Here is a 115,343-nt window from a genome sequence, read left to right as displayed (position 1 = left end):
GATCGATATGGAGGGTGTCCTGAACACGGTCAAGGGCGGCAGCACGGTCCCGGCGAAGTTCGAAATCTTTGCCGGTGACACCGAACTCACCGATCCTGCTCTGGCATCCTTCGCCATGAAGCCGATCCAGTGCTCGCTGCTCAGCCCACAGGATGCCATCGAGACGGTCACTACAGGGAGCACCTCTCTCCGCTATGACGCCACCGCAGGCCAGTTTGTGTACAACTGGAAGACGCCGACGGGGACAGGCAACTGCTACCGGCTCGTAATGACGGCGGACGACGGCAGCTCAATCAGCGCCAGCTTCAAGCTGAAGTAGCGCCAACAGCGGCGGCGCCCAACGACGTTCGCCGTAGAGAAGTGGCCCGGTCGATCAGACCGGGCCACTTCTCTGTCCGACGGGGTCAGCCCAGTGCCTTTAGAACTTCCTTGGCCACGTCCTCGCTGGACTGCGGGTTCTGGCCCGTGATGAGGTTGCCGTCCCGGACCACGTTGGAGCTCCAGGCCGCCGCGTTCTCAATCAGCGCGCCCTTTGCCTTCAGCGCGTCCTCCACCAGCCACGGTGTGTTTTCGCCGGTGCCGCCGCCCAGTTCCTCCTCATTCGTGAAGACCGTGAGGCGACGTCCGGCGAAAACAAATTTGCCGTCGTCGTCCGTTGCGCTGAGCAGCCCGGCGGGACCATGACAGAACGGCGCAATGATTTTGCCGTCCCTGTCCGCCGCCACCAGCAGCCGGCCCAGGTCCGCGTCCTTGTACAGGTCGGCCATGGGGCCGTGGCCGCCGGGCATCACCACGGCGTCGTAGGCGGAGATGTCGACGCCGGCGAGCACCAGCGGGTGCGAGAGCTCGGCGTCGATGGCTGCCAGATAGTCCCGGAATCCTTTTGCCCGTTCCTCGCCGCCCGCCGACTCCGCAGCCAGGCTGACCTGGTCCACCGTGGGCCGGACGCCGCCCGGGGTCGCAATATGTACGGTGTGTCCGGCGCCGATCAGCGTCTGGTGGGCCACCACGAGTTCCTCCGCCCAGTAACCGGTGGGGTGCTCGCTGCCGTCCTTCATGGTGAGCGAATCTGCTGCTGAAACAACCATCAAAATGTTTGCCATAGTGCTGCTCCTGTTCGTTGTCCTGCGGGGCCTACTCGCCGGCAGCTTCGAGCTCGGCGTAGGTATCGTCGTCGAGCGTGACGCCCGCGGCGGCCAGGTTTTCCTCAAGGTGCTTCACCGAGCCGGTGCCTGGAATCGGCATCATCACGGGGGAGCGGCGCAGCAGCCAAGCCAGCGCGACCTGCGACGTGGTGGCGCCGAGGCGCTTCGCGGCCTCGTCCAACGGACCGCCCGGCAGCGCAAGCTCGCCCGCCGAAATCGGCGCCCACGGGATGAACCCAATCCCGTTCTCCTCCGAATACCGCAGCACATCCTCCGAGCTCCGGTCCGTCAGGTTGTAGCGGTTCTGCACCGTCGAAACGGTGAAATACTTACCGGCCGCCTCAAGTTCAGCAACACTGACCTGCGAAAGGCCCAGCGCCCGCACCTTGCCCTCGTCCTGGAGTTCGCGGAGCACCCCGAACTGCTCCTCGGCGTCCACCTTGGGGTCGATCCGGTGCAGCTGCAGCAGGTCCAGGCTGTCAACCTTCAGCTTCCGCAGGCTCAGTTCGGTCTGCTGGCGGAGGTATTCCGGCCGGCCCACGGGAATCCACCGGTTGGGCCCCGTGCGGGTGAACCCCACCTTCGTGGCGATCTTCAGCCCGTCCTTGTACGGGTGCAGGGCCTCGGCGAGGATCTCCTCGCTGATGTTCGGGCCGTAGGAGTCTGCGGTATCGATGAAGTCCACGCCGAGTTCGACGGCGCGTCGCACCACGGCCACCGCGGCTGCGCGGTCCGCGGGCTCGCCCCAGACGCCGTCGCCCACAATGCGCATCGCACCAAAGCCGAGCCGGTGCACGGTTCCCAGGTCCTTCACATCGATCGTTGCGGACAGTTCCAACTGGTTCGTTGTTTCAAGGCTCATAGGGGCGGCAACATCATCAGTCTGCTGAGTATTCCGGAAGTCACAGAAATAAGCCGGCCTCCGCCGTCGTTATGCCTTCCGTGCCCGCCGCGACTGGGCCGGCACATCCTACAAAACGTTCTGAAAGGCCGGCACTCACCGTGACTCTTCCCCTCTCCATCCTTGACCTGGCAACCATCGGCAAGGGCCAGACGGCGGCGGAGAGCTTCGCGGGCAGCGTGGCCATGGCGCAAAGCGCCGAGAAACTGGGCTACCGGCGGGTCTGGTACGCCGAGCACCACAACATGTCCTCCATCGCCTCCTCGGCGACCAGCGTGCTGATCGCCCACGTTGCCGCGCACACCGAGAGCATCCGGCTCGGTGCCGGCGGCGTGATGCTGCCCAACCACTCGCCGCTGACCATCGCCGAGCAGTTCGGCACCCTGGAGACCCTGCACCCGGGCCGGATCGACCTCGGCCTGGGCCGTGCACCGGGCAGCGACCAGAACACCATGCGTGCCCTGCGGCGGGACCCCATGTCCGCGGACAGCTTCCCCCAGGACGTCCTGGAGCTGCAGGGCTACCTCACCGGCCCCACCCGGATCCAGGGCGTTGAAGCCACCCCGGGCAAGGGAACCAACGTGCCGCTGTACATCCTGGGATCCTCGCTGTTCGGCGCGCGGCTGGCCGCCCAGTTGGGATTGCCGTACGCATTCGCCTCCCACTTTGCCCCCAACGCCCTGCAGGATGCCGTGGCCATCTACCGCCGGGAGTTCAAGCCCTCGGCGCAGCTGGACGCGCCGCACGTGATCGCCGGCGTGAACGTGATCGCTGCCGATTCCGCCTCCGAGGCGCAGGCCATGATGCAGGCCACCAAGCGTGCCCGCGTGTCCCTGTTCTTCGGCGGCGGCCGCGAGTTCACCGACGACGAAGCGGACATGATCCTCGACTCCCCGCAGGGCCAGCACGTCTCGCAGATGATGACCTACTCCGCGGTGGGCACGCCCGACGTCGTCCTCGATTACCTGGACGGCTTCGGCAAGCACGCCGATGCCGACGAACTCATCGTGGCGCACCAAAGCACCGGCACCGAGGCGCGGCTGAGGTCTGTGGAACTCCTGGCCCAGGCCGCCGGGCTGGCGAGGGTCTAGGCGCCGGGCGCCCTATGGCCGGGGCAGCTCATTGGCCGTCACGCCCCGCGCCCTATTAGGAAAGCGCGACGGCGGGTTCCCCGGGTTCGCGCGGCGGGTTCCCCGGTTTCGCGCGGCGGGCACCGCCGTCGTGGTCCTAGAGAATGCCCCGCGTGACAGCGGCGCGGGCTGAGGCAAGCCCGGTGCCCATTTCCGGGACTTTTACACATACGCAATGAAGGGGACTTTCGGGGGTAACCGCCGGGGCTGAGGATGGGAACTGCCCCCCTTGGGATCGCTGGGATTCCAGGGAGGGGCACCAACCGGGAGTCCGCAGGCAATCCAGCGGCTGAATTCCCGGCCTGGTCCTGCCTAAGGGGTCCGCGGATGCCGACGCATTTGAACCAAAGCGTGGCGGATTCGGCGCTGCTCACCCGTTCCCTCCCGTTGGAGATGCTCCGTGCGTTCGTCCCGTCGGATGCGGCGGACAGCGGGCTGACGCCTGCCCTCCTCGCGGAGCTCAAAGTCCTGGCGCGCGTTCCCGGGCTGCTGGTGGCCTGCAATTACGGCGGCACCCTGTGCGATGCCGAGGGCATCTCCACGGAGATCCTCCCGCTCGGGAGCGCGGCCATCGCCCTGCGCGCCCTTGCGGCCCTGCCCAACACCCATGCGGCGATCATTTCGGGGCGTTCGCTCCGTGATCTTGCGGCGGTATCGCGCCTTCCGGTGGAGGTTCATCTCATTGGCTCGCACGGCGCGGAATCGGACATGGGCTTTGCGCACGCCCAGACCCTGGCCACGGAATCCGTCCTGCAGAAAGCCAATGCCGCGCTCAATGAGGCCGTGGGTTTCCAAGAAGGCATCTGGATAGAGCGCAAACCCGTGGCCGTTTCTGTCCACACCCGGTCCGCACCGCCGGACGTCGTGGAGTCCGTGATGGAGACCGCACGGGAGATTGCCCGCGTGCACGGCCTGTTCTTCATTGAGGACGGCTCGGTGCTGGACCTGTCCGTGGTGGAACCGTCCAAAGCCGAGGCGCTGGAGAGCCTCCGGTCCCGGCTCGGAGCCAGCGCCGCCATGTTCGCCGGGGACGCCTACAGTGACGAACTGGCCATCGCCACGCTGCGCGGGCCGGACCTGGGCCTGCGGGTGGGGCCGGGGGAGACCGCCGCAGCGCACCGCGTCCGCGACCCGGAATCCTTCGCCCGGGTCCTGGCCCTCCTCTTCGAACTGCGCCGGGCCTGGCTTTTCGGCGAGGACGCCGTGGGCCTTGAACGGCACACGATGATCGGGAACGGATCCTCCACCGCGCTGCTGACACCCGATGCGAAGATCTGCTGGATGAGCCACCCGCTGCCGGATTCCGGTTCATTGTTTGCCCACATCCTGGGCGGAGACGCGGCCGGGCACTTCTCCGTGGAGCCGGTCAAGGCCTCGCAGGTGCTGGGGCAGCGGTATGTGGACAGCACCATGATTGTCGAAACCCGGTGGGCGGGCGTCACGGTCACGGACTACCTCGAGCCCGCCCCGGACGGCATCACCAGCCTGGTCAGGGTGCTCTCCGGCAACGGCGCCGCCAGGATCACCTTCGCCCCCCGGCCGGACTACGCCAACGCCCCGTTCAGCATGGAGGCCCGCGGCGGTGAACTGCACGTTGTGGGCACCTCGGAACCGATCATCCTGTTCGCCCCCGGAGTCACCTTCAGCATCACCTCGGACGGACGCCACGCCACGGCTACAGCATCCGTGAACCTGCAGGACGGTCCCGTGGTGCTCAACCTGCGCTGCGGCGATACCGAACCGCAGCCGGCGGACCCGGAAGGCGAGACGGAACGGCGGGCCGGAGTGGCGCTGCACGCCCGCCAATGGGTGCAGAAACTTGCCCTGCCGTCCGTCAAGCCCTCCCTGGTGCGGCGGTCAGCCCTGGTGCTGCGCGCCCTGGTGCACGAGCCCACGGGCGCCGTGCTCGCGGCCCCCACCACGTCGCTGCCCGAGGGAATCGGCGGGACAAGGAACTGGGACTACCGGTACTGCTGGCTGCGGGACGGGTCCATGACGGTCAACGCGCTGGTGGACCTCGGTTCCACGGCAGAGGCCGCCGGATTCCTCGACTGGCTGGGACGGATCCTCGAACACGCGCCCGGCCCCGAATGGCTGCACCCCCTGTACTCGGTGACCGGCGCGCCGCTCTCAACGGAAGCCGTCGTCGACAGCCTTCCCGGCTACGCCGGCTCGCGCCCCGTCAGGATCGGCAACGCCGCGGACCACCAGGTCCAGCTGGACGTCTTCGGGCCCGTTGCTGAGCTGATCAATGCCCTGAGTGACCGGGAAGGCGCGCTCGCCGATGACCACTGGGAGCTGATGGTCCAGATGGCCTCAGCCGTCCTGGCACGCTGGCACGAACCTGACCACGGCATTTGGGAAGCCCGGCGCGCAGCCCGACACCACGTCTACTCCAAGGTGATGTGCTGGGTGACCCTCGACCGCGCCCTGCGGACAGCGGACCGCCACGGCCGCGAGCCGGACCCGGCCTGGGCACCAACCGCGGCCACCATCCGTGAAGAAGTGCTGCGCGAAGGCTGGGATGAGCCGGCGAACTCCTACACCGTGGCGTACGACAGCCCGGACCTTGATGCTGCCGTCCTGCACATTGGCCTCTCCGGCCTGCTGGATGTTGCGGACCAGCGCTTCCTGGACACCGTCACTGCCGTGGAGCGGGAGCTGCGGGTGGGACCCACTGTTTTCCGGTACCGGTACGACGACGGTCTGCCGGGCCTGGAGGGCGGGTTCCACATCTGCACCACCTGGCTGATTGAAGCCTATGTGGCCGTGGGCCGGATCGATGAGGCCTGGGACCTGTTTGACCAGTTGGTGAACCTCTTCGGGCCCACCGGGCTGCTGCCCGAGGAGTACGACCCCGGCACGGAGACCCATCTGGGGAACCATCCGCAGGCATACTCGCACCTGGGCTTCATCCGGTGCGCCCGGCTCCTGGACGAACACCAGGGCAGAAGATAGCCGGTGTCCGTTATGGGTACCTAGAGTGGAGCTAACAGGGACCCAAACCGAAACGAGACTAATGACGACCGCCCGCGCCCAGGGAGTGGGCTTCCGTTCTGAACGGGGCCCGATTCTCATTGCCCTGATGCTGTCCACCGGACTGGTGGCCATCGATTCCACGATCGTGGCCACCGCCGTGCCGTCGATCGTCCGGGACGTGGGCGGGTTCGAGTCGTTCCCCTGGCTTTTTTCGGCATACCTGCTGGCCCAGGCCGTCTCGGTGCCCATCTACGGGAAGCTGTCCGACATGGTGGGCCGCAAACCGATCATCCTGGCGGGCATCGGGCTGTTCCTGCTCGGGTCCGTCCTCTGCGGCGTTGCCTGGAGCATGCCCACACTGATCGCATTCCGCGCTTTGCAGGGACTCGGTGCGGGAGCGGTGCTGCCCGTGTCCATCACCATAGCCGGGGACATTTATTCACTGGAGGAGCGCGCCAAGGTCCAAGGCTACCTGGCCAGCGTGTGGGCTGTCTCCTCGGTGGTGGGCCCGAGCCTTGGCGGCATCTTCTCCGCACTGGGGATCTGGCGCGGCATCTTCCTGGTCAATATTCCGCTCTGCCTGTTGGCCGCGTGGATGCTGCTCCGGACCCTGCACGAGAACGTGGAACGCGCCAAGCACCGGGTGGATTATGCCGGCGCGGCCCTGCTGGCGGGTTCACTTGGCCTGCTGATCCTTGGCGCCCTCCAGGGTGGCCAGGGGTGGGAGTGGAATTCGCCCATCAGCATTGGCATCTTCGTGGCGGGCGGGATACTGCTGGCCGTGTTCCTGGTGGTGGAGCGGCGGGCCGCGGAGCCGGTCCTGCCGTCGTGGGTGGTGTCGCGGCGGCTGCTTGGCACCACCGCGCTGGTGTCCTTCGGAGTCGGGGCAGTGATGATTGGCCTGACCTCCTACGTGCCCACGTTCCTGGAAGGGGCGCTGAGAAGCTCACCCCTCATTGCCGGCCTGGCGCTCGCAGCACTCACTCTCGGCTGGCCCATCAGTGCCTCGCAGGCGGGCCGGTTCTACCTGCGGATCGGGTTCAAGGCCACCGCGTTGATCGGTATCTCCATTACCGTGGCGGGCCTGCTGGTCCTGGCACTCACGGCAGCCACTCCCAACGTGGTGCTGGTGGCAAGCAGCTGCTTCGTGGTGGGACTCGGGTTGGGGCTGGTGGCCACTCCCACCCTGATCTCTGCGCAGTCCAGCGTTTCCTGGAACGAGCGAGGCGTGGTTACCAGCACCAACATGTTCGCCAGGTCCATCGGGAGCGCACTGGGCGTGGCCGTCTTCGGCGCCGTAGCCAACGCGGTTTACGCAAACACACCCGGGGAAGGTGATGCTCCTGCCGTGGTGGCCGCTTCCGGCGCGGTCTTCCTGGCGGCGCTGGTGGGCGGCATCCTCACGGTGGCGGCGGTTCTGGCGATGCCCGCGGTGAAGGCGGGCGAGGCGGTGAAGGCGGGCGAGGCGGGTGAGGCGGGTGAGGCCGGCGACGCGAGCGAGGCCGGCCGGACCAACGCGCCGCCGGACTCCGACGCGGAAAGCAGCCGCAGCAGCGCTGACACGTAGCGGGAGGTGACATTTGGCGGGTATCCCCAGAGGGGGTATCTCCGGGAGACGGGTACCTCCGGCAGGCGGATTCAGCGGGAAGCACGGAAGATGTCCGGCGCCGGCCGGGTCCCTGTGGCGAGGTCTGCAAGGATCCGGCCCACCACGGGGGTGAACTTGAATCCGTGCCCGGAGAATCCGGCGCCGATCACCACGGGGCCAATCCGGTCCAGGATGAAGTCCTCATCCGGGGTGGTGGTGTAGGTGCAGCTGATGGCCTCGAACGAGTCGGCGTCCACGCCCGGCAGCCAGGTCCGCGCGTAGTCCTGCAGGGCGGCGAGCTGCCCGGGTTCAGGCTGGAAGGAGCGCCGGTCCGGGTCAACCAGGGGGCCCACGCCGTGCCAGCCGGCCTTGATGCCCTCGCCCGGGGTCTGCATCCCGTAGACGGGGGAGTACCAGTTCCTGTATTCCGCACTGGTCCCCGGCATGTGGTTGAACCCGGGCCATACGGCACCGGCATCAGCCACCCGGAAGTGCGCCGGCTGCTCCTGGGTGACCCGCAGCTTCGGAATCCGGAGTCCTGCGCCGCGGGCACCGAGGAGTTTTTCTGTCCAGCCGCCGGCCGTGACCACAACCTGGGCGGCGGTGACCACCTCGGTGCCTGCGCCGGACTCGAAAGCCAGCCGGACGCCGTCGTCCATCACCTTCAGTTCAGCCACTTTGGTGTGGTGCCGGATTTCCGCGCCCCGGGCTGCCGCGAGCCGCTGGAAGGCGGGCAGTGCCGCTTCGGGGTTGAGCTGGCCGCCGTCGGGCATGTGCAATGCCTGCTGGTCGAAACGAATGCCGCGCCAGCGCTCGCCTGCCTCGGCAGGGGACAGGAACTCGGCGCGGATGCCGGCCTGGTCCAGCGCCGCGGCGACGTCCGGAAGCCGTGGGTCGGGGCCGTGGTTGACGATGCCCGTGCGGGCGAGCAGCGTTTCGCCGCTTTCCTGCTCCAGTTCGTCCCACAGGGCCAGCCCCTCTGCCAGCATGGCCACGTATTCCGGACGGTGGTAACCCGGGTTCAGGTTGCGGGTGGCGCCGTGCGAGGCGCCGATCTTATGCCCCGGCCCGAACTGTTCCACCAGCGTCACCTGGCGTCCGCGGCGGGCCAGCGCCCAGGCGGCGGCCGACCCCATGGCGCCGCCGCCGACCACCACGGTGTCCAGCGTCTTTTCCATCAATCTCCCATCACGTCAGCAGCAGCGCTACGCCAATCATCGCTGGAACGGCCACAACGGTAGTAATCAGTACCGTGTCCTTGGCCACGGTGAGGCCGGTCTTGTAGCGGCTGGCGGCCACAAAGACGTTCTGGGCGGTGGGCAACGAAGACGTGACCACCACGGCGAACAGGGCATGGCCTTCCATGCCCAGCGCGAAACGCGCGAAGAGATACGCCAGCGCCGGCTGGACGGCCAGCTTGAACCCGGTCGCCAGCAGAGTGTCCAGGCGCCGGCCGGCCGCGGCCTGCAGCGGGCGGGTGCCGTTCAGGCTCATGCCGAAGGCGATCAGCATGGCCGGAATCGCGGCTCCGCCGATCAGGTGGATGGGCTCCATCACCAGCGGCGGAACCTGCCAGCCGGTCCCGGCCACCACCAGCCCCAGCGCGGAGCCCACAATCATGGGGTTGCGCAGGATCATCACCACAAAACCCACGGGCGTGGTGCGGTGCGCACTGGTGCTTGAGTCCAGGATCATCAGGAACAGCGGCGTAAAGAAGGCCAGCTGGAAGATCAGCAGCGGCGCCACATAGCTGGCGTCGCCCAGAACATATACCGCTATGGGAATACCCAGGTTGGCAGAGTTGGCGAGCGAGGCCGCCATGGAGGACATCAGGGATTCAGGCAGGGAACGTTTTAGCCACAGTTTGGCGATGGTGAAGAAGATGCCGGCTGTGGCGATGGCCGCTACCGCTGTCACAAGCAGGGGTGCGGCGAAAACCTCGGCAAGGCGGGCCTTTCCCAGCGTTTCGAAGAGCAGCGCGGGGCTGGCCACGAAGAAGGTGAGGGAGCTGAGGACCTGGCGTGCATTGTCACCCAGGATTTTCTGCCGGCCCACGAACCAGCCCACCAGGATGATGCACCACACCACAAAGAAGCCGGCCAGTACGCCTAGCAAGGAGTCACCGGCACGGAATCCAGCAGGACACAGTGGCAGCGGGTACCGGGGCGCACGCTCCGGTTAGAGGGTGGCGTTGTTAAGCGCGAAAGGGGGACGCATCATCCCGGGAGTGAAGCCCTCGGCGGGGTCGTTGCCCAGCTGGATCACGCGATTGTTTTCGTCCACGTGGACCACCCGCGGCTCATAGGCTTTAGCCTCTTCGGTGGTCATCTGGGCGTAGGTAATCAGGATGACAAGATCGTTCTCGTGCATGAGGTGCGCCGCTGCGCCGTTGATGCCGATGACGCCGGAACCGCGTTCGCCGGCGATGGTGTAGGTCTCAAGCCGTGCACCGTTGGTGATGTCCACAATGGACACGAGCTCGCCGGGTAGGATATCGGCGGCCTCGAGCAGGTCCAGGTCCACCGTGACGGAACCTACGTAGTGCAGGTCGGCGTGCGTGACGGTGGCCCGGTGGATTTTGGACTTGAAGATTGTTCGATTCATAACGGCATCAGTCTAGCGCCGGGGACCTGCCGGCGCAGTGACGCAGGGTACAGTGACGCGGGGATGCCCCTGCGCAGTCACAGGAGCCAGTCGTGACGCAGGGCCGACCGCAGTCCCCGCCTTTTGGAGGACACGTACGACGGCGGCCGGTCACCCGCCGTCGTTCCTTGCCACCGCGACGGCTGCTGCAGCCAGCGTCTCCCTCGCGGCCAGGATGGCCGGGCGCTGTGCGCTGGAGCGCCGGACCGAGGTAAAGACGGTGCGGTGCGGCTTGCCCGGCAGCTCCAGCAGCTGGGCCGTGGTGCCGCGGCCGGTCCACACGAGGTCCGGCATCAGGGCCACTGCATTGCCCGATTCGATCAGCCGGATCTGGGCCTGCAGGTCCGCGGTTTCAAAGCGCACGTCGGGCTCGAAACCGGCACTGCGGCACGCCTGCTCCGCCCAGTGGCGGGACGCAGCGCCCCGTGGCTCCATGACCCATGCGAGTCCCGCGGTGTCCTCGAGCGAACGGATGGCAGTTCCGCTGTCGGACGCCGGCGGAACCGCCAGGCGGATGGCATCGGTGGTCAGCCGGACCCGGTCCAGTTCGGGGTAACGCGGGGCCGCGTGGCCGGGATACTGTTCGGCGATAACCAAGTCGAAATCCCGCGCCCAGGTCTCGTGCAGCGCCGTTTCCGGCTCGCGCTGGATCATTTCGATGCGGACCTCGGGATAGGCCTTCGTCATCCTCGTCAGGGTGTCGGGCATCAGGGCCAGGGCCGCTGACTGGAACACTGCGATCCGGACGGTCCCCGTAACGGTGGTCAGGGAAGCGGCAAGGTCAGCCTCCGCCTGCTCCATGGTTTCCAGCAGGCTCGCCGTGTGCGCCACGAGCACTTCGGCCTGCGGCGTGAGCTGAACCCGCCGGCCGGTTTTCCGGAGCAGTTCCACGCCCACTTCCTTCTCGAGCAGGGCAAGCTGCTGCGATACCGACGACGGGCTGTACTGCAGTGCCTCGGCCACCTCCGCGAGCGTCCCCCGGATACTTAGTTCCCGGAGCAGGCGGAGCCGGCGGACATCAAGCATGAGGAAATCCTTACCGAAACTAACGAATATAGGTTAGAAGTAGTCACTTTATCTAACGCAAGCCCGCTTGCATACTGTTGGGACCGAGTTACCCCCGTCACAAGCGATTCTTCGCGCGCCGTGCCGGGGTCGCACCCCAACAGGAGTTCCTGATGAGCACTAGAGATATGAGCCAGTCGATCATGCGGCGCAAGCCCATTGACGACATTGAAGAAGAGAACAAACACAGTGGCCTCTTTAAGTCACTCGGGCTTTGGCAGCTTACGGCGATCGGCGTAGGCGGCATTATCGGCGTCGGCATCTTCTCCCTCGCGGGGCTGGTGGCCGCCGGCAGCGAGAGCACGCCCGGGGTGGGGCCCGCGGTGCTGATCTCGTTCCTGATCGCCGGCCTTGCATCCGCCGCGGCGGCGCTTTCGTACGCAGAGTTCGCGGGCATGATTCCCCGCGCCGGCTCCGCCTACACCTACGGGTATGTTGCACTCGGCGAGGTGATCGGCTGGTTCATCGGCTGGGACCTGCTGCTGGAATACATTGCCATCGTGGCCGTAGTGGCCATCGGCATCTCGGGCTACTTTGACGCCTTCCTCTCCGGAATCGGCATCCACATGCCGGTGTGGATGACGTCCACCCCCGATGAAGGCAAGGGCGGAATCGTCAACATTCCGGCCATCGTGGTCTGCCTGATCGTGACCTGGATCCTGTCGCGCGGAACCAAGGCCTTCGGCCGCTTCGAACTGGTGGCCGTGGCCATCAAGGTAGTCCTGATCCTTTTCATCATCGGGCTGGGTATCTTCTACATCGACACCAACAACTACAACCCGTTCATGCCGTCCGGCTTCGGCCCGGTTCTTGCCGGTTCAGCCACCGTGTTCTTCGCGGTGTTCGGTTACGACGCCATGAGTACAGCGGCCGAGGAAGCCACCGACGGCAAGAAGCACATGCCCAAGGCCATCATCCTGTCCTTGATCATCGCCATGCTGCTCTACGTTGCAGCCACCCTGGTCCTCACGGGCATGCAGAACTACAAGGACATTGACCCGAAGGCCGGGTTTGCCTCCGCCTTCACCGGTGTTGGCCTGCCGGTGATCGCCACCATCATTTCCGTCTTTGCCGTGCTGTCCATCCTGACCGTTATGCTGACGTTCCTGCTCGGGGTTACGCGCGTCTGGTTCTCCATGAGCCGGGACGGGCTCCTGCCCGGCTGGTTCGCCAAGACGGACCGCCATGGCACCCCGCAGCGGGTCACCTGGATTGGCGGCATTGCCTCAGCCCTCCTGGCCGGCGTCTTCCCGATCAAGGCCGTGGCTGACCTCACCAACATCGGTATCCTGGCCGCCTTCGTCGTGGTCTGCCTGTCCGTCATCATCTTCCGCTACAAGAGGCCCGATGCACCGCGCGCCTTCCGCCTGCCGCTGATGCCGCTGGTTCCGGCATTCGGCGTCCTGGCCTCTGCGTTCCTGATGTTCCAGCTGCACTGGGAGACCTGGCTGCGCTTCGGTATCTGGCTCGTTATTGGCCTGGCCATCTACTTCTTCTATGGCAAGAAAAACTCGCTGATGAACCCCAACAGTCCGCGGCACCAGGAGATCGTGGAGATGCACCGGCCCGTCGGCTGACCCGCCGCCCCCCTGACCCCCCGTTGCCCTATCACTTTTGGTTGACTTCACCCCGCGTTTGGCAGCCAAAAAGTGATAGGGCAATGGCTGACCCGCCGCCCCCCTGGCCCCCCGTTGCCCTATCACTTTTGGTTGACTTCACCCCGCGTTTGGCAGCCAAAAAGTGATAGGGCAATGCTGTTTTAAGCGGGGCAGGGAGGGTTCATGAATGATTGGTTTTTCTAATCTGTATTGCTTAGAAAAGATCGCTTTATCTTATGTGATTGCAGGCTCATACTGATGGATAAGACCTCCTCGAACCACAGGAAAGAACGAGAAAAAGTCATGACCCACATTGCAATGGAGCCGGCAGTTGCCACCGGTATCGCGCCGCGGACCGTCGACGTTGATGTGCCACAGGCGAAGGCCCTGGCCACCGAAGCCGTAGCGCTGGTCCGCCACTGGCTGACCGAGGCGTCCAAGGTCCCCGTGGACGCCTCCGCACAGCAGCTTGCAGGGGTGCTGAAGGATCCCAACGGCCTGGAGTTCACGGTTGGTTTCGTGGACGGCGTGGTCCGCCCGGAGGACCTGAACGTCGCCGCCCGCAACCTGGCAGCCCTCGCGCCCAAGGTCCCCGCGTTCCTGCCCTGGTACATGCGCCGCGCCGTCCAGCTCGGCGGCACCATGGCCCCTGTCCTTCCGCAGGTTGTCATCCCGGTGGCCCGCAAGGTCCTGCGCGAGATGGTGGGCCACCTGATCGTGGACGCCACCGATGCAAAGCTGGGCCCGGCGATCGCCAAGATCCGCAAGGACGGCATCAAACTCAACGTCAACCTCCTCGGCGAAGCGGTCCTCGGCGGGCACGAGGCCTCGCGTCGGCTCGAAGGCACCCACACCCTGCTGGCGCGCCCCGACGTTGACTACGTCTCCATCAAGGTCTCCTCCACCGTCGCCCCGCACTCGGCCTGGGCTTTCGACGAAGCCGTGGAACACGTGGTTGAGAAACTCACGCCGCTCTTCCAGCGCGCGGCCTCCTTCGCCACCGCTGGAAGCAGCACCGGCGGGAAGGCCAAGTTCATCAACCTGGACATGGAGGAGTACAAGGACCTGGACATGACCATCGCGGTCTTCACCAGGATCCTGGACAAGCCCGAGTTCAAGAACCTCGAGGCCGGCATCGTGCTCCAGGCCTACCTGCCGGACGCACTCTCGGCAATGATCCGCCTGCAGGACTGGGCCGCGGAACGCCGTGCCAACGGCGGCGCCGCCATCAAGGTCCGCGTGGTCAAGGGCGCCAACCTGCCCATGGAGCAGGTGGAAGCCTCCCTGCACGACTGGCCGCTGGCCACCTGGGGCAGCAAGCAGGACTCGGACACCAGCTACAAGAGCGTCATCAACTACTCGTTGCACCCCGAGCGGATCAAGAACGTCCGCATCGGCGTCGCCGGGCACAACCTCTTCGACATCGCCTTCGCCTGGCTCCTGGCCAAGCAGCGCGGCATCGCGGATACCGCACAACAGAGCATCGAATTCGAAATGCTGCTGGGCATGGCCCAGGGCCAGGCCGAAGCCGTCAAGAGGGACGTCGGCTCCCTGCTGCTCTACACCCCGGTGGTGCACCCGGCCGAGTTCGACGTCGCCATCGCGTACCTGATCCGCCGCCTCGAAGAAGGCGCCAGCCAGGACAACTTTATGTCCGCAGTGTTTGAGCTCAGTGAAAACGAAGTCCTGTTCGAGCGCGAGAAACAGCGCTTCCTCGCCTCGCTCGCAGCGCTGGACAACACGGTTCCGCCGGCCAACCGGCAGCAGAACCGCAACCTGCCCCCGGTTCCGATGCCGCACGAGGGCTTCGAAAACACCCCGGACACGGACCCGTCCCTCCCCGCCAACCGCGACTGGGGCCGCGCCATCCTTGAGCGAGTCCCGTCCTCCACCCTTGGGAACGCCTCCGTGGCAGCCGCTTCCATCAAGGACGAGGCCACCCTCAACATGGTCATCGAAACCGCCGTGGAGAAGGGCAAAGCCTGGGGCGCACTGTCCGGTGCGGAGCGCGCCGAGATCCTGCACCGCGCCGGCGACGTCCTGGAGGCCCGCCGCGCGGACCTGCTCGAGGTCATGGCCAGCGAGACCGGCAAGACCATCGACCAGGGCGACCCCGAGGTCAGCGAGGCAGTGGACTTTGCCCACTACTACGCCGAGTCCGCCCGGAAGCTGGACACGGTCGACGGCGCCACGTTCGTCCCTGCCGGGCTCACCGTGGTCACGCCGCCCTGGAACTTCCCGGTCGCCATCCCGGCAGGATCCACCCTCGCGGCACTCGCCGCAGGTTCCGCCGTCGTCATCAAGCCCGCCAAGCAGGCCGCCCGCAGCGGTGCCGTGATGGTGGAAGCCCTTTGGGAGGCCGGTGTGCCCCGCGATGTGCTGACCATGGTGCAGTTGGGCGAACGCGAACTCGGCAAGCAGCTGATCTCCCACCCCGCCGTGGACCGCGTGATCCTCACCGGCGGCTACGAAACCGCCGAGCTGTTCCGGTCCTTCCGGCAGGACCTGCCGCTCCTGGCCGAAACCAGCGGCAAGAACGCCATCATCGTCACCCCCAGCGCCGACCTGGACCTGGCAGCCAAGGACGTTGCCTACTCCGCGTTCGGCCACGCAGGGCAGAAGTGCTCCGCCGCCTCCCTGGTGATCCTGGTGGGCTCTGTGGCCAAGTCCACGCGGTTCCACAACCAGCTGATCGACGCCGTCACCTCCTTGAAGGTGGGCTACCCCGAGGACCCCACCAGCCAGATGGGCCCGATCATCGAGCCCGCCAACGGCAAACTCCTCAACGCCCTGACCACCCTTGGCCAGGGCGAAAACTGGGCCGTTGAACCGAAGAAGCTGGACAGCACCGGCAGGCTCTGGAGCCCGGGCGTGCGGTACGGCGTCAAGCGCGGTTCCTACTTCCACCTGACCGAGTTCTTCGGCCCGGTGCTCGGCGTGATGACCGCTGACACGCTCGAAGAGGCCATCGCCATCCAGAACCAGATCGAGTACGGACTCACTGCGGGCCTGCACTCCCTGAACTCGGCGGAGCTCGGGATCTGGCTGGATTCCATCCAGGCCGGAAACCTGTACGTGAACCGCGGCATTACCGGCGCCATTGTGCAGCGCCAGCCGTTCGGTGGCTGGAAGAAGTCAGCCGTTGGCGCCGGCACCAAGGCAGGCGGGCCCAATTACCTGGCCGGCCTGGGCGACTGGGCCGCGGACGTCAGCACTGCCGGCGCTCCTGTAACCCACCCCGGCGTCCGCCGGATCATCAACGCCGCCGGCGCGGCCCTGGAACCTGCCGAACTTGAGTCGGTCCAGCGGGCCCTGGCCTCCGACGCACGGGCCTGGGCCGAGGAATTCGGTACTGCCAGGGACATCTCCGGCCTCAGCGCCGAGCGCAACATCTTCCGCTACCGGAGCCTGCCGGTCACCGTCCGGCTTTCCGAAGGTGCGCCGCTGGCGCACCTCGTCCGGACTGTGGCAGCCGGGGTCCTGGCGGGTTCGGCACTGACGGTGTCCTCCGCCGTCGAACTTCCAGCGCAGCTGCGCCCGGTGCTTACCGCGCTGGACGTTGAGGTGACGGTGGAGTCCGACGCCGAGTGGCTGGCTTCTGCCGAGCGCCTCGCTGCGGCGGGGAAGCTGTCCGGGGCGCGGATCCGCCTCATCGGCGGTGACGCTGCGGCACTGGCGAAGTCCACGGGCGGGCGTCCCGACCTTGCCGTCTACGCCCACCCGATCACGGAGGCCGGACGCATTGAGCTGCTGCCGTTCCTGCATGAGCAGGCTGTCAGCATCACCGCCCACCGGTTCGGCACACCAAACCACCTCTCGGACGCGCTGATCTAGTTCAGCGCTTAGGGCATAAAGAAAGGTCCGGTGGTTGAGCTTGTCGAAACCTGGGTTTCGAGAAGTTCAACCACCGGACCTCGCCACATGCCGTCAGCCCAAGTACCACCCCGGGGGTGTCCAGGTCACGGGAACGCTGTGGGCGGAAAACTGTTCGCAACGCGTGCAGGTGTAGGCAACTTCGCCCAAAGTGGCGACGCTGCCGTCCCGCCGGTACGTCGGCGGGATGTAGGACTCGAGGTAGACAAATTCGTCGGTGCGGCATGTGTCGCAGGTAGGCTTGCCTACGTATCCGGTGTCCGTGGTGGCGATGCCCGCGCCAAGTGTTGAACTGCGGGTGGCCGGCCGCGCCGTGTTGTGCGGGCGCACATGGGCGGAGCTGAGATGGGTGTTCTTGGCTGTCGTCATTGGCTGCCTGTCCCGAGCAGTGAAACCTGGCAGGCAGGAGCACGCTCGTGTTAATGAACTGGCCAGCTGCTTGACCATGGGAAAACCAGCATAGGTTATGCCACCTTCACTGATCAATGGAAAATGAGCACAGGGCAGCGCTGGGAGGGTATTTGGTGCTGCAACTACGGGCTGCACAGAAAGGTGCGCAGCGCCGCCATCCAAAGTCCGGGCCCGCCGGGTGGGGGCCGTGTGATGCTTGTTGCAGGTCTACCCGGAGGGCGACCGGGCTAAACAGCAAGGACGTCCTTTTCTCATCCTGGGAAAACATTCCTTCTTGGCCATAAACCACCGGGGTCGACTGCCTGCCGTTCTCCCAAACGCCAGCGCGGGGGCAACGGCGCAGGCCAAGGGCGAAAGGATTCCCCAAGCTGCATATTCTTCGCAACGCTGCCGCCGCCAGCGCCACTCCCGAGCAGCACGAGCCTGGACACCAGGTCCGGATGCTCCGCCGCAATCCCTGGCGGCACCCCTGTTCCTAGCCCGGACGGTTGATGGTCCTTCCCACAATGGATTGCGTCAGGGCGTCGATCACCTCGGAGTTGGCCAGCGGGTTCCGGATCAGCGTGAAATCAACGTCGCCCACCGCCGGAAGATCGAAACGGCGCGTGATGATCTTCAGGTCCTCGGGCACCAGGGACGACGGCATAACGGCGACTCCGATTCCGGCGCGGACCGCGGCAAGCACGCCGCTGATCTGGCGGGTGGTGCAGGTGATGCGCCACGTCCTGCCGTGGGACTCCAAAGCGTCGATGGCGAGTTTTCGGCTCAAGCTGGGCGAGGGATAGGCGATCAGCGGGACCGGCGCGCCAGGCTCGAGCACAGTCTGTTCCTGCCCCACCCAGGAGAATGAGTCATGCTGCACCACGGTGCCGTCCTTGGCCCCTGCCACCCACTTCACAAACACAAGGTCCAGCTGGCCTGCGTTGAGTTTCCGGTAGAGCTGGTCACTCTGGCCCACCGTCAGTTCCAGGTTAATCTGCGGATAAATCTGCCTGAATTCACGAAGGATCCGCGGCAGGCCGGTAATGGCAAGATCATCCGCCGTACCGAAGCGCAGCCTGCCCCGCATCGCCGACCCGGAGAAGTACCTGGCAGCAGCGTCATGCGCGGCCAGTATGTTGCGGGCAAACCCTGCCATCGCATCGCCGTTGTCTGTAAGCCGGACGTCCCGTGTGTCCCTGGTGATAAGCACCCGCTTGGCCGCCGTCTCCAGCTTGCGGACGTGCTGGCTTACGGTGGGTTGGGCCAGGCCCAACCGGTCAGCTGCCTTGGTGAAGCTGAGGGTTTCGGCCACTGCCAGGAAGGAGCGCAGCTGGGCTGGTTCGAACACTAAGGACTCCAGTGGCATGAGTGCGGAGGTCATTTGGCATTGCAGTTTGCAATACGAGTTATAGGGACAATACGTCTCCATAATCCTGTGTCCCAGCCTAGCGTTAACGACATCCCGGACCGACCGCAATTTGAGGACACACCTGTGGCACCCCCACCACCGTCATCGGCAACCGTCACCCAACCCGTCATCGACTCAGCCGGCTCCGCCCAGCCGGGCCACCAGACCCAGCCCCTCGCCGTCGTCCCTGAACGCCTTCCGTGGAAGCACACGTTCATCTCGCTGAAGGTCCCCAATTTCAGGATCTTCGCGATCGGACACTTCATCGCCGTTATCGCCATCTGGATGCAACGTATTGCCCAGGACTGGATGGTCCTGGAGCTTTCCGGATCAGTGACCGCCGTGGGCATCACCGTGGCCCTGCAGTTCCTCCCCTCGCTCCTGCTCGGACCGTGGGGCGGCATGATTGCGGACCGGTTTGCCAAGCGGAAGATCCTCATCCTGTGCCAGAGCTTGGCTGCGCTCCTGGCCGCGGCCCTCGCCATCCTTGCGCTGACAGGCGCCGTGGAGGTGTGGCACGTCTACGTCATTGCGCTGGTCCTTGGCCTGGTTACCGTGCTGGACCAGCCGGCGCGGCAGGTGTTCGTCAACGAACTGGTGGGCCCGAAGTACCTGCGTAACGCCATCAGCGTCAACTCCACTACCTTCCAGCTGGGAGGCCTGATCGGACCTGCCCTGGCCGGATGGCTGCTTACGGCGGTTGGGGCAGGGTGGGCCTTCGCGGGCAACGCCTTTGCCTGCTGCTCCACCGTGGCCATGCTCCTGATCCTGCGGAAGGACCAGTTGTTCGTCAGCGCCCCTGCGCCCAAGAGCAAAGGCATGCTGCGCGAAGGCCTGAGCTACGCCCTCAGCAAGCCCACCATCTACTGGCCATGGCTGATGGCAGGGTTCATTGCGGTCTTCGCGATGAGCCTGCCCGTGGTGCTGGCCGCCTTTGCCGACCACGTCTTCGACGTTGGAGCGGGAGGCTACGGGCTGCTGAACGCCCTCGTTGCGCTCGGGGCCTTCGCCGGAGCGGTGGCATCCACGCGGCGGCGGCAGCTGAGGCTCCGCTCCGTAGTGTTCTGTGCCGGCATGTACGGCTTGATGCTCTGCCTCGCCGCCGTCGCGCCCTCCATGCCGGTGTTCGGCGGCGTGATGGTGCTGTCCGGATTCTGGTGCCTGATGTTCCTGACCGGCTCCAACCAGCTGGTCCAGGTGAGCTCGAACATGAGGATCCGGGGCCGGGTCATGAGCCTGTACATCATGGTGCTGATCGGCGGCCAGGCCATCGGCGGGCCGATGCTCGGCTGGCTTTCCGAGCACGTCAGTCCCCACGCGGCCCTGCTGGTGGCCGGGGGCGTCCCGGCGCTCGCCGCGGTGACGGTCGCCGTCATTCTGGCGCGAAAGGGCTCGTTGCTGCTGCGGGTCAGCCTCAAGGATCGCCGCCGCCCCGTGAGCATCGTCAGCAGGGCAAAGACAACCTAGCCGGGCTACCGGATTTCGTGCGGGTACGCGTCTTCCCGTTTCTGGAACTCGAGGACGTCCTTGTTGCGGACCACACCGTCGCGAATCTCGATGGCCCGGGCGATGGTGTCGTTCCCTGCCCAGGCTTCCGGCCCATCAATGACGGTGGCCAGGAACGGGAGCAGGGCCTGGCTGATCTCCCACGTGGAGGAGTTCCAGAGATACGACGGGCTGTGGTCCACCGCGTAGTAGTTGATGTGGTCACCGACGGTGAACATTGGATCAGCGAACGTGGTGGACCTGGCCCAGCTGAAACCCATTCCTTCGTCGCAGGAAACGTCCACGATCAGGCTTCCGGGTCTGAAGGCAGCGAGATCGTCCGTCTGCAGATAAGTCAGCGGATTATTGGGGTCCTGCAGGGTGCAGTTGACTACGATGTCGCTCTCGGCCAGGAACGGCGCCAGCGGCACCCGGCCCCGCTCGGTGATGACCTGGCTGAGGAAGGGCGCTTCGTCGTCGTGATCAAACTGGACGATATTGACCGAATGAATGGGGGCGCCGACGGCGGCAACTCCGCGGTTGGTCAGTACTTGGACGTCGTGGACACCGTGGGCGTTCAAGGCGGTCACGGCACCGCGGGCTGTTGCACCGAAACCGATCACAACGGCGCTGAGGCGCCGTCCGTAGTCGCCGGTGGAACCCGTCAGGGCCAAAGCGTGCAGCACCGAGCAATACCCGGCCAATTCGTTGTTCTTGTGGAAGACGTGCAGGCCAAAACCGCCATCACTGGCCCAGTGGTTCATGGCTTCGAACGCGATCAGCGTCAGCTTTTTGTCGATGGCCAGTTGGGTGATGGCCCGGTCTTGGACGCAATGCGGCCAGCCCCAGAGCACCTGGCCATCCTGCAGCTCAGACAGATCCTCCGGCTGCGGCTTCGGCAGAAGTACGACGTCGGCGTCCGCCAGCAGTTCTCCGCGGCTCGCCATCCTGCCCACCAGGGTGGAAAGGTGCGTATCGGATACGCCGAAGCGCTCGCCGTAGCCTTGCTCGAGGATGATGTGCCGGCGAACCTCGGGCGCGATGCGCTCAAAATGGAGCGGGTGGATGGGGAGCCTGCGCTCGTCCCGCTTACGGGTGGAAGCCAGGACGCCCAGGGTCAGTTTGCTCTTGAGGCCGGTCACTTCTTCTTGGCGGCCTTGCTGGACGTGGTGTCCAGAGAGTTGGCCGGCGCGGAAGCGGCCTTCTTGTCGGCACGCTTTTCCTTGATGGATTTGCCGGACTTTTTGGATGCTGCTTGACGCGGGGACTTGTCAGCCATGATTGCTCCTGTAGCGGAACCGAAGAGGTTCCTGACCTCTGACCATACACGCCGGTACCTAATGACCCAGGGGTGCCGTCCCACCGGCCCGGCGGTGCATCCGACATGGGGATGCCCGGGGAAAGCAGCCCGGGCGGAAAGTGGAGCGGCTGACGGGAATCGAACCCGCGTATCGAGCTTGGGAAGCTAGCGCTCTACCATTGAGCTACAGCCGCAATGCCCCGTTTCAGGGGCAGAACATAGCTTAGCGCACATGTGATGGCGGGCCGTCCAAGGGGCGGGTAAGCGCGCCGTGTCCGGTCACCGTGGCGTCATCCAGTAACTCTTCAATAACGTCCCCGGCCCTGGCTAGGCAGGGGTGAGGAGCGCTGGCTAACCTGATCCGGTAGCTGCGGTGCCGGGGGGTGCAGCTATGCGGCAGGCCGACGTCAACCACGAAAGATCCTGATGGCATTCGCAGAGCATGAGGTCCTCATCCGGCGTGACGCCATGGCTGTGTACCTGTATCTGCTCGACGCCACCAACCTTCCGCTTTGGCACGACGGCGTTCGCAGGGTCAAGCTGCTCGATGGATCCGAGGGCACCAAAGGCGCCGTTTACCGGCAGATGGTGGCGGGGCGGTCCGGGCTTAGCATCCCGGCGGACCTCGAAATCACCAGCGCCAGGCCCGGAGCCGAAATCCAGTTCCGCGTCACGTCCGGTCCTGCCATCCGGGCTGGCGGCTATTACCTGAGCACCGAAACGGCGGGGACCAGGGTCCGCGTTGCCCTTGAAGCCGAGCCGGAACGGCCGCTGGGATTCTTGAACAGCCTGCGATTCCTGAACAGGCTTGGCTTCCTGAACAGCATGATCCAGCGCAGCCTTGGCGCCGAGGTGGCCCAGCTGGACCGCCTGAAAGACGTCCTGGAACTCCAGCCGGCCATCTAGCCGCCTAGTGCGCCAGCCGCTGACCCGTCCAAGGGCCGGGAATGTTCGACGGCGACGCGAGGCTTCCCGAGGTCAGGTCCCAATACTGCACCACGTCGTTTGTCCGGCGCAGGGCAACCCCAGTGGAATTCAGTCCCGTGACGTCTTTGAGCGCCCGGATCCCGGTGACGTCGCCCCAGCCTGTGGCGACGGTGGGCCTGGTCTCGGCCCGCAGCGCGGTGGTGCCCCAGCCTCGGTGAAGCTGGACCGAGCCGTCGGCGCGGAGCACCAGCAGGTCCTGGAATCCGTCGGCGTCGTAATCCACCATGGACAACTTACGCGCGGCACCGATGGCACCTACCGGCGTTCGCTCGGACAGGTCGCCCGTGCCCTTGTTCGGGTACAGGTAGAGGTTCCCGGCGGCGTCGAGGGCAAGAATCTGGGGAAGCCTGTTGTTGGCGCACCAGCCGCCCACGGCGAGGGTCAGCGTGTCCCATCCTCCGCTCCCCAGGGTGACGGACGCCTGGAAGCCGCCGGAGGCAATGCCGCGGTGCAGGGTCAGCGTCCCGCTGGACCACTGCGTCAGGAGATCCAAGGCACCGTCACGGTCCCAGTCCGTGGTGAAAACCTCCTTTGCGCCCGCGAAGCCTGATCCGATGATCTTTGCTGCGGCGAAGGTGCGCATGCCGGTGGCTGCGCGGGCCAGAAGCTGCCCGGTTGAATCAACGCTCACCAAGTCCCCCGGCCCCTTGATGGCGGCGGCGGAAAGATCCAGTGTGGGCGGCATGTGACGCGCGGGGGCATCGCACATGCTCGGGGCCGGCGGCGGGAAAGCGCCGCCGGATCCACCGCCAGGAGAGCTGACGGTGCCGGCGGGAAGGGTGGTGTAGCCGAAGAAGTTCACCACGCCCCAGACCTGGTAGGTGGAGTTGGTGTAGGAGATTCCGGCTCCCATGACGTTGAAGCGCGGATCGAGCAGCAAGGCGTTATGGCCGGTCGACGACTTCCACCATTCCACCAGTTGGGCGGCGTCCCGGTCGGTACGGATGGCAATGACTTCGCCGGCGCCGTTGTTGGGATTCATGGCGCGGGGGTCGGTCCAGAAGCTGGCTCGGTGCTCAATCACCTCGCGTGAGGCAATACTGTCCGACCATTCCTGCGCCAGTCCCGCCACCGTGGGGTGGTACTTCACCGGGTTCAGGCCCTTGGACACCCGGTATTCGTTGATCCTGTTGAACACGGTGAGAATTGCTCCCGCGTTGCTGTCCGGGACCAGGGCCTCCGGTGCGGCCAACGCGGCAGACTCGGGAGCCGCAAGCCGGGTGGGTGAGGGCGCGGCCAGTTCTGCATCCGGTGCCCAAAGCGGCGGGATCCAGGGAACTTCAGGGGTGGGGGCAGGCGCCGTTGTGGTGGGCGCCGGTGCCGGCAGCGCCTCGGCCGAGGCGGCGGCAGTGGGGGCCTGCCCGGCAGCTTGCTGCACCTCGGCCGGCGTCGTCGTCAGTTCACCTGCCGCAGTGGACGGCGAAGCCGGCCTGATGTCCGGATCCACGGCCGGGGTGAGCCGGGACAGGGCCGACATGTTGGCCCGGGCGGCGCCGCCGTCGTCCACCGTCACCGGACCCAAAGTGACGCTGCGTGGACTTGCGGCGGCAGACTGGCTCTCCGGCAGCGGTGCGGGAAGGACTCCCACGGAAGAGGAAACCAGCGCCAAAGAAGAGAGCATGCCAATAATCGCGGGCACCACTAGTTTCTTCACAACATCCCCAGCTCTGTTGGGCCATCCGGGAGACCTTCCGGCGCCTTAATCACTGAGGCCACATTAGCCCCACTGGATGACAGCAACAACGAAAGAATGTGGCTGTGGATAACCGATACGGTAATTTGGGACGGTGCTGATCTCTGACCGCGATATTCGTGCCGAAATTGACTCCCAGCGGATCGTTCTTGAACCGTTCGATCCGGCGATGGTCCAGCCGTCGTCCGTGGATGTGCGGATCGATAAGTTCTTCCGCCTGTTCGACAACCACAAGTACGCGCACATCGATCCCGCCGAAGAACAGCCGGAACTCACACGGCTGGTGGAGGTGGAACAGAATGAACCCTTCATCCTGCACCCGGGCGAGTTCGTCCTCGGTTCAACCTATGAGACGGTCACCCTGCCTGATGACATTGCGGCACGGCTGGAAGGCAAGTCCTCGCTGGGGCGGCTTGGCCTGCTGACGCACTCCACTGCGGGGTTCATCGACCCCGGCTTCTCGGGCCACGTGACCCTGGAACTTTCCAACATGGCCACGCTGCCCATCAAGCTGTGGCCGGGCATGAAAATCGGCCAGCTCTGCTTCTTCCGCCTGTCCTCGGCAGCCGCCTACCCCTACGGCCAGGGCGATTACGGCAACCGCTACCAGGGCCAGCGGGGACCCACCGCCAGCCGCAGCCACCTGAACTTCCACCGCACGGCTATCTAGTACCGCACCGCTGCCTAGGCTTTCGCAGCCACACCCACAGGCCGCAGCAACGGCTTGACCAGCGGTTCCACGTAACGGGCGGCGAGCGGACCAATGACGGCCATCAGCAGCACATAGGCAGTGGCCAACGCGGCGAGCTCGTCAGTGACCGCGCCGGACGCCACCGCGAGTCCGGCGATCACTATCGAGAATTCGCCGCGGGCAATCAGCGCCGCCCCCGCACGGAAACGGCCGGGCCGTGCAATACCGGCACGCTTCCCGGCCCAGACGCCGGTGAGCATTTTGGTGACCGCGGTGACGACGGCCAGTACAAGCGCCCAGCCCAGAACCGGCGGAATGGACGTGGGATCGGTGTTCAGGCCAAATGCCACAAAGAAAATGGCGGCAAACAGATCCCTGAGCGGCTCCAGAATTCGGGTTGCGTTGTGGGCCGTGGCGCCCGAGATGGCGATCCCCAGCATAAACGCCCCCACCGCCGCGGACACCTGCATGGCGGATGCGAAGCCGGCCACGAGCAGCGCGGCGCCCAGGACGTTCAGAAGGAAGACTTCCGAGTTTTCGCTGTGCACAGCCTTGGAGACGCGGTGTCCGTGCCGCAAAGCAACCATCAGCACCACGCTGACCACCGCCAAGGCGATGCCCACTGCGGTCAGGCCGCCGAGGAAACTCACTCCTGCCAGCGTGGCCGTGAGGATGGGCAGGTAGACGGCCATGGCCAGGTCTTCAAACACCAGGATGGACAGCACAACGGGCGTCTCGCGGTTACCCAGCCGGCCCAGGTCAGTGATGACCTTGGCCGCGATCCCCGATGAGGATATGTAGGTGACACCGCCCATCACCATGGCCCCCACGCCGCCCCATCCAAGCATCAGGGCAAGGGCGGCACCCGGGAGGAAGTTCAGGACCAGGTCCAGGACACCGGCCTGCCAGGAGCGGCGCAGCCCGGTGAAAAGCTCGGCGGCCGTATATTCCAGCCCGAGCATAAGCAGCAGCAGGATAACGCCGATTTCCCCCGAGAGGTGTGCAAACTCCTGCATACCTTCGAGCTTGACGATCCCGCCGGCTCCGAAGGCCAGCCCGCCTAACAGGTACAGCGGGATGGGCGACATTCCGATCCGTCCGGCCAGCCTGGCCAAAAGGCCGAGGCAGAACACAACGGCCCCCAGCTCGATGAGGGTCAGGGCCAGCGGGTCCATGGCATTTATCCGTTACGAAGGATATCGGCCGCCGAGTCGAGGCCTTCCTGCGTGCCTACAGCAACAAGCAGATCACCGGTGTGAAGTACGACGTCGGGTCCCGGTGAAGGGAGCACCTCGCCTTCGCGCATGATCGCCACGATGGAAACGCCGCAGCGGGTGCGGATGCACGCCTTCCCCATGGGCTGGTTCTGGAACGGGGAGCCCGGAGCGATGGAAAACTGCCGCGTGACGATGCCGGGAACATCCTTGTGTTCCTCCGTCAGCTTCATGGCCAGGTGCTGCCCGCCGAGCAGGTTGCCGAGCGTTGCTGCCTCTTCCGCAGTCAAGGGGATCGACGCCTGGCAGGTATCGGGATCATCCCAGGTGGAAACGATGAGTTCCGTCTGGCCTTCCCGCAGCTCCACGACGCCGATCCGGCGGCCGGACGCTGTCATAAAGTCCTTCCGCCGGCCAAGGCCGGGAAGGTTCGTCTCATCCACGTTCATAATTCCAGCCTAGTCTGCCGCGGCCTGCTTAGGGGTGGGTGCCGGACCTTCTGTGCCTGGAAGGCTGGTGTGCGTTCAGGCGGCGGGAACTACGGCGATGGGTGCCTTGTCCGGTGACTTCACCGGCAGCAGGACCAGGAGCCCGGCGAGGAGCACCACCATGATCCCGAGGATGCCCCAGCGCTGAGCCTGGCCCGGTGCCACCAGCGGCGTGGCCAGGGTGATGCAGAGGGTGAACAGGGCAGGTGCCAGGAAACTCACGGCGCGGCCTGTGGTGGCATAGAGGCCGAAGAGCTCGCCGGATTCGCCGTCCGGAGCGAGGCGGGCAAGATAGGCGCGGGACGAGGACTGTGCCGGCCCGACGAACAGGCACAGGAAGAGCCCGAACACCCAGAAGGTGGTTGATCCCTGCCATTCCATGCCGAAGAAGGAATATTGGCCATTGCCGAGCACCAAAATGACGGTTCCGGCGATCAGGAGCCCAATCAGGGACGCGATGATCACTGCCTTGGGCCCCGCCTTGTCATCGAGGAAGCCGCCGATGATGGCACCGACAGCGGCCACCACATTCCCGAAGATTGCGAAGAAGATGACCTGGGAGAGCTCAAAGCCGAAGGTCCCTGCGGCAATGATGCCGCCGAATGTAAACACTGCTGCCAGTCCGTCACGGAAGACGGCGCTTGCCAGCAGGAAGTAGATGGTGTGCGGGCTCGTGGCGTAGATCGCCTTGATCCGCCGGATCAGCAGCCCATAGCTCGCCACCATCCCCAGCCGTTGGGCTTGGGGCGTTTTGGGCAGTTCGGGAACAGCGAACAGCACCGGCAGGGCAAAGAGGAAGAACCACAGGGCGGAGAATACAGCGACAAGCCGGATGTTCAAGCTGTCCTGGGTGGAGGCCCCGAACCATTCCAGGCTGGGCTGGACGAACAACTGAAGGACGATCAGCAGCGCAACAATGCCGCCAAGGTAGCCCGCTCCCCAGCCCAGCCCGCTGACCTTTCCGATGTTCCGGGACGTGGAGATCTGGGCCAGCATCGCGTTGTAGTTCACGCCGGCGAACTCGAAGAACACGTTGCCCAGGGCGATAAGGGATACCCCCAGGAGGAGGAACTCGGGCCGGGGGAGCACAAAGAAGCACAGGGCAGTAAGGATGGCGACGGCGCCGGTGTTCACTCCCAGCCAGAGCTTGCGCCGGCCGCCGGCGTCCGAGCGCTGGCCGGTCACCGGGGCCAGTAACGCGATAGCGAAACCGGCGATGGCAAGCGCGCCGCCAAGGACCGCCGAGGCCTGGTCTTCGCCGCCGAACGCGTTTGAGGTCAGATACACGGTAAAGACAAACGTGGTCATCACGGCGTTGAAGGCCGCCGAACCCCAGTCCCAGGAGGCCCAGGCCAGGACGCGGCCCTTGCTGGTGGCCTGGTTCCCCGTTTCAAGTTCCGAGGAAGGCTGCGTTGCCCCCGGAGCGCTGGCGCTGTTCATACGATGCATCGTATCCGCCCATGGCGAACAGGCGGCGTACCAGGAGCCGATGGCACCGGAAAGGCGGGCGCAGGATACAGCAGGGACGGAAGGAGCGGCTGCCGGGCCTTGGTAAACTGGCCCCTCCCGGACCTAACGAATGAACCGCCTGCTCCAACTTTTGACAATCGAATCCCTGACGAACGCGGAGATACCAGTGATCACAGTCCTTGCCGTGCACTTTACGGTGGCTGTGCTGGCGCCGTTCTTCTTCAGGGCATGGGGCCGGAACGCTTTCTACGCACTGGCAGCTGTTCCCGCGGCGTCCTTCGCCTGGCTGCTGTTCCAGCACGCTCCCGTTTACGGGGGCGAGGGCGGGGTGGCCGAAGTGGTGCCGTGGATCCCGAACCTGCAGCTGGAGTTCGCTTTCCGGATGGATGCCCTTGCCTGGGTGATGTCCCTCCTGGTGCTGGGCATCGGCTCGCTGGTGCTGGTGTATTGCGCGCGGTACTTCAAGGAAAAGGACGAGGACCTCGGCGGCTTTGGTGCCCAGCTCCTGGCCTTCGCCGGTGCGATGTTCGGCCTGGTGGTGGCTGACAGCCTGCTGCTGCTGTTCGTCTTCTGGGAACTCACCACCATCCTGTCCTACCTCCTGATCGGCTTCGCCCGGACCAGGCTGGCAGCCCGGCGGTCGGCGCTGCAGGCGCTGATGGTCACCACCGCGGGCGGCCTTGCCATGCTGGTGGGCCTCATCATGCTGGGGCAGGCCGCCGGCTCCTACCGGATCTCGGCCATCCTCCGGCAGGCTCCGGACCTGGTGAACGGGACGTCGGCGGCCATGGTGAGTGCCGCCGTCGTCCTGATCCTGGTGGGCGCCATCACCAAATCCGCGCTGGTCCCCTTCCACTTCTGGCTTCCCGGAGCCATGGCAGCGCCCACACCCGTGAGCGCCTACCTGCACGCCGCAGCGATGGTCAAGGCGGGCATCTATCTCGTGGCACGGCTGGCCCCGGGCTTCGCCGACACGCCCTTCTGGCAGCCGGTGGTGCTCGGCCTGGGGCTGGCCACCATGCTGGTGGGCGGCTACCGCGCGCTGCGCCAGGCCGACATTAAGCTCATCCTCGCCTACGGCACGGTCAGCCAGCTCGGTTTCCTCACCATGGTGGTGGGGCTCGGCACTCCCGATGCAGCCCTCGCCGGCCTGGCGATGCTGCTGGCCCATGGCCTGTTCAAAGCCACCCTGTTCCTGGTGGTGGGCATCATCGACCACCAGTCTGGCACCCGGGATGTCACCAAGCTCTCGGGGGTCTTCCGGTCCTCCCGCGCCCTGGGCATCGTGGCGGCCATCGGCGCCGCCTCCATGGCCGGTGTTCCACTCCTGGGCGGGTTCGTGGCCAAGGAATCGGTGCTCGAGGCGTTCGTCCATCACGCCACCAGCCCTGCTGCGGGCTCCTGGGGAATGGTGGTCCTCGCGGGGCTGGTCCTGGGATCCATCCTCACCTTCGCGTACAGCGCCCGCTTTATGTGGGGGGCTTTCGCCACCAAGCCGGGCGTAGACCCCACACCCTTCAAGGCCATCAGGCCCTCATTCCTGGCAGCGCCCGCCATCCTCAGCCTCCTGACCGTCGCGTACGGCCTCTGGCCGGTCACCGTCGACGCGTGGATCCAGCCGTATGCCGCGCTGTTTGCTTCCACGGCGCCCGACGCCGGCACTGCGGCTGAGCAGGCCGGCCACCTCGCGCTGTGGCATGGCTTCACCCCAGCGCTGGGACTGACGGCACTGACCTTTGCCCTGGGCCTGGCAATGTACTTCGGCCGCAACGCAGTGGCACGGGCGCAGTCGCTGGTGCCGCCATGGGTGGACGGGGACAAGGCCTACCAGCTGACCATCGGTGCGCTGGATGACGTAGCCGTGTGGATCACCGGCCGCACCCAGCGCGGTTCGCTGTACTACTACCTTGCCGTCATCCTCAGCGTCGCCTTTGTGCTGCCGCTCTCCGCCATCCTGCTCGCGGGCAAGCCGTTGCCGGAGGGGATTTACCTGATGGATCCAGGCTCCCCGCTCCAGCTGGTGGTGGGCGCAGGCATCGTGATCGGTGCCCTTGCTGCCGTCAGGGCAAACAAACGGTTCCTGGCCGTCCTCATGGTTTCGGTCACCGGCTACGGCATCGCCCTGATGTTTGCGCTGCAGGGCGCCCCGGACCTGGCCCTGACCCAAATGCTGGTGGAGACCATCATCCTGGTGGCCTTCGTCCTGGCGATGCGCAGCCTGCCTCCCGAGCTCCGGGACCGCACCGGCGGCAAATACCGCCTGGTGCGTGTGATCATCGGCCTGGGCTTCGGCGTCACCATGGTCTTCGCCGGGATCCACGCCATGGGTGCGCGGATCGCGACGCCGGTGTCCCTGGAATTCCCGCGCCTCGCCTACGAGGGTGGCGGCGGATTGAACATCGTCAACGTGACCCTCGTGGACATCCGGGCCTGGGACACGTTCGGCGAAATCAGCGTCCTGGCCCTGGCAGCCACCGGCGTGGCGAGCCTGATCTTCGTCCGCGGCCGCGGCGACCGGATCAGGAACTCCGCCACCGTCGCCGAGGGCACCGTAGGCCGCCTCAGGGGAATCGATCCCGGCACACGGGACGCCGCCGCGCTCGCGGTCAGCCGGAAGTTCGCCGCCTCAGCCAGGGACGCGTGGATCGTTGCAGGGCGCACCCTGGCCCCGGAACGCCGCTCCATCATCTTCGAAGTGGTCACCCGGCTGGTTTTCCACTCCATGATCATCTTCTCGCTATACCTCCTGCTCGCGGGCCACAACCTGCCCGGCGGCGGTTTTGCCGGCGGCCTCACGGCAGGGCTTGCCCTGACCATCCGGTACCTGGCCGGCGGGCGGTTCGAACTCCGCGAAGCCACGCCTGTCAGTGCGGGTGCGCTGCTGGGGATCGGGCTGGCAGTGGCCGCCGCCTCCGGGGTGGTGCCGTTGCTTTTGGGCGGCCAGGTGTTCCAGACCGCGATTATCGAACTGTGGCTGCCGGTGTTCGGCGACATCAAGTTCGTCACCTCGACCATCTTCGACATCGGCGTGTACATCGTGGTGGTGGGCCTGGTGCTGGACGTCCTGCGGAGCCTCGGAGCCGAGATCGACGAGCACTTTGAACTGCGCTCCTCGGATCCCGCCCAGCACTTGGGCGGCGACGAACAGGACCTGGCCGGCGACGAATCAGTTGCCTATGCGGCCACGAACGTCAGGGAGTCCGACGGCGTCCCGGCAGAGACAAGCGCAAGGGGCCAAGCATGAGCATCAACCTGACCCTCCTGATCGTGATGGGCGCGCTCTACGCCTGCGGGATCTACCTGATCCTGGAACGCAGCCTGACACGCGTGCTGCTGGGGCTGATGCTCCTCGCCAACGCCACCAACCTGCTGATCCTGGCCACCGGCGGATACGCCGGCCTGGCACCCCTGTATTCAAAGGAGACGGCGGCCGAGGATTACAACGATCCCCTTCCGCAGGCGCTGATCCTGACGTCGATCGTCATCTCGTTTGCCGTGACGGCCTTTATGCTCGGCATCATTTACCGCACCTGGGTGCTGGCACGCCAGGATGAGATCCAGGACGACGTGGAAGACCTCCGGGTGGCGGAAACGCCAAGCTTCGACGCCGAGGACGACGCCGAGATCCCCGCCGAGACCTCCGAGTTCGCGGCGGCAACGGTCATCGTCGGCGGCCGCGAGATGCCCGCCGAAGACGCAGCGGCAGAAGAAAAACCCGGCTCCATGAATGTGGCCCCCGGACCGGAAGGAGGCGGAAAGTGAGCATCGCAAGCTTTGCCCCGCTCGCCGTCGTACTTCCCATCCTGGGCGCCGCCCTGACCTTCCTGCTGATCCGGCACTCACGCGCCCAGCGCGCCGTCAGCATTGCGCTGCTGTCCCTCACGCTCCTGCTCGAATGCTTCCTGCTGGCCTCTGTCTGGGACGGTGGGACGGCTGCCGTGACCATCGGCGGCTGGCTCCCGCCGTGGGGCATCGTGATGGTGGTGGACCAGTTCTCCTCCCTGATGCTGGTGGTTTCGTCCGCTGTGAGCCTTGCCGTGCTGGTCTATGCCACCGGGCAGGGCATGGCCGACGGCGACCAGGACGCGCCGGTTTCGATCTTCCACCCGACGTACCTGATCCTGGTGGCCGGGGTCTCCAACGCGTTCCTCTCGGGCGACCTCTTCAACCTCTACGTGGGCTTCGAGATCCTGTTGACGGCAAGCTATGTGCTGATGACGCTGGGCGGGACCGGGCCGCGGATCCGTGCGGGGGTGACCTATGTGGTGGTGTCCGTGGTGTCATCGGTGCTGTTCCTGATCTCCATTGCGATGGTGTACGGGGCTACGGGAACCGTCAACATGGCGGACCTCGCCATCAAGCTCGGCGAGCTGGACCAGGGAACCAAAACCCTCCTGCACGTGATGCTGCTGGTGGCGTTCGGCATCAAGGCGGCTGTTTTCCCGCTGTCCTTCTGGCTGCCTGACTCCTACCCCACGGCGCCTGCGCCGGTCACCGCCGTGTTCGCGGGCCTGCTGACCAAGGTGGGCGTCTACGCGATGGTGCGGACCGAGACCCTGCTCTTCCCCGGAGATACGCTGAACACCCCCCTCATGGTGGCCGCGCTGCTGACCATGGTGGTGGGAATCCTGGGTGCGCTGGCCCAGAATGACATCAAACGTCTGCTCTCGTTCACACTGGTCAGCCACATCGGCTACATGGTGTTCGGCCTGGCGATGTCCTCCGCCGCCGGACTGGGGGCGGCGGTCTTCTACGTGGCCCACCACATCACCATCCAGACCAGCCTGTTCCTGGTGACGGGCCTGATTGAGCGCCGCGGGGGCAGTTCGTCCGTGGACCGCCTGGGCGGGCTCGCCAAACTCTCGCCCCTGCTGGCGCTGCTCTTCTTTGTCCCCGCCATGAACCTGGCCGGAATCCCGCCGTTCTCCGGGTTCCTGGGGAAAGTGGGACTGATGCAGGCGGGCATCGAGCTGGGCACGCCGCTGGCCTACGCCCTGGTGATCGGCGGCGTGGTCACCAGCCTCCTGACGCTGCTGGCCGTTGCCAGGGTGTGGAACCGCGCCTTCTGGCGCAGGCCCGCGGATGCCGAGCACCCGGATCCCGTGCTCCTGGCCGCGCCGGCGATGAGGGTTGCCGGGCCGGGGGCCAAGCTCAACACCGTGACGCTCCTGCCGCGCACCATGGTGGGCTCCACGCTGGGACTGGTGGTTCTCGGCGTCGCGCTGACGGTCTTCGCGGGCCCGCTGTTCGCGGTGTCCGACCAGGCGGCCCAGGACATGCTCAACAGGTCTTCCTACATCCAGGCGGTCCTGGGCGAGGACACGCTGGTCCCCATGATTCTTACGGCCGGAGGCGGGAAATGAGCCGGCGCCGTATTTCATTGCGCCAGGAACTCCCGCTCCTGGTATGGCTGGTGATCGTCTGGGGTGCCCTGTGGCAGGACTTCAGCCCGGGAAACCTCCTGTTCGGCGCCTTGCTGGCCGTGGCAGTAGCCAGGCTGTTCTACCTCCCACCGGTTGAGCTGAGCGGCCGCTTCAACATCCTCTACGCTATTCCCTTCGCCCTGATGTTCCTGGCGAAGGTAGCCAATGCCAGTGCCCAGGTCCTGTACCTGGCGGTGATGCGCGGGCCCAGGGTGAAAAACGCCGTGGTGGCCGTGACGCTGCGGAGTCACCAGGACCTGCTGGTGACCGCCACGGGGCACGTCATCTCCCTGATTCCGGGCTCGCTGGTGGTGGAGGTGGACAGGTCAACCTCCACCTTGTACCTGCACGCCCTGAACATCAGTTCCGTGCAGGACGTGGAGAACCTGCGCAATGAAGTCCGCTCCATTGAAGCCGGGCTGATCCGGATCATGGGCACCCGGGAAGAACTCGAAACCGTCCGGACGGAGGCAGCCGCATGATGCAGACCGTCCTGGTTCTTACGGCCGTCATCTTCTCGCTTGCCGCCGCTGGCGCGATCATCAGGATCGCCCGCGGCCCGTCACTGCTGGACCGGGTGCTCGCCGCCGACGTCCTGCTCGCCATCCTTGGCGGCGCACTGTGCGTGGACATGGCCGTGAACCGGCACCTGAACAACCTGATGCTGGTGGTGGCCATCTCCATCATCGGCTTCATCGGGTCCGTCACCGTTGCCAGGTTCGTGGCAGACCGAAGGGAGCAGCCGAATGAGTCCTGACGCTACTGGCCTGGATTACTGGATCGACCTGCTGTCGGCGGTGTTTATGGTGGTGGGGGCCGTGCTGTCGCTGGGCGCCGCGATCGGCCTGCTCCGTTTCCCGGACCTCTTGAGCCGCATGCACGCCGCCACCAAGCCGCAGGTGCTGGGGCTGTTCCTGCTGCTGGCAGCGATCGGGCTGCAGATGCGCACCTGGTGGGTGTGGCCGGTGCTGGCGGTCGCCTGGATTTTCCAGCTGCTGACGGTGCCCGTATCCGCACACATGGTGGGCCGGGCCGGCTACCGCACCAAGCACCTGCACCGCGAGCTGCTGACGGCGGACGAGCTGGAGGCGGTAGTGCAGAAAGCCGCCGCCAAAACCGCCCGCGAGGACGGTTCCGGCGACGGCTCGTTGAACTAGAGGGCCCTAACGCGTCAGACGATGTCCTGGCTCTTGGCGAACCGGGTGATGGCGCGCTGGGTGCCGCGGTTGGCCAGGACCTGGATGATGGTGCTGACGGAGGCCGAGATCAGAGCAAACGTCAGCGCCGACTGCAGGCTGGTGGGGATGTCCTCGTCCTTGCCGCTGGGCGGCTTCCGGCCGGTGGTCTTTTCCCAGATGGTGTTGACCAGCTTGGTCCCGACGAAGCCGGCGCCGAGGCTCACACCGGTGCCGAGCAGCTTGATGAAGAGGTTCATTCTTGGTACTCCTTGCGGGCGGAAAACGGGCTGACTTCAGCCTAGCGGCATCGTGGCGGGAGCCGGTGTGGCAGGGCGTCGGTTCGCTGTGGGCGTTGTGCACTTGGTGGACGGGCGCTGTTCATTCCACCGGCGGTTCCGTCCGGAACTTGATCATCTTGTGCGTTCCGTCGCAGTAGGGTTTGATGGCTGACGCGCCGCAGCGGCACAGTGCCACGGTTTGGCGCTCGCGGGGGACCGGGGCGCCGGACGGTGTCACGATTTCGAAGTCGCCCCGGACAATCAGCGGGCCGTCGGGGCACGCCACGATCGAGCTTTCGGCGGGTTCCTGGTTCATGGCTGCTCCTTGTTTACTGCTGCTTTGTGCATAGCTGCGATCTTCATTACTGCCCTCTTCATAACTGCCCTCTTCATAGCGGCTCTGGGTCTGGCTTGCCGGCCGCTGTTTTGAGCGTCGCGCTGCACTGCGTCGAGCTTGCCCTGGTGCCGGCGCCGGAGTTCGGCGGCAGAGTGGGCTGCAATCTTGAGGCGCGTCCCGGCGTAGGGCACGCCGCCGCCCAATCGGAACGCCAGTGCGATCCAGATGCAGGCAGCCCGCTCCAGGGTCCAGAGCGGGGCGAACCATACGGCGCGGAAGGGGAAAACCGCGGTCCCTGAGTGCCGCCGTCGTCCCATCTCGGCGACGAGGACCGGCGCCGCCCCCAGGGCCAGGAAGACGGCCGGTCGCCGGCCGGCGGGAAGGCGGGCAGCGCAGGCAATCACCGGCAGCAGGGCAAGTTCGGCGGCGAGGCGCCGGGGCTGGGCGAAGTCGTCGTAGGCCTGGCGCGTCCGCTGCTTGAGGAAGTGCCGTGACTTCGGCGGCCTGCGGGCCACGAACAGATCCGGCACGATCTTTTCGCGGCCGCCGGCTGCCGTGACGGTCCGGATCAGCTCAAGGTTTTCGAAGAGCACCGGATCGTAGCCGCCGGTAGCGAGCAGTGCGCTGCGGCGAACGGCCAGGGTACCGGGGAAGTCAGCGGACCAGGCCCGGTTGATCAGGCTCCGCGACGTGTCCCACCAGGCATGCCAGGGCAGCGGGTCGAAGTAATTCTGCGGCCGCACTATGTCGGCCGAGCTGAGGTGATGGACGACGGCGGCGAGAGACTCGCGCGTGTAGCGCACGTCGTCGTCGGCTATCACCAGCAGTTCCGCTGAGGAGGCGCGCACGCCCGTCATGACGCCGGCCACCTTGCCATTGCTGCCGGCCCTGCTGCCATTGCTGCCGTGGGCGCTGCTGCCTGCGGGCTCGGGGCGGATGTGGCGGACACCCGGCGGGAAAGCAGCCCGGTGCCGCTCGAACAGCTCAGGGGCGGAGCCGTCCACCACGGTGACGGCGATCCATTCAAGAAGACGCTCGAGGTAGGCGGCCAGGTCCTGCAGCTCCGAATCCAGTTCCGACTCCTCGGTCCGGCGCAGTGGCAGGATGTACTCCGCGGACGGCCCCACACGCGGCGTATTCATGCTGCCGCCGGTACTGCCGCCCTCAGCGAGGTCATCCCGTTCTCCCAACAGGCCAGGAGGTGGGTGGAAAGCCTGCCGTCGACGGCCATTACCGCCGTCGCTCCAAACAGGACGTCCGCGAACAGCCCGGGCTCGGCCTCCACCAGGCCGCCTGCCAGGTCGCGCCCGGCGATCTGCTCGTGCACAGCGTCGGCTTCGACATGTTCGTCAAAGTAGTGGGTTACGTCAGCGTCGAAACCGTGCCGCCGGAAGCCGTTGCCGTACAGCCGGTTCGGCTGGGAGGAGGTCATCTCGTAGATGGCCAGGTGCCCGGTAATCGCCCCGCGGAGCCGGCGGTTCAATCCGAAGAGGGACATCATGTTTACTGCGGCGAGGGAAACGGCGGGAACAGCGTCGACGTAAGCGCCGTAACGGTGGTCCATGCCCAGTCCCCGCAGGGTACGGGCAAACAGGGCGCTGTGCATGCGTTCGGGGCGTCCGCCGCCGTACTCGTCGGCCTGGATCTCCACGAGGGCAGCCTTGGGCCTGCCGGTGAGGCGGGGAATGGCCCAGGTGTGCGGATCGGCTTCCTTGAGCTGGTAGATGGACTTGTGGATCAGGAACTCCTTGAGCTGGTCCAGCGTCGCCTTCTTGGCCACAAAGCGGGAGACGCTGGGCCCGGTGTCGGTGGCAGCGAGGCCGAAGAGGATGTCCGCCACTGCATCGCTGGTCAGCTCCGGAGCGGGCGGCAGGGTCACGCCCTCGGCAGCGGAGGCTGCGGCAGACCGGAGCGCCACCTCAAACGGCCCCTCAACCAGGCGGCGGACCTGGATCAGCCCGGGTTCCCACTCCCACTCATCGCTCACGCCTTCCAGCCCGGAGTAGTGCAGCTCGTAGAGGCAGAAAAGGGCCAGCTGGACGTCGTCGTCCCCGATGATGTCACCGGATGCCGCCGCTTGCCGGGTGACCAGCAGGCGCAGTTCCTCGACGGCGGAGGCTCCCTCGTCGCTGCCGGGCATGTAGGCGAGGGCCTCAAACAGGGTACTGGTGAGGGGACCTCGAGGCTTCGGGATCTTCATGATGCTCCTTTGGGCGGTGGGCGTTGCTGCCGGTGCTGCGTCTTCGACAGCCGGCTTCGGTTGCGTGCTCAGGTCTCGTTGCCCGCGTCCGGGTCGCGGGAGGGGGTGACGGGGACGGTTTTTGGCGACAACAGGATGGCCAGGGCGATCATGGCAAGGCCCAATGCCAGGTGCAGCCAGTTGTCCGCATTGTTCTCGGGAAGGAAGTTCGCCGGCAGGTCGTCACCTATCAACAGGCCGTAGAGCCACAGGAACAGATAGGCCACGCCCCCATATATGAGGAAGTTCCTCCCCTGCCGGTGGGTCCTGGCCATCACCAGGCCCGCGATACCGAAGACAAGGTGCACGGCGTTGTGCAGTACCGAGACCTGGAAGATGCCGAACAGCTCTGCTCCAGAGCCAGGTCCGGCGAAGCCGAGGGAACCGTAGTTGGCGGTAATGCCCGGAATGAAGCCCACAATTCCCAGCAGCAGGAAAAGGGCGCCCGCGGCGCGGGTGGCCTTCTGCAGGCCGGTCCTCGCTGCGGTGGTGCGGGTGCTGACCGCCATAACCTGTACTCCTCAAAAGCCGGGAACAATATAGTAAGCATGATTACTAATAAAAGCTAAGCGCGCTTCCTACCCGTTTTTGATGAGCGGCTTGAGCATAGGGCGCTTTATCAGCCAGCGATCCGGGCGCCTTGGCAGCCAGCGCGGCGGCGCTTTCGCAGCGGCGTCGCCAGCGCTCACCCCTCCGGACCGTTCCACGTATAAGGGTTCGAGTGGTTCCCGCCGTGCCTGCCCTGCTCAAACCCCTGCTGCCAGGCCTTCCCGACGGCGGCCACAAGCTCGGCGAGCAGGGGATAGTAGGGGTGGTCCGGGCCGATGAAGATCATCTCGTCCTCGGCTTTGTCCACCGCCGCCCGCACCAGGTTTTCCTCCACGGGACCGCTCAAGGTGCCCTCCTCGCCAAAAACCCGGCGTCAGCTCAGGCCGAATGCCAGCCCAAGCCCGCCGCCAGTCCAAACCGTTGCCAACGAAGGCCGTGTTAATCCAGGCCCCGCGTCAGTCCGCGCCCATGGAGCCAAGGACATCGCGCAGGGCCTGCACCACCAGGTTGTGGTCCTGCACCTGGGGCAGCCCTGAAACAGTCACGGTGGCTACCGCACCCACCCCTGTGACATAGACCGGAAAGGAGCCCCCGTGGGCTGCGTACAGACGCTGGTCGAACCAGCCCTGGTCCTCGATCCTCCCGCCGTGGAGCCGTCCGCGGAGCCCTACCAGCAAGGACGGCACCTCGTACCGGGCGGCGGTGCGCTGTTTGGCCCGGATCCAGTGCTCGTTGTCCGGGGTGGCGCCAGGCAGGGCGACATGGAACAGGACCTGTTCACCCTTGGTGATGTCGATGGCAATGGGGAACTGGTCCTCCTTGCCCAGTTCCACCAGCAGCAGCCCCAGGTTCAGCGCATCGTCCATGGAGAAACGGGGAAACTGGAGCTCCCGGATTTCACCCTCGATCCGGGCGATGAGCCCTTGCATGGAGCCCTCCAGCTGGGTGTCATCCGAGTCGGGATCGAACTCGGTCATATCCGGCGAATTGGCAGTCATGGCCCACAATCTACCCCTCCTCGGGTGTAAACTGGACCACGCCCAGCAGGGCTACTTATTTACCTACAGAATCATTCAACGACAGGGGAGCGCCGCCGTCGGGCATTTCTGGCCATGCCAGGATCCGCAGGTGGGCGCTGAGAGTGCGGACAGCCGCAGACCCTCGAACCTGATCCGGTTAGTACCGGCGCAAGGGAGTCGAGTTCTCGAAGTGTGTCCGGCCGCGGCAGCAGTGCCGGTCGCGTCCACTTTCCCCTCCTGTTCCTCAGGAGGATCACATGGCAACAACAGCAGTAAAGAAGAACACCAGCAAGTCCTGGCGCGTCGTGGACATCGTGGTGGCGGCCTTGATCGCCATCGCCGGCGGCGTCATCTTCTGGGCCTGGTCCCAAGGGGCTGCCGCAGTCTCGGCCCCCATGAACGCCGTCTACCCGCCCCTGACCGGCCTGATCGCCGGCGGCTGGATGATTCCGGCGGTCCTGGGCATGCTCATCGTCCGCAAACCGGGCGCCGCGCTGTTCTGCGAGACCGTCGCCGCTACCGGTGAACTGCTGATGGGGTCGCAGTACGGCGCCTCCGTGCTTTTCTCCGGCTTTGTCCAGGGCCTGGGTGCAGAGATCATTTTCGCCATCTTCGTCTACAAGAAGTTCAACCTGCCGGTATCCCTGCTGGCCGGTGCCGGTGCGGGCCTGTTCTGCGGCCTGAACGACTCCTTCGCGCCGTGGGGCTGGAATATCGCCTACTCGGGCGGGGACAAGCTGGCGTACATCATCTTCACGGCCATCTCGGGCGCCATCATTGCCGGTGCGCTGTCCTGGATCGCCACGCGCGGCCTGGCGAAGACCGGAGTCCTGAGCTCCTTCGCTTCGCGGAAGGCAGCAACGGAGCCCGTCTTCTCCTGATGACCGCTACCTCCCATCACGGGGCATCGATTGCGGCGCGTGCGGCTGCCATCAGCGCCCGCGGCTGGGGCTGGCGGCATGCCGGCCGGGCCAAGCCCGCAGTACGTGCCCTTGACCTGGACATCCAGCCGGGGGAGCGCGTGCTCCTCCTCGGTCCGTCCGGGGCGGGCAAGTCCACCCTCCTGCATGCTTTGGCGGGGGTCCTGGGCGATGTGAATGACGACGGCGGCGAGGCGGGCGATTCCGACGAGTCCGGTTCGTTGCTGGTTGACGGAGCCTACCCACGTGAGCAGCGGGGCCGCGCCGGCCTGATGCAGCAGGACCCGGAGACGCAGGTGGTGCTTTCCCGGGTGGGTGACGACGTCGCCTTCGGTGCGGAGAACCTTGCTGTGCCCCGGGATGACATCTGGGCCCGCGTGCACGAGGCGCTGGCCGACGTCGGCCTGTCCCACCTGCCGCTGGACCACCCGACGTCGGCCCTGTCCGGCGGGCAGAAACAGCGGCTCGCGCTCGCGGGCATCCTTGCCATGCGGCCCGGGCTGATCCTCCTCGACGAGCCGACCGCGAACCTGGACCCCGCGGGGGTGATTGAGGTCCGCGATGCGGTGGCGCGTTGCCTGGAGAAGACCGGGGCGACCCTGGTGGTGGTGGAGCACCGGGTGTCCGTATGGAAGGACCTGGTGGACCGGATTGTGGTGCTGCAGCCCGGTACGTCCACCGATTCAGCCGTGCTTCTGGACGGCCCGCCGGACCGCGTGCTCAATGAGGCCCGGAGCATGCTGATTACTGCTGGAGTATGGGTGCCCGGGTATGTTCCGGAAACCCGGCGCCGGCGGGAGCCCGCTCCAGGGACCGGCGATCTCCTGCTCGCCGCCGAGGAACTGGCGGTCTCGCGGGAGCGGGCCCGCCGCAAGGGATTCCGGAAGCTGCCGCCGGAACCGGTGCAGCAGGACATCTCGGCGCAGGTCCGGGCAGGGCAGGCGCTGGCCGTCACGGGGCCCAACGGCGCAGGAAAGTCCACTTTCGCCTTGACCCTTGCCGGGCTGCTTGAGCCTGTTGCCGGCAAGGTCTCCGCCACCCTGGCCCTCAGCCGGGGTGCCGGTATTGATCCTTACCAGTGGAAGGCGGAGCAGCTGATCGAGCGTGTGGGCACCGTTTTCCAGGAGCCCGAGCACCAGTTCGTCACGGGGAAAGTGCTGGACGAACTTCGGTTTGGCCCGCGGCATCTTGGCCACGGGATGGAGCGCGTGGATGAGCTGCTGGAGCGGCTGCGGCTGACGGAGCTCGTTGATGCCAACCCGTATACGCTCTCGGGCGGCGAGAAACGGCGGCTTTCCGTGGCTACGGTCCTGGCCGCGCATCCGCAGGTCCTGGTCCTGGACGAGCCCACGTTCGGCCAGGATGCCAACACCTGGGCTGAGCTGGCCTCGTTCCTGTCCGAGTTGCTGGAGGCCGGCACCGCGGTGGTTTCGGTGACTCATGATGCCGAGTTCACGGCAGCCCTGGGCGGGACGGAACTGCGATTGGCCGCGGCGCAGGCGGTGGCATCATGAGGCAGGAGCTGAACCTGCAGGGAAACCGTGCCCTGCTGACCCGGGCCAATCCGCTGAGCAAGTTCGCTGCCGTCTTCCTGGTGACCGCTGTGCTGGCGCTCTCCATCGACTGGGTATCCGCCTCAGTGGCGCTCGCTGGTGAACTCCTGCTGTTTCCGCTGGCCGGTCTCACCCTCACGCTGCTGTGGCAGCGGGGGTGGCCGCTGATCATCGCCGCAGCCGTGGGCGGCTGGAGCACCTCCATCCTGGCGCCGGACAGCGGAAAGACGCTGCTCGACGTCGGCATCTGGACCATGAGCGAAGGCTCGCTGGAGCGGGGGGCGGGGTTTATGCTGCGGGGGCTGGCAATTGCGCTGCCGGCGGTGCTGCTGATGAGCTGCACCGACCCCACCGACTTGGCCGACGCGCTGGCACAAAAGGCACGGCTTCCGCACCGGTTCGTGCTGGGTACCTTGGCGGCCATGCGCCTGGTGGGGCTGTTGGCTGAAGAGTGGCAGACCATCGGCATGGCCCGGCGTGCCCGCGGGGTGGGCTCGCGGGGCAGCGCCCTGCAGCGGATCAAGGCGACGCTTGGGCAGAGTTTCGGCCTGCTGGTTCAGGCCATCCGGCGCGCGTCGCGGCTGGCGGTGACCATGGAGGCGCGCGGCTTCGGCGGGGGAACCCGGACCTGGGCGCGCGAGTCTAAGTACAGCAGGTTGGATGTGTGGGTGCTGGGCGGCGGCGTGCTGATGGCCGGTGCTGCCTTTGCTGCCGCGCTGTTGGCAGGCACCTGGAACATGGTGTGGCTGGGCAGTTGACCGGGGGCTTCGCCCGCCTTTCTCTCTGGTAGTGCAGCGTATGGGGCTTTTCTATCGCATGTAGTGGGTAAACATATGCCTGTTATGGCTCCCGAGGGGGAACGTGCCCCGGTCAATAACTCATTTATGATATATTTCCTGCATGACGCAAGAGACCGCGGAACATGTTGCCGCCATGCTTCGGGATGCCCGGAGCGAGAAGGGCTGGACCCAAGGCCAGCTGGCCTCGGAGCTGGGCACCAGCCAGAGTGCCATTGCCCGGATGGAGCAGGGCAAGCAGAACCTGAGCCTGAAGATGATCCAGCGCCTGGAGACAATCTTCGGCCGAAGCATTGTCAACGTGGGTAAACCCCAAATGACGCACCTCCGCGTAGAGGGCGGGCGGACCCTGTCCGGGGCTGTAGATGTCAACAGCAGCAAGAATGCCGGTGTCGCGCTGCTGTGCGCCAGCCTCATCAACCGCGGCACCACCATTCTTCGCCGTCTTGCCCGCATCGAGGAAGTCAACCGCATCGTCGAAGTGCTCACCAGCATCGGCGTGGAATGCACCTGGCTTAATGACACCGACCTTCAACTCCGCCGGCCGGACGTCCTGGACCTTGAAGCCATGGACGTGGAAGCCGCCCGCCGCACCCGCAGCGTCATTATGCTGCTGGGGCCACTTATGGATGAGTCCTCGGAATTCCGCCTTCCGTACGCGGGCGGTTGTGACTTGGGTACCCGTACAGTGGAGCCGCACATGCAGGCGTTGCGCCAGTTCGGTCTCAGTGTGGAAGCAACCCAGGGCTTCTACATCGTGCAGGCACCTTCTGCCGATACCCGCGACCGTTCCTTTGTCCTGAGTGAGCGCGGTGATACCGTCACCGAGAACGCCATCATGGCAGCGGCGCACCGGGAGGGGACAACCGTGATCCGCAACGCCAGCCCCAACTACATGGTGCAGGACCTGTGCTTCTACCTGCAGATGCTCGGCGTAAGCATTGACGGCGTTGGCACCACCACGTTGAAGATCACCGGCCGTTCCATGATCAATGCCGAGATCGAGTACTTCCCGTCCGAGGACCCCATCGAGGCCATGAGCCTCATCACCGCGGGTATCGTCACCAATTCCGAGGTGACCATCCGCCGGGTGCCTATCGAGTTCATGGAGATCGAGCTGGCCACGCTGGAGCAGATGGGCCAGCAACTGGAGATCTCGGGCGAGTACATGGCCCGCAACGGCCGGACCCGGCTGGTGGACGTCACCACCAAACCGTCCGAACTGCATGCCCCCGAGGACAAGATCCACCCCATGCCGTTCCCGGGCCTGAACATCGATAACCTGCCGTTCTTTGCCGTGATCGCAGCGAACGCGGGCGGGCAGACCATGATCCACGACTGGGTCTACGAAAACCGGGCCATCTACCTGACCGAGCTCAACCGGTTGGGGGCGCAGGTTCAGTTGCTCGACCCACACCGCATCTACGTCAACGGGCCCACCAAGTGGCGTGCTGCAGAGGTTGGATGCCCACCGGCTCTCCGCCCTGCGGCCTGCCTGCTGCTGGCGATGCTTGCAGCAAGGGGCGTGTCCGAACTGCGGAACATTTACGTCATCGAGCGTGGTTACGAGGACCTGGCAGAGCGGCTTAACACCATCGGGGCCAAGGTGGAGTACTTCCAGGACTGACCATCCACGCTTCGTCATGAAGTGTTGAAGGCCGTCAAAAGGCCCTGCCCTGTCGCAGAATGTGAGTATGCGTACATTCGGCGTCGAGGAAGAACTCCTGATCGTTGATCCGGAGAGCGGTGAACCGCTGGCCCTGGCTGATGCCCTGCTGTCCGGCCGCCGGATGGCCGCCGACGACGCTCCTGACCGCCCACGTGTTCTGGAAAGCCAGGACACAAGCGTTTTAGACGACGACGAGACGGGGCTCAGTGCCGAACTCAAGCTGGAGCAGATAGAGACCCAGACGCGGCCATGCCTGGAGTACGGAGAGTTGCTGGAGCAGATCCGGGCCGGGCGCGCGCTCGCGGATAAGGCTGCCAGGATCAACAACGCCCGGGTGGCCGCGCTGGCCACCTCACCCCTCGGTTTGTCCAGCCACACCACTCCTGATCCCCGTTATGCCAAGATGCTGGAGCGGTTCGGCCTGACTGCGCAGGAGCAGTTGACGTGCGGTTTCCACGTACACACCTATATCGAGTCGCACGACGAAGGTGTGGCAGTGCTGGACCGGATCCGCGACAAGCTTGCTGTCCTGACTGCCCTAAGCGCCAATTCACCCTTCTGGAACGGTATGCAGACCGGCTTCGAGAGCTACCGCACGCAGGCGTGGAACCGTTGGCCGACTGCCGGACCTTCCGGAATCTACGGGAACTACTCTGCCTACCGAAGGCTGGTTGCCCGGCTCCTGGACAGCGGCGTGATGCTGGATGAAGGGATGCTTTACTTCGACGCCCGCTTGTCACGGAACCATCCCACTGTTGAGGTCAGGGTGGCAGACGTCTGCCTCCGCGCTGAGGACGCCGCCCTTATTGCTGTCCTGGTACGGGCGCTTGTAGAGACGGCCAGTCGCGAGTGGCGCGACGGCGTGGATCCCGCTCCCGTTCCCACAGTACTTTTGCGGATGGCTTCCTGGCAGGCGAGCAGCGCAGGACTTGGCGGGGAACTGCTCGACTTTGGGACTTTCCAGCCGGCACCTGCCGTGGACGTGGTGCGCTCCCTTGTGGACTACCTTGCCCCGGTATTGCAGGAGCAGGGCGAACTTGCCCTGGCCCGGCAAGGGGTGGAAGACGTTATTGCGCGCGGAACAGGGGCAGCTGAACAGCGGCGCGTCCGGGACAGGGCCTTGGCAGCCTCGGAACCTGATGACCTTGGTTTCAGTGCTGTCGTCAGGCATGCGGTGGATGTCACCATGCGGGGCGCGTTGAATCTTTCCACGGTCGATGAGGCCCCGGAACTGCTGCGGGTCAGGCAGTCCTAGAGACTGAAGAGGCTTAGGGGACGGACCTCAGGGGACCGGGAGGGATTCGCTGAGCCAGAGGTGCCAGTCGGGACCGCTGCACGAGGGCAAGCTCAAAGGCGGCAGCCTGACGGATAGCTCGGCTGGCGGTGGCGGCCAACCCTGCGTCGTGTGCCCTTGGCATGGCAGTACTTTCTCGCTGCGGTCGGGCAAGGTGCAGGCCGGGTCGGGCACTTCCAGGCAGCCGTTGTTCGAAACCCGGGTCACCGGCGGGCTCGTGGAAGTGAACCTTCCCGGCGCTGACTGAGTGTTTTGGCCGCTGTTGCCTCAGCCGGTTATCAATTCCATAAGGGCGTGTTCGAATGGGCTTTTTTCGGCGGCCAGAAGCCCTGCCGTTTCGGCGGCCAGGCGCTTGGGCGTTTCAGCGTCCAGGAACTTGGTTCCGCCCGTGGGTAGGAGTCCGGGTGGCCATTGTGGTGGTTCCGGGTCGGGTTGTTCGGGTTTGTAGTGGCGTCCGGTGGGTGAGGTCCAGGCGGGTGGTTCGTTGTGGGTGGCTGATGTGGGGGTCCAGGAGCTGTTGTGTTTCAGGCGGTGGTGTTTGGGGCAGAGCTGGGCGAGGTTGCTGATTCCGGTGGTTCCGCCGTGGTGCCAGGCGGTGAGGTGGTCGGTGTCGTTGTCGGGGGAGTGGTTGTTGCAGCCGGGGAAGGTGCATTTTCCGTCCCGGAGCTGCAGTGCTTTTTTCATCGCTTTGGTGAGCCGGTAGTTGGTGCGGCCGATTTCCAGTGGTGCCCCGTCCCGGGGGTCGACGAGCACCCGGTAGAAGGAGCTGGCGCCGTCGGCGACGAGTTTGCGGGCCATGGAGGCGGGGATGGGTCCGTGGCCGTCGAGGACGGCGGGTTCGTCGGTGAGGCCGAGGAGTGCGAACACCGGAACCGTGACGAGGACTTGGGCGTTCGGGACTGGGACGCTTGCGATATCCGTGTAAGCGCTGCGGTCGGCGGTTTCCTCGTGCCCGGCGGCGGTGGTGGTCGTTTCATTGGTGTCGGCCGCGGCCAGGGAGGCCCGTCCGATCGGGCCATCGGAGCCGTCTTCGGTGGTTTCTGTGTTGGCTTCGCCCGTGATGTTTTGTCGTGGGCTGGTTTCCGGGGCGGGGCTGAGGGCTGGTCCTGCGGTGAGGAGCAGGTGGGCGGCGATGTCGGGGCGTAATTGTGTTATTGACCGTGGTTCGTCGGGGCCTTGGAGGCCGCGGGCGAGGGCGGTGGTGCGGTTCCAGATGGCGGATGCGGTGTGCGCGGGCAGGTAGAGCGAGACCCGCGCCATGCCGTCACGGTCCGGGGTGTATTCCATCTGCCGGTCCGCGGCGCTTTTGGTGTGGCGTTTTTCGAGGGTTTCGGGGTGGTGGCGTTCGCGCCAGCCGCGGACTTTGGCCCGGAAGCGTCCGGGGATGAGGTCACCCGCGGCCGCTCCGCGGGCGGGGTTGGGTGCGTCCGGGTCCAGGAAGTGGGCGGCCAGCGCGATTGCGCCGGCGGGGCCGAGGCCTTCGGTTTCGTCGGTGATGATTTTGGCGTGCTGCAAGGAGATGGTCCCGGTGGACAGGGCGTCCAGGGCCAGGGGGATGGAGCAGAGTTGGCGGGACTGGGTGACGAGTGCCCCGGCGGCGGGGGAGCTGATGGTCAGGACGCCGGCGATTTCCTCGATGGCGGACATTTCGGCGTAGGTCCGCTCGTGCACTGGCGCTTCCGGCGGGGTCATCGCGTGCTGGATCTCGACGGCATCGACGGCGTCCCGGGCCTTGACCGCGGCGAGCTGGGCTTCGAGCTGCTTCACGACCGCCATCCGGTCCAGCCGGATCTCATACTGCCGCTGCAGCACATCCACAACAGCGCCGGCACTGGCACCGGTAGCCAGGGCAGCATCCTCAAAAAACAGCGCGTCCAAGCCCGCGACGGAGGTGTGAATTCCTTCCATCACCCGTGCTGTGCCCGTCCCGATTCCCATAGAAACATCTTCTAACGGGGGTCTGACATTTTCAGGGGCAGTAAACCGGGCGTGACTTGGAAAACCTTCAAAACCTTTTTGGCCCCTTTAGCCGCTTTATATGTAGGGCCCGAAAGTGCCATACTCGGCGCGTGACGCCCTCGTATTCCTTCAAAGCCGAATTGTGGCTGTATCCCGGCGAGGCCGGTTGGCACTTCCTGACCCTGCCGGCAGAGATCGCGGACGATGTACGCGCTCAAACTGCCGGTGCCAGCAAGGCCTTCGGCTCGATCAAAGTCATGGCAAAGGTCGCGGGGCACTCCTGGCAGACTTCGCTCTTCCGTGACACCAAGAGCGGCTCATACCTCCTGCCCGTCAAAAAGGACATCAGGGATAAAGCGCGGATCAGTGAAGGCGACGAGGTGGCCGTCCAACTCTTCGTACAGGACCTCTGAGACCACGGCAACGGCTGCCGGACTTCCGGTACAGTCGCGGAGATCCAGCGAGGGGGCCGGGGCCATTTGTGTAGCTTGCGTCAGATCCAGCGAAGGAGCAGCAAGCGGCATATGGCCGCGGTGCTGGAGCGGAACCGGGACCTCGTGCCAGCCGGCGCTAAATCTGCTTGAGCGCCTGTTCCAGGTCGCCAATCAGGTCGTCCACGTCCTCGAGCCCCACGGACAGCCGCACCACACCATCGCTGAGACCGATGGCAGCGCGGCCCTCAGGTCCCATTGCCCGGTGCGTGGTGGTGGCAGGGTGGGTGATCAGGGACTTGGAATCCCCGAGGTTGTTCGAGATGTCGATGATCCGCAAGGCGTCCAGCAGTGCAAAGGCGGCTTCCTTGCCTGAGCGGCCACCCGTCGTCGCCAGTTCAAGGGTGAGCACCGTTCCGCCGGCCTTCATCTGCTTTGCGGCCAGTTCGTATTGCGGGTGCGACTTCAGCAGCGGGTACTTCACCCAGCTCACCGCCGGCTGCCGCTCCAGCCATTCCGCGATCCTCAGCGCGGAGGCGGAGGAGTGATTGACGCGCAAGGCCATGGTCTCGAGGCCCTTGGTGAGGACCCACGCGTTGAAGGGGGATAGGGAGGGGCCCGTGTGCCGCATGAGCTGCTTTACCGGGCCCTCGATGAATTCCTTGGTGCCCAGGATGGCGCCGCCCAGGACCCTGCCCTGGCCGTCGATGTGTTTGGTGCCGGAGTAGACAATGACGTCGGCGCCCAACTGGCCGCAGCGTTGCAGCAGGGGAGTGGCAAAGACATTGTCGACGACGACCGTGGCACCTGCGGCGTGGGCGAGTTCGCTCACCGCCGCAATGTCCACGATCTCCTGCATGGGATTTGACGGCGACTCGAAGAACACGGCGGTGGCGGGCTGGGACAGGGCCTCGCGCCACTGGTCCAGATCAGGGCCGTCCACGAACACAGTCTCCACGCCCCACCGCGGCAGGATCTCGTTGAGGATCACGAAGCAGGAGCCAAAGAGCGAGCGGGCTGCAACCACCCGGTCGCCTGCAGCCAGCAGGGCACCCAGGGCGGTGAAAACCGCGGACATGCCGGACGCCGTCGCAAAGCACGCCTCGGTGCCCTCGAGGAGGCGGAGCCGCTCCTGGAATGTGGCCACCGAGGGGTTGCCGTAGCGGGAGTAGACGAAGCGTTCGTCCTCGCCGGTGAAGGCCCGTTCGGCAGCGGCGGCGGATTCGTACACGAAGCCCGAGTTCAGGAACATCGCCTCGCTGGTTTCCTGGAAGTTGGTGCGGTCCAGTCCGCCGCGGACGGCCTGGGTATCGGGGCTCCAGCCCGCGGCGTCTTCGTTGAAGGTCACTTAGTTCTTTCCCAGGTTGGTAGGCAGGCCGCGGTTTTTCCAGCCGTTGACGGTGCGTTCGCCGTAACGGTCCGGCTCGCCTTCGAAGCCTTCCAGGACGTTGTAGGAGGTGAATCCTGCCTGCGTGGCGGCGATGGCGGCGGCGATGGAACGCTGGCCGGAGCGGCACAGGAAGACCAGTTCAGTTGCAGGATTCTCGGGGGCCTGCAGGCTCAAGTCCTTGATGAAATCGGGGTTGGGGATGCCGCCGGGGAAGGTCCACTGAATGAACAGCGGATCATTGTCAGTGGCCTTGGTGTCGGGGATGCCGATGTGGGCCCATTCGCCCTCGGTGCGCACGTCCACGAGGATGGCGCCCTGCTGCAGCTTGTCCCAGGCTTCCTGGGGGGTGAGGTCCCCTGCGTAGCTCATGCGTGGCCCTCGCCGTCGAATTCGAGGTCCTCGCTGGCCCCTTCCAGGTCATCAACAGCGGTGGCGACGGCGGCATCGGCGGACGCGATGGCAGCCGGCAGGACTACGGCCTGGGCCACAATGACGCTGCTGCCGTTGAAGGTTGCTGCCGGGCTGCCGTGCAGCACATAGCCCTCGGCCAAGGCGGCCGAGATCCGCTCGCAGAACGCGCGGTCATCCGCCCCGCTGATGAGGCGGTAGGACAGTTTCTCTTCAGGGGCAGGTGCGTCGGACACGACGGATCTCCTTCTCTCACGCTTGCAACTCGAATCGGTCGATATGCCGAGTATTCACCTGAGGCACCCCGCCGCGGAAGGAGGGTTGCCGACCGGCCAGTCAGGGCTTGGCGCCGGTACTCATTACTCCCCAGAAACGTAACACTTGGCGCGCGGGGCCGCACCGCCGCCGTCGTCATGTTGCGTAACTGAAGCGCCGTGAGGCAGCTTGGGGGGGCGTTACCGCGTGAATCCTGGAACGTTCGACGGCGGGAGTCGCCACGGGCGGCGAACGCGCCTGGCCTCCGCCGCTGCTATCCGCCGGTTTCTTAGGGGCCCCATCAGCGCGCCAGCACCCGCCGCACTGGAGAGCCAGCCCGGTTCGTCTTCCGCGTCATCCCCACTTGAGGAGCACCTTGGGGGCAAGTAGCGGAAACGCGAAAGGCGTGAACGCTGCCCGCCGGGGGCAGCTGTTCACGCCTTTCCATGTTCCCGCTCTTAGACCAGGCCGGGGTAGCTTGTAAGGATGTAGTCGGCGGCTGCCGGACCCTTCATGCGCAAGCCGTTGTGGCCTGCCGGCATACGGTGTTTCATGGCTGCCCAGAAGACGGACTCTTGGCCGGGCGTCTGCTGGTTGATGAAGCACCAGCTGGTATACAGGCCGTAAAGCCCGTCATCGTCGAGGCTGTGATCGTAGGCCTTATCCAAGTGGGTGGCTTCTTGGAGGAAAGTGTCGAACTGCGAATGTGCCATGACGGCGTCCCTTCGCTACGTGCGTGGTGCCGCCGTTCGGCTACAGCAGCGGGAACCTCAAAGCCCTGCACAAGGCAATGGAGTGTTGATCGAGTCTTTGGGAATCGAAACGTTCAAGGCGGCGCTAACACCTTGTCTACGCTGTAGACTTTACTCGTAGACTACAAATACAGCAAGCGTCTGGAATTACCTTCGGACACCCCTTGCTGCCGGCTCACGAACGGTAAAACACATGTCCCCGCCGAAGACTCCAGACACCGAAGGCCGCGGCCGGAAGGCCCGGCTCAGCCGCGAGCTGGTGCTGGCCAAAGCGCTCGAACTGGTGGACGCTGAAGGGCTGGATGCCTTGACAATGCGCCGCTTGGGCCAGGAGCTGGGCCGTGACCCCATGAGCCTCTACCGCTATGCGGAGAACCGGGCTGCCTTGCTTGACGGAGTGTCCGAGCTGGTCCTCAACCAGCTCGCCATCCATCCAGAGGACCCGGACTGGAAAGAGCAGCTCCGGGGCATCGCGCACAACTTGCGACTGCTCGCGCTCCAGCACCCCAATGTGGTGCCGCTGCTGGTGACAAGGCCGCTCTCCACACCGCTGGGCCTGCGTCCCCTGGGCACACTGCGTCCCCTGGAGCAGATCCTCTCCCTGCTGATCGGGGCAGGGTTTACTGCCGCAGATGCGCTGCACGTCTACCGCGCCTACTACGGTTTCCTCTATGGCCACATCCTGAACGAACTGCAGGAATACGTGGTGGATCCGGAAGAAAACGAAGCGCTGCTGCGGCTCGGCCTGCACCGGCTGCCAGCCAAGGAGTTCCCCCGGCTGAGGGCACTGGCGCCAAACCTCGCTGAGTACGAGGGTTCCGCCGAACTCGACCAGGGACTCACCATCCTGCTGTCCGGGCTTGAAGCGCAACTCTCAAAGCATCCGGCCGCCTAGCATCCGGGGAGGCACCGGCAACTACTCGAAAGAAGAGCGCCGGCGGTCCGTGGTGCGGGTGTTCCAGATGTCAGGTTTGTTCACCTTGAAGCGGCGCCCCGTGAGGGCCCGGGCTGTCAACCTGATGTAGTGGGCTTTCTCGCCCGGCTGCCACGGCTCCAGCCCCAGGCTGTCCACGGCGTCCTTGTCAGCCTGGTCCTCAATGATGCCCGTGTCCCCGCGCACCACCACGCTCCATGCCTCTTCGGTGTGGGGGTCGTAGCCGTCGATCTCAAGGGCGGCCGGCCGTTCCGCCTTGGCACTCCACAGCTTGGTGACGCCGGAGGTCCGGAACACGATGCTCCGGCGGTGCACCACATAGTTGACCGGGAAAATCTCGGGGTGTCCGTCCACTGTCAGGCCGAGCCGGCCGAGGGTGTCACGTTCGAGGAGTTCCCAGCATTCATCAAACGACAATTTCCCGATCGGTTCCGCGTCAGAAGTCATGAACCATACCCTACGGCCAAGTTTCGTCCGGTGACTATGCCTTGCTTGCCGGATTCACGGCCCGCGTCACTGGAATCGGCGCGGGCGGTGGAGCCGCAGTCCCAGAGCGCTTCGAGCATTCCGCCGGCAGAGCCTAGCCGCGCAGGCCTAAAGCCTTCCGATGTCCGGCGGTTACTGAATGCCGGCGAACAGCTCGTTCAGTTCGGCACTCAGCTCTTTTTGCACAGACGGCGGGCCGATTTCCTTGCCGTCAATACGGTTTACCGGCGCAAGCATCCGGACACTCGAAATCAGCCATACGGCGTCGGCGTCCAGCAAATCCTGGGGTTCAAGCGGGCCGTAGCCCAGTTCCCAGCCGGCCGCTTTGGCGGCGGCGAACAACGCGCCCTGGGACGTGCCGGGGAGGATGCCGCTGTCCAGCTGCGGCGTGACGAGGCGCTTAACGGACGTGCCGTCGTCGGACGTTTCCACGTGCGCCAGGAGAACCGTGGAGGTGGGGCCCTCAAGGACGCGGCCGTCCGAAGAGATGAAGATGGCGTCGTCGGCACCCTGCTTGCGGGCATGACGCAGGGCGGCCATGTTGACGGCGTAGGAGAGCGTCTTTGCCCCGAGCAGCAGCCAGGGGGCGCGCTCGGCCACATCGCTGTCATAGCCGCGGTCAAGGAGGATGACGTCGATGCCCGTCTCACGCTGGCGTCGCAACGCCGCGCCGGCAGGGGACACCTGGACCCAGGACGTGGGCGCCGGCGCGCCCTCCACGCCGCGCGTCACCACCAGCTTCACCACCAGTTCATCGTTGGGCGCGGGTACAGGCGGATGCTGGGTGCGGTGTTCGGACAGGGCGGTGCCGATAGCGCGGCGCCACTCCTCCCCGCCGGGAATGACCAAATCCAGTGCCTTAGCGGAACCCGCAAGCCGGTCCAGGTGTGCCTGGATCTTCCGGACAGTCCCACCCACAGCGAGCATGGTCTCAAAGATTCCGTCGCCCCGGGTGGCGCCCTGGTCCGTCACCAGCAACTGGGGCTTGGACGCATCGGCAAGCCGGCCATCAGGGAAGGCGGGATCGAGGAATACGAGAACCACGTTTGCTGGAGAGCTCATGGGTCCAGCTTAGTGCGGCGCCGCGGATAAGCTGGGCGGAGTGCCCTGGCCGGAACCCGTCCGCCGGGAGCCCGTCTTCCGGGGGTTATTCAACGTGTTGTGGCCATTTTCGCTTGCCGGCACCGCGCCCACGTGGGTGGTGGTGCTGCTGGCCGTCGCCGACCTGGCGATCAGGGTGCTCGCCGTGGGCATCATCCCCGGCAACCGCCGGCCCACTACCGCGATGGCCTGGCTGCTGGGCATATTCTTTGTTCCGTTCGTCGGCATCATCCTGTTCCTGCTGTTCGGCAACTTCAAGCTGTCCAGCCGCCGGCGGCAGCAGCAGCAACAGGTGAATGAAAGGGTGCGGGCGGGTATTTCCTCGCTGGCCGACGTCGAGAGTGACTACCCTGGCCCGGAATGGGTGCGGTCAGCGGCGGAACTGAACCGGCGGCTGGGTTCGCTGCCCATGGTGGACGGCAACTCAGTGGACCTCATCCCGGGGTACCCGGACTCGATCCTTGAGATGACCAAGGCCGTGCGGAAGGCGAAGAAGTTCGTCAATGCCGAGTTCTACATCATGAGCACGGACCACATTACCGATGACCTGATGACCGCCCTGGAGGAAGCTGCGGAGCGCGGGGTGGAAGTCCGGGTGCTGTTTGACCACATCGGCACCCTCCGCGTGAAGGGCTACCGGAACCTGCTCAAACGGCTCCGGGCCGGCAAGATCCAGTGGAAACGTATGCTCCCGCTGCTGCCCATCCATGGCCAGTGGCGCCGGCCGGACCTGCGCAACCACCGCAAGATCATGGTGATCGACGGCGAAATCGCCTTCACCGGCTCGCAGAACCTGATCGAGCCCTCCTACAACAACCCCCGCCACCGGAAGGCCGGCCGCGAATGGGTGGAGCTGATGGCCTGCCTGCGCGGACCCATCGTCACCACCCTGAACGTCGTTTTCGCCACCGACTGGCTGAGCGAGACCGACGAATCCCTGGAACACCAGCTGCAGCTCCCGTCCAACCCGCACCCCGGCAACGTGACGGCCCAGGTGGTGCCCAGCGGCCCCGGCTTCATCACTGAAAACAACCTGCGGCTCTTCAACACCCTCATTTACTCGGCCCAGCACCGGATCTCCATCTGCAGCCCCTATTTCGTGCCGGACGATTCCCTGCTCTATGCCATCACTACTGCCGCGCAGCGGGGCGTGGACGTGGAGCTGTTCGTCTCGGAGAAGGGCGATCAGCTCCTGGTCCACCACGCCCAGAGCTCTTACTACGAGGCCCTGCTGGAGGCCGGCGTCCGGATCTACCTCTACAAAGCTCCTTTTGTGCTCCACGCCAAGCACTTCACCATCGACGACGAGGTTGCGGTGCTTGGCTCCAGCAACATGGACATGCGCTCGTTTTCGCTCAACCTTGAAGTGTCCGTGATGCTGCTCGGCGAAGACATCGTCGCCAAGATGCGCGCGGTGGAAGACACCTACCGGGATATTTCGCATGAGCTGAAGCTGGCCGACTGGCTCGGGCGGCCGCTGCGCAGGCGGTACGTGGACAACGTGGCCAGGCTGACGGCGACGGTGCAGTAGAAACGCAAAGTGTCAGGCGTCGGGGAACTCCACGCCCAGCGTCGAGAGGACCCCGAAAGCCTTGGTGCGGATTTCCTCGTACTCCTCGTCCGGTACTGAATCGGCCGTGATGGCGCCGCCGACGCCGAGGGTCAGTTCCGCGGTTCCGTCGCCGCCGGCGTTGATCACCAGGGTCCTGATGGCGACGGCGAGGTCCGTGGCACCATTCAAGGAGAAGTAGCCGATTGCGCCGGAATAGAGCCCGCGTCCGTCGCCTTCCAGCCGGTCCAGGATGGCCATGGTGCTGATCTTGGGCGCGCCGGTCATGGAGCCGGCCGGGAAACAGGCGGCCACCGCCTCCGCCCGGGACGTCCCGCGCTGCAGCTGGGCGTCGATGGTGCTCACCATCTGGTGGACGGTGGCGTAGCTTTCGATCGCACAGAGCCGGCTGACGGTCACCGAGCCGGGGATGGCGAAGTGGCTGAGGTCGTTCCGCAGCAAATCCACGATCATGATGTTCTCCGCTCGGTCCTTCAGCGACGTCTCAAGGTCGGTGCGCAGTGCGGCGTCTTCACCCGGATCGGAGGCACGGCCACGGGTCCCCTTGATGGGTTCGGCGCGCATGCCGCCGTCGGATGCTATTTTCAGGAAGCGCTCGGGCGAGGTGCTGGCTACGGCGAGGCCGCCAAACCGAAGATAGCTGGCAAAGGGTGCCGGGTTTTTCCGGCGCAGGGCCAGGTATGTCTGCCAGGGGTCCAGCGCGGCTGCCGGAATCCGGGCCGACAGCGTGGTAGTCAGGCAGACCTCGTACGTGTTTCCCTCGGCTATTTCGCGTTGGGCGGCGGTAATTTTTTGCCGGTAGGCCGCGCCCGAATCGCGGCTTGTGAAGGTGGGCGCGCCCGCAAGTACGACGCCGTTGCTGCCGCCGGCCTGGGCGCCATGGCCTGCCTGGGCGGCGGAACCGGCGGCTGATTCGACGGCGGTGCGGGCATTTTCCAGCCATTCATCGGCATCTGCGGCGTCGAAGGCCAGGAGCCAGGCCGTGCCTTCGGCATTATCCAGGACCACAGCCCTGTCTGCGAAGATCAGGGCCGCGTCAGGCGTGGGGGCAGAATGGTCTGTTCCGCCGGTTTCCCGTTTGAGCTCATAGCCAAGGCAGCCGAGCCAGCCCAGCGTGAATTCGCCGGGATAGCCTTCCGGGCTGCTCACAGCCGCGTCGCCCCACACGGTGTCCAGCCAGCGGAAGAAGGGGCCTGCCACCACCGCAGAGGCGCATCCCGCCTGGATCCTGCTGCGGCCGGAACGGTGCGTCACGGACCGGCCCAACAGCCCTGCGTCGTCGGCCATGATGCTGAAGCGGCTGCGCTCAATGGCTGCAGATCCTGCCTGGTCCTCCCGGGCGAGGGCAGCAGGGCCGGCGTTGGAAGATCCCGCGTTGGAAGAGCTCCCGTTGGAAGAGCTCCCGTTGGAAGAGCCGGCATTGGAGGAGTCCAGCCAGACGGCGTTGGCCGATGCGCCATAGAGGGAACTGAACAAGGCCGCTGCGTCGGGCCGGCGGTCAAGGCGCTCGGCCCGGAGGCTGAGGGCTCGGCGGGCCGAGAGTTCAGGGGACAGCGCAGGGGCCAGTGCGGGAAGGTGCGGCAGGAGCTGCAGCACGTCCGCAGGGGCAGATCCGTCAGCCAGGTTCAGCACGCGCACGTCAGCGTGCTGCGGGACGTCGTCGCCGTGCAGCCATTCCTCTTCCTGCGCCGCCCACTGGTCCCAGTAGGGTTCGTAGGTTCCGCCGTCGCGGTCCAGGGCCCGGGTCCGGCGGATGTCTTCCGGGGAGTCGGCCCAGACGACGGCGCTGAGCAGCGGCCTGGCCGCGGCGGCAGCGGCCCCCACTCCCTCAACGATGACAATCTCGGCGGGCAGGGTGACGCGGGATCCGCCGTCGTAATGGTTTTCCCAGTCCCAGCTGGTCCAGGTGGCCGCGTCGCCGCGGCTCAGGGGTTCCAGGACCGTGGCCACGTAGCGGTCGATGCCCGCCATCAAACCGTTCCACCCAGGGTAGATGTCCTCAAGGTGGAACAGCGAGACCTTGTGGTGGGCGCGCAACCGTGCCGCCAGCTCGACGGCGAGGGTGGTTTTGCCTGCGCCTGAGCGCCCGTCGACGGCGATGATGACGGGGGCTGGGCTCATGGATTAGAGCGTACCGTTATCCCTGCCGGGCTTTCATCTCTGCAAGCCGGGTTGGCCCTGCTGGGGCAGGTAATGCTCGTGACTCATGCCTGCCGCTGGAGCTGGGCGTTTTTCAGCACGGCACCTTTGATGTAATCCACCAGTCCGGGCAGGGCCGCGTGGACTTCGTGCCAGACGGTATCGAAGTCGGCTTGACCGCCGTACCATGGGTCCTCGATGCCTTGGTCCAGCAGGTCCTTGTCCGCCAGCCGCGGATCGAAGCTGCGCAGCATGCGGATCTTGTCCCGCGACTCCTGATCCGGGGCGGACTCGCTTAACCAGGCGTAGTGGTCAATGTCCAGGGCCAGGATCAGGTCGCGTTCGCGGAACCACGCGTGCTGCCACTGGCGGGCGATGTGCCGGTCCGAGATGAGATGCGTTGCGCCTAAGCGTCGTGCCGCGCGCGGGTCTATCGGCCGGCCTGCCTCGTAGCCGGTTGTACCCGCGGAATCCACGGTCACGAGTCCGTCCAGCCCTTCGCGTTCCAGCGCGGCGGCGAGCATCAGCTCAGCCATGGGGGACCGGCAGATGTTTCCGGTACAGACGGCGATAATGCGATATGGGCTCGACGCTGAGTTCATGTACTAAGCATGCGTGCTAATGGGCACTGTTGGCTAGCGGCAGGTTCACAAAGGTTGACTGTTTTGTAAAGATGGTTTGTTTTTCCGTCACATACCCGTGTGGCGTGCAAGCCGGGAGGCTAGTGGAGGAAGGCCAGCAGGATGCCCACCGCAACAAAAAGCACGCCGAATGACCGGTTGAGGACCAGCTGTCCCCGCGCGTTGCGGGTGAACCGCTCAAAGGACCTGGCGGCGGCCGCGAAGAAGAACCACATCACCAGGATGTCGATGGTGACGATCGTTGCCGTCAGGACGATGTACTGGGCGAGGAGGGGACGCTCTGGCCGGATGAACTGGGGCATAAAGGCAAGGAAGAAGATGATTGCCTTCGGGTTCAGCAGGTTTACCCAGAACCCGCGCCGGAAGATGGACCAGGCGGACTCATTTCTCAGGCCGGCAATTTTCTCCTGCTCAAGGTCCGGCTTGCTGAGGAACTGCCTGACGCCCAGATACACCAGGTAAGCCGCCCCTGAGTAGCGGATGACGTTGAAGGCGATCGGCGAGCTGGCCACCAGGACCCCCACTCCAAGGGCAACGATCACCACGTGGATCACCAGTGCTGCCTGCTGGCCGAGAATCCCCCACATGGAGCGCCGGAACCCGGCGTTCAGGGAATTGCTCATGGTGTTGATGGCCCCTGCACCGGGGGTGAAGCTGATCAGGACGCCGGCGCCGGCCAGGGCGAGCCAAAGGGAAAATTGCACCAGCCAAGTTTAGTGCCGCATTCACCAGAGGGTTGCCACGGGCCCGAAAGCCTCCAGGTCCTCATCTGCGGTAACGAGGGTAAGCCCCTCCACCATGGCCTGCGCGGCGAGTATGCGGTCGAAGGGCTCCTTATGGTCCCAGTCCAGTTGTCCTGCCGCCAGGGTGCGAGGCGACGAGACCGCGAGTTCAGAAGCGTAAAGGTGGGAAAACATGGGTATCGAGGAGGACTCGCATCATTCCGCGGCCCCCATCTCCTCGTCGCTCCAAGGCTCGTAGAACTCGTCAGGAATGTGCAGGGGACCCAGGAAGCCCAGCTCCCGTCATGTGCCCGACCATATTCCCGGACAGCAGCCCCTGGCAGCCCGCAGGGTTGTTATGTGGATATCGGCGATGTCGCTTTAGATGGCCTAAGCCCGCGCTATTACCTCCCCGTTGGGAATCAGGAACCAGCCGTCGTCCGTGGATCCCCAGCGGTGCCAGCCGGCGGAGATCCTGGCCAAGTCCGCGGGATTGGCGAAATCGTACTCCAGCGCCTGCTCGGCGAACGCCGAATGGAGCACACGCTCGCCCCAGACGCGCGCCTGCCAGCGGCGCTGCTGGCCCGTCGCATAGAGCCAGTTGCTGCTGGTGGGCGCGACGTCCGTAAATCCCGCTGACTGTGCCCAGCTCACCAGCCGCCGCCCGGCGTCGGGCTCTGCTCCGTTCCTCCGTGCGATGCGCTGGTAAAGCTCCATCCACTCATCCAGCTCCGGGATGGCTGGGTACCAGCTCATGCCGTGGAAGTCGGCGTCGCGAACGGCTACGATCCCGCCGGGCTTTGCCACCCTTCGCATTTCCCGCAACGCCTCAACGGGGTCGGTCAGGTGTTGAAGCACCTGGTGGGCATGCACGACGTCGAACGACTCGTTCTCGAAGGGAAGGTCGTAAATGTTGCCGGCAATGAATTCAGCGTTCGCCACCTCGCGCTCGACGGCGAGGGCCTTGGCCTGGGCAATGATGTCCGGCGAGCGGTCCAGGCCGATGACTTTGCCGGGGCTCACCAGCGCGGCGAAATCGCACGTGATGCTGCCCGGGCCGCAGCCGACGTCGAGCAAGTCTGTTCCGGGCGTCAGGTGCGGCAGGACAAATGCGGCCGAATTCTCGGCGGTCCTGGCGGCATGGGCGCGGACCACCGACTCGTGGTGGCCGTGCGTGTAAACGTCGTCTTCAGGCTGCTGCGCACTCATAAGCAAACGCTACCCCCAACAGGGTGGCATTTAACGTCCCGAAAAGGTGGGGGCGTTAAGTGCCAGTCAGTTGGGCGCTAATCCGTAGGTGGTTCTTCCCGCGCCGCCACCGTGGCTTCCACCATCGCCGTCATGAAGCGGGTGACTGTTTCCAGTTCTTGGGGGGAGAATTTGGCCATTGCGCTGCCCATTTGGCGTGCGAGTGGAGCGAAGATGGCGCCGCCTTCTTCGAATGCCTTCGGCGTCATTCGAAGGTGGACCTGCCGGCGGTCGGCGCTGTCCCGCTCCCGCACTACGTGTCCTGAACTGTCCAGCCTGTCAATCAGGGCGGTGGTGGCAGGAGAGCTGAGGTTCAGTTCCTTCCGCAGCAGCCCGGGAGTGACGGAGCTACCGTTTGCGGTGTGGCGCATGATGACGGCCAGCGCATTGAGGTCCGTCCGGTGCATGTCCTTCCGGCCGCCGGCCGTATCCACATAGCGGTTCGCTTCGAGCGTGAACTCCTGAAGGAGCCGTATCAGCGGGTGCGGGCCCCCGCCTTGGGGAGGCGCGCCCTGCGAAGGGTCCCCACCTTTCCGGGCGCCCACGCCCCGGAAAGGCTCGGGCGCGGCGGGGGTGGTGTTGCCTGCCACGTCCACCTCCAGATTCTTGCCGCACAGCTCTTTCGCCAGGCCGCTCCAGCGCCGGGCCGTCCTGACGGATATTACTTCAGCCGCGGGTACCCCTTTGTATTGGGCGGGCAGAAGAAAAAGCTAGGCCAGCACTTATCTCCATGGCAGAGATACTCTAGGATGGAACCAATCCTACTCCCGTCGCTGTCCGGAAGGCATCATGAAACCCCATTCCCCCGCGAAGGAGCGCGTCCCCTTCTGGCTGCGCTGGCTCGTCCCCGTCATCCTCGTGCTGGCCTGGCTGGCGCTCGCCGGCGTTGGCGGGCCCACCTTCGGGCGCCTGGACGAGGTCTCTTCAAATGACCAGGCGTCATTCCTGCCGGCTGGTGCCGAAGCCACTGCCGCCCAGGACTGGCAGGCGAAGTTCCGGGATTCGGACGAGGTGCCCGGCGTTATCGTCCTGGAAGGCGGCGAAGCCCTGGACCCGGCCCGGCTGGGCGGGTTCGCCGAGCTCCGGACGGAACTGGAAGGGCTTCAGCTGGGCGGCACGGTGATTGGGCCCATCCCGTCTGCAGACGGGATGGCGGTGCAGTTCATCGTCCCGATCGACGCTTCCAAAGAGGTGAAGGAGGTTGTCCGGGAGTTGCGGGATACGGTCGCCAGATCGGCTCCGGAGGGCATGAGAACCTACGTCACCGGTCCTGCGGGGCTCGCGGCTGACCTCACGGCAGCGTTTGCCGGCATCGATGGCATCCTCCTGCTGGTGGCCCTGGGGGCCGTGTTCGTGATCCTGCTGGTTGTCTACCGCTCCCTCCTGCTGCCCATCGTGGTGCTGCTGACCTCTGTCTTCGCCCTGTGCGCGGCCATCCTGCTGGTGTTCGGCATGGCCAAAGCCGGGTGGATCCAGCTCAACGGGCAGAGCCAGGGCATCTTGTCCATCCTGGTTATCGGTGCCGCCACGGATTACGCCCTGCTGTTTGTGGCGAGGTTCCGTGAGGCGCTGACCCACACCACCAACCGCACCGCCGGCGTGCTGACAGCCTGGAAGGCCTCCTTCGAGCCCATCCTGGCATCCGGCGCCACCGTGATCATCGCCCTCCTGTGCCTGCTGTTCTCGGACCTGAATTCCAACAAAGCCCTGGGTCCCGTGGCTGCGGCCGGAATCCTTTGCTCGCTGTTCGCCGCCCTGACCCTGCTTCCCGCACTGATGGCACTCCTGGGCCGGGCTGCATTCTGGCCGTTCCGGCCCAAGCTCGTCCCTGCGGACCAGCGTGAGCCGGAGTTGGTGACCGGACTCGAGGGCCAGAAGGGCTTGTGGCGTGCCACGGGCTCCCTCGTTTCCCGGCGGCCCCGGACTGTCTGGGTGGCTTCCGTCCTGCTGCTCGTGGTTGCAGCAAGCGGCCTCCTGCAGCTGAAGGCAAACGGCGTCCCCCAGACGGACGTCATCCTCACCGCATCCAACGCTGTGGACGGCCAGGACGCGCTGGCACGCCATTTCGACGCCGGCAGCGGCAGCCCCGCCGTCGTGGTTGCCGACCAGGGGAAGGCACAGGAAGTGCTGGACAGGGTGAAGGCGGCCGACGGCGTCGGCGAGGCTTATCTGCTGGCCCGGGGATCCGTGCCGATCACCGGAGTCCCCGGTGCTCCCAGCGCCCCCGACGTCCGTGACGGAAAGGTGCTGATCAACGCGACATTGAACAACGCTGCGGATTCGCTGGCGGCCGGGGAGACGGTAAAAGCCCTTCGGGCGAAGGTGAAAGCCGTGGACCCGGGGGCGCTGGTAGGCGGCGTGACCGCGACGGCGTTGGATACCAACACCACCGCACAGCGCGACCTGGTGATCATCATCCCGGTGGTCCTCGTGGTGATCCTCTTTATCCTGATGCTGCTGCTGCGTTCCATCGTGGCCCCGGTGCTTCTGGTTCTCTCGGTGGTGCTGTCCTACGGGGCGGCCATGGGCGTCTCCGCCTTCGTTTTCAACAACATCCTGGGTTTCCCGGGCGCAGATGCCACGGTTCCACTGTTCGGTTTTGTGTTCCTGGTGGCGCTCGGCGTTGACTACAACATCTTCCTCATGAGCCGGGTCCGCGAGGAATCCCTGAAACACGGCACCCGGCCCGGCATTCTTCGCGGGCTTGGCGTGACCGGCGGCGTGATTACGTCCGCCGGCGTGGTCCTGGCCGCCACGTTCGCCGCACTCGGGGTCATTCCGATTATGTTCCTGGTGCAGCTCGCGTTCATCGTGGCCTTCGGGGTGCTGCTGGACACCATCCTGGTGCGCTCGCTGCTGGTTCCCGCACTGGCCTACCACATCGGTCCGCGCATCTGGTGGCCGGGCAAACCGGGACGGCCGCAGGCTGATGCGGAAGGTTCCGGAGCCCCCGCGCCCGAGGTGGAAGAGGTCCGCAGCCGCTAGCTCTGGTTCTGCTGCCGCCACCATGCCACCGTGGCTGCTGCTGCCTCGTCCAAAGGGGTAGGACTGATGCCCAGGGTTGCTTCGGTGAGCGAGGAGTCCATAACAAATGGCTTCTCAAACTGGTAAAGCATCTCGGCCAGCTCGCGGGCATCGGTGGAAAAGATTCCGACAGCGCGGACTGCCCAACCCGGCAGCACCCGCACCTTCGGGGCTGGTTTACCCGCGGCCCGGGCCATGCTGTTGGCGAGTTCCTGCTGGGTGAGGGCCGGCCCGGTGGGGGCGTGCCACACCTTGTTCCATGCCGACGGCGTTTCTGCCGCGGCAATCATGGCCGCCGCGAGGTCCGGAACGAAGGTAAAGGAGTGCGGCTGGGTGGCGCTGCCCAGGACGTTGAGGTTTTTGCCGGCCAGGATTGCCGGAACCATCCGTTCGCCTGCGTGCGCCATCCGGACTTGAGGGCCGTAGAAGTCACCGGCCACCACGCTGACCGTCGATACCTTGGCTGCCGCCCGCGCCTGCAGGAGTGCCGTCCGCACTCCGCGCTTGCCGCCCGTGGCTGCCCTCGGGCTGCTTTCCGTCATAACGCGGCTGGGCTCGCTGTACGAGTAGAGGCTTTCGGGAAATACGACGACGGCGCCCGCCTCCTCCGCTGCCTCCAGCACCGCCCGCTCCGCGGCAGGCAGTTCGGCCTCCCATGTTGCGGCCCTGTAGGCGGAGCCATGGATGCAGTGGAAGACTGCGCTTGCGCCGGTCAACACCTTCCGCAGCTGGGAGGGGTCCTTCGCATCGCCCGCAACGCGCTCCACCAGCGGGTGCGCGGGTCCGCTGCCCGAACGGGTAAGAATGCGCACCTGGTGGCCCCTGCCGGCCAGCTGCTCGGCGACGGTCCAGCCCACGGGCCCTGCTCCGGTCACCACGTATGTTTTTGACACTCGTCCTCCTGGTCCGCCGTAGAGAGAGCGGTGCTCTCACAAACAGCATGGGGCGCGACAGCAGCGAAGTCAAGAGCGGCGCTCTCTATTGCTTTCACTGCTCTCCCGGTGTGGCATGCTGAAGCTGTGACTGAACTGGAAAAGGAACCAAGGGCGGCAGTCGCAGAACTGCCCGCAAGCCGGAATCCGCGGTCCCTGCAGCCAAGGACGCCCCGGGAGCGGGCCCGGGCCCGGACTGTTGCCGACATCATCCGGCTGGGCCGGCAGCACCTTGCCGTCCACGGTGCCGCCGCACTTTCGCTTCGCGCCGTCGCCCGGGACCTGGGTGTGGTGTCATCCGCGGTCTACAGGTACGTGGAAAACCGCGACGAGTTGTTGACGCTGCTGCTGATCGATGCCTTCGGCGAACTCGGCGACGAAGTGGATGCTGCCGTCGCTGCTGTTCCAGAAGTTGACCATGTGGGCCGGTTTTGCGCGCTGGGCCGGGCCGTCCGGGCGTGGGCGATGCGTGAGCCCGCCAGTTACGCCCTCCTTTTCGGCAGTCCCGTTCCCGGGTATGAAGCCCCTGCGGAGCGCACTACCGGGCCAGGTACCCGCGTTATCGTCACGCTGGTCGGGCTCCTCGACGCCGCGGCGCGCGCCGGCAGGCTAAAGGTCGGGGAGCCGGGCGTGGGGGACATTCCTGCGGCGCTTGGCGCGGACCTCTCCGCCATCCGCTCGCAGTTCAACCTGGACATGTCCGAGCGGATGGTGGCGCGCGGCGTCCTGGTGTGGAGCGCTCTGTTTGGAGCGGTGAGCTTCGAGGTCTTCAACCAGTACGGGCCGGACACCTTCTCGGCCCCGGATGAGCTTTTTGACTATCACCTCCGCGTTCTGGCAGGCGTGGCGGGGTTGCTGTCCCAAGAGGGCTGAGGGCGGGCAGCGGCCCCTGTTGGCGGAAGTTTGCGCTGGTTAGACTGCAAGTGCGCCCGCGTGGACGCGGAACTCAAAGGAGAGATGCACCATGACTGAGAACCCGGAAATCCCCGGCGAGGAGGCCCGCAGGGGAAGTACTGCCCCCGGACTGGAGGGCGAGGGCGGGCAGTATGTGGACGGCGATTACGGTGATGCCGGAACGGCGGGGGAGCCCGCTGAGAACCTTGAGGATGGCGAATACCCGGACGGCGACTACGGCGAGGCCGGCACCACAGGCTCGGCCCGCGCAGCGGACGGCATCCGCGAGCGGCTTACGGACGGGCAGGTGAACACCACGGCGGAGGAGCGCGGTCCCCTGCACGGCCACAGCGGCACCGAAAGGTAGCGCTGGCGGGAAATTTTTCACGAAAAAAAGCCCGGCGAAGCGGTTCTCCAAGAGCGAAACGGAGGGCCGCCGTCGGCCGTTAAGCCCGGAACTGCAAGGAAAAGCCAGTGTCTCCATCTGCTTCACAGCCAAAGTTGAGCGTACTCCACTCAACTTTGGATTGACATCGCCGGCGCCCTGAGTAGAGTTGAGTGCAGAACGCTCAATCATCAGGGCGCCAGCAGTTTCCAAGGAAAGAAGGAAGCAACACATGTCACGTGCAGTAGGTATCGACCTCGGAACCACCAACTCCGTCGTCTCCGTTCTCGAAGGTGGCGAGCCCACCGTTATTGCCAACGCCGAGGGTGGCCGCACCACGCCGTCGGTGGTTGCATTCTCCAAGTCCGGCGAGGTGCTGGTTGGCGAAATCGCCAAGCGCCAGGCCGTCAACAACATTGACCGCACCATCGCGTCGGTCAAGCGCCACATGGGTACGGACTGGACCGTCAACATTGACGACAAGAAGTACACGGCGCAGGAAATCTCCGCCCGTATCCTCATGAAGCTCAAGAACGACGCCGAGTCGTACCTGGGCGAGAAGGTCACCGACGCCGTCGTCACCGTGCCCGCGTACTTCAATGACGCCCAGCGCCAGGCTACGAAGGAAGCCGGCGAAATCGCTGGCCTCAACGTCCTGCGCATCGTCAACGAGCCCACTGCGGCAGCCCTGGCGTACGGCCTGGACAAGGGCAAGGAAGACGAACTCATCCTCGTCTTCGACCTCGGCGGCGGAACGTTCGACGTTTCCCTGCTTGAAGTCGGCAAGGATGAGGACAACTTCTCCACCATCCAGGTCCGCTCCACCGCCGGCGACAACCACCTCGGCGGCGACGACTGGGACCAGCGCGTCGTTGACTACCTGCTCAAGCAGCTCAAGGTCAAGGGCATCGACCTGTCCAAGGACAAGATCGCCCTGCAGCGCCTTCGCGAGGCTTCGGAGCAGGCCAAGAAGGAGCTTTCCTCCTCCACCAGCACCAACGTGTCCCTCCAGTACCTGTCCGTTACCCCCGACGGTCCGGTCCACCTGGATGAGCAGCTGACCCGCGCCAAGTTCCAGGACCTCACCAAGGACCTGCTCGACCGCACCAAGAAGCCGTTCCAGGACGTCATCAAGGAAGCCGGCATCAAGCTTTCCGAGATCGACCACATCGTCCTCGTCGGCGGTTCCACCCGTATGCCCGCAGTTTACGAACTGGTCAAGGAACTGGCCGGCGGCAAGGAGCCCAACAAGGGCGTTAACCCGGATGAGGTGGTTGCCGTTGGCGCCGCACTCCAGGCCGGCGTGCTGAAGGGTGAGCGCAAGGACGTCCTCCTGATCGACGTCACCCCGCTCTCCCTTGGCATCGAAACAAAGGGCGGCGTGATGACGCACCTGATCGAGCGCAACACCGCCATCCCCACCAAGCGGTCCGAGACCTTCACCACTGCGGACGACAACCAGCCGTCCGTGGCCATCCAGGTGTTCCAGGGCGAGCGCGAGTTCACCCGGGACAACAAGCCGCTGGGCACGTTCGAGCTGACCGGCATTGCTCCGGCTCCGCGCGGCGTTCCGCAGGTTGAGGTCACCTTCGACATCGACGCCAACGGCATCGTCCACGTCTCCGCGAAGGACAAGGGCACCGGCAAGGAACAGTCCATGACCATCACCGGCGGCACCGCGCTCTCCAAGGAAGACATCGACCGCATGGTCCGTGACGCCGAGGAGCACGCAGCCGAGGACAAGGCCCGCCGCGAGGCAACCGACACCCGCAACTCCGCCGAGCAGCTCGCCTACTCGGTGGACAAGCTGATCGCCGACAACGCCGACAAGCTGCCGCAAGAGGTCAAGACCGAGGTCCAGGCCGACGTCGACGACCTGAAGAAGGCCCTCGAAGGCACGGACGACGCCGCGGTGAAGGCAGCCTTCGAGAAGCTGCAGGCTTCCCAGGGCAAGCTGGGCGAGGCCATCTACGCCCAGGCCGGTTCACCTGACGGCGCAACCGGTTCTGCAGGTGCTGAAGGCGCCGCTGGCGGTGCCGCGGCTGGTGACAAGGCTGGCGACGAAGACATCGTTGACGCCGAGATCATCGACGAAGACGAAGCGAAGAAGTAACCATGCCGCATCACGGTAACGAGGAAGAGCACAACACGTCACCCCGTGAAGAGCAGCGCCAGGAGCAGCAGGGCAACGGCCACCAGGAACCGGTCATCCGGGACAACCGCAAGGTTGACCCGGTGACCGGCCAGGCCCGGCACCCCGAGGGCGGTCACGCTGAAGACGGCAGCACCGCCCCGGGCGCCGGTCCCGGTTCCGAGGATTCCGACGGCGACGCACTGGCCCAGGCTGCTGAGATCCTCAACGGCATGGAAGTGCCGGCTGAGGAATCCGTTGCCCAGGGGGTTGCGGCAGGGACAAGCAGCGCTGAGGCGGCCGAGCTGAAGAACGACCTCCTCCGCCTGCAGGCCGAGTACGTCAACTACCGCAAGCGCGTTGAACGCGATCGGGCCGTGGCAGGGGAGATGGCCGTCATCGGCGTCCTGAACTCGCTGCTGCCGGTCCTGGACGATATCGACGCAGCCCGCCAGCACGGCGACCTCACGGACGGTCCGTTCGCCGCGATCGCCACCAAGCTGGAGAATGCGCTGAAGACCTACGGCCTGGTACGCATCGATGAGACCGGTGTGGAGTTCGACCCCACCATCCACGAGGCCCTCATCCAGCAGCCCGGCCAGGACATCGAAGTTGACACCGTCAGCCAGGTGCTCCGCTCCGGCTACAAGTCAGCCGAACGTGTCCTCCGCGCAGCCCAGGTGATTGTGGCCGTCCCGGCGTAGTCACCTACAGCCTCCGCGGATGAGGGGGCCCCGCCCCTACGCGTGGCGGCTTTTGTCCTACGGACCAAGCCGCCACGCTCCGGCAGGCCCGATGCCACTCCCGGGCCCCCTCATCCGCTCCGGCTGAGCGGTAATGTCGCCTTAACGCTTTTGTACTTTGAAAGGAAACGCCATTGGCTAGCCAGGATTGGGTGGACAAGGATTTTTACAAGATCCTTGGTGTTGCCAAGGACGCTTCCGACGCCGACATCAAGAAGGCCTACCGGAAGCTTGCGCGGCAGCACCACCCTGATACGAATGCGGGGAACACTGCTTCCGAGAAGAAGTTCAAGGACATCTCCGAGGCCTACTCAGTGCTCTCCGATCCCGAAGAGCGCCAGCAGTATGACGCGATCCGTGCCATGGGAAGCGGCGCGCGTTTTGCTCCCGGCGGGGCCGGTGCCGGCAGTGCCGGGTTCGAGGACATGTTCGGCGGCCTGTTCACCGGCAACACCGGGCGGCACGCGGGCGGGTTCAACCCGTCCAGCGGCGGCATTCCACCCGAGTTCGCCGACCTGTTCGGCGGCGGCTTTGGGCAAACGGGCTTCCAGCGCGCCCCGCAAAAGGGCGCGGACCGCACAGCGTCCACCAGTATTTCGTTCGCCGGGTCCATCCGCGGCACCGCCATCGGACTGCGCGAGCCGAGCGGTGAGGTCATCGATGTCCGCATCCCTGCCGGCATCAAGGACGGCCAGAAGGTCCGCGTGCGCGGCAAGGGCCAGCCCGGTGCTGCCGGAAGCGGCGACCTGGTGGTGACCGTCTCGGTGCAGCCACACCAGTTCTACACGCGCGACGGCGACAACCTCCGCATCCACGTACCGGTCACCTTCCCGGAAGCTGCTTTGGGCGCCGACGTCGAAGTGCCCACTATCGAGGGCGAAAAGGTGCGTGTCCGCGTGCCGGCCGGGACGCCGTCGGGCCGTACGCTGCGGGTAAAGGGCAAAGGCGTGAAGACGTCCAAGGGGACCGGCGACCTGCTGGTGACCATCGACGTCGCCGTTCCCAAGAACCTGAACAAGGAAGCCGAAGCCGCGGTCAAGGCGTTTGCCGAAGCCACCTCCGGAGCCGACGTCCGAGAGGGCCTGGCCGCCAAGGCCCGGCTTTAGCAGCGGGTGAGCCGTGGACATCAACTCCGACCAGCCGATCTTTGTGATCTCGGTGGCGGCTGAACTGGCGGACATGCACCCCCAGACGCTGCGGCAATATGACCGGCTGGGCATCGTTTCCCCCAGCCGTGCGCCCGGCAAGTCCCGCCGCTACTCGCAACGGGACGTGAACATGCTGCGCGAGGTGCAGCGGCTGTCCCAGGAAGGCGTCTCGCTCGAAGGCATCAAGCGGATCCTGGAACTCGAAAACCAGGTGGCCGCCCTGCAGCGCCGGGTTTCGGAACTCGCCGAGGAACTCAGCCGGCGCCCGCAGCCGTTCGATTCCCGGATCTTCGCGGCGGGCGCGGCAGGCGACGTGGTGAGCCTGGTCCGCGGCCAGCGCCCCCGGCCGCGGTCGCAGGCTGTGGTGCTGTGGCGGCCACGGGCCATTGGGCAATAGGTGCCGGCTTAAGCGGGCCGGCCGAAATTAGAGTACCTACTACTCGTGACGGTCCCGCCCCCGGAAACTTAAATGGAACCACTGCTGGATCAGCAGCAGTGGTTCCAAGTTTCTGGGGGTTTTGATGTTTGATGCTCAAAGCAAGGCCCGGCCGTGAGCCCGGGCATGGAGGCGGTGGCCGCGTTCAGCGGCTCCATTCCCGGCCAGATCCTGCTGGCGCTCGGCCAGACGGTGGTGGTGGTCTGTGTGTGCTTCGACATGGTGCGCGCCCTGTCCGTGCCCCGGTCCCACCGGCGCTACGTTGCCAGCACGGTTTTCCGGACCCTCGCCATTCCGTCCATCATCGCCAACGGGCTGACCGTCCTGATTGCCCTGGTGCTGGCGTCCTGGATTGATGTGGTGATGGGCATGTTCGTGCTGATGGCCATCATCTTCCGCCTGCACCACGACAAGGACGAGGACAACTGGTGGAAGGGCAAGGGCAAGAAGCTCGCCCGGTGGGCCCGCAGCCAGCTCTCCGGCCGGACCGTCGCCGCCCCTGCAATGGGGTAGCCCCGTAATTGGCGGGGGCAGCGACGCCGGGGTGTGGTGCTTATCCGCTAATGACCTGCGGTACGCCGAGGGCTTTGCGTCCTTCGACGCCGAACTCAAGGCCGTAACCGGACTGCTTGGCGCCGCCGAACGGGACCCGCGGGTCCACAGCCCCGTGCTTGTTGATCCAGACGGTGCCGGCCTGGAGTCGCGCTGCCACTTCGCGGGCGGCGGGGAGGTTCGCGGACCAGACTGAGGCGCCAAGTCCGACGTCGAGCGCGTTCGCCTTCTCCACGGCCTCGTCCACGGTGCTGTAGCGGATGATGGGCAGGGCGGGACCGAACTGTTCCTCAGCCACAAGCGGGTTGTCGTCGTCGATATCCGCCACCAGGGTGGTGGGGTAGAAGTAGCCGGGCCGGGCGGTATCGGGGTTTCCGCCGAGCAGGATACGCGCGCCTGATTCCTTGGCGGCGTCCACCAGGTTGGCGACGATGCTGTACTGGGCTTTGTTCTGCAGCGGGCCCAGGACGTTGTTCTCGTCGAGGCCGTTGCCCATGGGCATGGCCGCGGCGACCTTGGTGAGTTCTTCGCAGACGGCATCGTAGATGTCATCGTGGACGTAGAGGCGCTTCAGGGCCGCGCAGGTCTGGCCGGTGTTGATGAAGGCGCCCCAGAAAAGCCCTTCGGCGATCGCCTTGGGGTCGGCGTCGGGCAGGACGATGCCGGCGTCGTTCCCGCCCAACTCGAGGGTGAGCCGCTTGACGGTGTCCGCGGAGGACCGGATGATGGCCTTGCCCGTGGCGGTGGAGCCCGTAAACATGACCTTTCCGACCGCCGGGTGTTCGGCGAGGCGGGCGCCTACGTCCCGGCCCCCGGAAACCACGGACAGCAGGCCTTCGGGCAGTTCTTCGTTGATAACTGATACCAGCGCCAGGACGCTCAGCGGCGTGTATTCAGACGGCTTGACCACTACCGCGTTTCCCATCCGAAGTGCGGGAGCGATCTGCCAGATGGTGATCATCATGGGCCAGTTCCAGGGGCCGATGGCACCCACGACGCCGATGGGCTTGTAGTGCAGTTCGGCGTACGTTTCGCCGTCGTCCACGAGTGTTTCCGGCTCCAGCGGGGTAGTGGCCGCGGTGCGCAGCCAGGCGGCGCATGCCCCGACTTCAAAGCGGGCGTTGGGGCCATTGAGGGGTTTGCCCTGCTCACGGGAGAGCAGGCGGGCGAGCTCCTCGGCGGAGCGTTCGACGGCGTCGGCTGCTTTGAGCAGGGCGGCCGACCTGCCCTCGTGGCCCAAGGCAGCCCAGGCCGGCTGCGTTGCCTGGGCGGCGGCAACGGCCTGTTCCAGGTATTCAAGGGTGTGGATGGGCGCCTCGCCAACAGTTTCGCCGGTGGCCGGGTCGGGGATGGTCCGGGTAGGGCCGGACGTGGGGGTTATCGACGCAAGAAGCGCATCATAGGTTTCCAAGAGATACTCCACTCCGAGTAGCAAACGCGCGAGCCGGATGACCGGCGGGTTGCTCCCAGTCTGCGTTACCTGCCGGCCGGTTCTCTTGTCTTTTCGCGCAGGACCCTTGACGTTGAGGGAACGCCGATTGCGGTGGCTACCCGCTGCGGCAGCTGAGGGGCTTTCGTGTGCCCGGCTCCCTGGTCAGGAAACTACGAGTGCGGGATCCTGAGGCAGAAGTCGCGGATCTCCGTATTGAATGCTTCCGGGTTTTCCAGATTGCTGACGTGCCCGGCTTCACGAATGACAGAAAGCCGTGCACCGGCGATGCCCTCATGCAACTGGTGCGCAACAGTAATGGGCGATCTTCCGTCCGATTCTCCCCACAGCAGCAGGGTGGGAACGGCTATTGTCGGCAGGATCTCACGGGTGTCCACGGCGGATGCCTTAGCCATCAGACGGAAGCCTGAGGGATGGAAGCCGCGCATGATGCCCGCCAGTTCCTCGAGGGCTTGCCGGCCAGGGGAGCGGCTGAACATCGATGGAAGGTACTTTGCCACAAAGTCGTCCGGCGGCAGCGAGGCATCACGAAGGCAAGCGTCAAGGCGCTGTTGGGGAAGCGGATCGCGAAGGGAGCCTTTCCAGCCGGCATATGTGTCGGCCAGGACCAGCGACTCCACGAACGACGGGTGGCGACGGTAGAACTCCTGCGCGAGGATTCCTCCCCAGGAAAGGCCAAGAATGTGTGCTCGCATGAGCCCGGCAGCACGGAGGCAGCCGGCAAGGCAATCTGCCCAATCCCCGAGTCCAAAGGGGCCGGGAGGATCGGAGGAGCGGCCTGCGCCGGGAGCATCCCAGGCAAACACCGTGAAGTCATCGGAGAGTTCTTCCAGTTGTGGCCGCCACATCCGTGAATCCAGGGAAAAGCCATGCAGCAGCACCAACGCCGGGCCCTTACCGGTCCGTTCGTAGGCAATCGAAAGACCGCTTACTTCTGTCCGATACACCGTTGCAACCTACCTCAGTGTGAGCACCAGCCGGGGTGCGGCCGCGCTGCCGGCCTCCTTGGAGCTGAGGAGCAGGCCGTCGCTGCTGCTGGTGTCCAGGCCAAGTGAGAGCTGTTGGCCGAGCTCGGCGGCCAGGCCAGTGACCGTCAGCGGAACGCTGTAGCTGGTGTTGGTGGCTGTCGGGCCGAGCGTGCCGATGCTGGTGCCGGCCGCCGGGCGGTTGTTGTACGTGATCCCGCCCTCGGTCCAGCTGTCATCGGCAACCAGCTTGACGTTCTGCTTACCCGTCGACCCATTCTCGGCGCTACCCAGCTGCAACGTGGCGCTCTCCAGCGTCCTGCCCGCATACGCCGACAGGTCGAACTTCAGGTACGTGACCTGCACGGGGCTGTTGTCCACCCATAACGCGGTACTCGTGCCATAGTTCGTCCCCGTGGCTCCGCTCGACACATAGCTGTCGGCGATGGCCGTGAGCGTGACGGTCTCCGACGTGCTGCCGGCCGCGGAAGCCGTGGTGAAGGTCCAGGTCCTGTCCGACGCTATCGCGTTACCGGCAACATCTTTGACGCCGCCGGAGCCGCCCCTGATTGTCGCTGTGTACGTGGTGCCCGGCGCCAGATCCGTACTGGGGTCCAGCGTCGCAACTTTGTCCGTGCTGTTGTACGTCACCGTGGCCGTCACCGTGGCCGTCACCGTGGCCGGCACCGTCGTCGTCCCCGCCGTCAACGTAAACGTGTTCGACGTGACCGTCGACTGATCCATTTCCTCCGAGAACGAGCCCGTCACGTTCGCCGTCACCGCCACCCCGGTGGCAGCGGCAGCCGGAGCCGTAGCCGTCAGGGTCGGAGCGGTCGTATCACTACTGCCACCACCGCTGCTGGGGTCGTAAAAGTGCCAGTACCTGCTCGTGGCATTCACATCGGAGAGCACCAGCAGGCCGCTGTTGGCAGTGCCCCGCGCCGCACTGTTGAGATTCTGCTTCGTCGACGCGACGTTGTGGACATACTGGTCCGCGTCCACGATACGAACCGTCTTCGCGGTGGTGAAGTTGATGTTGTCCAGCGGCGTGGATTTCTCGTAGACCGCACCCCCCGAACTGGTGCAAACACCGGCGTTCGTCGTGCCACCCGGTTTCGGATAGGTAGCGAACGTCCGCAGCATCCGGGTGCTCTCGTCAATCAGGACGATCACCCGGTTCGGGCACTCCGACACAGCCGCGATCGGGTATGCGGACCACGTCGTTCCACTGAACGCCAACAGCTGGACCAGCGGCTGGGACGCCGACGTGAAGGACGTCTTGACTGCGGCGAAAACCTGGCCACCCGAGGAGTCCAGCCACTTCAAGTTCATATGGTCATCACTGCTGCGCAGTCCTGACACCGCCGCCACAGGAGCGGTCCAGTCGGTATTCAGCGCTCCATCGACGTGGTAGCTCCAGTACATGCCGTCCGTGGAGTCACCAACCTGTCGGCTCCACATCACACCCATCTTGCCGGGTCCGAACGCGATGACAGCCGACGTGTCGTCCCCGGACACGTTGCTTAACGACGCTGGATGAGCGAATGGGGTCCCCCAGGTCTTGCCGTCCGTGGCAGTGACGTTCAGGTAGATTTGGTTCCCCTGCTGCCAGGTGGCCCACACCCGGCCAGTGGAGTCCTTATCGATGGTCAGGGCCTCAACGCGGTAGTTGTTGATGTTTGTGGAAGTCAGCAGCGAGTACGTCTTCTTAACCGGGTCGTAGCTGTAACGCCGCATCGTCGTCGGGAAGTTCGGCTCAGCCGGCAGGCCATCATTGACGAACCGGTAGCTCGCCACATACAACGTCGTCCCGTCCCACAACACGTCATGATGCGTGTTCGCCCTCGGTTCCGTCAGCACACCCGTATCTACCCACGTTCCGGCGCTGAACCGGAAGATATGGAAATCCGAGCTGGCCGTGTCCCACAGGTTCCCCCACCAGGCCCCGTCGTTGAACCACAACGAACTCGTGGCCCGCTTCGTACCCGTCGGCGTTCCCGTCCCCGAATGCGACGGGCCCTCGACTCCAACGTCACCCTCAGCAGCAGACGACGCAACCGGCACGGCCAGGACACCACCGAGCGCAAGCAGCAGTACTGTCAGCAGTGCATAAAGCCGCAGATCCCGCGACCCGCGCAGACGAAGACCAGCCGGGAAACCACCTCCCCGCCTTGTGAAAAGCCAGGAAGTCCTGCGACCTCTGAACGAAGTTGGGGCCTGGGTGGAAATAGACAAATGCCTCACCGCTTCATTGGTGCGTAGAGAACCGTGGCCAGCCGGGAACGCGTAAAAGATGGCTCTGCCCGTAAACATAGGGTCGGACGGCCGGGCAAGCACGAGTACTCAGTACTTGCTTTTATCTGGCCGTCTACAGGGGCATTGGTTTTGACGGGCTGAACCGCCGGGTTGGTTTCGACGGGCTCAATCACCACCCGGGCTAGTAGCCGGCGGGCGTTTCGCCGTCAGATGGCTTGATGTATTGCGCGGCGAGGGCTTCGGACCCCCTGGCCAGGAGGGCGACGTCGGCCCCGACGAGGATGAACGCCGCGCCGGAGGCCAGATAGCCGCGGGCGGTGTCCGGGTTGAAGGCGTTCACGCCCGCGGGTTTCCCGGCTGCTTTTGCGGCGGCGAGGCAGTGTTCGACGGCGGCACGCACCTCAGGGTGTTCCTGCTGGCCCAGCAGGCCCATGGAGGCGGCAAGATCGGAAGGTCCCAGGAAGATGGCATCGACGCCGTCGACCTTAAGGATGTCTGCCACGGCGTCCACGGCCGCCGTCGATTCGATCTGGACGGTGACGCTGATGGTCGCACCGGCGCGGGCCAGGTAGTCCGGGACCCGGTTCCAGCGGGCGGCGCGGGCCAGCGCCGAACCAACCCCGCGGACACCCTGCGGCGGGTAGCGGGTGGCGGCCACCGCGGCCTCGGCCTCCGTGACGGAGTTGACCATGGGGATCAGGAGGTTCTGGACGCCCAGGTCCAGGTACTGCTTGATCACCACGGTGTCGTTCACGGGCGGCCGGACCATGGTGTGGACGGGGTAGCCGTGGATGGCCTGGAGTTGGGCGAGGATGGATTCGAGGCCGTTGGGGCTGTGCTCCGCGTCCACCAGGAGCCAGTCCAGGCCGGATCCGGCGCAGAGTTCTGCGATGAGTGGGCTGCCGGAGCACACCCACATCCCCGCCAGCGGACGGCCTGCTTTGTGTTTTTGTACAGCTAAGGCATCCCGGAAAGTGTCCTCTATTCGAAGCGGCATGTGACACTCCCCAGGGGTCCGTAGTCGGCGTGGACGGTGTCGCCCTTGTAGACCCAGAGCGGGCGGGTGAAGGAGCCGGCGAGGATGATGTCACCGGCCTTCAGCGAATCACCGTGGGCGGCGATTTTGTTGGCCAGCCAGTGGACACCGTTGGCCGGGTGGTCCAGCACCCCGGCGGCCACCCCGGTTTCTTCAACGGTCTGGTTCTTGTACAGGATGGCGGAGACCCAGCGGAGGTCCACGGCGTCGGGCTTTACCGGACGGCCGCCCACCACCATGGCGCCCATGGCGGCGTTGTCGGAGATGGTGTCCACGATGGTCCGGCCCTCCATCTCGATCCGGGAGTCGAGGATTTCGAGGGCCGGGACCACGTAGTCGGTGGCTTTCAGGACGTCGAAGATGGTGACACCGGGTCCTTTGAGCCCGTCCTTCAGGACGAAGGCGAGTTCCACCTCGACCCGGGGGTGGGTGTACTGGTCCCATTCCACGGAGCAGCCGGTATCCAGGACCATGTCGTCAAATATGGCGCCGTAGTCGGGTTCGGTGATGCCTGTGGCGTCCTGCATTGCCTTGGACGTGAGGCCGATCTTGCGCCCCACCAGGGCCCGGCCGGCCTCCTCGTTCCGCCGCCGCCACAGCTGCTGCACCGCATAGGAATCCTCCACCGTCATGTGCGGGTAACGGGCCGTCAGGCGCGGGACCGGGGTCCGGCTCCGGCCGGCTTCGAGCAGTTCATCGGCAATGGCCTCAATGGTCTTGGCATCCAGCATGGCTACAGCTGCGCCCCCAGCTTGAAGCCCGTCCGGTCCCCATCGGACGAAGCGTCTTTGCGGGTGTAGGAGAAGCCGTCGGCGCCCACGGTGACTGCCATTTCGCTCTTTTCCTCACGCACGATCACGGGCTGCGGGTTGCCGTCCAGGTCCAGGACCAGGGAGGCTTCGGTGTACCAGGACGGGACCACGGGGTTGCCCCACCAGTCGCGGCGCTGGTTGTCGTGGACGTCCCAGGTGATGGTGGGGTTGTCCGGGTCGCCGGTGTAGTAGTCCTGGGTGTAGATCTCGATGCGGTGGCCGTCCGGGTCCAGGATGTAGAGGTAGAACGCGTTCGATACGCCGTGCCGGCCCGGGCCGCGTTCGATCCGGTCGCTGATCCGCAGGGCGCCCATCTTGTCGCAGATCTGGATGATGTTGTGCTTCTCGTGGGTGGCGAACGCGACGTGGTGCATGCGGGGACCGTTGCCGCCGGTGAGGGCGGTGTCGTGGACCGTCTGCTTGCGGTGCATCCAGGCGGCGTACGTGACGCCGTCGGAATCCTTGATGTCTTCGGAGACGCGGAAGCCGAGGTCCTCCAGGTAGGCCCGGCCGCGGGGCACGTCCGGGGTGACCTGGTTGAAGTGGTCCAAGCGGACCAGTTCGCCGGCGGAGTAGAGGTCGTAGCGCTGGGTAAGGCGCTCCACGTGCTCCACGTCGTAGAAGAACTCGTAGGGGAAGCCCAGCGGGTCCTCCACCCGGACGGAGTCGCCAACGCCCTTGGTGAAGCCGCCGACGCGGCGTTCGGTCCGGCAGCCAAGTTCCTTGTAATAGGCCTCGGCGGCGTCCACCTCGGCGGGGGACTTCACCCGGTAGGCGAAGGCGGCGACGGCGGCGATGGGTCCCTTGCGCAGCACCAGGTTGTGGTGGATGAACTCTTCCAGGGACCGCAGGTAGATGGTGTTCTCGTCTTCTTCGGTGACGTGCAGGCCCAGGACGTCGACGTAGAACTCGCGGGATTTGGCGAGGTCGGTGACCACGATGTCCATGTAGGCGCAGCGGACGATGTCCGGTGCCGGAACGGTGGGGGTGGGAACGAAGTTGGTCATAGTGTGCTCTCTTCCTTGAAAGGGTTTTTGGGAAGTACGACGACGGCTGGCGGCCCGGGTGCCTGGACTTAGCCCTCGTTGGCGGCGGAGGCTTCGATGCTGCCGAACTTGGGCGTGTGGACCGAGCCGAGGGTGATGTGCACGGCCTGCTGGTCGGTGTAGAAGTCGATCGAGCGGTAGCCGCCCTCGTGGCCCAGGCCGGAGGCTTTGACGCCGCCGAACGGGGTGCGCAGGTCGCGGACGTTGTGGCTGTTCAGCCACACCATGCCGGCTTCGACGTTCTGGGAGAAGTTGTGCGCGCGGGTCAGGTTCTGGGTCCAGATGTAGGCAGCCAGCCCGTACTTCGTGTTGTTCGCCAGGGCGAGGGCCTCGTCGTCGTTCTCGAACGGGGTGATGGCCACAACGGGACCGAAGATTTCCTCCTGGAAGATCCGCGCCTCCGGGGCGACGTCGGCGAACACCGTGGGTGCGATGTAGTTGCCTGCGGGCAGGTGCTCGGGCCGTCCGCCGCCGGCGAGGAGGCGGCCTTCGGACTTCCCGATCTCCACGTAGGAGGCCACCTTGTCGTAGTGCTCCGGGTGGACCAAGGCGCCCACCTGGGTTTTGGGATCGTGCGGGTCACCCACCACGATGTTCTTCGCCCGCGCGGCGTATTTCTCGCAGAACTCGTCGTAAACCGCGCGCTCAACGAGGATGCGGGAGCCGGCGGTGCAGCGTTCGCCGTTGAGGGAGAAGACCCCGAACAGGGCCGAGTCGATCGCGGCGTCCAGGTCGGCGTCGGCGAACACAACGCAGGGGGACTTGCCGCCGAGCTCCATGGACAGGCCCTTGAGGTTGGCAGCAGCGTTGCGGAAGATCGTCTGCCCGGTGGTGGTTTCACCGGTGAAGGAGATCAGCGGGACGTCCGGGTGCTTGACCAGTGCGTCGCCGGCTTCCTCGCCCAGGCCATTGACCAGGTTGAACACTCCATCGGGCAGGCCCGCGTCCTGGAAGATGGCGGCCCAGAGCGAGGCGGACAGCGGGGTGAACTCGGCGGGCTTGAGGACCACGGTGTTGCCGGTGGCCAGGGCCGGGGCGAGCTTCCAGGACTCCAGCATGAACGGGGTGTTCCACGGCGTGATCAGGCCGGCGACGCCGATGGGCTTGCGGTTCACGTAGTTGATCTGCGAACCAGGGACCTTCATGGCGTCGTCGAACTGGGCCACGATCAGGTCCGCGAAGAAGCGGAAGTTCTCGGCCGCGCGGAGGGCCTGGCCCTTGGCCTGGGTGATCGGCAGGCCGGTGTCGAAGGTTTCGAGTTCGGCGAGCCGGGCTTCCTGGGCCTCGACGGCGTCGGCAATTTTGTTCAGGACGCGGGCGCGCTCGCGGGGCTTCATCTTCGGCCACGGGCCGTTAACGAATGCCTCGCGTGCGGCGGCGACAGCGAGGTCGATGTCTTCCTTTTGGCCTGCCGCAGCGGTGGCGTAATTCCGGTTGGACACAGGGTCCAGGACATCGAAGGTCTTGCCGCCCACGGAGTCGACGAACTGGCCGTTGATGTAATGCTGGATGTGGGTGGGCAGGTCCTGGGGCACGTAATGGGTGCTGGTTTCGGATGCAGTGAACGTCATTGTTGTTTCCTTACTGTCTTCTGAGAGCAACGCGGGGTCACTTTTGGCCCTTCGGAGGCCTGATATTGGGCGTTTACTGACCCCGCGTTGCGTTCGGATGCGGCTGTGCCTGGGCGAGGTAGGCGTCCAGGGTGGCGGAGCGGTGGAGCCGGGCGGCTTTTTCGATGGCTTCAGCGTCGGCGCCGGATTCGATGAGCTTCAGGAGTGCCTCGTGCTCGTCCACCGAATCGTGTGCCCGGCCGGGCACAAAGCGGAAGGTGGAGGACCGGAGGGATGCGAGCCGGTTCCAGCCGCGGTGCACGAGGTCCAGGATGTGCGGATTGGGGCAGTGCTCAAACAGGACGCTGTGGAAGTCCTGGTTCAGCGCCGTAAACCTGACGGGGTCGAAGTGCTGCAGGCACTCGCGCATCTCGGCATTCACTGCCCGGGCCCGGGCAATCGCTGCCGGGTCGATCAAGGGAGCAGACAAAGCTGTGGCAGCGCCCTCCACGATGCTGAGGGTCTGCATGGTGTAGAGGTACTCGGTGGGATCAATCCCTGCCACGGTGGCGCCCACGTTGCGTTCGAACGTCACCAGGCCCTCGGCCTCCAGCCTGCGGATGGCTTCACGGACCGGAACCACGCTGAAGCCCAGGTCCTTGGCGATGCTGCCCAGGACCAGCCGGTAGCCCGGGGTGTAACTCCCTTCAATGATCCGCGCCTTGACGGCCTGGTACGCCTGTTCGGACTTGCTGCCGGCAGGGGCCGCGGGGAGGCTGGCCACTGTCTCAGTCATTCCCGTGGCCTGCTTCTGGATTCATGATGCCTGCTTTCCATTCCTCGTACCGTGCCTGCCATTCGGCATTCATGGGATACAGGCCGTCCACGCTGTTGCCCTGCTTGACCATCTGGAAGATGAAGGTCTCTTCCTGTTCCTGCTGGATGCAGTCGTCCACCAGTTCTTCGGCGATGGCCGGCGGGATGACCAGGATGCCGTCAGAATCCGCCACGATGATGTCTCCGGGCTGCACGGTGGCGCCGCCGCAGGCGATGGTGATGTCCGTGTCCCAGGGGATGTGCCGGCGGCCCAGCACTGCGGGGTGCGGGTTGGCGAAGTAGGTGGGCATGTCCAGCCCGGCCACGGCGGAGAAATCGCGGACGCCGCCGTCGGTGATGATGGCTGCGGCGCCGCGGACCTGGGCGCGCAGGGCAAGAATGTCGCCTACCGTCCCGGTGCCCTTTTCACCGCGGGCTTCCATGACCAGGACTTCGCCCTCATTGACGGAATCGATGGCGCGCTTCTGCGCATTGAACCCGCCGCCGTGGGTCTTGAAGAGGTCCTCCCGGTTGGGGACATAGCGCAGGGTCCGGGCCAGGCCCACCACCCGGCGGTCCGTGCGGGTGGCCTGCAGCCCGTCGATGCTGACGTTATTAAGGCCGCGCTTGCGCAGCTGGGAGGACAGGGTGGCCGTGGCCACGCTCTCAAGTTTGGCTTTCAGCTCAGGTGCGAGGGAAGGCGCGACGGCGGCGGTCGCCTTAGCATTATCTACGGCGGGTAGGCCGGCGGCTTCGCGCGAACCCCACGCTTCCTCCCGCTGCAGGTCATCAACCTGGGGTCCGGCACCAAAGTCAGCGAACGGCGTCGTGCCTTCCTCCACTGTGGTGACCAAACGGCCGGTGGTGAGGTCCGCGGCTGAGACCTCCACTTCGAGCACATCCCCGGGCTTGGCCACGGACGCACCGGCAGGGGTGCCGGTAAGGATGATGTCCCCTTCCTCGAGGGTGAGCAGCTGGGACAGGTCCGCCACAAGCCGGGAGAACGGGAAGAGCAGGTCCTGGGTGGTGTCGTCCTGGACGAGTTGTCCGTTGTGCCAGGTGCGGATGCGCAGTTGGGCGGGGTCGACGGCGTCTGCCGGAATGAGTGCCGGGCCCACGGGAGTGAAGCCGTCGCCGCCCTTGGACCTGAGGTTGGAGCCCTTGTCCGCCCAGCGCAGGTCGTACACGCCCAGGTCATTGCTGGCGGTAACGGCGGCGACGTGGCTCCACGCGTCCTCGATGCCGACGCGGCGGGCGGCCTTGCCAATGATGAGCGCGATCTCGCCCTCGTAGCCGAGCAGCTCGCAGCCGGCCGGTCGTTCAACGCGGCTTCCGCTGAGGGCCAGCGAGCTGGAAGGCTTGAGGAAGTAGGACGGCTGTGCGGGAGTGCGCCCTCGCTGGGCAGCCCGGCTGGGGTAGTTGATATGCACCGCGATCACCTTGCGTGCCGCTTCGAGGATGTTCCCGTTGACCTGCTCCAAAGCATCTCCTAGCGAAGTACGAAATCGTATACGATCACCTTGACCCCTCGGCTGGCGCTTGTCAAGCCCTTCGGGTGCTGGCGTTTTTGGCGCTCTTGTCGTCCCTGTCACACTTGGCGTACAGTGTTGCTCCAACAGCAGGTTTTCTCATATGGAAACCTGAATTCGAGTATCGAACACAGCCTTCTGGCCGAAGAGCCACACAACGAAGTGAGGAATCCCGTGCAGTTTCACCACCACGGTTATGTATCCGGAGACCCGCGGGTAAAGCCGGCAGCGGGCGTAGGCCTCGACCGGCCCGAGGAACTCCCGGACGAAGTGGACGTCCTGATCGTCGGCACCGGGCCGGCGGGAATGCTCGCCGCGGCGCAGCTTTCAATGTTCCCGAATGTCACTACGCGGATTATCGAGCGCCGTCCCGGACGGCTCGCCATCGGCCAGGCCGACGGCATCCAGGCGCGCAGCGTCGAAACCTTCCAGGCCTTCGGGTTTGCGGAGCGGATCATCGCCGAGGCCTACCGCATCACTGAGATGGCGTTCTGGAAGCCGGACCCCGCCAACCATGCGAACATCATCCGGGCCGCCCGCACGCCTGACGACCCCACCGGCATCAGCGAGTTCCCGCACCTCATCGTGAACCAGGCCCGCGTCCTGGACTACTTCGCCGAATTCGCCGCCAACTCGCCCACCCGCCTGGAGCCCGACTACGGCTACGAGTTCCAGTCCCTCAGCGTCGGGGATGGCGGCGAATATCCCGTCATGGTGACACTCCTGCACACTTCCGGGCCGAAGGAGGGCCAGGAACGCCTGGTGCGGGCCAAATATGTCGTGGGTGCCGACGGCGCGCGGAGCAAAGTGCGCACAGCGATTGGCTGCACCCTCGCCGGGGACCAGGCCAACCACGCCTGGGGCGTCATGGACACCTTGGCCGTCACCGACTTCCCCGATATCCGCACCAAGTGCGCCATCCAGGCTGAAAAAGGCAGCATCCTGCTGATCCCGCGCGAAGGCGGACACCTGTTCCGCATGTACGTGGACCTGGGGGTGGTGGACCCGGCCACCCACCATGCCGTGCGGAACACCACCATCGAGCAAATCATCCACAAGGCCAACGAGATCCTCCACCCCTACACCCTCGACGTCCGCAACGTGGCGTGGCACAGCGTGTACGAAGTGGGGCACAGGCTTACGGACCGGTTCGACGACGTCCTGCCGGAGGAGCTCGGTACGCGAACCCCGCGGGTATTTATCACCGGCGACGCCTGCCATACGCACAGCGCAAAAGCCGGCCAGGGTATGAACGTCTCCCTGCAGGACGGCTTCAACATCGCCTGGAAGCTGGGGCACGTGCTTGAGGGCCGCAGCCCCGAGGCCCTGCTGTCCACCTACTCGGCAGAGCGGCAGGTGGTGGCCAAGAACCTCATCGACTTCGACAAGGAATGGTCCACCATGATGGCCAAGAAGCCCGAGGAGTTCGAAAACCCCTCGGACCTCGAGGACTTCTACGTGCGCACGGCGGAGTTCCCGGCCGGCTTCATGACCGAGTACGCGCCGTCCATGCTGGTGGCCCCCGCCAAGCACCAGGACCTGGCCACCGGCTTCCCGGTGGGCAAGCGCTTCAAATCGGCACCGGTGGTGAGGGTGGGCGATACCAATCCGCTGCACCTCGGCCACCACGCCACAGCGGACGGGCGGTGGCGCATCTACGTCTTCGCAGACCCGGCGCCGGCCGGTGCGCACTCAGGCGTGGCGGACTTCGCCGGGTGGATCGCCAACTCGCCGGACTCGCCGCTGGCCGCAACGCCGTCGGACGCTGATCCTGACGCCTGGTTCGACGTGAAGGTGATTTACCAGCAGCCGCACACCGCCGTGGACATCGGAAAGGTTCCCGCCGTCTTCAAGCCACAGGTTGGCCCGTTCAAGCTGAATGACTACGAGAAGGTGTACGCCACCGATCCCGGTGCGGACATCTTCGAACTCCGCGGCCTGGACCGCGCCGGCGTTGTGGTGGTGGTGCGCCCGGACCAGTACGTGGCGAACGTCCTGCCGCTCACCGCGACGGCCGAGCTTGGGGAGTTCTTTGCTGCCCTGCTGAAGCCGCGCCGGGCCTCGGGTCAGCCGTTGACGGTCTGAGCAGTCCTGTACTCCGCGGCTGCGTAGACGCCGAGGATCCGCACCTCGGTGGTGAAGAAGTCGAGTTCCTCGAGGGCCAGTTTCAGGGGCAGGTCCTCGGGGTGGCCTTCGACGTCGGCCATAAACATGGTGGCGGCGAATTCGTTGCCCACCATGTAGCTTTCCAGGCGGGTCATGTTCACGCCGTTCGTCGCGAAGCCGCCCAGCGCTTTGTACAGGGCGGACGGGACGTTGCGGACGCGGAACACAAAGCTGGTGACCGCCGGTCCGGGCAGCTCGTCCCGGGCCGGCAGCGCCGTTTCCCGGGCCAGGACCACAAAACGGGTGGTGTTGGAAGGATCGTCCTCAACCCGGGAGGCCAGCACTTCCAGGCCGTAAATCTGCGCCGCCAGCGGGGGAGCAAGGGAGAGCTTGCGCGGATCGTTCCACTCGCTGACCTCGCGCGCCGAACCGGCGGTGTCGCCGGCGATGACGGGCTTGAGGCCGTGCTCGCGGATCAGCTTCCGGCACTGGCCCAGGGCGTGGATGTGGCTGTGGACCTCGGTGGCGTCCTCGATGGTGCTGCCCGGGATGCCCAGCAGGTCGAAGTGGATGGGCAGGAAGAACTCGCCCACGATCTGCAGGTTGGACTGGGGCAGCAGGATATGGATGTCCGCCACCCGCCCGGCAATGGAATTCTCGATGGGGATCATGGCCAGGTCCGCCTCGCCGCTGGACACGAGTTCGAACGCGTCCTCAAAGCTGGCGCAGGGCACACTTTCCATGTCCGGGAACATCTGCTTGCACGCGATATTGGAGTTGGCGCCGGGCTCACCCTGGTACGCAATCTTGGAGGCCATGAACCGTATCGTTTCACGCCCCGTGCCCGCCGGCCCAACTGGGTAGCGCTAACGTCGCGAAACGGGGCGATTTCAGGACGTTAACTGCGACCCAGTTGCGAAAGGAACATCAGGTGGAGGTGACGCGCAGCCAGACGTATTGGCGCGGCAGGAGCATGACGCCCTCGTCCAGCTGCAGCTCGGCTTCGGAGAGAAGGTCGACGGCGGTAGCTGAGTAGCCGGAAAAGGTTTCGGCCGGCAGGGCCTGGGGCCGGTCGCTGAAGTTGGCCAGTGCCAGGACGGAGCCGTTCCCGCCGGGGCGCTGGTAGGCCAGCACGCCGGGGTTGTGGGTGGCGAAGTCCACCAGCTTTGTTCCCGCCAGTTCCGGAGTGCCGGCCCGGACCTCGATCATTCGTTTCAGCCCCGCGTAGACAGCGCCTTCGGGAGTGGAAGGATCGTGGCGTCGGGCGTACTGGTCCACCGGGTAGTGCGGCCGGTGGACCCAGCGGCTGTCCGCCCCGTGCCCCGGCTCGGACGCGTAGCCGTAGTCATTGACCTGCCCCACTTCGTCGCCCAAGTACAAGAGGGGGATGCCGCCGGTGCTGAAAGCAACCGAGTGGGCCAGGAGGATCCGCTCCACCGCCTCAGCCGGGTCAACCTCCATGCCGCACAGGGACGCCGTCGTGCCTGAGATCCGGCAATCACCCGTCTTGGGATTGTCCTGGAAGGGCACCCCGCGGGCGAAGCTGCCCGGGAAGCGGTTGACGTAGAAGGAGTTCAGGAAACGGCGGTGGTCAAAGGCGTTGATCCCCAGTTCTGCCGCGTCCTCGTCGGCGAAGGTCCAGCCGATGTCGTCGTGGCTGCGGACGTAGTTCACCCAGGACGTGCCCTCCGGGATGTTGTGCCGGCGCTCCAGTGCTTGGGCCAGGAGCGAGACATCCCGGGTGGCCAACGATTCCCAGATCAGGGCCATCTGCAGCGGGTTGTAGGAGATCTGGCACTCGGCCGGGTCGATGTAAAGGGCCACCTCGTCCGGATGCACGATGGCCTCGGACTTGAACAGCAGCGACGGCGCCGCGATCCGGCACACCGCGTTGAAGGCCTGCAGCAGGATGTGTGCCTCGGGAAGGTTTTCGCAGGGGGTGCCCAGCTGTTTCCAGATAAAGGCGACGGCGTCCATGCGCAGGATGTCCACGCCCTGGTTGGCCAGGAACAGCATTTCGCCGGCCATGGCACGGAAAACGTCCGGGTTGGCGTAGTTCAGGTCCCATTGGTACGTGTGGAAGGTGGCCCAGACCCAGCGGCCGTCCTCCATTTGGATAAAGGACCCGGGGTGGTTCTCGGGAAAGATTTCCCGCACGTTCTGCTCAAAAGCGTCAGGCATGGTGCGGTCCGGGAAGATCCAGTAGTAGTCGCTGTACTCGGGATCCCCCGCAGCAGCACGCCGGGCCCACTCATGCTCGTCGGACGTGTGGTTGAAGATAAAGTCCACCACCAGGCTGATGCCGTGGCCGCGGAACTCTGCGGCAAGGTCGCGGAGCTGTTCCATGGTGCCCAGCTTCGGATTGACTTGGCGGTAGCTGGAGACCGCGTAGCCGCCGTCGGAGTGCGGTTCGGGTGCCAGGAACAGCGGCATGAGGTGCAGGTAGGTCAGGCCCAATTCCTTGAAGTACGGGATTCGGGTGCGGAGTCCTTCCAGGCTTTCGGCGTTCCTGTCCACGTAGCAGACGCCGCCCAGCATGTTGTTGGCCAGGAACCAGCTGCTGTTCGCTTCGCGCTCCGCGTCGAGGGCTTTCAACTCCGCCGGGCGTTCCTGCCAGGAGCGCGCGCTTTGCAGGACCAGTGCCGTGAACTGGTCCAGCCAGTCCTTGCGGGAACCGTACAGCGAGTGGAACAGGCGGAGGAGCTCGGGGAAGTGCCGGTCGAACCGCCGCTGAAAGTCCGTCCCTGCGTCGATGTCCGCTCTGGCAATGGCCTCGACGACGTGCTGCCGCGCCAACTCGTCCACACTGGCGAATTCCTGCATAAAAGGGCCCCTTCCGGCCGGCGGATACGGCAATGACTGGTTACGGCAGTATGCCACGGGCGAGTGACGCGGCGCCGCCGTGGAGTGAGTGGCGGGCACGTCCCGCTCTAGTCCGGTGTTGCGCTCAAGTACAACAACTGATCACTGCGCGACAAAACCCTTCAGCCTGTCCGCTGCCATGCTGAATTCAACGGGTGCAGGACGGATGAAACCGCACCCTTCCCCCCAGCGCTCATGACCGTTAAGAAGGATCCAATGAGTATTTCGAATTCCGAGTCCCGGACTGCCGATACAAGGCCTGCGAAAGAGCAATCCACTGCCCTCCGCGCCGGCAGCATCGGCGTTATGGGAATCCTGTTCTTTGTTCTGTCCGCCCAGGCGCCCCTGACGGGAATCGCCGGTGCTTCCCCCTTGGCTGCCGCGCTCGGCAACGGTGCCGGCGCCCCGGGCGCCTACCTGATTGTCGGCGTCGTTATTGTCATTTTCGCCGTAGGATTTGTGGCCATGAGCCGCAGGATCCAGGCGAACGGCGCGTTTTACGCCTACGTCACGACGGCCTTCGGCAGGAAAGCGGGGGCCGGTGCGGCCTGGCTGGCACTGCTGGCGTACAGCACCGTGCAGGCGGCGATGTACGGGCTCTACGGCGCGGCGTTCTCCGGGCTGCTGGCTTCAATTGGAGTCAGCGTCCCCTGGTGGTTGCTGGCCCTGGCAACAATGGCTGGAGTGCAGGTGCTGGGCTCCCTCAACATCGAACTCGGCGCCAAGGTCCTGGCCCTCCTGGTGGGGCTCGAAGTGGCCATCCTGCTGATGTTTGGCTTCACGGTACTCTTTAGCGGCGGCGGTCCCGAGGGGATCAGCATTGCGGCGTCCTTCTCCCCGGAAGCCATCGCTGCCGGTGCCCCCGGCGTGGCCATTATGTTCGCTGTGGCCTCCATGTTCGGCTTCGAATCCACCGCCATCTATTCGGCCGAAGCCAAGGACGCCCACCGCACCGTAGCGCGGGCCACCTACCTGTCAGTGGCCGTGATCGCCGTGTTCTTCTCCTTCATCTCCTGGATGCTGGTGAGCTACTACGGCCCCAGCCAGGTCATGGACGCCGCCGGCGCAGCCCTGGAATCGGGCGACTCCACCAGCTTTGTGCTGGCTCCCATGGTGGAACTGTTCGGCCCGTGGGCGGGCACCGCCACGGGCATCCTGCTGGTGACGTCCCTGCTGGCCGGCATCATCGCCTTCCACAACGGCATCAACCGGTACCTTCACTCGCTGGCACTGCAAGGCTCCATGCCCGCCGTCCTTGCCAGGACCAACCGCCACCGCGCACCCGCTGCAGCTGCCCGGATCCAGACCGCCACCGCCATCGTGCTGGTGGTTCCGTTCGCGCTGCTCGCGCTGGATCCCGTCCTGACCCTGTTTTCCTGGTTCAGCGGACTGGCTGTTGCTGCACTCCTGGTGCTGTACATCCTCTGCTCGGTAGCCGTGGTGGGATTCTTCCGGCGCGAACGGGTGGAAGGCCAGCTCTGGCAAACCCTCCTGGCCCCCGCCCTGGCTACGCTGCTGCTGGCGTGGGTGCTGTCACTGGTGGTCAGCAATTTCACCGCCCTGATTGGCGGCAGCGCAGAAACCGCCGCGGCCCTGCTGGTGGCTGTCCCGGTGATGTTCGCCGCCGGTGTCCTGGTGGAATCACGGATTGAACGGCGGCGGAAGGCCAGCAGCCTCGGGCACGCGGGCTAACGGGCAGATTCCTCGCCCGCTGAGGCAAGGGAGTGGCGGACGGCCCGGCCTGGTGCACCTGCATCCGTCCGGGCTGTTTCCCATGCAGCCAGGGTCTGGCGGGCAAGGATGCCGGCGAGGACGAACAGTCCTGCCAGTAAGGCGGCTGCAGCGGCGGCAACCAACGGGCTGCGCGGCCACAGCCCTGCCAGCCCCAGGAAAGCAGGGACGGTGGCGGTGACCTGGCTGGTGAGCACCAGCGCCCAGCCGGTGAACAGGTCCACCCGGGCCAGGCCCAGTGCCATCGAGACAAAAAACAACCCCCACAGCGCCGACCAGCCCAGCCAGAGAACGGCCAGCAGGGGATCTTCATGAAGCCACGCCGCCGCGAGGAGCAGCCCAACAAAGGCCACCATGCCGCAGAACCACCCGAGCCCCTTCGAACCCAGGTCCAGCAGAAAGTCCAGGCCTACGTAGAGATATGTCAGGCCGAACAGGAACATGCCGGAGGCTGTCAGCGGTCCGCCCGCAGACGGGCCCGGGGACAGGACGACGCCGAGCACCAGTTGGAGGATTCCCACCGCCAGGCTCAGCACGGCTGCGTCGCGGCGCGGCAGGTGTCCCAGTGTGGCTAGGCCGTTAATCAACAGCGCAGCGCCGGAAAGGAGGAGGCAGACATACGGCATCAGCACGTCCCGCTGCCGGAAGATCCATCCTTCGGCGCTTTCATAGAGTGGAATATTCTTGTCACAATACGGAGACTAGCCGAAGCGTCGGTGGGCCACCTAACAGCGGGCGGTCATAATCGGAAAGCTGAAGCGCTACTCAGAGCAGTACGGCGCGACCGGCGACTATGCCCTCGGCGTGAGCACCGGCGGGGTTGTCAAAGGTTGCCGACGCCATGCTGGCGCAGGGGCTGATCTCGCCCGGCATACTAAGCTGGCGCCACCCGCCGTCGTACGTTGACCCCCGGCAATACCTCCCCTTGCGGCGGGGTCAGGCCTGGCGGCGCCAGTCGGTGGGGGACATGCCGAAAGCGTCGCGGAAGGTGCGGCTGAAGTGGGCCGCATCAAGGAATCCCCAGCGGGCAGCCACCGCACTGACGGACTTCCCGGCGTGCAGCGGATCCCGCAGGTCACGGCGTGAGCCGTCAAGGCGCTGGCTCCGGATCCAGCTGGCGACCGTGGTGCCGGACTCGTGGAAGACGTTGTGCAGGTGCCTGGTGGAGATGAAGTGCGCTGCCGCGATGCTCGCCGGGCACAGCAGCGGATCGGACAGGTTGGCCTCGATGTATTCGCGGATGGACGCGGCCAGCAGGGCCTGCGGCTTCATCCGGTCCGGGGCGATGTCCATTTCCGCGTGCAGCATGGTGGACACCAGGTCCAGGGCGTTGGTGGCCAGCCGGGAACCGCTGGGACCGGTCAGGACGTCAAGGTTTTCGGTGAGCTGGCGGATGAACTGTCCCACGATCCCGCTCAGGCCCGTGCTGCCGGCCATCCGTACGGCGGAGAGCTGGCCAACGTAATCCGTGGGCAGCGTGAGGGCGTCGCACGGAAACATCACCACCATCATCCGGGCCTGTTCCTCGAACGCCAGGGTGTAGGGGCGGTTGGTGTCATAGATGGCAAGATCGCCGGGCTGGAGCAGCGCCTCACGGTTGTCCTGGATCAGGAGGCCCGTGCCCTCGAGCTGGAGGTTGAGTTTAAAGTAACGCTCGCCGGCCCGGGCAATGAGCGCGGGCGTTCGATGGACCTCGTGGGACGTGGCGGTAACTTCCACGATGGACATCCGGTCCAGTACCCGCGAGCGCAGCTGTCCGCGGAAGCCGTCCACGTCAGACGTGCGGGCGCTTAGCGGCACAAAGGACTCGGCCACGAGGTGCTTCCAGTGGTCAAAGGTCCGGGCAACACTGGTGGTGAGGTTTTGGCTGGCGGGCGAGGCTGGTGCTTGCATGGATGTTCCTGACGACGGGCGGGCCATCTGACATTCCCCCGAGGCTGTGTCCTGCAACACAGTCCAATCAGGGTAGCGCCAGCCCTGTTCTTTTTTCAACAGTTGGCGAAAAAAGAAGTGCGGCCGCTATTTGTTCTTGCCCCGGGCGGCCACCGCCCAGCGGTCCACCAGCTTCCCCTGGCTCACCACCGCCACGTCATCCACGAGATTGATGGCAAGGCAGACGTGGTTGGGGATGACCCGAAGCCGCGCACCAATCGGCGGCGGCGGCCCGCCGTCGTGCCACTCCACTGTGGCGTGGTGCTCGGACAGTGCCGTGATTCTCGCGCCGGGGTGGTCCATAAGACGCCCGAGTCCGCTGGCCCACGCCGGCCGGTCGCTGCCCAGGATCTTGCTTCCGGCATCGAGGATGAACCGCGCCGGGGTGCCCGGAACGGAGGTGTGGCGGCTGACCACGGTGGCCGCAACCGTCAACGCGATGTCTTCAAGTGCGCAACGGCCCAACTCCAGCTGTTGGGCATCACCAAAGACGTAGACGCCGGGACGCACCTCGGTGGCAACAGGGCCCTCGGCGAGGAGCGCCGTCGGGGTGGATCCCCCGCTTCGCACAGCCGCCTCGAAGCCCGCCGCCCCGAGCGCCTCCGCTGCCTGCTTCAGGGCATTCTGCTCTTGGGCCGCCGCTTCTGCCGGCATCCCGGGGGCATAGCTGTGGCCGGGGAAGGTGAAGGCCCCTGCCACCTTGAGGCCGGCGCGGGATGCTGCCTGGGCAACGGCTGCTGCCGCTTCCGGTTGGACGCCGCTGCGGTGGTGGCCGCTGTCGATCTCCACCAGCACGCTGACCTCCCCGGCAGCATTGCCGAGGCCTGCGCCCAGCGCGGAAGCACCGGCTGCCGAATCCACACCTACTGAAATTTTCGCTCGTGCCGTCAGCTGCCGGAGCCGCTCCGCCTTGTGCGGCGAAACCCAGAGGGGGTAGGCAATGAAGAGGTCCTGGACCCCTGAAGCGGCGAACACTTCCGCCTCGCCGACAGTGGCCACGCTCAGCCCGACAGCCCCGGCTGCTAGTTGCCGTTCGGCGATCTCAGGGATTTTGTGGGTCTTGGCGTGGGGGCGCAGGGCAAGCCCTTTGGCCCTCACAGCCTGGGCCATCCGGGTGATGTTCCGGCCCAGGATGTCAATGTCCACGAGTACTTCGGGAGTGTCGATGTCAGCAGGAATGGTCACGGCTGCGCTCTCAGCCTTCAATGGTCCGCCGGCTGGCCCAGCAGGGTGAGGTAGCCCTCAAGCTGGCGGTCGTGACCGAAGTCCGTGCGTCCGGCCGGAGCGAGGGCGGCTTCGATCTGGGCGCCGAGCAGCATGTTCAGGAGCTGGCCTGCCAGGGCATTGTCACCAACGGCGGTACTCACGTCGCCGGCGGCCCGCGCCTCTTGGAGGTAGCGGCGGATGGCGGTGAGCCACGCGTCCATGGACTGCTGGTGGATCACGGCCTTTTGGGGATCGTTGACGGCTTTCTGCCAGAAGGGGATCACGATCCGCGCCTCGTTGACGCGCTCCTCATCGAGGGGCAGCACCTCAAGGCAAAAGGCCCGCAGCGCTGCCAGGCCGGTTTGACCCGCGGTGACCTCGGCAATCCGCTGGTTGGTCCGGTTGAACACATGGCTGAAGGCGAATTCCAGCAAGGTGTCCTTGGTGGGGAAGTAGGGCTTCAGGGCGCCGTTGGCGAAGCCGGCCTCCATGGCGATTTCGCGCATCGTGGCGCCTTCAAGGCCATTGCGTGCAATGATCCGCCACGTCGCATCCACCAGTTCCAGGCGCCGCTCATCATGGTCAACAATCTTTGGCACCGCTGCTGCTCCCCGGAAATATTTTCGTTCAAACCCTTGTGAGCCATCTTACGTACAGCTTATTCTCTACATCTATAGAAAATAAACCGGCCGACCTATCAGCGGTCCGATCAAAGGTTCCCCATGACGCTTGCACCCGTTGACACGGCATCATCATTCGGCCTCGCTACGGCCCCGGAGATCCTCGAGATCCGGTCCATTCTGCAGTCGGCGGGCCTCCTTGGCCCGCAGCACCGCATCGCGTACCTCGGACTGTTGGATCCGGTCCGGCGAACGGCGGCCGCGACCAACGAAGGCAACCACCAGCCGGAGGAACGGCGCTTCCGGATCTTTATCCACGACGTCTCGGGGGGTGCGCCAAGCGACGTCATCGTCTCGCTGACGCACCAACAGGTGGAATCCGCCGTCGTGCTCGATACCGCCGTGAACGGTGAACTTCCCGTCCTCGAGGAGGAGTTCGAACTGGTGGAGGCGCTGCTGGCCACCGACAAGCGCTGGCTGGACGCCATTGCTGCCCGGAACCTTGAGGTCGCCAACGTCCGTGTGGCTCCGCTCTCCGCCGGGGTTTTTGAGTACACGGAGGAGAAGGGGCGCCGGATCCTCCGGGGCCTGGCTTTCGTCCAGGACTTCCCCGAGGACAGTGCGTGGGCGCACCCCGTGGACGGGCTGGTGGCGTACGTGGACGTGGTCAACAAGGAAGTCATGCAGGTCATCGACCTCGGGGTTATGCCCATCCCGGCCGAGCACGGCAACTACACCGATCCGGAACTGACCGGCCCGCTCCGCACCACCCAGAAGCCCATCAGCATCACCCAGCCCGAAGGTCCCAGCTTCACCGTCACCGGTGGAAACCATGTGGAGTGGGAAAAGTGGAGCGTGGACGTGGGCTTCGACGTCCGGGAGGGAGTGGTCCTGCACAACCTCGGCTTCCGCGATGGGGACCGGGTGCGGCCCATCATCCACCGCGCGTCCATCGCCGAAATGGTGGTCCCGTACGGCGACCCGTCGCCCATCCGGTCCTGGCAGAACTACTTCGACACCGGCGAATACCTGGTGGGCCAGTACGCCAACTCCCTGGAACTCGGCTGCGACTGCCTGGGTGACATCACCTACCTCAGCCCCGTCATCTCCGACGCCTTCGGCAACCCGCGCGAGATCCGCAACGGCATCTGCATGCACGAGGAGGACTGGGGCATCCTCTCCAAGCACTCGGACCTCTGGACCGGGATCAACTACACCCGCCGGAACCGCCGCCTGGTGATTTCCTTCTTCACCACCATCGGAAACTACGACTATGGCTTCTACTGGTACCTGTACCTGGACGGCACCATCGAGTTCGAGGCCAAGGCCACCGGCGTGGTCTTCACCTCGGCATTCCCGGAGGGCGGCTCGGACAACATCTCCCAACTGGCCCCCGGCCTCGGCGCACCCTTCCACCAGCACCTCTTCAGCGCGCGGCTGGACATGGCCATCGACGGGTTCACCAACCGGGTGGAAGAGGAGGACGTGGTCCGCCAGGCCCTGGGGCCGGGCAACGAACGCGGCAACGCCTTCTCACGAAAGAGGACGGTCCTGGCCCGCGAATCGGAGGGTGTCCGGGAAGCTGACGCCCGTGCCGGTCGTACCTGGATCATCTCCAACCCGGAATCCCACAACCGGCTGGGCGAGCCGGTGGGCTACAAGCTCCACTCGGAAAACCAGCCCACGCTGCTGGCCAGCCCGGATTCCTCCATCGCCAAGCGCGCCGCCTTCGCCACCAAGGACCTCTGGGTGACCCGCTACGCGGAGAACGAGCGGTACCCCACGGGGGACTTCGTCAACCAGCACGCCGGAGGCGCAGGCCTGCCCGCCTACGTGGCGCAGGACCGGGAGCTCGACGGCCAGGACATCGTGGTGTGGCACACCTTCGGACTCACCCACTTCCCGAGGGTGGAAGACTGGCCCATCATGCCCGTGGACACCGTGGGCTTCAAGCTCCGCCCCGAGGGGTTCTTTGACCGCAGCCCCGTGCTGGATGTGCCCGCCAACCCGAACCGGCAGGCTTCCTCCTGCCACACCGAGGGAGCCACCGGTGGCTCCTGCCACTAGCCCCGCCCGCGGAATGATGGAAAGGCCGACGGCGGCAGGACGGGTCCGCGCCCGCGGTCCCGTCCTGCATCCCCGGGCATGCGCCGTGGTCACCGCTGCTTCCTGCGCCACGCACCTGTGGCTGGCAGCTGCTGGCCACCATGGGGCCTGGCTGGGCCTCCTCATGATTGCCCTGGCCGCCGTCTGCGTGCCGTGCACGGTCCATATCTGGCGCCACAGCCGCATCGGAGCGCTGCATCAAGTGACTCTTGTGGCGCTGGCCATGGTCGCGCTGCACACCACGCTGCTGCTCAGCGCGGGAGGCGCCGGGCACACGCATGGTGGAGGGCCGGCGTCGTACACTGCCCAGGCCGCAGACGCCGGCCAGCTGCTGCTGGTCATCGGGCTGGAACTGACGACGGCGTTGCTCGCCGCCACGCTGGTGGCGCGGCTGCGCCGGGGAAACCGCAGCCGCGCAGCCCGTCCCGGCGTATAGCCGCGCTACTTCTCGTCCGGCCCCAGGTCAGGGCCGGAGACGAACCGTACATCCCGGGTGGAGCTGCCCTGCAGTTCAAGAATGGCCAGTTCGTTGACGCCTTCGCGGATCAGCGGGCCCGGCACGTAGAGCGTTCGTTGGGGGCCGCGGCTCCAGTAGCGGCCGAGATTGAAGCCATTGATGAAGGCATTGCCCTTGGTCCAGCCGTCCAGGCGCAGGTGCCGGTCGCCGGGGCCCGCCGCGGTAAAGGAGGCGAACGACACGGACGGGCCGGCTACGCCTCCGCTACCGGAGAACTCCGCTGCCATGCTGCGCAGCGGTGCCAGGTCGCCCAGGCTGAGGGGCCGCATGTCCCAGCCTTCCAGTTCTTCACCGTCAAGGGTGGCCGGGCCCATGAGTCCCTTCGCCTCGCCGATCCTGGGCCCGTAGTTGACCCGGCCCTGGTCCTCCACCAGTATCTGCAGGTGCCCGCCCCGGGGGAGGGCGAGGGAGCGTTCGCCCAGCTCGCGGCTCAGAATGCCCACGGGAAGGCTGTCCAGGAAGAACTGGGCTCGATCACGGATCCCGCCAAAAGCCAGGATGCCGCCGTGGGCCACGTGCCGTTCGTAGAGGTGGAACCCGCGGTACTCGCCCGCGGCTTCGCTGACGGGAACGGGCCCGGCGGACTGCAACGGTGTGCCCAGCATGTCCGCGGCCTGCAGGAGGGGCACCGTGGAGGCAACCGCAACAACCGACTCCGGTACCTCGGCGCGGCGGGCCGGAACCTCCTCCGGCACGGGGAAGTGTTTGGCGATGACATCCCGGAAAGCGAAGTATTTATCGGTGGGGAAGCCGTCCTCGCTGAGCGGTGCGTCGTAGTCGTAGGACGTGATGGTGGGCTCGTAGATGCCCTTGTCGTTGGCGCCATTGGTGAACCCGAAGTTGGTGCCGCCGTGAAACATGTAGATGTTGACGGACGCTCCGGCGGTCAGCAGGGCCTCAAGCTCCGCTGCGGACGCGGCGGCGTCGGTTCTGTGGTGGTGGGTGCCCCAGTTGTCGAACCAGCCGTTCCAGAATTCCGCGCACATGAGGGGTCCGGAGGGCTGCCGTTCGTGCAGGAATGCCAGGCGCTCGGAAGCGCGGGAGCCGAACGTGCCCGTCTTGTGCAGTTCGGGCAATGACCCGTCCTCGATCATGGTGCCGAACGGCTGGTCGCAGGTGAACAGGGGGACCTCCACGCCGGCACGTTTTGCCACGTCCACCAGGTGCTGCAGGTAGGCCTTGTCCGCACCGTAGGCGCCGTACTCATTTTCGATCTGGAACAGGATGATGGGGCCGCCCCGGGTGATCTGGCGCTCGACGACGATGGGCAGCAGGCTTTCCATGAAGGAGTCGACGGCGGCAAGGTAGCCGGCTTCGCTGCTGCGCACGCCCACCGTGGGATCGCTGAATAGCCAGGCGGGCAGTCCGCCGTTGTCCCATTCGGCGCAAATGTAGGGCCCAGGCCTGACGATGGCCTGCATTCCTTCGGCTGCCACAAGGTCAAGGAAGCGGCCCAGGTCAAGGCCGCCGTCGGTACTGAATGTTCCGGGGGCGGGGGAATGTTCGTTCCACGCTACGTACGTTTCGATGGTGTTCAGCCCCATCAGGCGTGCCTTGTGGATCCGGTCTGCCCACTGGTCCGGGTGGACCCGGAAGTAGTGGATGGCGCCGGAGAGAATACGGAAGGGCTCCCCGTCCAGCAGGAAGTCATGGTCGCCGATCGCGAAGGTGCTCAAGAAAATTCCTCAGGGATTCTTCGGGTTTTTGCCCAGCGCGGCGTGGAAGGCGTAGGCGGCGTTGCTCCACACCACAAACAGCAGCGGCGCCGGTGCCAGGGCCACCCCCAGGACCGGCTGAAGCAGCGCTGCCGAGGCGACGATGCCGAGCAACACCAGCATGGCCAGGCTCAAGTACCAGCGCTGGACGCTGAGGTACAGGGCCGCCTTCAGCAGGCCTTTCAGCCCCGCCTCGGGCAGGAGTACGACGCCGGCGATCGCCATCACGGCGACGGTCACCGTCACCGCAACAGCCACCACAATCAAAGGAACCAGTACTGCCCCCGCAGGCAGCGCCTGGACTATCACCAGGTCGACGCCGAGGAACAGGAGCACGGCCACTGCAGCCAGCCCCAGCGGGGCTGCCCGCCGGAAGCTCCGCCGGTAACCGCGAAGGAACGCGGCCACTGGCTTTACGGAAGTGCCGTCGTCGTTCAATGCCTTGAAGGCGGCGAACAGGCCGGCGAGCGACGGCGGAACCGTCACGGACAGTGCCAGGAAGAACGGCCACGCCGCGATGGGATCCGCCACCAGCGCGAGGCACAGCACCAGCGGCGCGTTGGCCAGGGCCAGCAGGACGTTCCCGGCCAGGAAGGTGTAGATGAACCCGAAGATGCTCCCGAAGGCCTCGAATCCCGGGCTGGGAATCCGTCCCGCCAGGCCGCGCCGCTTCGGCTGTGCCACCGAACTCATCCCTTCATCCCGCTCGTGGCGATGCCCTGGATGAAGTAGCGCTGGCCCAGCAGGAAGATGATGAGGATGGGGATCACGGAGATCACGGAGCCGGTCATGATCATGGCGTACTCGGCGTCGAACTGGCCTACAAAGGAGCGAAGGCCCAACTGGACGGTCCACAGGCGGTTGGACGTGAGGTAGATGAACGGGCCCATGTAGTCATTCCAGGTGTTCACAAACGTCAGCAGCGCCAGGCTGGCCAGGGCCGGCTTGGACAGCGGCAGGATCACCCGCGCCCAGATGCCGTATTCGCTGAGCCCGTCGATGCGGGCAGCTTCACACAGTTCGTCCGGGATGGTCATGTAATACTGGCGCATCAGGAACACACCGAACGCGCCGAACGCCTGCAGCAGGATGAGGGCGTTGAAGCTGTTGGTCAGGCCCAGGTTCTGCATCATGATGTACTGCGGCACCATGTACGCCTGCCACGGCACGGCGATGGTGCCGATGTAGGCCAGGAACAGGACGTCGCGCCCCGGGAAGCGGACCTTCGAGAAGCCGTAGGCCGCGAGTGAGCCGGTGAGGACCTGCAGGCAGGTGATGATGACGGCCAGGTAGAGCGAGTTCTGCAGGTATCCCATCATGGGAATGCGGGTCCAGATGTCCGTGTAGTTGCTCCACACGAACTCGGAGGGGATCCACTGGATGGGGACCGTGAGGACCTGGTTGTTCTCCTTCAGCGACGAGGAAACCATCCAGATGAACGGCACCATCAGCGCCAGCACCAGGACGGCCAGCACGGCGTAAACCACCACGTCGGTGGTGCGGGCCTTCCGTTCCCGGGGGAGCGTTTGCGCTGCGAGCTGCGGCGGTCTTCCGCAGTAATTGCCCCGCCCCTCAACGGCAGGTCGTCTTTGAAAGCAGTGGCTTTGAGGTCTTCGGCCATGTTGGTCATCAGCGTTCCCTCCGCTGTTGGATCTTGAACTGCAGGACGGTGACCGTCAGGACGATGAGGAACAGCACCAGCGAGATGGCGGACGAGTAGCCAAACTTCCCTTCGCCAATACCCTCCTGGTAAATCAGCTGGGACAGCACCGTGGTCGAACGGCCCGGGCCGCCGTTGGTCATAACCACGATGAGGTCGAAGACCTTGAAGCTGGAGACCGTCAACATCACCACCACGAAGAACGTGGTGGGCCGCAGGGACGGGATGGTCACGTTCCAGAAGCGCTGCCAGGCGCTTGCGCCGTCCACTTCGGCTGCTTCGTAGAGTTCGGTGGGGATGGCCTGCAGGCCGGCCAGGTACAGGACCATGTAGTAGCCCATGTCCCGCCAGACGCTGGTGATGATGACGGCCGGAAGTGCCCAGTCGGAGCTGGAGGTCCAGCCGGGGGCTTCGGCGATGCCGATCGAATGCAGGAACTGGTTGATGGGTCCGCTGTCCGGGCTGAAGAGCATGTTCCAGACGACGGCGACGGCCACCAGCGAGGTGATGTACGGGAAGAAGATAGCCACCCGGAAGAAGCCGATGCCCTTGAGCTTGCGGTTCAGCAGCATGGCCAGGAGCAGGGCCAGTGCCATGGTGAGGGGGACATGGCCCACCGCGTAAAGCACCGTGTTGCGCAGCGCCACCCAGAAGGTGTCGCTAGCCAGCATGCGCTGGAAGTTGGCCAGCCCCACCCACTTGGGAGCGCTGAACGAGGTCCATTCCATGAAGGAAAGGGCAAGGGCGGCCAGGACCGGAATAAGGGTGAAGGCCAGGAAGCCCAGGAAGTTCGGCAGGATGAACGTCCAGCCAATCAGGGTGTTTCGCCTGGCCTGCTTCCTGTTGCCGCGGCTGTGTACCGGGGCAGGGGCCTGGGGGATGATTTCTGTAGTCATGATGACCGCTCCCGGGGCCGGAAGCGTTCCTCCATTTCAGGATCAGGAGAGTTCAGGTTCCGGATTCGGTGCCGCGCCCTGGGACGCAGCACCGGAACCGGGGAGTGTTACTGGCCCGGCTACTTGCCGAGGACTTCGCTCGTGACGCGCTTGCCCATCTCGGCGATGCCGTCGGCCACGGAGCGCTCGCCGACCATGATGAGGTCGTGCTCCTGGTTGAGGACCTTGTCCGTGGCAGCGGACTTATCGCTCACCGGCATTTCGAGGGCGGTTTCGTCGGGGGTGAAGGCCTTCTTGGACAGTTCATCGGAGGGCAGGCCATCCAGCTTGAAGTATTCGGCGGTGACGGACTCGTTCTGGAGCGCAGGGACAACACCGATCTTGGAGATGGCCTTGGCGCCCTCCTCGCCGGCGGCCCATTCGATGAACTTCTTGGCTTCATCGGAGTGCGCGGCGTTCTTGTTCACCGCGAAGGCGGTGGGGGAGCCGAACGTGGTGACCTTGCCGTCCGCGTCCTTCTGCGGCAGGGGTGCCAGGCCCCAGTTGACGTTGGTTTTGCCGTCCTTCTTGGCCTGCAGGATGCCCGCGATGTACCAGGTGCCCATGGGCATCATGGCGGCCTGGCCGGATTCGAACATGGTGCGGTAGCTGGTCTTCTGGCTCTTGGCCGTGCCGAAGTCGAGGGTTGCGCCGCTCTTCTGCAAATCCAGGGCGGTGTTGTACTGGTCCTCGAAGAAGTTGTATTCGCCGCTGTTCTGGTCGGCGTCGTTCTGCGCGGCGGCGATGGCCTGGACCACGGAGCGCCAGATGTGGTGGTAGGTGCCGTAGACCTTCTTGCCGCCGGCTTCGGAACTGAGCTTCTTGGCGATCTCGGTGTACTTCTCCCAGGTCAGGTCCTTGGGATCTTCGATCCCGGCGGCCTTGAAGAGGTCCTTGTTGTAGTACAGCAGCCAGAAGTCCTGGCGGTACGGGGCTGCGAAGTACTTGCCGTCGATGTCGAAGGCGTCGATGCCGGCGAGGTTGTCCTTGCCCACGGTGTCCACCACGTTGTTGATTTCCTGCAGCTGGCCGTTGTTGGCGTACCGGGCGTAATCGATGACGTTCTTCATGGTCAGCACGTCCGTGGTGTCGCCGCCGGCCAGCATGGTGGTGACTTTCTGCGGGTAGTCATCGGCGAGGATGTCTACGGGCTCAATGTCCACGGTCGGGTTGGCGGCCTCGTAGCTGTCAAACAGCGCCTTGAATTCCGGGGTGCCTTCATAGTTCCAGACGGACACCGTCAGCCGGGTCTTGCCTTCCTGGCCCTGGGGTTCGGCGGGGCCTGCGGCACCTGCGCAACCGGTCAGGCCCAGCCCGGCGGTCACTGCCAGGGCGATGGCGGCGAGGGTTGTGCGCTTCATTGCGTTCTCCTTTGTAGGGTTTCAATTTTGCCGTAGCGGCGGAGGTGTATTTGGTCAGGCGCTGAGGGAGAGGTCCTCGTGGAGCACCTGGGCGAGGAGTTCCCGGCCGGTGAGGTACCGTTCCAGGTCGTCCAGGGCGGCATCGGACATCCTGCGGGTTTCTGTTCCCAGTGAACCGGCGATGTGCGGGGTGATGATGACGTTGGGGAGGCTGTACAGCACGGAGTCCGCGGGCAGGGGCTCGGGTTCGGTGACGTCCAGCAAGGCCGTGATGCGCCCGGTGGCGCACTCGGCTTCGAGGGCTTTGGTGTCAACGAGGGATCCGCGGGCGGTGTTGATCAGGGTTGCGTGGTCCTTCATGGCCCGCAGCTCCCGGGTACCGATCATATGCCGGGTCTCGGGCAGGGCGGGGGCATGGACCGTGACGACGTCCGAGGCGGGCAGGAGCTCCTCCATCGGAACGAGGCGCCCGCCGGCCGCCGCTACCGCCAGTGGATCCGCATGGGGATCGCTGACCAGGCAGGTCACGTCCTGCAGTTGCTGCACCAGCTGCACCACCCGGCGCCCGATGCGGGAGAACCCGATCACGCCGACAACCCGGCCGATATTGCCCAGCTCCCCGCGCCGCGTACTGTAGCTCCAGTCCTCCCGGAAGGTGCGGGCGTCATTGGACAGTACATGCGCCTTCTTCCCCGCAAGGACGATGGAGGCGAAGGTGAACTCTGCCACCGGAATGGCATTGGCGTCCGCACCGTTGGTCACCAAGATCCCGCGTTGCCACAGTTCTTCGCTGACGAAGCTGCGGACGGTGCCCGCGCAGTGGAAGACAGCGCGGAGCTTGGGCATGCGCTCCAGCCTCGCCGCAGTGAGGCGGGGTACGCCCCAGCTGGTCAGGAGAATTTCAACGTCGGAAAGCCGCCCGGCGAGTTCTGGATCATCCAGCGAAGGCGTCCAGGGGTTGGCGCCAAGATCAACAACGTTGCCCAACCGTTCCAGCCGGGTGGAATCAAATTGATCGGCAAAGGTTCCACTGTTCATGACCAGCAACGCCTTGGGCTTCAGTGACATCAGGGATCCTCCTTTCGCATTCTGTGGCTTGACCCGTTCGGGTTGAACCATGTCTTGCATCACATCTAACATTCAGTAGATACTCATAAACAAGACAGAACATTCAAGCTGTTCTTACTCGCCCTGAAACGATCACACTCGAACAAGAGAAAGAAATCCATGGCCCACAACACCGTGCCGACGGCCACCTGTGAAGCACCCCTGGCGTCCGCATGGGGCAGCAACGCTTCCGGGCCCGAACTGGCGGAACTCCTCGCTGGAGCGCGCGGGCGTCTCCGGGTCCGGCCAGCCGGGAACGGAGCCTGGGAAAAGCTTCCCGCTGCGGCGCTCGCGGCGCTGGGCCGGCAGGCCCGTGAGGAGAAGGGCACCGAGTGGCCGCAGCCCCTCGTCTCGCACTACGCCCGCTATTTCCGCGACGGCAACCGCACCGCCTACGAGGGCCTGGTAGCCGCCCGCCAGCAGCGCATCACCCGGGCAGTGGTCATGGCGTTGCTCCCCGACAGTGCCGCAGAATCCGGTACCGAAGGCGCCGGCGGGCAGGACTGGCTTGACGAGGTCATCGACGGCGCCTACCTCCTGTGCGAGCAAAGCTCCTGGAGCTGGGCCGCGCACGATGACGTGTTTTCCCGCTCCGGAGAGGTGGTGCCCCGTAAGTCCCGGCCTTACCTGGACCTGGGTGCCGGCGAGGTTGCGGCCCAGCTCGCCTGGCTGGACCACGTCCTCGGTGAACAGCTGGACAACAGGGCCCCTGGCCTGCGCCGCCGCATCCGGGAGGAAACGGACGAACGTGTCATCCAACCCTTCCTCGAACGCCTTGACTGGCACTGGCTGGGGCTGGACGGCAACGTCCACAACTGGAACCCGTGGATTCATTCCAACCTCCTCGCCGCCGCGATCTTCCTCGTCGATGATCCAAACGAACAGGTTCGAACAGTTGCCCGCTGTATCGAGGGACTGGACCGCTTCCTCGCCTCCCTGCCCGCAGATGGCGCCATCGACGAGGGCTTCGCGTACTGGTGGAACGGGGCAGGGCGGATGCTGGAAGGGCTTGCCCTGCTCGAAGAAGCTACCGGCGGCGCCCTCGATGCGGACCTTCCAGTGATCCGGGAACTGGTTGCCTTCCCGCACCGGATGCACCTTGGAAACACCTGGTTCCTGAACGTTGCGGACGGCCCCGCCCAGGCAGCCAAGGCGCTGCCGTGGGACATGCTGCAGGGGTGGGCCGCGCGTCTTGGGGACAAGGATGCCGTCCGGCACGCGGCGGCTATGGTTTCCCCGCAGCCGGAGCCGGCGTCGGGCCTCGGAAGGGTCCTGCACTCGCTCCTGACTGCGGCCGATACCTCTACAGCACCACAACCGCCCCTGGTTCCCTTCACCTACCTTCCTTCCGTGCAGATCATGGCGGCGCGCGAGCAGGCAGGCAACACGGAAGGCTTGTTCCTGGCGGCGAAGGGCGGGCACAACGGCGAGCATCACAACCATCGCGATGTCGGCTCGGTGGTGCTGGCCGTTGACGGCGTGCCCCTCCTCGTCGACGCCGGACAGCCCACGTACACGGCCAAAACCTTCGGCCCTGACCGCTATCAGATCCGCGCCATGCAGAGCGACTGGCACAGCGTTCCGGCCCCCTTTGGCTTGGAGCAGGGGACGGGCGCCGAGTTCGATGCCGAGGTGCTGCGGGCCCCGGAGCCTGGGGATCCCACGATCCAGCTGGCGCTCGGGGCGGCCTATGGTTTGCGCCCTGACCAGTGGGTCCGCACGGCATCGCTGGACCGGAAAGCCCGGAAGGTCGAGGTCGCGGACCGCTGGGACCTGGGCGTACCGCCGGAAAGCGGAACGTCCGACGTCGACATCACCTATCTCGCAGCCGGCACCGTCACTGTGGGGCATGGGACAGTCATGGTCCTGCCCGCGGGCATCCCCGCCGCCGGGACAACCCGCGGAGCCATTCTGCGCTGGGAGCCTGCCGCCGCCGTCGTCCTCGTTGACGAGTGGCTGCTGGACGATCCCCTCCTCGCGGACATCTGGGGAGCGAAGCTGACGCGCCTGCGCTTCCGCCTGCCCGCGGGCCTGCCTGAAAATCCAAGCGCCGCCGGCGCATTCACCCTCACCGTGGAGGCATCAGCATGAGCCCCGACCAACCGCACGAAGCAGGAAAGGCGCTCTTTTCGCTCCAGCGCCGGGAACGGCTGATGGAGGAACTGCGCGCGCACGGCGCCATCACCGTCCGTGACATCGCCGTGAAATTGGGGGTCAGCGAGCTGACAATCCGCCGTGACGTGAACCTCCTGGCGGACGAGGGCCTGGTGTCGCGGGTCCACGGCGGCGCAACGCTGCCCAGCCGGCTGGACCGGTCGTCGGCAGCGGGCCGGCCCCAGCAGCACAGTTACGCCATCGGCATGGTGGTTCCGTCACTGGACTACTACTGGCCGCAGGTCATCAGCGGCGCCCGCGCCGAAGCGGAGGAACAGAACCTGCGGATCCTGGTGCGCGGCTCTGCCTACGACGCCGCCGACAACCGGCGGCAGGTGCAGGCCCTGCTGGACAACCAGAACGTGGACGGGCTGATCGTGGCGCCGGACATGACCGGTAACCAGGGGCAGGAGTTGCTGCGCTGGCTCAACGCGCTGCCCATTCCCGTGGTGCTGGCAGAACGCCGGTCGCCCATCGAAATCCCCGCCCACCGGCTGGAATGGGTGGCCACGGACCACGCGTTCGGCGCCGGCATGGCGGTCCGGCACCTGTGGCAGGAGGGGCACCGCCGGATCGGCTGCCTCACCGACTCCTCCAGCCCCACCAGCCCGCATGTGGTGCGCGGCTGGCGGCAGGCGCTTGCTGCCCTGAAGATCCCGCTGCAGGGATCGGTGCACGAGGACTCGGCAAAGCAGGAGAACGGGGAGCGCGCAAAGCACTTCGACCACGTCCTGGAGTTGTGCGAAAAGACCGGGACCACCGCCATGCTGGTCCATTCGGACACCCAGGCCGTGGCTTTTGTGCAGCATTGCGTGGACCGGGGACGGGCAGTGCCGGGGGACATGGCCATTGTGGGGTACGACGACGAGGTGGCCTACCTCGCCGAGCCCGCCATCTCCGCCGTGCGGCCGCCCAAGCAATATGTGGGGAAGGTGGCGGTGCAGCTGATGGCGGCGCGCCTGGCCGAGGGACGGATGCGGCCGGTCCACCGGATCGAGCTGAATCCGGAGCTGATCCTGCGCGAATCTTCCCTGGGCGGCCCGCGCGTGCCCGTCACTGGCATGCTGCAGGAATCCCTGTGAGAGTGGGACGGGTGCCGGAATCTTTGGCGCAACCTGTGTCGCCGGAGGCGGGCCCCAGACGCGCAATGCTGTTGAGCGGCGTGGGCCGCTATGCCGACCCCTGGCATCCCTTTGCTGAAACGTCAGCGGCTTTGGCGGGGCTGTTGCGGGAGACGGGTTACGACGTCGACGTCCCCGCGGACGTGGACGCCGCCTTGGAAACCCTGGCACTGGGCGAAGACTCGGCCCTGCCGGATCTCCTGGTGGTCAACGTAGGCCTGCCCCGCGATGAGTTGCCGTCTCCCGGTACGCCGGACGCCAGGGCCGGACTGAGCCGCTGGCTGGACTCCGCGCGTCCTATGCTGGTCAGCCATGTCAGCTCCACCAGCTTCCTGGACCTGCCCGCATGGGAAACCGGGGTAGGCGGCCGCTGGGTGCGGGGCCAATCGATGCACCCGGAGTATGGGCCGGCTGCCATCCACATCGTGCCCGATTCCGGACCCCTTGTTGCCGGGATCCCCGACTTCAAGCTGTTGGATGAGCGGTACAGCTGGCTGCGGACCGCTCCGGGCATCAAGGTCCATGCCACCCACACCCATGACGGCGTGGAGCACCCGGTGATGTGGTCCTTCGAGCGAAGTGCTGAGCGTGTTAAGCCCGGCCGAGGACCGGCCGGCCGGACTTTTTACGATGCCCTGGGCCATGACGCCGCCTCCTACGAATCAGCCGAACACCGCGAACTGCTCCACCGCGCCCTTGCCTGGCTGACGGATTGAACAGCGCTGACAACCTGAATCCCATAATCCCGAAGACCCTCCGCTCCTGAACCTTGAGGAATCCATGCCAACAACAGCTCCTCCCGTTTCCCTGGCCCTGCCTCCGCTGGACCACCGGCTTTCGCCCTACACCGGCCTGACCCGGGAGCACTGGTCCGCCTATGCCGATTACCTGCTGCGGTCAGCGCACCGCCACGCCACGGACGACCACGCCAATCTCCACCTGCCGGGAGCCCACAGCGCCTACGGCCCGCGCAGTGACTCGCTGGAAGCCTTCGCCCGGACCTTCCTGCTGGCATCGTTCCGCATCAAGGGCGATCCGGAGGGGGCTGGCTGGATCACCGACTGGTATGCCAAGGGCCTGGATGCCGGAACCAACCCGGCCAATCCGGACCGCTGGCCCACGCCCGGTGAGCTGGGCCAGGCGAAGGTGGAGGCGGCGTCCCTGGCGGTTGGCCTGGCACTGACCCGGGACGTCCTCTGGGACAAGCTCCCGCAGCGGGTCCAGGAGCAACTCATCGCCTGGTTCGAGACCGTGATCGGCGAGGAATACCCGCCCATCAACTGGGTGTGGTTCCAGATTGTGGTGGAAACCTTCCTGGCGTCTGTGGGCGGCAAGTACTCCGACGAGGACATCGACGCCGGCCTTGCCATCCACGACTCCTTGTACCGCGGTCACGGCTGGTTCGCGGACGGGCCTGAACGCGCCTACGACCATTACGTGGGCTGGGCCTTCCAGGTTTACCCGCAGCTGTGGGAGCTGATGGCACCCGAGGATCCGCGCGTCCAGGCCAGGGCCAAGCTCGACGGCGATCGGCTCGCGGACTTCCTGGACGACGCCGTACACCTGGTGGGAGCCAATGGCGCCCCGCTGATCCAGGGCCGCAGCCTCATCTACCGCTTCGCCGCAGCCGCCCCGTTCTGGGTTGGCGAACTCTCGGGCCACAGCCGGCTCAGCCCGGGTCTCAGCCGGCGGGCCGCCTCAGGCATCCTGGACTACTTCGTCAAGCGAGGTTCCATCACTGATGACGGGCTGCTGTCCATCGGCTGGCACGGCGAATTCCCCGGGATGAAGCAGTCCTATTCCGGCGCCGGCTCACCGTACTGGGCCGCCAAGGGCATGCTGGGCCTCGCCCTGCCGGCCGGCCATCCTGTGTGGACCTCCGTGGAGGAGCCGTTGCCAGTGGAAACGGGCGATACCCGGCGGCTGCTGGAAGCACCCGGCTGGCAGGTGGACGCCACGGTCGCCGACGGCGTGGTCCGGATCCGGAACCACGGCACGGACCACGCCAACGCGGGAGTTGCCGTTGCCGACTCACCCCTTTACGCCAGGCTCGGCTACTCCACCGCCACGTTCCCGGACTTGGAGCCGGAGTCCCTGGACAACGCCGTCGTCCTGCTGAACGGTGAAGGTAAGGCCACCCACCGGACGGGTTTTGAGTACCTGGGACAGCAGGACCTGGGCGGCGTGCTGGTGGGTGTCTCCCGCGGCACCGTTAACTGGATTGCCGTTGATCCCGACGCCGGGCCGGACCACGGCAGCGGTGCCAAGGGGACAGCCACCCCGGGGCCGGAAGTCACAGTGGTGTCGGTGACACGGGGCGCGGTGGAGCTGCGGCTGGTCCGGGTGCGGGGCGCCGCCTCAGCACAGGCAGCCAGGCTCCGGCTCGGCGGCTGGCCCGTGGACGCGGAAGCCGGAATGGTCAGTGGGATCCGTCCCGTGGAAGGCTTCGGCTCGCCGTTGGACGACGCCGGCACCTGGCGCCGGGGCGGGCCGCACGCCATGGGGGAGCAGCTCACAATTCCCTGGATCGGGACGTCGGGCACGGTAAACGACGGCGACTATGCCGCCGTCGTTATCCTCGCCGGGCAGGCAAGCGCGGAACCTGCCGATGCCGTCCGCTTTGTCCCTGTTGACCAGGAGCACGGCGCCGGCGGCGGCCGGTTCGAATTCGCCGACGGCACCGCACTCAGCCTCGCCACAGCATTGGAGTTTTTGTCCAGCTAAGCCGACTTAAAGGCCTCTGAAGTCTGCATACGTGGACAAAAACTCCTAGGCTCCCGCGAACCAGTCCCGGGCCGGGTTGGTGACTTCCGGGACCGCGCGGTGCAGCTCCGGCTGGGCCGCCCACTTCACGCCGTTGGCCAGGACCCGCTGGATCTGCGGGTGGTGGTACACCGGGTATTCCTGGTCGCCGGGGCTGAAGTAGAAGATGCGGCCCTTGCCCCGGGTGAACGTGACACCGGAACGGAACACCTCGCCGCCGGCGAAGGAACTGATGAAGATCAGGTCGTCAGGGTCCGGAATGTCGAAGAGCTCGCCGTACATCTCCTGCTCGGGGATGACGATGGGGCTGTCCACGCCTTCGGCGATGGGGTGTGATGGTTTCACGGTCCACACCAGCTCGCGCTCGCCGTCGTTCCGCCACGCGAGCGAGCAGCTGGTGCCGAGCAGCTTGGTGAAGACCTGGGCGAAGTGCCCTGAGTGGAGCACGATCAGTCCCATGCCGCCGAGAACGTGCCGGTGGACTCGTTCGACGACGGCGTCGCTCACCTCATGGTGGGCCATGTGTCCCCACCACAGCAGGACGTCCGTCTCCGCGAGCACCTCCTCGTCAAGGCCGTGCTCGTCATCGGTGGCCAGGACCGCCGTCGAGATCTCCGACTCCGGAAAGTAGGAGCGCAGCCCGGCCGCAATGGCGCCATGGATGCCGTCCGGATAGATTTCCCCGATGTGGGACGGCTCATTGATGGCCTCGTGGACGCCCTCGTTCCACACCCGGATCCTCAGTTTGTCGTTCATTAGAGTCGAACCTCCCTCTGCTCCAGCGCGGACTGGTAGCACGCGTCGATGATCTGGGCGCGGTAGAGCGCCAGGGATCCGTCGTGCTCGCCCCAGGCCTGCTCCCCGCCGCGCACTGCCGTGACAAAATCTTCCACCACTGCGTCATGGGCGCGGCCCGGCAGCACGGGCGGCACATAGTCTGCTGACTCGCCGTCCCTGTCTGTAAAAACACGGAGCTGGCCGACTGGCGGGAACGGTGCGCCCTGTACCTTGAGCTCGGCGCCGCCGTCCGTACCGTACACCGTGAAGTCAAGGAGGTCGTCGGTTTCCCGGTAGGTGGCCCAGCTTGCCTCAATCACCAGCGTGCCGCCATTTTCAAGCCGAAGGAAAGCCGATGCGAAGTCCTCCACCTCGAAGGCATGGCTGGTGGCCTGGGCTGAGTACCGGTTGCCGCCGCCCCTGCCCTGCGGGCCCAGTTCTGAATGGGTGGCGGCGGAGACGGCCACCACTTTCGGTTCGCCCAGGAGGTGCAGGGCGTAGTCCAGCGCGTGCACTCCGATGTCGGCCAACGGTCCGCCGCCGGCGAGTTCCGGGTTGGTGAACCAGCTGCCCAGCGTCGGGATGCCGGAGCGGCGGAGCCAGGATGCCTTGGCGTAGTAGGGCCGGCCCAGGCCGCCGTCGTCGATGACACCCTTGAGTGCCTGGATATCGCCCCGGCGGCGGTGGTTGAAGGCCACGTCCAGGACCCGTCCGGCCTTGCGGGCGGCGTCAACCATGGCCTGGCCTTCGGCCGCGTTGCGCGCGATGGGCTTTTCGCTCAGCACGTGGATTCCCCGTTCCAGTGCGGCGATGGCGATGGGTGCGTGCAGGAAGGTGGGCACCGCCACGCTGACGGCGTCCAGGCTGCCGTGGTCCAGCATGTCTTTCCAGTCCGCGAAAGCGTTCGGAATGGCGTATTCAGCCTGCAGGGAGTCACGGAGCTCCTGCTCCATCCCGGCCAGCGACACGATGCGGACGCCCTTCAGCTCAGAATAGGCTTTCAGGTGCTGCTGGCCGGCCCAGCCGATGCCGACCACACCCACCCTCAGTTCTTTGGCACCTGGATTTTTCAGGGAAGCGGCATCCTGTCCGGGGGACTGCTCGTTGCTCACGGATATTCCTTTTCTTGTATGGAGGTTCTGGTATTTGGGTGGGTTTCCTCAGCCTTTGACGGCGCCGGCAGTCATGCCGGACACGATACGCCTTTGGCAAAGGAGCACAAGGATGACCAGCGGGATGGTGATGATCACCGATGCCGCACTGATGGTGCCCAGCGGCTGGTCAAACTCGCTGGTGCCGCTGAAGAATGCGATGGCCACGGGAACGGGGCGGGCTTCGGGCGACGTGGTCAGGGTGACGGCCAGCAGGAATTCATTCCACACCGAGATGAACACGAGGATCGCGGTGGTTGCCAGGCCCGGGATGGCCAGGGGCAGGATGACTTTCCGGAAGGCGGTGAACGGGCTGGCGCCGTCCATGTAGGCCGATTCCTCAAGCTCACGGGGGATCTCGCGGAAGAACGACGTCAACGTGTAGATCGCCAGGGGCAAGGCAAAGGTCAGCTTCGGGATGATGAGGCCCGGCAATGTGTCGTAGAGCCCGATCTCGCGCCAGATCGAGAAGATCGGGGCCGCGATGGCGATGGCCGGGAACGTGGTCACCGAGAGGATCAGGGTCAGGATCAGGGCCTTGCGGCGCATCTTGAGCCTGGCCAGGGCGTAGGCGGCGAAGGAAGCGAACACCAGTGCCACGGTGGTGGTGACGACGGCGATGATCACCGAGTTGCGCAGTGCCAGGAGGAACTCGGGGTTCTGGAACACCGCCAGGTAGTTTTCGATGGTGGGCTGGCTGGGGAAGAGTTCGCCCTTGGACAGGCTGGGACCGGTTTTGAGGGAGGTGTTGACCAGCCAGTAGAACGGGATGAGCGAGAAACCCATCACGGCAACCACAAAGACCCAGACCACCGGGTGCAGTTTCGCTTCTCCGCGGAGCCTGCGTTTGGACGTCCGGCCGGGAGTGGCGAGAGCCGCCTTGGGGCGCTGTTCGATCAGTGTGCTCATTGTTCCTCCTTCGCGACGTCCCGGATGTTCCCCCCGGCGAAGCGGATGTAGACCACCGACACGGCCATGACGGTGAGGAAGGTCAGGATGGACAGCGCCGACCCTTCGCCCACCAGGCGGTTTTCGCGCAGCTGGGTGTAGGCCAGCATGGACATTGATTCGGTGCCGTTGGCACCTCGGGTGAGCACAAACGGAAGGTCGAAGACGCGCAGCGCATCCATGGTGCGGAAGATCGCCGCGAGCACAATCGCGGGCCGCAGGAGCGGAAGGGTGATGTTCATGAACGCCTGCCACTTGCTGGCGCCGTCGAGTTCTGCCGCCTCATAGGTCTCGGCCGGGATGACCTGCAGGCCGGCCAGGATGATGAGGGCCGCGAACGGCGTGGTCTTCCAGACGTCGGCGAGGACGATGACGGCCATGGCGTATCCATGCTCGCCGAGCCAGACCACGTCACCGCCGGGCAGGCCCAGCGTTGACAGGACATTGGTGACCAGGCCCAGGTTGGGCTGGAACATCGTTTCCCAGGTGATGGCACTGACCACGGTCACCACGGCGTACGGCAGCAGGACCACAGTGCGCAGTAACGCCCGGCCGCGGAAGGCGAGGTTCAGCAGCAGTGCCATGGCCGTGCCGAGCACCAGCTCGAGTGAGACCGAGAGTCCTGCGAAGAGGAACGTCTGGCCGAACGCGGCCCACCAGTGCGGGCCGTTGAGGGCGGTGATGTAGTTTTCCAGGCCGACGAAGCGGGACAGGCCGGCAGTCCGGACGCTGTACTGGTTCAGGGACAGCCAGAGCGCATATCCGATGGGCACCGCCGCCACCAGGGCCATCAGGACCAGGGACGGTGCGGTCATCCGGACGGCAAGCCGCCGCTCCGCCCGGTCGCGGCCGTTCACGCCGCGGCTGTTCACCCCCCGGCCGGGGGATAGGGACTTGGTGGCCATGGTCAGAAGCTCGCCGTTGCTGTCTTGATCTCTTCGGCCATCGCCTTTACGGCGTCCTCGGAAGAGGCAGTGCCGGAGAGGACGGCATAGACATTTTTGTAGATGGCCTGGGAGATCTGCGGGTAAACCGGGGAGATGGGCCGCGGCTTGGCACCTTGGACTGAGGCGAGCAGTTCGGCGGCGAACGGCATCTTCGCCAGGACAGCCGGGTCCGAGTAGGCGGCTTCGTTTACCGGGGCCTGCGAGAAATCCATGGCCACGTGCTTCTGCCAGTCCGGAGTGGTGGCGAAGTCGATGAACGCCACAGCTGCGGCCTGGTTGGTGGAGTGGGCCGAGATCGCCAGGTTCCAGCCACCCAGGACACCGGAGGCCTTGCCGCCTTCCCAGGCCGGAAGCGGGGCCACACCGAAGGTGCCCGCCAGCGGGGTGGCGTTGAGCAGGCGGTAGACGTGCGGCCAGTTGCGCTGGTAGCCAAAATTGCCGGACTCGTAGGCCAAGCGGGTCGGATCCTCGTTGTAGGTCAGCACGGCACGGTCCGCCGAACCGTCCTTGAGGCCCTTGCTCATGAAGTCGAGTACCTCGCGGCTTTCGGCCGAGTCGATTTTGACCTCGCCTTTGTCGTCCAGCACCTCTCCGCCGGCGCTGTAGAGCATCTCCAGGAAGTTGACGGTGAGGCCCTCATACTGCTTGCCCTGGTAGACAAAACTATTGCCCGGGGCCTTGGCTGCCTCAGCGTAGAGCTGCTGCCAGGTCTCCGGCTTTGCCACCTTGTCCTTCTGGTAGTACACGAGCCCTGCGTTGGTGAAAAACGGGGAAGCCCAGTACTTGTCCTCGTATTTGGCGGTCTCCACGGTGGAGGGGATGAGGTGGTCCATGTTGGTTTCGACGAGCTTGGTCTGGTCCAGAAGCCAGCCCTGGGAGGCGAACTCGGAGGTCCAAATGACATCCGCGACGAAGATATCGCATTCTGTGGACTTGCCTTCAAGCCGCTGCACCGCCTGGGTGCGGGCCTCGTCGGTGGTCGCCCCGATCTCGGTGTATTTGGCGGTGACCTTGCCGTTCGCCGTGGTGAAGGCCTCGGCTGTGCCCTTATAGATACCGGAGGCGTCCTTGCCGCCGCAAATGGTGACGTTTCCGGTGGCGCCAGCAGCCGAAGCCGGATCGGCAGCGGCCGCATTTTGCGCACCCTGGGTTGCCGCGCCGCCGCAGGCGCTCAGCAGCAGGCCCGCGGCCAGGGCCGCAGCCGCGACAACAGCGGGTCGTGGGGAAGTAAGTCGAATCAAGTCCACAAGTGGCTCCTTTGCCTTGCCGGCGTCTTTTCGAGTTCAGTGGAATCGATTCCAAATTGAAGGCAAAGTGCCCTGCATGCCATGTTGGAATCGATTCCAAAGTAGTGTGACAGCCGCCACGTGAGGCTGTCAAGCCTCGTCTTAGGTCCTGGTCGAGTCCCGCACCACGAGTTCATGGGGGAGGAAGGTCCGGCCGCGGCGGTGTTCGCCCGGGACCGTCATCCGGGTAAGGAGTTCTTCGAAGGCCAGCCGGCCCATGTCATACGCTGGCTGCCTGATCGTGGTCAGTTCCGGGACGCACATTTCCGCCTGCACCGAGTCGTCAAAACCTGCCACGGCGATGTCGTCGGGCACCCGCAGCCCGGCGTCGGTGATTTCACGGACGCAAGCGGCAGCGACAGTATCGCTGCCGCAAAACACTGCGTCCGGAAGGGGGTCGATCTTCAGCAGTTTCCTGGCAAGGCGGCGCCCGGTGTGGAAGTCGAACTCACCCTCCACGAACAGCATCTGGTCCGGCGTCATACCCGCCTCGGAGGCCGCCTGGCGAAAGCCTTCCTCACGAAGCCGGCCAGAGCGGGCTGCCCTGTTGCCGATCATCGCCAGGCGGCGGCCGCCGGTTTCAATGAGGTGCCGCGTGATGTCGAAAGCGGCCTTACGGTCGTCGATGGAAACACCGAATGCTGCCTCGGAGTCCGCGATCTCGCAGACCTGGACAACGCTGAGCTGCTCGGCCATTTCGTCCACGTCTTCGTCCGGCATCGTTGGCGAAAACATGATGAGCCCGTCCACGGACCCGTTGCGCAGCATGTCCACCAGTTGCTGTTCCCGTTCCAGGTCCCCGGCCGTCGGGGCAATGAGGCTGACGTAGCCCGACGATGCGGCGGCGTCGCCGACGCCCCGGAAGGCTTCACTGATGATGGGCGAATTCAGGTTCTTGGCGAGGGCCAGGATGCGCATGGTCCGGTCCCGGCGCAGGTCGCGGGCGGAGGCGAGGGGCCGGTAATTGAGCTGGCGGATGGCCGCTGTGACCTTTTCCTTGCTCGACTCGCTGACGGCCGGGCTTTTGTTCAGGACGCGGGACACCGTCCCTACTGACACTCCTGCCGTTTTAGCGACGTCCTGGACTGTCGCTCGCGCCATTTCCTCATCCTCCCGAGACCAGTGACGGAGGTCCTCACCGCCATGCCCGTGCCGTGCAGTGCTGCGGCAGGTTTTCCCCAGCATAGTCCGGCGGCACAACGGCAACGGCCGTTGCAGCGCCAGTTACCTGGCTGCTCCAACGGCCGTCCGCGTGGTTCCCACAAGTGGGGACTTATGCGATGCGTGAACTACTTCGAGGCGAAGTAGTTCACGCATTCCCCTTCAGTGGCGAAGCCCGGTTCCACGTTGGTGGCCCAGCCTCCCCCGGCACAGGCCGCCTTGCCCGTTACAAAAGTCACGGTGTACTCGCGCGTGGTGCCGTTTGGGGCAGTCACCGTGACTGTCGCCGCCGGCCGCTCAGCGGCTGCTTGGGCGATGGCAACTTTCGCCTCCGTATCCAGGGGGTACGCCGCGACCGCCGGTGCCGCCGTCGACGTTGTCAGGACGGTGTAACTGCCTGTTTCGGACGAGAAGCCCACGACCGGTTTCTGGTCCACCAGCAGCCGGCCCAGGTCTGCAAGTCCCGCCTCACCCAGCCGTGTGCCGGCAATGGCCACTTCGGCCACCTTGGTGTAGGAACCGGTGGTGGTCAGGACAACCCTGATGCCGCGGGTGGTGACGGGGTTGAAGGCTACCTTCACCGGAGCAGTGATGCTGAGGCCTGTGGCGGTTCCTGCCGAGGTGTCCTGCCAGGCCCCTGCAGCATCCTCATATTGGACTTTCAGGCTTTGCGCGGCCTTCTCGGCCAGCGTCACACTTACCGAGTTCACTGTGTAATCGCGGCTGAAGCCGTACGTGAGGGTGTCGCCGCCGCGTCCGCCGCTGATCCAGTTCGACCAGCGGGTGGAGGCGTTGCCGTCACAGGTGTTTTTCGCAACGTACGAACCCTCGGTGTAGGTGGCCGCAACCGTGGTGGCGGGATCGTCCTTGCAGATGTTGCTGCTCGGGACGCGGTCCACCACCAGTATGGTCAACAGGGCATCGAGCGGCTTGTCGCCGTCCGCGCCCGTGCCGGCTTTACCGTGAAGGGTGGCTGTTCCAGGCGTTTGCAGCGCTGCCGGGTCGAAGGTGCTCCAGTCCCACGTGACGGCGAGATCGTTCCGCGCTGCTGCCGCCCCCACCTGGCCGGGAACGGTGGCGGGCGCGGCCGCTCTTACTTCGTCCAGCGTTGCACCCGCTCCAACCGTCACAGAGACGGGGTCCGTGGCCGTGTACTTGCCCACCGTTACGGTGGCCTTGGCGTCAGTGAAGGACTGGCCGTAGACGTCGGTGCCTGACCCGGTGATGGTCACGGTGCCGCGTTTCTTCCAGACGGCAGGATCCACAGCGTCCCACTGGACTGCTGCCGGACGCCCTTCGCCCTTGGCATACAACGGGGTGACGGTGGCCGGCAGGGACGGTGCTGTCCCGATGGGTGTGGCCAGTTCTACTGGCTTGGTGCCGAGCAGTTTGAGGTCGGCGAGATCAGTGAAGCCCCAGGCCTGGTGCGGGTTTGCGGTTGCTGTTGCCGTGGTACCGGTGGAGGAGCCCAGGGATACTCCCGTTCCCGCAGCCGTCTGGTTGCCGGAGACCTGCAGGGCAATGGCGGCTCCGGCGTTGACCAGCGACCACTGTTTGCCGTTCTCAGTGGTGACGATCCACTGCGCGGCCGGATCAGACTTGGCCTGCTCCAGGGACATGGTGGCCAGGGATGCGCTGCCAGCCTGGCTGGCGTTGAGTACTCCGCCGTTGCCGGTGAGTACGCGGCCGTCCCTGTTGGTGACCACCCAGCGGCGGTCATTCGCGAACTCGTCGTCGCTGTTCACGGCGTTGAACGTCCACAGCTGCGGGGTGACCTCCGCCGTCGTGCTTCCAAGGTCCTGGATGGCAGCCGTACCGTCAGCCTTGCCGGTGAGGTATTTTCGGCTGGCCTCGCCGGCCAGGTGGTAGCTGTGGCCGTCCTGCACAGGGGCGGCACCGCTGGCCACCCCGCTGACGCCGTCGACGACGAACGTCACCACGGACGCGGCGGGAACCTCCAGCGTCGCTGACTTGGCCGCGGTGTCGACGGCGACCGGCGCACCTTTGACCAGGGCGTTCCGTTCGATGTCGTCCAGCGGTGACTTGGTGGTGACCACCGGGGTGACGGTGGCGCCGGGCGCGATGCTGCCGAAACGGCTCAGGTCGATGGTGACCTTCTCCGCCGTCGG

At 65.6% G+C, this 115,343-nt stretch carries 103 protein-coding genes, 1 tRNA gene and 2 riboswitches (2 of these 106 only partly in view); of the genes, 40 read left to right on the top strand and 64 right to left on the bottom strand.

Features of this window, described 5'->3' with window-relative positions:
• Positions 1–319 carry the 3' portion of a PxKF domain-containing protein gene (locus FBY31_RS12260; protein ID WP_142041197.1) on the top strand. 1,727 nt of this gene lie to the left of the window's left edge, so only the last 319 of its 2,046 coding nucleotides appear in the window; its start codon lies beyond the left edge, outside the window; its stop codon occupies positions 317–319.
• A gap of 85 nt (positions 320–404) precedes the next feature.
• Here FBY31_RS12260 and FBY31_RS12255 read toward each other — a convergent pair whose 3' ends face one another.
• On the bottom strand, positions 405–1,103 hold the full coding sequence (locus tag FBY31_RS12255) for a type 1 glutamine amidotransferase domain-containing protein (RefSeq protein WP_142041194.1): 699 nt from the start codon (positions 1,101–1,103) through the stop codon (positions 405–407).
• Between the two features lie 31 nt (positions 1,104–1,134).
• Positions 1,135–2,007: an aldo/keto reductase gene (locus FBY31_RS12250; RefSeq protein WP_142041191.1), complete on the bottom strand. Its 873-nt coding sequence runs from the start codon at positions 2,005–2,007 to the stop codon at positions 1,135–1,137.
• A gap of 140 nt (positions 2,008–2,147) precedes the next feature.
• Between FBY31_RS12250 and FBY31_RS12245 the strand changes: the two genes are divergently transcribed.
• The 3 genes from FBY31_RS12245 to FBY31_RS12235 all read left to right on the top strand — a co-directional run bounded on the left by FBY31_RS12245 (position 2,148) and on the right by FBY31_RS12235 (position 7,722).
• On the top strand, positions 2,148–3,137 hold the full coding sequence (locus tag FBY31_RS12245; RefSeq protein WP_142041188.1) for an LLM class flavin-dependent oxidoreductase: 990 nt from the start codon (positions 2,148–2,150) through the stop codon (positions 3,135–3,137).
• Positions 3,138–3,503: 366 nt separating this feature from the next.
• Complete coding sequence (locus FBY31_RS12240) at positions 3,504–6,134, top strand: trehalase-like domain-containing protein (RefSeq protein ID WP_200833363.1); 2,631 nt, start codon at positions 3,504–3,506, stop codon at positions 6,132–6,134.
• 61 nt (positions 6,135–6,195) lie between these two features.
• Positions 6,196–7,722 carry an MFS transporter gene (locus FBY31_RS12235; RefSeq protein WP_142041184.1) on the top strand — a complete coding sequence of 509 codons (1,527 nt, stop codon included), beginning with the start codon at positions 6,196–6,198 and terminating at the stop codon, positions 7,720–7,722.
• 71 nt (positions 7,723–7,793) lie between these two features.
• Here FBY31_RS12235 and FBY31_RS12230 read toward each other — a convergent pair whose 3' ends face one another.
• The 4 genes from FBY31_RS12230 to FBY31_RS12215 form a co-directional block, all read right to left on the bottom strand.
• A complete protein-coding gene (locus FBY31_RS12230; RefSeq protein ID WP_142041180.1) occupies positions 7,794–8,921 on the bottom strand; it encodes an FAD-dependent oxidoreductase in 1,128 nt (375 codons plus the stop codon).
• A gap of 10 nt (positions 8,922–8,931) precedes the next feature.
• Complete coding sequence (locus FBY31_RS12225; protein ID WP_142041177.1) at positions 8,932–9,858, bottom strand: AEC family transporter; 927 nt, start codon at positions 9,856–9,858, stop codon at positions 8,932–8,934.
• Positions 9,859–9,921: 63 nt separating this feature from the next.
• Positions 9,922–10,347 (bottom strand): aspartate 1-decarboxylase, encoded by a 426-nt coding sequence (gene panD / locus FBY31_RS12220; protein WP_200833362.1) that lies wholly within the window; start codon positions 10,345–10,347, stop codon positions 9,922–9,924.
• A gap of 150 nt (positions 10,348–10,497) precedes the next feature.
• Entirely contained in the window at positions 10,498–11,412 is a 915-nt protein-coding gene (locus FBY31_RS12215) for a LysR substrate-binding domain-containing protein (protein WP_142041174.1), read from the bottom strand.
• 152 nt (positions 11,413–11,564) lie between these two features.
• On the opposite strand from FBY31_RS12215, the gene FBY31_RS12210 reads away from it, so the two are divergent.
• Positions 11,565–13,028, top strand: coding sequence for an amino acid permease (locus FBY31_RS12210; protein ID WP_142041171.1), 1,464 nt, complete (start codon positions 11,565–11,567; stop codon positions 13,026–13,028).
• A gap of 324 nt (positions 13,029–13,352) precedes the next feature.
• Positions 13,353–16,883: a proline dehydrogenase family protein gene (locus tag FBY31_RS12205; protein WP_200833361.1), complete on the top strand. Its 3,531-nt coding sequence runs from the start codon at positions 13,353–13,355 to the stop codon at positions 16,881–16,883.
• Between the two features lie 93 nt (positions 16,884–16,976).
• Here FBY31_RS12205 and FBY31_RS12200 read toward each other — a convergent pair whose 3' ends face one another.
• Complete coding sequence (locus FBY31_RS12200) at positions 16,977–17,291, bottom strand: hypothetical protein (RefSeq protein ID WP_142041169.1); 315 nt, start codon at positions 17,289–17,291, stop codon at positions 16,977–16,979.
• A gap of 517 nt (positions 17,292–17,808) precedes the next feature.
• Positions 17,809–18,663, bottom strand: a complete 855-nt coding sequence (locus tag FBY31_RS12195; protein WP_142045315.1) for a LysR family transcriptional regulator — start codon at positions 18,661–18,663, stop codon at positions 17,809–17,811.
• 144 nt (positions 18,664–18,807) lie between these two features.
• Here FBY31_RS12195 and FBY31_RS12190 point away from each other — a divergent pair, with 144 nt between their 5' ends.
• Positions 18,808–20,190, top strand: a complete 1,383-nt coding sequence (locus tag FBY31_RS12190) for an MFS transporter (RefSeq protein ID WP_142041166.1) — start codon at positions 18,808–18,810, stop codon at positions 20,188–20,190.
• A 5-nt stretch (positions 20,191–20,195) separates the two neighbouring features.
• Here the strand turns inward: FBY31_RS12190 and FBY31_RS12185 are convergent, their stop codons facing one another.
• The 3 genes from FBY31_RS12185 to FBY31_RS12180 form a co-directional block, all read right to left on the bottom strand.
• The gene (locus FBY31_RS12185; protein WP_142041163.1) at positions 20,196–21,350 is read right to left on the bottom strand and encodes a N(5)-(carboxyethyl)ornithine synthase; all 1,155 of its coding nucleotides are present in this window, start codon (positions 21,348–21,350) and stop codon (positions 20,196–20,198) included.
• The gene (locus tag FBY31_RS23030; RefSeq protein WP_200833360.1) at positions 21,347–21,487 is read right to left on the bottom strand and encodes a hypothetical protein; all 141 of its coding nucleotides are present in this window, start codon (positions 21,485–21,487) and stop codon (positions 21,347–21,349) included. Before FBY31_RS23030 ends, FBY31_RS12185 begins: the two co-directional genes overlap by 4 nt.
• A 141-nt stretch (positions 21,488–21,628) precedes the next feature.
• Positions 21,629–21,702 (bottom strand) — tRNA-Gly (locus FBY31_RS12180).
• A gap of 232 nt (positions 21,703–21,934) precedes the next feature.
• Here FBY31_RS12180 and FBY31_RS12175 point away from each other — a divergent pair.
• Entirely contained in the window at positions 21,935–22,414 is a 480-nt protein-coding gene (locus tag FBY31_RS12175; protein ID WP_142041160.1) for an SRPBCC family protein, read from the top strand.
• A 4-nt stretch (positions 22,415–22,418) separates the two neighbouring features.
• On the opposite strand, the gene FBY31_RS12170 is transcribed toward FBY31_RS12175, so the two are convergent.
• Entirely contained in the window at positions 22,419–24,134 is a 1,716-nt protein-coding gene (locus FBY31_RS12170) for a CAP domain-containing protein (protein WP_327436925.1), read from the bottom strand.
• A 148-nt stretch (positions 24,135–24,282) separates the two neighbouring features.
• On the opposite strand from FBY31_RS12170, the gene dcd reads away from it, so the two are divergent.
• Positions 24,283–24,858, top strand: coding sequence for a dCTP deaminase (gene dcd / locus FBY31_RS12165; protein ID WP_142041157.1), 576 nt, complete (start codon positions 24,283–24,285; stop codon positions 24,856–24,858).
• A gap of 14 nt (positions 24,859–24,872) precedes the next feature.
• Here dcd and FBY31_RS12160 read toward each other — a convergent pair whose 3' ends face one another.
• The 3 genes from FBY31_RS12160 to FBY31_RS12150 form a co-directional block, all read right to left on the bottom strand.
• Positions 24,873–26,054, bottom strand: a complete 1,182-nt coding sequence (locus FBY31_RS12160) for a cation:proton antiporter (protein WP_142041154.1) — start codon at positions 26,052–26,054, stop codon at positions 24,873–24,875.
• Positions 26,055–26,059: 5 nt separating this feature from the next.
• On the bottom strand, positions 26,060–26,542 hold the full coding sequence (locus tag FBY31_RS12155; RefSeq protein ID WP_142041152.1) for a cation:proton antiporter regulatory subunit: 483 nt from the start codon (positions 26,540–26,542) through the stop codon (positions 26,060–26,062).
• A 75-nt stretch (positions 26,543–26,617) separates the two neighbouring features.
• Entirely contained in the window at positions 26,618–28,021 is a 1,404-nt protein-coding gene (locus FBY31_RS12150; protein ID WP_142041149.1) for an MFS transporter, read from the bottom strand.
• Positions 28,022–28,217: 196 nt separating this feature from the next.
• On the opposite strand from FBY31_RS12150, the gene FBY31_RS12145 reads away from it, so the two are divergent.
• Genes FBY31_RS12145 through mnhG form a run of 6 tightly spaced genes read left to right on the top strand, consistent with a single transcriptional unit; the run spans position 28,218 to position 34,631 of the window.
• On the top strand, positions 28,218–31,295 hold the full coding sequence (locus FBY31_RS12145) for a Na+/H+ antiporter subunit A (RefSeq protein WP_142041146.1): 3,078 nt from the start codon (positions 28,218–28,220) through the stop codon (positions 31,293–31,295).
• Positions 31,292–31,813, top strand: a complete 522-nt coding sequence (locus tag FBY31_RS12140; protein WP_142041143.1) for a Na(+)/H(+) antiporter subunit C — start codon at positions 31,292–31,294, stop codon at positions 31,811–31,813. The genes FBY31_RS12145 and FBY31_RS12140 overlap by 4 nt, the downstream gene beginning before the upstream one ends.
• Positions 31,810–33,414 carry a Na+/H+ antiporter subunit D gene (locus FBY31_RS12135; RefSeq protein ID WP_142041140.1) on the top strand — a complete coding sequence of 535 codons (1,605 nt, stop codon included), beginning with the start codon at positions 31,810–31,812 and terminating at the stop codon, positions 33,412–33,414. The genes FBY31_RS12140 and FBY31_RS12135 overlap by 4 nt, the downstream gene beginning before the upstream one ends.
• Positions 33,411–33,956 carry a Na+/H+ antiporter subunit E gene (locus FBY31_RS12130; RefSeq protein ID WP_142041137.1) on the top strand — a complete coding sequence of 182 codons (546 nt, stop codon included), beginning with the start codon at positions 33,411–33,413 and terminating at the stop codon, positions 33,954–33,956. The genes FBY31_RS12135 and FBY31_RS12130 overlap by 4 nt, the downstream gene beginning before the upstream one ends.
• Positions 33,953–34,231, top strand: coding sequence for a monovalent cation/H+ antiporter complex subunit F (locus tag FBY31_RS12125; RefSeq protein ID WP_142041134.1), 279 nt, complete (start codon positions 33,953–33,955; stop codon positions 34,229–34,231). Before FBY31_RS12130 ends, FBY31_RS12125 begins: the two co-directional genes overlap by 4 nt.
• On the top strand, positions 34,221–34,631 hold the full coding sequence (gene mnhG / locus FBY31_RS12120) for a monovalent cation/H(+) antiporter subunit G (RefSeq protein WP_142041132.1): 411 nt from the start codon (positions 34,221–34,223) through the stop codon (positions 34,629–34,631). The genes FBY31_RS12125 and mnhG overlap by 11 nt, the downstream gene beginning before the upstream one ends.
• A 14-nt stretch (positions 34,632–34,645) precedes the next feature.
• Here the strand turns inward: mnhG and FBY31_RS12115 are convergent, their stop codons facing one another.
• From FBY31_RS12115 to FBY31_RS12085, 7 genes are all read right to left on the bottom strand, one after another.
• The gene (locus tag FBY31_RS12115) at positions 34,646–34,909 is read right to left on the bottom strand and encodes a DUF4235 domain-containing protein (protein WP_142041128.1); all 264 of its coding nucleotides are present in this window, start codon (positions 34,907–34,909) and stop codon (positions 34,646–34,648) included.
• 121 nt (positions 34,910–35,030) lie between these two features.
• The gene (locus FBY31_RS12110; protein ID WP_142041125.1) at positions 35,031–35,246 is read right to left on the bottom strand and encodes a CDGSH iron-sulfur domain-containing protein; all 216 of its coding nucleotides are present in this window, start codon (positions 35,244–35,246) and stop codon (positions 35,031–35,033) included.
• Positions 35,243–36,457: a glycosyltransferase gene (locus tag FBY31_RS12105; protein WP_235013035.1), complete on the bottom strand. Its 1,215-nt coding sequence runs from the start codon at positions 36,455–36,457 to the stop codon at positions 35,243–35,245. Before FBY31_RS12105 ends, FBY31_RS12110 begins: the two co-directional genes overlap by 4 nt.
• Positions 36,406–37,467 (bottom strand): iron-containing redox enzyme family protein, encoded by a 1,062-nt coding sequence (locus tag FBY31_RS12100; protein ID WP_142041122.1) that lies wholly within the window; start codon positions 37,465–37,467, stop codon positions 36,406–36,408. Before FBY31_RS12100 ends, FBY31_RS12105 begins: the two co-directional genes overlap by 52 nt.
• Positions 37,468–37,535: 68 nt before the next feature.
• The gene (locus FBY31_RS12095; RefSeq protein ID WP_142041118.1) at positions 37,536–38,015 is read right to left on the bottom strand and encodes a DUF4383 domain-containing protein; all 480 of its coding nucleotides are present in this window, start codon (positions 38,013–38,015) and stop codon (positions 37,536–37,538) included.
• Between the two features lie 176 nt (positions 38,016–38,191).
• On the bottom strand, positions 38,192–38,401 hold the full coding sequence (locus tag FBY31_RS12090) for a hypothetical protein (RefSeq protein ID WP_142041115.1): 210 nt from the start codon (positions 38,399–38,401) through the stop codon (positions 38,192–38,194).
• A gap of 109 nt (positions 38,402–38,510) precedes the next feature.
• Complete coding sequence (locus FBY31_RS12085) at positions 38,511–39,053, bottom strand: heme-degrading domain-containing protein (protein WP_142041113.1); 543 nt, start codon at positions 39,051–39,053, stop codon at positions 38,511–38,513.
• A gap of 73 nt (positions 39,054–39,126) precedes the next feature.
• Positions 39,127–39,267: riboswitch (TPP riboswitch) on the top strand.
• A 64-nt stretch (positions 39,268–39,331) separates the two neighbouring features.
• On the opposite strand from FBY31_RS12085, the gene FBY31_RS12080 reads away from it, so the two are divergent.
• The 6 genes from FBY31_RS12080 to FBY31_RS12055 all read left to right on the top strand — a co-directional run bounded on the left by FBY31_RS12080 (position 39,332) and on the right by FBY31_RS12055 (position 45,554).
• Positions 39,332–39,955, top strand: a complete 624-nt coding sequence (locus tag FBY31_RS12080; RefSeq protein WP_142041110.1) for an ECF transporter S component — start codon at positions 39,332–39,334, stop codon at positions 39,953–39,955.
• Positions 39,955–41,508, top strand: a complete 1,554-nt coding sequence (locus tag FBY31_RS12075; RefSeq protein ID WP_142041107.1) for an ABC transporter ATP-binding protein — start codon at positions 39,955–39,957, stop codon at positions 41,506–41,508. The genes FBY31_RS12080 and FBY31_RS12075 overlap by 1 nt, the downstream gene beginning before the upstream one ends.
• Positions 41,505–42,305: an energy-coupling factor transporter transmembrane component T family protein gene (locus tag FBY31_RS12070; protein WP_142041104.1), complete on the top strand. Its 801-nt coding sequence runs from the start codon at positions 41,505–41,507 to the stop codon at positions 42,303–42,305. The genes FBY31_RS12075 and FBY31_RS12070 overlap by 4 nt, the downstream gene beginning before the upstream one ends.
• Before the next feature lie 142 nt (positions 42,306–42,447).
• A complete protein-coding gene (locus tag FBY31_RS12065; protein ID WP_142041101.1) occupies positions 42,448–43,971 on the top strand; it encodes a UDP-N-acetylglucosamine 1-carboxyvinyltransferase in 1,524 nt (507 codons plus the stop codon).
• Positions 43,972–44,038: 67 nt separating this feature from the next.
• Entirely contained in the window at positions 44,039–45,268 is a 1,230-nt protein-coding gene (locus FBY31_RS12060; protein WP_142041099.1) for a glutamate--cysteine ligase 2, read from the top strand.
• A 49-nt stretch (positions 45,269–45,317) separates the two neighbouring features.
• Positions 45,318–45,554, top strand: a complete 237-nt coding sequence (locus FBY31_RS12055) for a Rieske (2Fe-2S) protein (protein WP_142045309.1) — start codon at positions 45,318–45,320, stop codon at positions 45,552–45,554.
• 20 nt (positions 45,555–45,574) lie between these two features.
• Here FBY31_RS12055 and FBY31_RS12050 read toward each other — a convergent pair whose 3' ends face one another.
• The gene (locus tag FBY31_RS12050) at positions 45,575–47,245 is read right to left on the bottom strand and encodes an HNH endonuclease signature motif containing protein (protein ID WP_142041096.1); all 1,671 of its coding nucleotides are present in this window, start codon (positions 47,243–47,245) and stop codon (positions 45,575–45,577) included.
• A gap of 131 nt (positions 47,246–47,376) precedes the next feature.
• Here FBY31_RS12050 and FBY31_RS12045 point away from each other — a divergent pair, with 131 nt between their 5' ends.
• Positions 47,377–47,679: a DUF1905 domain-containing protein gene (locus FBY31_RS12045; RefSeq protein ID WP_142041094.1), complete on the top strand. Its 303-nt coding sequence runs from the start codon at positions 47,377–47,379 to the stop codon at positions 47,677–47,679.
• A 157-nt stretch (positions 47,680–47,836) separates the two neighbouring features.
• Here the strand turns inward: FBY31_RS12045 and FBY31_RS12040 are convergent, their stop codons facing one another.
• The 4 genes from FBY31_RS12040 to FBY31_RS12025 all read right to left on the bottom strand — a co-directional run bounded on the left by FBY31_RS12040 (position 47,837) and on the right by FBY31_RS12025 (position 50,463).
• Complete coding sequence (locus FBY31_RS12040; RefSeq protein WP_142041091.1) at positions 47,837–49,045, bottom strand: O-succinylhomoserine sulfhydrylase; 1,209 nt, start codon at positions 49,043–49,045, stop codon at positions 47,837–47,839.
• Positions 49,046–49,456 (bottom strand): rhodanese-like domain-containing protein, encoded by a 411-nt coding sequence (locus tag FBY31_RS12035; protein ID WP_142041088.1) that lies wholly within the window; start codon positions 49,454–49,456, stop codon positions 49,046–49,048.
• The gene (locus tag FBY31_RS12030; RefSeq protein ID WP_142041085.1) at positions 49,453–49,731 is read right to left on the bottom strand and encodes a DUF1737 domain-containing protein; all 279 of its coding nucleotides are present in this window, start codon (positions 49,729–49,731) and stop codon (positions 49,453–49,455) included. Before FBY31_RS12030 ends, FBY31_RS12035 begins: the two co-directional genes overlap by 4 nt.
• Before the next feature lie 13 nt (positions 49,732–49,744).
• A riboswitch (SAM riboswitch) is annotated at positions 49,745–49,859 on the bottom strand.
• A gap of 349 nt (positions 49,860–50,208) precedes the next feature.
• Entirely contained in the window at positions 50,209–50,463 is a 255-nt protein-coding gene (locus FBY31_RS12025) for a hypothetical protein (RefSeq protein WP_142041083.1), read from the bottom strand.
• A 232-nt stretch (positions 50,464–50,695) separates the two neighbouring features.
• Between FBY31_RS12025 and FBY31_RS12020 the strand changes: the two genes are divergently transcribed.
• Positions 50,696–51,397: a TetR/AcrR family transcriptional regulator C-terminal domain-containing protein gene (locus tag FBY31_RS12020; protein ID WP_142041080.1), complete on the top strand. Its 702-nt coding sequence runs from the start codon at positions 50,696–50,698 to the stop codon at positions 51,395–51,397.
• 21 nt (positions 51,398–51,418) lie between these two features.
• Here the strand turns inward: FBY31_RS12020 and FBY31_RS12015 are convergent, their stop codons facing one another.
• Positions 51,419–51,883, bottom strand: a complete 465-nt coding sequence (locus FBY31_RS12015; protein ID WP_142041077.1) for a pyridoxamine 5'-phosphate oxidase family protein — start codon at positions 51,881–51,883, stop codon at positions 51,419–51,421.
• A 171-nt stretch (positions 51,884–52,054) separates the two neighbouring features.
• A complete protein-coding gene (locus FBY31_RS12010; protein WP_142041074.1) occupies positions 52,055–52,984 on the bottom strand; it encodes an aminodeoxychorismate lyase in 930 nt (309 codons plus the stop codon).
• Positions 52,985–53,081: 97 nt separating this feature from the next.
• On the opposite strand from FBY31_RS12010, the gene cls reads away from it, so the two are divergent.
• Positions 53,082–54,554 (top strand): cardiolipin synthase, encoded by a 1,473-nt coding sequence (gene cls, locus FBY31_RS12005; RefSeq protein ID WP_142045307.1) that lies wholly within the window; start codon positions 53,082–53,084, stop codon positions 54,552–54,554.
• A gap of 12 nt (positions 54,555–54,566) precedes the next feature.
• On the opposite strand, the gene pabB is transcribed toward cls, so the two are convergent.
• From pabB to FBY31_RS11975, 6 genes are all read right to left on the bottom strand, one after another.
• Complete coding sequence (pabB, locus tag FBY31_RS12000; protein ID WP_142041072.1) at positions 54,567–56,714, bottom strand: aminodeoxychorismate synthase component I; 2,148 nt, start codon at positions 56,712–56,714, stop codon at positions 54,567–54,569.
• 83 nt (positions 56,715–56,797) lie between these two features.
• Positions 56,798–57,334 (bottom strand): low molecular weight protein-tyrosine-phosphatase, encoded by a 537-nt coding sequence (locus FBY31_RS11995; RefSeq protein WP_142041069.1) that lies wholly within the window; start codon positions 57,332–57,334, stop codon positions 56,798–56,800.
• A gap of 119 nt (positions 57,335–57,453) precedes the next feature.
• Positions 57,454–58,077: a LysE family transporter gene (locus FBY31_RS11990; RefSeq protein ID WP_142041064.1), complete on the bottom strand. Its 624-nt coding sequence runs from the start codon at positions 58,075–58,077 to the stop codon at positions 57,454–57,456.
• A 21-nt stretch (positions 58,078–58,098) separates the two neighbouring features.
• On the bottom strand, positions 58,099–58,290 hold the full coding sequence (locus FBY31_RS11985) for a type II toxin-antitoxin system VapC family toxin (RefSeq protein ID WP_235013034.1): 192 nt from the start codon (positions 58,288–58,290) through the stop codon (positions 58,099–58,101).
• Positions 58,291–58,485: 195 nt separating this feature from the next.
• Complete coding sequence (locus FBY31_RS11980; RefSeq protein WP_142041060.1) at positions 58,486–59,304, bottom strand: methyltransferase domain-containing protein; 819 nt, start codon at positions 59,302–59,304, stop codon at positions 58,486–58,488.
• A 77-nt stretch (positions 59,305–59,381) separates the two neighbouring features.
• Entirely contained in the window at positions 59,382–59,822 is a 441-nt protein-coding gene (locus tag FBY31_RS11975) for a MarR family winged helix-turn-helix transcriptional regulator (RefSeq protein WP_235013202.1), read from the bottom strand.
• 310 nt (positions 59,823–60,132) lie between these two features.
• Here FBY31_RS11975 and FBY31_RS11970 point away from each other — a divergent pair, with 310 nt between their 5' ends.
• Positions 60,133–62,328: an MMPL family transporter gene (locus FBY31_RS11970; RefSeq protein ID WP_142041056.1), complete on the top strand. Its 2,196-nt coding sequence runs from the start codon at positions 60,133–60,135 to the stop codon at positions 62,326–62,328.
• Here FBY31_RS11970 and FBY31_RS11965 read toward each other — a convergent pair.
• Positions 62,325–63,260 carry an NAD-dependent epimerase/dehydratase family protein gene (locus tag FBY31_RS11965; RefSeq protein WP_142041053.1) on the bottom strand — a complete coding sequence of 312 codons (936 nt, stop codon included), beginning with the start codon at positions 63,258–63,260 and terminating at the stop codon, positions 62,325–62,327. The two genes, FBY31_RS11970 and FBY31_RS11965, sit on opposite strands and share 4 nt — an antisense overlap.
• A 168-nt stretch (positions 63,261–63,428) precedes the next feature.
• Here FBY31_RS11965 and FBY31_RS11960 point away from each other — a divergent pair, with 168 nt between their 5' ends.
• The 7 genes from FBY31_RS11960 (at position 63,429) to FBY31_RS11930 (ending at position 69,549) form a co-directional block, all read left to right on the top strand.
• Positions 63,429–64,172 carry a TetR/AcrR family transcriptional regulator gene (locus FBY31_RS11960; protein ID WP_142045303.1) on the top strand — a complete coding sequence of 248 codons (744 nt, stop codon included), beginning with the start codon at positions 63,429–63,431 and terminating at the stop codon, positions 64,170–64,172.
• A 91-nt stretch (positions 64,173–64,263) separates the two neighbouring features.
• Entirely contained in the window at positions 64,264–64,560 is a 297-nt protein-coding gene (locus FBY31_RS11955) for a hypothetical protein (protein WP_142041050.1), read from the top strand.
• 250 nt (positions 64,561–64,810) lie between these two features.
• A complete protein-coding gene (dnaK, locus tag FBY31_RS11950) occupies positions 64,811–66,691 on the top strand; it encodes a molecular chaperone DnaK (protein ID WP_142041047.1) in 1,881 nt (626 codons plus the stop codon).
• A gap of 2 nt (positions 66,692–66,693) precedes the next feature.
• Positions 66,694–67,413, top strand: coding sequence for a nucleotide exchange factor GrpE (grpE, locus tag FBY31_RS11945; RefSeq protein WP_142041043.1), 720 nt, complete (start codon positions 66,694–66,696; stop codon positions 67,411–67,413).
• A 173-nt stretch (positions 67,414–67,586) separates the two neighbouring features.
• Positions 67,587–68,558, top strand: a complete 972-nt coding sequence (locus tag FBY31_RS11940) for a DnaJ C-terminal domain-containing protein (RefSeq protein WP_200833358.1) — start codon at positions 67,587–67,589, stop codon at positions 68,556–68,558.
• A 13-nt stretch (positions 68,559–68,571) separates the two neighbouring features.
• Positions 68,572–68,997 (top strand): heat shock protein transcriptional repressor HspR, encoded by a 426-nt coding sequence (locus tag FBY31_RS11935; RefSeq protein WP_142041040.1) that lies wholly within the window; start codon positions 68,572–68,574, stop codon positions 68,995–68,997.
• A 165-nt stretch (positions 68,998–69,162) separates the two neighbouring features.
• Positions 69,163–69,549, top strand: a complete 387-nt coding sequence (locus tag FBY31_RS11930; protein WP_142045299.1) for a hypothetical protein — start codon at positions 69,163–69,165, stop codon at positions 69,547–69,549.
• A gap of 40 nt (positions 69,550–69,589) precedes the next feature.
• Here the strand turns inward: FBY31_RS11930 and FBY31_RS11925 are convergent, their stop codons facing one another.
• The 9 genes from FBY31_RS11925 to FBY31_RS11885 form a co-directional block, all read right to left on the bottom strand.
• On the bottom strand, positions 69,590–70,999 hold the full coding sequence (locus FBY31_RS11925; protein WP_142041036.1) for an aldehyde dehydrogenase family protein: 1,410 nt from the start codon (positions 70,997–70,999) through the stop codon (positions 69,590–69,592).
• A gap of 191 nt (positions 71,000–71,190) precedes the next feature.
• Entirely contained in the window at positions 71,191–71,985 is a 795-nt protein-coding gene (locus FBY31_RS11920) for an alpha/beta fold hydrolase (protein ID WP_142041033.1), read from the bottom strand.
• Between the two features lie 9 nt (positions 71,986–71,994).
• Positions 71,995–73,827, bottom strand: coding sequence for a CBM96 family carbohydrate-binding protein (locus FBY31_RS11915; protein ID WP_235013033.1), 1,833 nt, complete (start codon positions 73,825–73,827; stop codon positions 71,995–71,997).
• Between the two features lie 613 nt (positions 73,828–74,440).
• The gene (locus tag FBY31_RS11910) at positions 74,441–75,256 is read right to left on the bottom strand and encodes an HpcH/HpaI aldolase family protein (protein ID WP_200833357.1); all 816 of its coding nucleotides are present in this window, start codon (positions 75,254–75,256) and stop codon (positions 74,441–74,443) included.
• Positions 75,241–76,026, bottom strand: coding sequence for a 2-oxo-hept-4-ene-1,7-dioate hydratase (gene hpaH, locus FBY31_RS11905; protein ID WP_142041030.1), 786 nt, complete (start codon positions 76,024–76,026; stop codon positions 75,241–75,243). Before hpaH ends, FBY31_RS11910 begins: the two co-directional genes overlap by 16 nt.
• 2 nt (positions 76,027–76,028) lie before the next feature.
• Positions 76,029–77,114: a 3,4-dihydroxyphenylacetate 2,3-dioxygenase gene (gene hpaD / locus FBY31_RS11900; RefSeq protein ID WP_142041027.1), complete on the bottom strand. Its 1,086-nt coding sequence runs from the start codon at positions 77,112–77,114 to the stop codon at positions 76,029–76,031.
• A 68-nt stretch (positions 77,115–77,182) separates the two neighbouring features.
• Positions 77,183–78,724: a 5-carboxymethyl-2-hydroxymuconate semialdehyde dehydrogenase gene (gene hpaE, locus FBY31_RS11895; RefSeq protein WP_142041025.1), complete on the bottom strand. Its 1,542-nt coding sequence runs from the start codon at positions 78,722–78,724 to the stop codon at positions 77,183–77,185.
• Positions 78,725–78,797: 73 nt separating this feature from the next.
• Positions 78,798–79,499: a GntR family transcriptional regulator gene (locus tag FBY31_RS11890; RefSeq protein WP_142041022.1), complete on the bottom strand. Its 702-nt coding sequence runs from the start codon at positions 79,497–79,499 to the stop codon at positions 78,798–78,800.
• Complete coding sequence (locus tag FBY31_RS11885; RefSeq protein WP_142041019.1) at positions 79,492–81,000, bottom strand: fumarylacetoacetate hydrolase family protein; 1,509 nt, start codon at positions 80,998–81,000, stop codon at positions 79,492–79,494. The genes FBY31_RS11890 and FBY31_RS11885 overlap by 8 nt, the downstream gene beginning before the upstream one ends.
• A gap of 222 nt (positions 81,001–81,222) precedes the next feature.
• Between FBY31_RS11885 and FBY31_RS11880 the strand changes: the two genes are divergently transcribed.
• Positions 81,223–83,133: an FAD-binding monooxygenase gene (locus tag FBY31_RS11880; RefSeq protein WP_142041016.1), complete on the top strand. Its 1,911-nt coding sequence runs from the start codon at positions 81,223–81,225 to the stop codon at positions 83,131–83,133.
• Here the strand turns inward: FBY31_RS11880 and FBY31_RS11875 are convergent.
• Together FBY31_RS11875 and FBY31_RS11870 are read right to left on the bottom strand one after the other, a co-directional pair.
• On the bottom strand, positions 83,115–83,972 hold the full coding sequence (locus tag FBY31_RS11875) for a prephenate dehydratase (RefSeq protein WP_142041013.1): 858 nt from the start codon (positions 83,970–83,972) through the stop codon (positions 83,115–83,117). The genes FBY31_RS11880 and FBY31_RS11875 overlap by 19 nt on opposite strands.
• A gap of 109 nt (positions 83,973–84,081) precedes the next feature.
• Positions 84,082–85,977, bottom strand: coding sequence for an amylosucrase (locus FBY31_RS11870; RefSeq protein ID WP_142041011.1), 1,896 nt, complete (start codon positions 85,975–85,977; stop codon positions 84,082–84,084).
• A 255-nt stretch (positions 85,978–86,232) separates the two neighbouring features.
• Between FBY31_RS11870 and FBY31_RS11865 the strand changes: the two genes are divergently transcribed.
• Complete coding sequence (locus FBY31_RS11865; RefSeq protein ID WP_142041006.1) at positions 86,233–87,708, top strand: APC family permease; 1,476 nt, start codon at positions 86,233–86,235, stop codon at positions 87,706–87,708.
• Here FBY31_RS11865 and FBY31_RS11860 read toward each other — a convergent pair.
• The 4 genes from FBY31_RS11860 to FBY31_RS11845 all read right to left on the bottom strand — a co-directional run bounded on the left by FBY31_RS11860 (position 87,705) and on the right by FBY31_RS11845 (position 91,484).
• Positions 87,705–88,373 carry an AmiS/UreI family transporter gene (locus FBY31_RS11860; RefSeq protein WP_142041003.1) on the bottom strand — a complete coding sequence of 223 codons (669 nt, stop codon included), beginning with the start codon at positions 88,371–88,373 and terminating at the stop codon, positions 87,705–87,707. The genes FBY31_RS11865 and FBY31_RS11860 overlap by 4 nt on opposite strands.
• Positions 88,374–88,683: 310 nt before the next feature.
• Positions 88,684–89,640: a helix-turn-helix domain-containing protein gene (locus tag FBY31_RS11855; protein ID WP_142041000.1), complete on the bottom strand. Its 957-nt coding sequence runs from the start codon at positions 89,638–89,640 to the stop codon at positions 88,684–88,686.
• A gap of 126 nt (positions 89,641–89,766) precedes the next feature.
• Entirely contained in the window at positions 89,767–90,864 is a 1,098-nt protein-coding gene (locus tag FBY31_RS11850) for an alanine racemase (RefSeq protein ID WP_142040998.1), read from the bottom strand.
• Between the two features lie 17 nt (positions 90,865–90,881).
• On the bottom strand, positions 90,882–91,484 hold the full coding sequence (locus FBY31_RS11845; protein ID WP_142040995.1) for a TetR/AcrR family transcriptional regulator: 603 nt from the start codon (positions 91,482–91,484) through the stop codon (positions 90,882–90,884).
• Positions 91,485–91,607: 123 nt separating this feature from the next.
• On the opposite strand from FBY31_RS11845, the gene FBY31_RS11840 reads away from it, so the two are divergent.
• Complete coding sequence (locus FBY31_RS11840; protein ID WP_142040992.1) at positions 91,608–93,572, top strand: primary-amine oxidase; 1,965 nt, start codon at positions 91,608–91,610, stop codon at positions 93,570–93,572.
• Between the two features lie 16 nt (positions 93,573–93,588).
• Positions 93,589–94,047, top strand: a complete 459-nt coding sequence (locus FBY31_RS11835; protein WP_142045293.1) for a hypothetical protein — start codon at positions 93,589–93,591, stop codon at positions 94,045–94,047.
• A gap of 5 nt (positions 94,048–94,052) precedes the next feature.
• Here FBY31_RS11835 and FBY31_RS11830 read toward each other — a convergent pair whose 3' ends face one another.
• From FBY31_RS11830 to FBY31_RS11805, 6 genes are all read right to left on the bottom strand, one after another.
• The gene (locus tag FBY31_RS11830; RefSeq protein ID WP_142040989.1) at positions 94,053–95,804 is read right to left on the bottom strand and encodes a glycoside hydrolase family 35 protein; all 1,752 of its coding nucleotides are present in this window, start codon (positions 95,802–95,804) and stop codon (positions 94,053–94,055) included.
• Positions 95,805–95,813: 9 nt separating this feature from the next.
• Positions 95,814–96,536, bottom strand: coding sequence for a DUF624 domain-containing protein (locus FBY31_RS11825; protein WP_142040986.1), 723 nt, complete (start codon positions 96,534–96,536; stop codon positions 95,814–95,816).
• On the bottom strand, positions 96,533–97,333 hold the full coding sequence (locus tag FBY31_RS11820; protein ID WP_142040983.1) for a carbohydrate ABC transporter permease: 801 nt from the start codon (positions 97,331–97,333) through the stop codon (positions 96,533–96,535). Before FBY31_RS11820 ends, FBY31_RS11825 begins: the two co-directional genes overlap by 4 nt.
• Positions 97,334–97,472: 139 nt before the next feature.
• Positions 97,473–98,399: a carbohydrate ABC transporter permease gene (locus tag FBY31_RS11815; protein WP_142040980.1), complete on the bottom strand. Its 927-nt coding sequence runs from the start codon at positions 98,397–98,399 to the stop codon at positions 97,473–97,475.
• A gap of 119 nt (positions 98,400–98,518) precedes the next feature.
• Positions 98,519–99,799, bottom strand: coding sequence for an ABC transporter substrate-binding protein (locus FBY31_RS11810; RefSeq protein ID WP_142040977.1), 1,281 nt, complete (start codon positions 99,797–99,799; stop codon positions 98,519–98,521).
• Between the two features lie 54 nt (positions 99,800–99,853).
• A complete protein-coding gene (locus tag FBY31_RS11805; RefSeq protein ID WP_142040975.1) occupies positions 99,854–100,867 on the bottom strand; it encodes a hydroxyacid dehydrogenase in 1,014 nt (337 codons plus the stop codon).
• A 159-nt stretch (positions 100,868–101,026) separates the two neighbouring features.
• Between FBY31_RS11805 and FBY31_RS11800 the strand changes: the two genes are divergently transcribed.
• The 4 genes from FBY31_RS11800 (at position 101,027) to FBY31_RS11785 (ending at position 106,905) form a co-directional block, all read left to right on the top strand.
• Positions 101,027–102,997 carry a heparinase II/III family protein gene (locus FBY31_RS11800; RefSeq protein WP_142040971.1) on the top strand — a complete coding sequence of 657 codons (1,971 nt, stop codon included), beginning with the start codon at positions 101,027–101,029 and terminating at the stop codon, positions 102,995–102,997.
• Positions 102,994–104,142, top strand: coding sequence for a LacI family DNA-binding transcriptional regulator (locus FBY31_RS11795; RefSeq protein WP_142040968.1), 1,149 nt, complete (start codon positions 102,994–102,996; stop codon positions 104,140–104,142). Before FBY31_RS11800 ends, FBY31_RS11795 begins: the two co-directional genes overlap by 4 nt.
• An 11-nt stretch (positions 104,143–104,153) precedes the next feature.
• Entirely contained in the window at positions 104,154–104,897 is a 744-nt protein-coding gene (locus FBY31_RS11790) for a ThuA domain-containing protein (protein WP_235013032.1), read from the top strand.
• A gap of 64 nt (positions 104,898–104,961) precedes the next feature.
• On the top strand, positions 104,962–106,905 hold the full coding sequence (locus tag FBY31_RS11785; RefSeq protein ID WP_142040963.1) for a DUF2264 domain-containing protein: 1,944 nt from the start codon (positions 104,962–104,964) through the stop codon (positions 106,903–106,905).
• Positions 106,906–106,950: 45 nt separating this feature from the next.
• Here the strand turns inward: FBY31_RS11785 and FBY31_RS11780 are convergent, their stop codons facing one another.
• The 7 genes from FBY31_RS11780 to FBY31_RS11750 form a co-directional block, all read right to left on the bottom strand.
• Positions 106,951–107,700 carry a ThuA domain-containing protein gene (locus tag FBY31_RS11780; RefSeq protein ID WP_142040960.1) on the bottom strand — a complete coding sequence of 250 codons (750 nt, stop codon included), beginning with the start codon at positions 107,698–107,700 and terminating at the stop codon, positions 106,951–106,953.
• Positions 107,700–108,794 (bottom strand): Gfo/Idh/MocA family protein, encoded by a 1,095-nt coding sequence (locus FBY31_RS11775; RefSeq protein ID WP_142045291.1) that lies wholly within the window; start codon positions 108,792–108,794, stop codon positions 107,700–107,702. Before FBY31_RS11775 ends, FBY31_RS11780 begins: the two co-directional genes overlap by 1 nt.
• Before the next feature lie 87 nt (positions 108,795–108,881).
• Positions 108,882–109,781, bottom strand: a complete 900-nt coding sequence (locus FBY31_RS11770) for a carbohydrate ABC transporter permease (RefSeq protein WP_142040957.1) — start codon at positions 109,779–109,781, stop codon at positions 108,882–108,884.
• Complete coding sequence (locus tag FBY31_RS11765; protein WP_142040954.1) at positions 109,778–110,725, bottom strand: carbohydrate ABC transporter permease; 948 nt, start codon at positions 110,723–110,725, stop codon at positions 109,778–109,780. Before FBY31_RS11765 ends, FBY31_RS11770 begins: the two co-directional genes overlap by 4 nt.
• Positions 110,726–110,727: 2 nt before the next feature.
• On the bottom strand, positions 110,728–112,014 hold the full coding sequence (locus FBY31_RS11760; RefSeq protein WP_142040951.1) for an ABC transporter substrate-binding protein: 1,287 nt from the start codon (positions 112,012–112,014) through the stop codon (positions 110,728–110,730).
• Positions 112,015–112,155: 141 nt separating this feature from the next.
• Positions 112,156–113,154, bottom strand: a complete 999-nt coding sequence (locus FBY31_RS11755) for a LacI family DNA-binding transcriptional regulator (RefSeq protein WP_142040949.1) — start codon at positions 113,152–113,154, stop codon at positions 112,156–112,158.
• A 188-nt stretch (positions 113,155–113,342) separates the two neighbouring features.
• Positions 113,343–115,343, bottom strand: partial view of a discoidin domain-containing protein gene (locus FBY31_RS11750; protein WP_160142459.1) — the 3' portion only. It continues 1,509 nt past the right edge of the window; the window shows 2,001 of its 3,510 coding nt (coding positions 1,510–3,510); the start codon falls outside the window, past its right edge; its stop codon occupies positions 113,343–113,345.

The sequence above is a fragment of the Arthrobacter sp. SLBN-100 genome (assembly GCF_006715305.1).
GTDB lineage: Bacteria > Actinomycetota > Actinomycetes > Actinomycetales > Micrococcaceae > Arthrobacter.
This window is presented reverse-complemented; position numbering and strand designations above follow the sequence as displayed.

Coding starts and splice junctions, on each gene's coding strand:
- FBY31_RS12130 (WP_142041137.1), top strand. CDS start 33,411: ATGAGCCGGCGCCGTATTTCATTGCGCCAGGAACTCCCGCTCCTGGTA.
- FBY31_RS12050 (WP_142041096.1), bottom strand. CDS start 47,245: ATGGGAATCGGGACGGGCACAGCACGGGTGATGGAAGGAATTCACACC.
- FBY31_RS11930 (WP_142045299.1), top strand. CDS start 69,163: ATGGAGGCGGTGGCCGCGTTCAGCGGCTCCATTCCCGGCCAGATCCTG.
- FBY31_RS12020 (WP_142041080.1), top strand. CDS start 50,696: ATGTCCCCGCCGAAGACTCCAGACACCGAAGGCCGCGGCCGGAAGGCC.
- FBY31_RS12015 (WP_142041077.1), bottom strand. CDS start 51,883: ATGACTTCTGACGCGGAACCGATCGGGAAATTGTCGTTTGATGAATGC.
- FBY31_RS11755 (WP_142040949.1), bottom strand. CDS start 113,154: ATGGCGCGAGCGACAGTCCAGGACGTCGCTAAAACGGCAGGAGTGTCA.
- FBY31_RS12210 (WP_142041171.1), top strand. CDS start 11,565: ATGAGCACTAGAGATATGAGCCAGTCGATCATGCGGCGCAAGCCCATT.
- FBY31_RS11910 (WP_200833357.1), bottom strand. CDS start 75,256: ATGCCGCTTCGAATAGAGGACACTTTCCGGGATGCCTTAGCTGTACAA.
- FBY31_RS12240 (WP_200833363.1), top strand. CDS start 3,504: ATGCCGACGCATTTGAACCAAAGCGTGGCGGATTCGGCGCTGCTCACC.
- FBY31_RS11890 (WP_142041022.1), bottom strand. CDS start 79,499: ATGACTGAGACAGTGGCCAGCCTCCCCGCGGCCCCTGCCGGCAGCAAG.
- FBY31_RS11765 (WP_142040954.1), bottom strand. CDS start 110,725: ATGGCCACCAAGTCCCTATCCCCCGGCCGGGGGGTGAACAGCCGCGGC.
- FBY31_RS11875 (WP_142041013.1), bottom strand. CDS start 83,972: ATGGCCTCCAAGATTGCGTACCAGGGTGAGCCCGGCGCCAACTCCAAT.
- FBY31_RS12205 (WP_200833361.1), top strand. CDS start 13,353: ATGACCCACATTGCAATGGAGCCGGCAGTTGCCACCGGTATCGCGCCG.
- FBY31_RS11865 (WP_142041006.1), top strand. CDS start 86,233: ATGAGTATTTCGAATTCCGAGTCCCGGACTGCCGATACAAGGCCTGCG.
- FBY31_RS11840 (WP_142040992.1), top strand. CDS start 91,608: ATGACGCTTGCACCCGTTGACACGGCATCATCATTCGGCCTCGCTACG.
- FBY31_RS11860 (WP_142041003.1), bottom strand. CDS start 88,373: ATGCCGTATGTCTGCCTCCTCCTTTCCGGCGCTGCGCTGTTGATTAAC.
- FBY31_RS12010 (WP_142041074.1), bottom strand. CDS start 52,984: ATGAGCTCTCCAGCAAACGTGGTTCTCGTATTCCTCGATCCCGCCTTC.
- FBY31_RS12035 (WP_142041088.1), bottom strand. CDS start 49,456: ATGAGCTACGCAGGGGACCTCACCCCCCAGGAAGCCTGGGACAAGCTG.
- FBY31_RS11805 (WP_142040975.1), bottom strand. CDS start 100,867: ATGTCACTGAAGCCCAAGGCGTTGCTGGTCATGAACAGTGGAACCTTT.
- FBY31_RS12025 (WP_142041083.1), bottom strand. CDS start 50,463: ATGGCACATTCGCAGTTCGACACTTTCCTCCAAGAAGCCACCCACTTG.
- FBY31_RS11985 (WP_235013034.1), bottom strand. CDS start 58,290: ATGTTTTCCCACCTTTACGCTTCTGAACTCGCGGTCTCGTCGCCTCGC.
- FBY31_RS11800 (WP_142040971.1), top strand. CDS start 101,027: ATGGCCCACAACACCGTGCCGACGGCCACCTGTGAAGCACCCCTGGCG.
- FBY31_RS11970 (WP_142041056.1), top strand. CDS start 60,133: ATGAAACCCCATTCCCCCGCGAAGGAGCGCGTCCCCTTCTGGCTGCGC.
- FBY31_RS12070 (WP_142041104.1), top strand. CDS start 41,505: ATGAGGCAGGAGCTGAACCTGCAGGGAAACCGTGCCCTGCTGACCCGG.
- FBY31_RS11855 (WP_142041000.1), bottom strand. CDS start 89,640: ATGCAAGCACCAGCCTCGCCCGCCAGCCAAAACCTCACCACCAGTGTT.
- FBY31_RS11995 (WP_142041069.1), bottom strand. CDS start 57,334: ATGAACTCAGCGTCGAGCCCATATCGCATTATCGCCGTCTGTACCGGA.
- FBY31_RS11955 (WP_142041050.1), top strand. CDS start 64,264: ATGACTGAGAACCCGGAAATCCCCGGCGAGGAGGCCCGCAGGGGAAGT.
- FBY31_RS12100 (WP_142041122.1), bottom strand. CDS start 37,467: ATGAAGATCCCGAAGCCTCGAGGTCCCCTCACCAGTACCCTGTTTGAG.
- panD (WP_200833362.1), bottom strand. CDS start 10,347: ATGAATCGAACAATCTTCAAGTCCAAAATCCACCGGGCCACCGTCACG.
- FBY31_RS12075 (WP_142041107.1), top strand. CDS start 39,955: ATGACCGCTACCTCCCATCACGGGGCATCGATTGCGGCGCGTGCGGCT.
- FBY31_RS12115 (WP_142041128.1), bottom strand. CDS start 34,909: ATGAACCTCTTCATCAAGCTGCTCGGCACCGGTGTGAGCCTCGGCGCC.
- hpaE (WP_142041025.1), bottom strand. CDS start 78,724: ATGACGTTCACTGCATCCGAAACCAGCACCCATTACGTGCCCCAGGAC.
- hpaH (WP_142041030.1), bottom strand. CDS start 76,026: ATGCTGGATGCCAAGACCATTGAGGCCATTGCCGATGAACTGCTCGAA.
- FBY31_RS11785 (WP_142040963.1), top strand. CDS start 104,962: ATGCCAACAACAGCTCCTCCCGTTTCCCTGGCCCTGCCTCCGCTGGAC.
- FBY31_RS12065 (WP_142041101.1), top strand. CDS start 42,448: ATGACGCAAGAGACCGCGGAACATGTTGCCGCCATGCTTCGGGATGCC.
- FBY31_RS12155 (WP_142041152.1), bottom strand. CDS start 26,542: ATGAACGTGGATGAGACGAACCTTCCCGGCCTTGGCCGGCGGAAGGAC.
- FBY31_RS11980 (WP_142041060.1), bottom strand. CDS start 59,304: ATGAGTGCGCAGCAGCCTGAAGACGACGTTTACACGCACGGCCACCAC.
- FBY31_RS12080 (WP_142041110.1), top strand. CDS start 39,332: ATGGCAACAACAGCAGTAAAGAAGAACACCAGCAAGTCCTGGCGCGTC.
- grpE (WP_142041043.1), top strand. CDS start 66,694: ATGCCGCATCACGGTAACGAGGAAGAGCACAACACGTCACCCCGTGAA.
- FBY31_RS12230 (WP_142041180.1), bottom strand. CDS start 8,921: ATGGAAAAGACGCTGGACACCGTGGTGGTCGGCGGCGGCGCCATGGGG.
- FBY31_RS11795 (WP_142040968.1), top strand. CDS start 102,994: ATGAGCCCCGACCAACCGCACGAAGCAGGAAAGGCGCTCTTTTCGCTC.
- FBY31_RS11835 (WP_142045293.1), top strand. CDS start 93,589: ATGGAAAGGCCGACGGCGGCAGGACGGGTCCGCGCCCGCGGTCCCGTC.
- FBY31_RS11815 (WP_142040980.1), bottom strand. CDS start 98,399: ATGACTACAGAAATCATCCCCCAGGCCCCTGCCCCGGTACACAGCCGC.
- FBY31_RS12150 (WP_142041149.1), bottom strand. CDS start 28,021: ATGAACAGCGCCAGCGCTCCGGGGGCAACGCAGCCTTCCTCGGAACTT.
- dnaK (WP_142041047.1), top strand. CDS start 64,811: ATGTCACGTGCAGTAGGTATCGACCTCGGAACCACCAACTCCGTCGTC.
- FBY31_RS12250 (WP_142041191.1), bottom strand. CDS start 2,007: ATGAGCCTTGAAACAACGAACCAGTTGGAACTGTCCGCAACGATCGAT.
- FBY31_RS11825 (WP_142040986.1), bottom strand. CDS start 96,536: ATGAGTTCGGTGGCACAGCCGAAGCGGCGCGGCCTGGCGGGACGGATT.
- mnhG (WP_142041132.1), top strand. CDS start 34,221: ATGAGTCCTGACGCTACTGGCCTGGATTACTGGATCGACCTGCTGTCG.
- FBY31_RS12160 (WP_142041154.1), bottom strand. CDS start 26,054: ATGGACCCGCTGGCCCTGACCCTCATCGAGCTGGGGGCCGTTGTGTTC.
- FBY31_RS12060 (WP_142041099.1), top strand. CDS start 44,039: ATGCGTACATTCGGCGTCGAGGAAGAACTCCTGATCGTTGATCCGGAG.
- FBY31_RS12175 (WP_142041160.1), top strand. CDS start 21,935: ATGGCATTCGCAGAGCATGAGGTCCTCATCCGGCGTGACGCCATGGCT.
- FBY31_RS12235 (WP_142041184.1), top strand. CDS start 6,196: ATGACGACCGCCCGCGCCCAGGGAGTGGGCTTCCGTTCTGAACGGGGC.
- FBY31_RS11810 (WP_142040977.1), bottom strand. CDS start 99,799: ATGAAGCGCACAACCCTCGCCGCCATCGCCCTGGCAGTGACCGCCGGG.
- FBY31_RS12125 (WP_142041134.1), top strand. CDS start 33,953: ATGATGCAGACCGTCCTGGTTCTTACGGCCGTCATCTTCTCGCTTGCC.
- FBY31_RS11870 (WP_142041011.1), bottom strand. CDS start 85,977: ATGCAGGAATTCGCCAGTGTGGACGAGTTGGCGCGGCAGCACGTCGTC.
- pabB (WP_142041072.1), bottom strand. CDS start 56,714: ATGAGCCCAGCCCCCGTCATCATCGCCGTCGACGGGCGCTCAGGCGCA.
- FBY31_RS11770 (WP_142040957.1), bottom strand. CDS start 109,781: ATGAGCACACTGATCGAACAGCGCCCCAAGGCGGCTCTCGCCACTCCC.
- FBY31_RS12255 (WP_142041194.1), bottom strand. CDS start 1,103: ATGGCAAACATTTTGATGGTTGTTTCAGCAGCAGATTCGCTCACCATG.
- FBY31_RS12110 (WP_142041125.1), bottom strand. CDS start 35,246: ATGAACCAGGAACCCGCCGAAAGCTCGATCGTGGCGTGCCCCGACGGC.
- FBY31_RS12200 (WP_142041169.1), bottom strand. CDS start 17,291: ATGACGACAGCCAAGAACACCCATCTCAGCTCCGCCCATGTGCGCCCG.
- FBY31_RS11780 (WP_142040960.1), bottom strand. CDS start 107,700: ATGAACGACAAACTGAGGATCCGGGTGTGGAACGAGGGCGTCCACGAG.
- FBY31_RS12215 (WP_142041174.1), bottom strand. CDS start 11,412: ATGCTTGATGTCCGCCGGCTCCGCCTGCTCCGGGAACTAAGTATCCGG.
- FBY31_RS12095 (WP_142041118.1), bottom strand. CDS start 38,015: ATGGCGGTCAGCACCCGCACCACCGCAGCGAGGACCGGCCTGCAGAAG.
- FBY31_RS23030 (WP_200833360.1), bottom strand. CDS start 21,487: ATGGCTGACAAGTCCCCGCGTCAAGCAGCATCCAAAAAGTCCGGCAAA.
- FBY31_RS12140 (WP_142041143.1), top strand. CDS start 31,292: ATGAGCATCAACCTGACCCTCCTGATCGTGATGGGCGCGCTCTACGCC.
- hpaD (WP_142041027.1), bottom strand. CDS start 77,114: ATGACCAACTTCGTTCCCACCCCCACCGTTCCGGCACCGGACATCGTC.
- FBY31_RS12085 (WP_142041113.1), bottom strand. CDS start 39,053: ATGACTGCCAATTCGCCGGATATGACCGAGTTCGATCCCGACTCGGAT.